The sequence below is a fragment of the Streptomyces sp. HUAS YS2 genome, from assembly GCF_033343995.1.
GTDB lineage: Bacteria > Actinomycetota > Actinomycetes > Streptomycetales > Streptomycetaceae > Streptomyces > Streptomyces solicathayae.
Genome location: NZ_CP137573.1, coordinates 6,049,631 through 6,162,373, shown reverse-complemented (window position 1 = coordinate 6,162,373; position 112,743 = coordinate 6,049,631). Strand labels below are relative to the sequence as shown.

106 protein-coding genes (2 of these 106 only partly in view) are annotated in these 112,743 nt (G+C 72.5%); 39 read left to right on the top strand and 67 right to left on the bottom strand.

Annotated elements, in window-relative coordinates; all coding sequences use genetic code 11:
• Positions 1-79, bottom strand: partial view of a GNAT family N-acetyltransferase gene (locus R2D22_RS28525; RefSeq protein ID WP_318107558.1) — the 5' portion only. 419 nt of this gene lie to the left of the window's left edge; only the first 79 of its 498 coding nucleotides appear in the window; the start codon lies at positions 77-79; its stop codon lies off the left edge, out of view.
• Positions 80-147: 68 nt separating this feature from the next.
• Complete coding sequence (locus tag R2D22_RS28520; protein ID WP_318107557.1) at positions 148-1,650, bottom strand: aldehyde dehydrogenase (NADP(+)); 1,503 nt, start codon at positions 1,648-1,650, stop codon at positions 148-150.
• Between the two features lie 90 nt (positions 1,651-1,740).
• Here R2D22_RS28520 and R2D22_RS28515 point away from each other — a divergent pair, with 90 nt between their 5' ends.
• Entirely contained in the window at positions 1,741-2,514 is a 774-nt protein-coding gene (locus tag R2D22_RS28515; protein WP_318107556.1) for an IclR family transcriptional regulator, read from the top strand.
• A 13-nt stretch (positions 2,515-2,527) separates the two neighbouring features.
• Here R2D22_RS28515 and R2D22_RS28510 read toward each other — a convergent pair whose 3' ends face one another.
• The gene (locus tag R2D22_RS28510; protein WP_318107555.1) at positions 2,528-3,025 is read right to left on the bottom strand and encodes a cupin domain-containing protein; all 498 of its coding nucleotides are present in this window, start codon (positions 3,023-3,025) and stop codon (positions 2,528-2,530) included.
• A 175-nt stretch (positions 3,026-3,200) separates the two neighbouring features.
• Between R2D22_RS28510 and R2D22_RS28505 the strand changes: the two genes are divergently transcribed.
• From R2D22_RS28505 to R2D22_RS28475, 7 genes are all read left to right on the top strand, one after another.
• Positions 3,201-4,181 (top strand): hypothetical protein, encoded by a 981-nt coding sequence (locus tag R2D22_RS28505; RefSeq protein WP_318107554.1) that lies wholly within the window; start codon positions 3,201-3,203, stop codon positions 4,179-4,181.
• Positions 4,178-5,437 carry a sensor histidine kinase gene (locus R2D22_RS28500; protein WP_318107553.1) on the top strand — a complete coding sequence of 420 codons (1,260 nt, stop codon included), beginning with the start codon at positions 4,178-4,180 and terminating at the stop codon, positions 5,435-5,437. The genes R2D22_RS28505 and R2D22_RS28500 overlap by 4 nt, the downstream gene beginning before the upstream one ends.
• A gap of 5 nt (positions 5,438-5,442) precedes the next feature.
• Complete coding sequence (locus tag R2D22_RS28495) at positions 5,443-6,138, top strand: response regulator transcription factor (protein ID WP_318110035.1); 696 nt, start codon at positions 5,443-5,445, stop codon at positions 6,136-6,138.
• A gap of 91 nt (positions 6,139-6,229) precedes the next feature.
• Positions 6,230-7,678 carry a peptidoglycan D,D-transpeptidase FtsI family protein gene (locus R2D22_RS28490; RefSeq protein WP_318107552.1) on the top strand — a complete coding sequence of 483 codons (1,449 nt, stop codon included), beginning with the start codon at positions 6,230-6,232 and terminating at the stop codon, positions 7,676-7,678.
• 129 nt (positions 7,679-7,807) lie between these two features.
• Positions 7,808-8,197, top strand: a complete 390-nt coding sequence (locus tag R2D22_RS28485; RefSeq protein ID WP_318110033.1) for a hypothetical protein — start codon at positions 7,808-7,810, stop codon at positions 8,195-8,197.
• A complete protein-coding gene (locus R2D22_RS28480; protein ID WP_318107551.1) occupies positions 8,194-8,880 on the top strand; it encodes a hypothetical protein in 687 nt (228 codons plus the stop codon). The genes R2D22_RS28485 and R2D22_RS28480 overlap by 4 nt, the downstream gene beginning before the upstream one ends.
• Positions 8,881-8,975: 95 nt before the next feature.
• Positions 8,976-10,208, top strand: coding sequence for an MFS transporter (locus tag R2D22_RS28475; protein ID WP_411977091.1), 1,233 nt, complete (start codon positions 8,976-8,978; stop codon positions 10,206-10,208).
• A gap of 152 nt (positions 10,209-10,360) precedes the next feature.
• Here R2D22_RS28475 and R2D22_RS28470 read toward each other — a convergent pair whose 3' ends face one another.
• Positions 10,361-11,398 carry an AraC family transcriptional regulator gene (locus R2D22_RS28470; RefSeq protein ID WP_318107549.1) on the bottom strand — a complete coding sequence of 346 codons (1,038 nt, stop codon included), beginning with the start codon at positions 11,396-11,398 and terminating at the stop codon, positions 10,361-10,363.
• On the opposite strand from R2D22_RS28470, the gene R2D22_RS28465 reads away from it, so the two are divergent.
• Both R2D22_RS28465 and R2D22_RS28460 read left to right on the top strand, forming a co-directional pair.
• Positions 11,397-11,627 carry a hypothetical protein gene (locus tag R2D22_RS28465; protein ID WP_318107548.1) on the top strand — a complete coding sequence of 77 codons (231 nt, stop codon included), beginning with the start codon at positions 11,397-11,399 and terminating at the stop codon, positions 11,625-11,627. The genes R2D22_RS28470 and R2D22_RS28465 overlap by 2 nt on opposite strands.
• A 45-nt stretch (positions 11,628-11,672) precedes the next feature.
• Positions 11,673-12,878: a TerD family protein gene (locus R2D22_RS28460; RefSeq protein WP_318110031.1), complete on the top strand. Its 1,206-nt coding sequence runs from the start codon at positions 11,673-11,675 to the stop codon at positions 12,876-12,878.
• Between the two features lie 30 nt (positions 12,879-12,908).
• On the opposite strand, the gene R2D22_RS28455 is transcribed toward R2D22_RS28460, so the two are convergent.
• Both R2D22_RS28455 and R2D22_RS28450 read right to left on the bottom strand, forming a co-directional pair.
• Positions 12,909-14,291, bottom strand: coding sequence for an alkaline phosphatase PhoX (locus tag R2D22_RS28455; protein ID WP_318107547.1), 1,383 nt, complete (start codon positions 14,289-14,291; stop codon positions 12,909-12,911).
• A 122-nt stretch (positions 14,292-14,413) separates the two neighbouring features.
• Positions 14,414-15,862, bottom strand: a complete 1,449-nt coding sequence (locus R2D22_RS28450; protein ID WP_318107546.1) for a hypothetical protein — start codon at positions 15,860-15,862, stop codon at positions 14,414-14,416.
• A gap of 191 nt (positions 15,863-16,053) precedes the next feature.
• Between R2D22_RS28450 and R2D22_RS28445 the strand changes: the two genes are divergently transcribed.
• Complete coding sequence (locus R2D22_RS28445; RefSeq protein WP_318107545.1) at positions 16,054-17,883, top strand: endonuclease/exonuclease/phosphatase family protein; 1,830 nt, start codon at positions 16,054-16,056, stop codon at positions 17,881-17,883.
• Positions 17,884-17,895: 12 nt separating this feature from the next.
• Here R2D22_RS28445 and R2D22_RS28440 read toward each other — a convergent pair whose 3' ends face one another.
• A complete protein-coding gene (locus R2D22_RS28440) occupies positions 17,896-18,600 on the bottom strand; it encodes an antibiotic biosynthesis monooxygenase (protein ID WP_318107544.1) in 705 nt (234 codons plus the stop codon).
• Between the two features lie 96 nt (positions 18,601-18,696).
• Here R2D22_RS28440 and R2D22_RS28435 point away from each other — a divergent pair, with 96 nt between their 5' ends.
• Entirely contained in the window at positions 18,697-19,152 is a 456-nt protein-coding gene (locus tag R2D22_RS28435) for a GNAT family N-acetyltransferase (protein WP_318107543.1), read from the top strand.
• A gap of 3 nt (positions 19,153-19,155) precedes the next feature.
• On the opposite strand, the gene R2D22_RS28430 is transcribed toward R2D22_RS28435, so the two are convergent.
• Entirely contained in the window at positions 19,156-19,893 is a 738-nt protein-coding gene (locus tag R2D22_RS28430; RefSeq protein WP_318107542.1) for an SDR family NAD(P)-dependent oxidoreductase, read from the bottom strand.
• Positions 19,894-20,027: 134 nt separating this feature from the next.
• On the opposite strand from R2D22_RS28430, the gene dapA reads away from it, so the two are divergent.
• Entirely contained in the window at positions 20,028-20,912 is an 885-nt protein-coding gene (dapA, locus tag R2D22_RS28425; protein ID WP_318107541.1) for a 4-hydroxy-tetrahydrodipicolinate synthase, read from the top strand.
• On the opposite strand, the gene R2D22_RS28420 is transcribed toward dapA, so the two are convergent.
• From R2D22_RS28420 to R2D22_RS28395, 6 genes are all read right to left on the bottom strand, one after another.
• The gene (locus tag R2D22_RS28420) at positions 20,897-21,103 is read right to left on the bottom strand and encodes a hypothetical protein (RefSeq protein WP_318107540.1); all 207 of its coding nucleotides are present in this window, start codon (positions 21,101-21,103) and stop codon (positions 20,897-20,899) included. The two genes, dapA and R2D22_RS28420, sit on opposite strands and share 16 nt — an antisense overlap.
• A gap of 86 nt (positions 21,104-21,189) precedes the next feature.
• Positions 21,190-22,179 carry a 2,3,4,5-tetrahydropyridine-2,6-dicarboxylate N-succinyltransferase gene (gene dapD, locus R2D22_RS28415; RefSeq protein ID WP_318107539.1) on the bottom strand — a complete coding sequence of 330 codons (990 nt, stop codon included), beginning with the start codon at positions 22,177-22,179 and terminating at the stop codon, positions 21,190-21,192.
• 133 nt (positions 22,180-22,312) lie between these two features.
• Positions 22,313-23,371, bottom strand: a complete 1,059-nt coding sequence (locus R2D22_RS28410) for a CU044_5270 family protein (RefSeq protein ID WP_318107538.1) — start codon at positions 23,369-23,371, stop codon at positions 22,313-22,315.
• Complete coding sequence (locus R2D22_RS28405) at positions 23,364-23,963, bottom strand: RNA polymerase sigma factor (protein ID WP_318107537.1); 600 nt, start codon at positions 23,961-23,963, stop codon at positions 23,364-23,366. The genes R2D22_RS28410 and R2D22_RS28405 overlap by 8 nt, the downstream gene beginning before the upstream one ends.
• A 64-nt stretch (positions 23,964-24,027) precedes the next feature.
• Entirely contained in the window at positions 24,028-24,582 is a 555-nt protein-coding gene (locus tag R2D22_RS28400; protein WP_318107536.1) for a TetR/AcrR family transcriptional regulator, read from the bottom strand.
• Positions 24,582-24,902: a DMT family transporter gene (locus R2D22_RS28395; protein WP_318107535.1), complete on the bottom strand. Its 321-nt coding sequence runs from the start codon at positions 24,900-24,902 to the stop codon at positions 24,582-24,584. Before R2D22_RS28395 ends, R2D22_RS28400 begins: the two co-directional genes overlap by 1 nt.
• A gap of 275 nt (positions 24,903-25,177) precedes the next feature.
• Here R2D22_RS28395 and R2D22_RS28390 point away from each other — a divergent pair, with 275 nt between their 5' ends.
• Positions 25,178-26,203: a DUF7847 domain-containing protein gene (locus R2D22_RS28390; RefSeq protein ID WP_318107534.1), complete on the top strand. Its 1,026-nt coding sequence runs from the start codon at positions 25,178-25,180 to the stop codon at positions 26,201-26,203.
• 72 nt (positions 26,204-26,275) lie between these two features.
• On the opposite strand, the gene R2D22_RS28385 is transcribed toward R2D22_RS28390, so the two are convergent.
• The 9 genes from R2D22_RS28385 to R2D22_RS28345 all read right to left on the bottom strand — a co-directional run bounded on the left by R2D22_RS28385 (position 26,276) and on the right by R2D22_RS28345 (position 36,680).
• Positions 26,276-26,614, bottom strand: a complete 339-nt coding sequence (locus tag R2D22_RS28385) for a metal-sulfur cluster assembly factor (RefSeq protein WP_318107533.1) — start codon at positions 26,612-26,614, stop codon at positions 26,276-26,278.
• On the bottom strand, positions 26,611-27,072 hold the full coding sequence (gene sufU, locus R2D22_RS28380; protein WP_318107532.1) for a Fe-S cluster assembly sulfur transfer protein SufU: 462 nt from the start codon (positions 27,070-27,072) through the stop codon (positions 26,611-26,613). Before sufU ends, R2D22_RS28385 begins: the two co-directional genes overlap by 4 nt.
• Before the next feature lie 10 nt (positions 27,073-27,082).
• Complete coding sequence (locus R2D22_RS28375) at positions 27,083-28,339, bottom strand: cysteine desulfurase (protein ID WP_318107531.1); 1,257 nt, start codon at positions 28,337-28,339, stop codon at positions 27,083-27,085.
• Positions 28,336-29,100, bottom strand: coding sequence for a Fe-S cluster assembly ATPase SufC (gene sufC, locus R2D22_RS28370; RefSeq protein ID WP_046907885.1), 765 nt, complete (start codon positions 29,098-29,100; stop codon positions 28,336-28,338). Before sufC ends, R2D22_RS28375 begins: the two co-directional genes overlap by 4 nt.
• A 7-nt stretch (positions 29,101-29,107) precedes the next feature.
• Entirely contained in the window at positions 29,108-29,425 is a 318-nt protein-coding gene (locus R2D22_RS28365) for a bifunctional 3-phenylpropionate/cinnamic acid dioxygenase ferredoxin subunit (protein ID WP_030322524.1), read from the bottom strand.
• The gene (sufD, locus tag R2D22_RS28360) at positions 29,425-30,606 is read right to left on the bottom strand and encodes a Fe-S cluster assembly protein SufD (protein WP_318107530.1); all 1,182 of its coding nucleotides are present in this window, start codon (positions 30,604-30,606) and stop codon (positions 29,425-29,427) included. Before sufD ends, R2D22_RS28365 begins: the two co-directional genes overlap by 1 nt.
• Positions 30,607-30,771: 165 nt before the next feature.
• A complete protein-coding gene (gene sufB / locus R2D22_RS28355; protein ID WP_318107529.1) occupies positions 30,772-32,187 on the bottom strand; it encodes a Fe-S cluster assembly protein SufB in 1,416 nt (471 codons plus the stop codon).
• The gene (locus tag R2D22_RS28350; RefSeq protein ID WP_318107528.1) at positions 32,184-32,909 is read right to left on the bottom strand and encodes a helix-turn-helix transcriptional regulator; all 726 of its coding nucleotides are present in this window, start codon (positions 32,907-32,909) and stop codon (positions 32,184-32,186) included. Before R2D22_RS28350 ends, sufB begins: the two co-directional genes overlap by 4 nt.
• A gap of 189 nt (positions 32,910-33,098) precedes the next feature.
• A complete protein-coding gene (locus R2D22_RS28345) occupies positions 33,099-36,680 on the bottom strand; it encodes a S8 family serine peptidase (RefSeq protein ID WP_318107527.1) in 3,582 nt (1,193 codons plus the stop codon).
• A gap of 203 nt (positions 36,681-36,883) precedes the next feature.
• Between R2D22_RS28345 and R2D22_RS28340 the strand changes: the two genes are divergently transcribed.
• The 3 genes from R2D22_RS28340 to R2D22_RS28330 all read left to right on the top strand — a co-directional run bounded on the left by R2D22_RS28340 (position 36,884) and on the right by R2D22_RS28330 (position 39,700).
• Positions 36,884-37,810 carry an ABC transporter ATP-binding protein gene (locus tag R2D22_RS28340; RefSeq protein ID WP_318107526.1) on the top strand — a complete coding sequence of 309 codons (927 nt, stop codon included), beginning with the start codon at positions 36,884-36,886 and terminating at the stop codon, positions 37,808-37,810.
• Positions 37,807-38,622 (top strand): ABC transporter permease, encoded by an 816-nt coding sequence (locus tag R2D22_RS28335; RefSeq protein ID WP_318107525.1) that lies wholly within the window; start codon positions 37,807-37,809, stop codon positions 38,620-38,622. The genes R2D22_RS28340 and R2D22_RS28335 overlap by 4 nt, the downstream gene beginning before the upstream one ends.
• An 88-nt stretch (positions 38,623-38,710) precedes the next feature.
• Positions 38,711-39,700: a COX15/CtaA family protein gene (locus R2D22_RS28330; RefSeq protein ID WP_318107524.1), complete on the top strand. Its 990-nt coding sequence runs from the start codon at positions 38,711-38,713 to the stop codon at positions 39,698-39,700.
• A gap of 16 nt (positions 39,701-39,716) precedes the next feature.
• On the opposite strand, the gene R2D22_RS28325 is transcribed toward R2D22_RS28330, so the two are convergent.
• The 3 genes from R2D22_RS28325 to R2D22_RS28315 all read right to left on the bottom strand — a co-directional run bounded on the left by R2D22_RS28325 (position 39,717) and on the right by R2D22_RS28315 (position 42,260).
• Entirely contained in the window at positions 39,717-40,793 is a 1,077-nt protein-coding gene (locus R2D22_RS28325; RefSeq protein WP_318107523.1) for an amidohydrolase family protein, read from the bottom strand.
• Positions 40,794-40,887: 94 nt separating this feature from the next.
• Complete coding sequence (locus R2D22_RS28320; protein ID WP_318107522.1) at positions 40,888-41,208, bottom strand: hypothetical protein; 321 nt, start codon at positions 41,206-41,208, stop codon at positions 40,888-40,890.
• Positions 41,209-41,312: 104 nt separating this feature from the next.
• Entirely contained in the window at positions 41,313-42,260 is a 948-nt protein-coding gene (locus tag R2D22_RS28315; protein ID WP_318107521.1) for a heme o synthase, read from the bottom strand.
• 337 nt (positions 42,261-42,597) lie between these two features.
• Between R2D22_RS28315 and tkt the strand changes: the two genes are divergently transcribed.
• The 5 genes from tkt to pgl are packed head-to-tail and all read left to right on the top strand — an operon-like array spanning position 42,598 to position 49,183.
• Positions 42,598-44,685: a transketolase gene (gene tkt / locus R2D22_RS28310; protein WP_318107520.1), complete on the top strand. Its 2,088-nt coding sequence runs from the start codon at positions 42,598-42,600 to the stop codon at positions 44,683-44,685.
• 32 nt (positions 44,686-44,717) lie between these two features.
• The gene (tal, locus tag R2D22_RS28305; protein WP_318107519.1) at positions 44,718-45,836 is read left to right on the top strand and encodes a transaldolase; all 1,119 of its coding nucleotides are present in this window, start codon (positions 44,718-44,720) and stop codon (positions 45,834-45,836) included.
• A 4-nt stretch (positions 45,837-45,840) separates the two neighbouring features.
• A complete protein-coding gene (gene zwf, locus R2D22_RS28300) occupies positions 45,841-47,373 on the top strand; it encodes a glucose-6-phosphate dehydrogenase (RefSeq protein ID WP_318107518.1) in 1,533 nt (510 codons plus the stop codon).
• Positions 47,370-48,404: a glucose-6-phosphate dehydrogenase assembly protein OpcA gene (gene opcA / locus R2D22_RS28295; protein ID WP_318107517.1), complete on the top strand. Its 1,035-nt coding sequence runs from the start codon at positions 47,370-47,372 to the stop codon at positions 48,402-48,404. The genes zwf and opcA overlap by 4 nt, the downstream gene beginning before the upstream one ends.
• Positions 48,401-49,183, top strand: a complete 783-nt coding sequence (gene pgl / locus R2D22_RS28290) for a 6-phosphogluconolactonase (RefSeq protein WP_318107516.1) — start codon at positions 48,401-48,403, stop codon at positions 49,181-49,183. The genes opcA and pgl overlap by 4 nt, the downstream gene beginning before the upstream one ends.
• A 98-nt stretch (positions 49,184-49,281) precedes the next feature.
• On the opposite strand, the gene R2D22_RS28285 is transcribed toward pgl, so the two are convergent.
• The 14 genes from R2D22_RS28285 to uvrC form a co-directional block, all read right to left on the bottom strand.
• Entirely contained in the window at positions 49,282-50,823 is a 1,542-nt protein-coding gene (locus tag R2D22_RS28285) for a PH domain-containing protein (RefSeq protein WP_318107515.1), read from the bottom strand.
• Positions 50,820-51,338, bottom strand: a complete 519-nt coding sequence (locus tag R2D22_RS28280; RefSeq protein ID WP_318107514.1) for a PH domain-containing protein — start codon at positions 51,336-51,338, stop codon at positions 50,820-50,822. The genes R2D22_RS28285 and R2D22_RS28280 overlap by 4 nt, the downstream gene beginning before the upstream one ends.
• Before the next feature lie 5 nt (positions 51,339-51,343).
• Positions 51,344-52,999, bottom strand: a complete 1,656-nt coding sequence (pgi, locus tag R2D22_RS28275; protein WP_411977090.1) for a glucose-6-phosphate isomerase — start codon at positions 52,997-52,999, stop codon at positions 51,344-51,346.
• A gap of 45 nt (positions 53,000-53,044) precedes the next feature.
• Positions 53,045-54,262 carry an MFS transporter gene (locus R2D22_RS28270; protein ID WP_318107513.1) on the bottom strand — a complete coding sequence of 406 codons (1,218 nt, stop codon included), beginning with the start codon at positions 54,260-54,262 and terminating at the stop codon, positions 53,045-53,047.
• A 124-nt stretch (positions 54,263-54,386) separates the two neighbouring features.
• Positions 54,387-54,722, bottom strand: a complete 336-nt coding sequence (locus R2D22_RS28265) for an RNA polymerase-binding protein RbpA (protein ID WP_003957010.1) — start codon at positions 54,720-54,722, stop codon at positions 54,387-54,389.
• A gap of 92 nt (positions 54,723-54,814) precedes the next feature.
• On the bottom strand, positions 54,815-55,045 hold the full coding sequence (secG, locus tag R2D22_RS28260; protein ID WP_318110027.1) for a preprotein translocase subunit SecG: 231 nt from the start codon (positions 55,043-55,045) through the stop codon (positions 54,815-54,817).
• Between the two features lie 130 nt (positions 55,046-55,175).
• Complete coding sequence (gene tpiA, locus R2D22_RS28255; protein ID WP_318107512.1) at positions 55,176-55,952, bottom strand: triose-phosphate isomerase; 777 nt, start codon at positions 55,950-55,952, stop codon at positions 55,176-55,178.
• A gap of 7 nt (positions 55,953-55,959) precedes the next feature.
• The gene (locus R2D22_RS28250; protein ID WP_318107511.1) at positions 55,960-57,171 is read right to left on the bottom strand and encodes a phosphoglycerate kinase; all 1,212 of its coding nucleotides are present in this window, start codon (positions 57,169-57,171) and stop codon (positions 55,960-55,962) included.
• 115 nt (positions 57,172-57,286) lie between these two features.
• Complete coding sequence (gap, locus tag R2D22_RS28245; RefSeq protein ID WP_318107510.1) at positions 57,287-58,297, bottom strand: type I glyceraldehyde-3-phosphate dehydrogenase; 1,011 nt, start codon at positions 58,295-58,297, stop codon at positions 57,287-57,289.
• Positions 58,298-58,521: 224 nt separating this feature from the next.
• Entirely contained in the window at positions 58,522-61,470 is a 2,949-nt protein-coding gene (locus tag R2D22_RS28240; RefSeq protein WP_318107509.1) for a M14 family metallopeptidase, read from the bottom strand.
• Positions 61,471-61,624: 154 nt separating this feature from the next.
• Positions 61,625-62,614 carry a DNA-binding protein WhiA gene (gene whiA / locus R2D22_RS28235; RefSeq protein WP_147977487.1) on the bottom strand — a complete coding sequence of 330 codons (990 nt, stop codon included), beginning with the start codon at positions 62,612-62,614 and terminating at the stop codon, positions 61,625-61,627.
• Entirely contained in the window at positions 62,605-63,636 is a 1,032-nt protein-coding gene (locus R2D22_RS28230) for a gluconeogenesis factor YvcK family protein (protein WP_318107508.1), read from the bottom strand. Before R2D22_RS28230 ends, whiA begins: the two co-directional genes overlap by 10 nt.
• Positions 63,633-64,574 (bottom strand): RNase adapter RapZ, encoded by a 942-nt coding sequence (gene rapZ / locus R2D22_RS28225; protein WP_318107507.1) that lies wholly within the window; start codon positions 64,572-64,574, stop codon positions 63,633-63,635. The genes R2D22_RS28230 and rapZ overlap by 4 nt, the downstream gene beginning before the upstream one ends.
• The gene (uvrC, locus tag R2D22_RS28220) at positions 64,571-66,595 is read right to left on the bottom strand and encodes an excinuclease ABC subunit UvrC (protein WP_318107506.1); all 2,025 of its coding nucleotides are present in this window, start codon (positions 66,593-66,595) and stop codon (positions 64,571-64,573) included. The genes rapZ and uvrC overlap by 4 nt, the downstream gene beginning before the upstream one ends.
• On the opposite strand from uvrC, the gene R2D22_RS28215 reads away from it, so the two are divergent.
• Positions 66,594-67,421 carry an SDR family NAD(P)-dependent oxidoreductase gene (locus R2D22_RS28215; protein WP_318107505.1) on the top strand — a complete coding sequence of 276 codons (828 nt, stop codon included), beginning with the start codon at positions 66,594-66,596 and terminating at the stop codon, positions 67,419-67,421. The genes uvrC and R2D22_RS28215 overlap by 2 nt on opposite strands.
• A gap of 24 nt (positions 67,422-67,445) precedes the next feature.
• Here R2D22_RS28215 and R2D22_RS28210 read toward each other — a convergent pair whose 3' ends face one another.
• Positions 67,446-67,874 (bottom strand): Rieske (2Fe-2S) protein, encoded by a 429-nt coding sequence (locus R2D22_RS28210; protein ID WP_318107504.1) that lies wholly within the window; start codon positions 67,872-67,874, stop codon positions 67,446-67,448.
• A gap of 196 nt (positions 67,875-68,070) precedes the next feature.
• Positions 68,071-71,097, bottom strand: coding sequence for an excinuclease ABC subunit UvrA (uvrA, locus tag R2D22_RS28205; protein ID WP_318107503.1), 3,027 nt, complete (start codon positions 71,095-71,097; stop codon positions 68,071-68,073).
• A gap of 156 nt (positions 71,098-71,253) precedes the next feature.
• Here uvrA and R2D22_RS28200 point away from each other — a divergent pair, with 156 nt between their 5' ends.
• From R2D22_RS28200 to R2D22_RS28190, 3 genes are all read left to right on the top strand, one after another.
• On the top strand, positions 71,254-71,949 hold the full coding sequence (locus tag R2D22_RS28200; RefSeq protein WP_318107502.1) for a maleylpyruvate isomerase family mycothiol-dependent enzyme: 696 nt from the start codon (positions 71,254-71,256) through the stop codon (positions 71,947-71,949).
• Positions 71,950-71,958: 9 nt separating this feature from the next.
• Positions 71,959-72,615, top strand: coding sequence for an MBL fold metallo-hydrolase (locus R2D22_RS28195; protein ID WP_318107501.1), 657 nt, complete (start codon positions 71,959-71,961; stop codon positions 72,613-72,615).
• Between the two features lie 158 nt (positions 72,616-72,773).
• Positions 72,774-74,084 (top strand): MFS transporter, encoded by a 1,311-nt coding sequence (locus R2D22_RS28190; RefSeq protein WP_318107500.1) that lies wholly within the window; start codon positions 72,774-72,776, stop codon positions 74,082-74,084.
• Between the two features lie 30 nt (positions 74,085-74,114).
• Here the strand turns inward: R2D22_RS28190 and R2D22_RS28185 are convergent, their stop codons facing one another.
• The 5 genes from R2D22_RS28185 to R2D22_RS28165 form a co-directional block, all read right to left on the bottom strand.
• The gene (locus tag R2D22_RS28185; protein WP_318107499.1) at positions 74,115-75,113 is read right to left on the bottom strand and encodes a TerC family protein; all 999 of its coding nucleotides are present in this window, start codon (positions 75,111-75,113) and stop codon (positions 74,115-74,117) included.
• A 219-nt stretch (positions 75,114-75,332) separates the two neighbouring features.
• Positions 75,333-77,270: a TerD family protein gene (locus tag R2D22_RS28180; RefSeq protein WP_318110025.1), complete on the bottom strand. Its 1,938-nt coding sequence runs from the start codon at positions 77,268-77,270 to the stop codon at positions 75,333-75,335.
• Positions 77,271-77,373: 103 nt separating this feature from the next.
• A complete protein-coding gene (locus R2D22_RS28175) occupies positions 77,374-77,952 on the bottom strand; it encodes a TerD family protein (RefSeq protein ID WP_318107498.1) in 579 nt (192 codons plus the stop codon).
• A 164-nt stretch (positions 77,953-78,116) separates the two neighbouring features.
• Positions 78,117-80,252 carry an excinuclease ABC subunit UvrB gene (gene uvrB, locus R2D22_RS28170; RefSeq protein ID WP_318107497.1) on the bottom strand — a complete coding sequence of 712 codons (2,136 nt, stop codon included), beginning with the start codon at positions 80,250-80,252 and terminating at the stop codon, positions 78,117-78,119.
• Between the two features lie 70 nt (positions 80,253-80,322).
• Positions 80,323-81,213, bottom strand: coding sequence for an MHYT domain-containing protein (locus tag R2D22_RS28165; RefSeq protein ID WP_318107496.1), 891 nt, complete (start codon positions 81,211-81,213; stop codon positions 80,323-80,325).
• A 254-nt stretch (positions 81,214-81,467) separates the two neighbouring features.
• Here R2D22_RS28165 and R2D22_RS28160 point away from each other — a divergent pair, with 254 nt between their 5' ends.
• The 3 genes from R2D22_RS28160 (at position 81,468) to R2D22_RS28150 (ending at position 84,376) form a co-directional block, all read left to right on the top strand.
• A complete protein-coding gene (locus R2D22_RS28160) occupies positions 81,468-82,379 on the top strand; it encodes a glycerophosphodiester phosphodiesterase (protein ID WP_318107495.1) in 912 nt (303 codons plus the stop codon).
• A gap of 51 nt (positions 82,380-82,430) precedes the next feature.
• Complete coding sequence (locus tag R2D22_RS28155) at positions 82,431-82,979, top strand: methylated-DNA--[protein]-cysteine S-methyltransferase (RefSeq protein ID WP_318107494.1); 549 nt, start codon at positions 82,431-82,433, stop codon at positions 82,977-82,979.
• Between the two features lie 92 nt (positions 82,980-83,071).
• Complete coding sequence (locus R2D22_RS28150; RefSeq protein WP_411977089.1) at positions 83,072-84,376, top strand: MFS transporter; 1,305 nt, start codon at positions 83,072-83,074, stop codon at positions 84,374-84,376.
• 40 nt (positions 84,377-84,416) lie between these two features.
• Here R2D22_RS28150 and R2D22_RS28145 read toward each other — a convergent pair whose 3' ends face one another.
• The 4 genes from R2D22_RS28145 to R2D22_RS28130 form a co-directional block, all read right to left on the bottom strand.
• On the bottom strand, positions 84,417-85,388 hold the full coding sequence (locus R2D22_RS28145; RefSeq protein WP_318107493.1) for a TolB family protein: 972 nt from the start codon (positions 85,386-85,388) through the stop codon (positions 84,417-84,419).
• Positions 85,385-86,674, bottom strand: coding sequence for an MFS transporter (locus R2D22_RS28140; protein ID WP_318107492.1), 1,290 nt, complete (start codon positions 86,672-86,674; stop codon positions 85,385-85,387). Before R2D22_RS28140 ends, R2D22_RS28145 begins: the two co-directional genes overlap by 4 nt.
• The gene (locus tag R2D22_RS28135) at positions 86,674-88,005 is read right to left on the bottom strand and encodes a discoidin domain-containing protein (protein ID WP_318107491.1); all 1,332 of its coding nucleotides are present in this window, start codon (positions 88,003-88,005) and stop codon (positions 86,674-86,676) included. The genes R2D22_RS28140 and R2D22_RS28135 overlap by 1 nt, the downstream gene beginning before the upstream one ends.
• 265 nt (positions 88,006-88,270) lie before the next feature.
• Positions 88,271-88,627, bottom strand: a complete 357-nt coding sequence (locus R2D22_RS28130) for a cupin domain-containing protein (RefSeq protein ID WP_318107490.1) — start codon at positions 88,625-88,627, stop codon at positions 88,271-88,273.
• A 376-nt stretch (positions 88,628-89,003) separates the two neighbouring features.
• Between R2D22_RS28130 and R2D22_RS28125 the strand changes: the two genes are divergently transcribed.
• From R2D22_RS28125 to R2D22_RS28110, 4 genes are read left to right on the top strand one after another with little or no spacing between them, the layout of a single operon-like run.
• On the top strand, positions 89,004-89,858 hold the full coding sequence (locus R2D22_RS28125) for a hypothetical protein (RefSeq protein WP_318107489.1): 855 nt from the start codon (positions 89,004-89,006) through the stop codon (positions 89,856-89,858).
• Positions 89,842-90,999, top strand: a complete 1,158-nt coding sequence (locus R2D22_RS28120; RefSeq protein ID WP_318107488.1) for a hypothetical protein — start codon at positions 89,842-89,844, stop codon at positions 90,997-90,999. The genes R2D22_RS28125 and R2D22_RS28120 overlap by 17 nt, the downstream gene beginning before the upstream one ends.
• A 36-nt stretch (positions 91,000-91,035) precedes the next feature.
• On the top strand, positions 91,036-91,962 hold the full coding sequence (locus R2D22_RS28115; protein ID WP_318107487.1) for a pseudouridine-5'-phosphate glycosidase: 927 nt from the start codon (positions 91,036-91,038) through the stop codon (positions 91,960-91,962).
• A complete protein-coding gene (locus R2D22_RS28110) occupies positions 91,959-92,918 on the top strand; it encodes a carbohydrate kinase family protein (RefSeq protein ID WP_411977088.1) in 960 nt (319 codons plus the stop codon). The genes R2D22_RS28115 and R2D22_RS28110 overlap by 4 nt, the downstream gene beginning before the upstream one ends.
• A 24-nt stretch (positions 92,919-92,942) precedes the next feature.
• Here the strand turns inward: R2D22_RS28110 and R2D22_RS28105 are convergent, their stop codons facing one another.
• The 4 genes from R2D22_RS28105 to R2D22_RS28090 all read right to left on the bottom strand — a co-directional run bounded on the left by R2D22_RS28105 (position 92,943) and on the right by R2D22_RS28090 (position 95,363).
• Positions 92,943-93,578 (bottom strand): nucleoside/nucleotide kinase family protein, encoded by a 636-nt coding sequence (locus tag R2D22_RS28105; RefSeq protein WP_318107486.1) that lies wholly within the window; start codon positions 93,576-93,578, stop codon positions 92,943-92,945.
• Entirely contained in the window at positions 93,575-94,045 is a 471-nt protein-coding gene (locus R2D22_RS28100) for a hypothetical protein (RefSeq protein WP_318107485.1), read from the bottom strand. The genes R2D22_RS28105 and R2D22_RS28100 overlap by 4 nt, the downstream gene beginning before the upstream one ends.
• An 83-nt stretch (positions 94,046-94,128) precedes the next feature.
• Positions 94,129-94,650: a cupin domain-containing protein gene (locus tag R2D22_RS28095; protein WP_318107484.1), complete on the bottom strand. Its 522-nt coding sequence runs from the start codon at positions 94,648-94,650 to the stop codon at positions 94,129-94,131.
• Between the two features lie 68 nt (positions 94,651-94,718).
• Complete coding sequence (locus R2D22_RS28090; RefSeq protein ID WP_318107483.1) at positions 94,719-95,363, bottom strand: winged helix-turn-helix transcriptional regulator; 645 nt, start codon at positions 95,361-95,363, stop codon at positions 94,719-94,721.
• Between the two features lie 84 nt (positions 95,364-95,447).
• Here R2D22_RS28090 and R2D22_RS28085 point away from each other — a divergent pair, with 84 nt between their 5' ends.
• Entirely contained in the window at positions 95,448-96,659 is a 1,212-nt protein-coding gene (locus tag R2D22_RS28085; RefSeq protein WP_318107482.1) for a pyridoxal phosphate-dependent aminotransferase, read from the top strand.
• 351 nt (positions 96,660-97,010) lie between these two features.
• Here the strand turns inward: R2D22_RS28085 and R2D22_RS28080 are convergent, their stop codons facing one another.
• Entirely contained in the window at positions 97,011-97,745 is a 735-nt protein-coding gene (locus tag R2D22_RS28080) for a DUF7873 family protein (RefSeq protein ID WP_318107481.1), read from the bottom strand.
• A gap of 53 nt (positions 97,746-97,798) precedes the next feature.
• Between R2D22_RS28080 and R2D22_RS28075 the strand changes: the two genes are divergently transcribed.
• Both R2D22_RS28075 and R2D22_RS28070 read left to right on the top strand, forming a co-directional pair.
• On the top strand, positions 97,799-98,287 hold the full coding sequence (locus R2D22_RS28075; protein WP_318107480.1) for a hypothetical protein: 489 nt from the start codon (positions 97,799-97,801) through the stop codon (positions 98,285-98,287).
• Positions 98,288-98,298: 11 nt separating this feature from the next.
• A complete protein-coding gene (locus tag R2D22_RS28070; RefSeq protein ID WP_318107479.1) occupies positions 98,299-98,955 on the top strand; it encodes a DUF2293 domain-containing protein in 657 nt (218 codons plus the stop codon).
• Between the two features lie 132 nt (positions 98,956-99,087).
• On the opposite strand, the gene R2D22_RS28065 is transcribed toward R2D22_RS28070, so the two are convergent.
• Entirely contained in the window at positions 99,088-99,882 is a 795-nt protein-coding gene (locus R2D22_RS28065; protein WP_318107478.1) for a chaplin, read from the bottom strand.
• Between the two features lie 215 nt (positions 99,883-100,097).
• Here R2D22_RS28065 and R2D22_RS28060 point away from each other — a divergent pair, with 215 nt between their 5' ends.
• Positions 100,098-100,664, top strand: a complete 567-nt coding sequence (locus R2D22_RS28060; protein ID WP_318107477.1) for an HAD domain-containing protein — start codon at positions 100,098-100,100, stop codon at positions 100,662-100,664.
• On the opposite strand, the gene R2D22_RS28055 is transcribed toward R2D22_RS28060, so the two are convergent.
• Positions 100,651-101,940 (bottom strand): SWIM zinc finger family protein, encoded by a 1,290-nt coding sequence (locus R2D22_RS28055; protein WP_318107476.1) that lies wholly within the window; start codon positions 101,938-101,940, stop codon positions 100,651-100,653. The genes R2D22_RS28060 and R2D22_RS28055 overlap by 14 nt on opposite strands.
• Positions 101,937-104,768 carry a DEAD/DEAH box helicase gene (locus R2D22_RS28050; protein ID WP_318107475.1) on the bottom strand — a complete coding sequence of 944 codons (2,832 nt, stop codon included), beginning with the start codon at positions 104,766-104,768 and terminating at the stop codon, positions 101,937-101,939. Before R2D22_RS28050 ends, R2D22_RS28055 begins: the two co-directional genes overlap by 4 nt.
• A gap of 193 nt (positions 104,769-104,961) precedes the next feature.
• On the opposite strand from R2D22_RS28050, the gene R2D22_RS28045 reads away from it, so the two are divergent.
• Entirely contained in the window at positions 104,962-105,300 is a 339-nt protein-coding gene (locus R2D22_RS28045; RefSeq protein WP_318107474.1) for a hypothetical protein, read from the top strand.
• 94 nt (positions 105,301-105,394) lie between these two features.
• Here R2D22_RS28045 and R2D22_RS28040 read toward each other — a convergent pair whose 3' ends face one another.
• The 4 genes from R2D22_RS28040 to R2D22_RS28025 form a co-directional block, all read right to left on the bottom strand.
• Positions 105,395-106,789: an alpha/beta fold hydrolase gene (locus R2D22_RS28040; RefSeq protein WP_318107473.1), complete on the bottom strand. Its 1,395-nt coding sequence runs from the start codon at positions 106,787-106,789 to the stop codon at positions 105,395-105,397.
• Between the two features lie 85 nt (positions 106,790-106,874).
• Positions 106,875-107,774: a helix-turn-helix domain-containing protein gene (locus tag R2D22_RS28035; RefSeq protein ID WP_318107472.1), complete on the bottom strand. Its 900-nt coding sequence runs from the start codon at positions 107,772-107,774 to the stop codon at positions 106,875-106,877.
• A gap of 7 nt (positions 107,775-107,781) precedes the next feature.
• Complete coding sequence (locus R2D22_RS28030) at positions 107,782-108,231, bottom strand: DoxX family protein (protein WP_318107471.1); 450 nt, start codon at positions 108,229-108,231, stop codon at positions 107,782-107,784.
• 93 nt (positions 108,232-108,324) lie between these two features.
• Positions 108,325-109,428 (bottom strand): ADP-ribosylglycohydrolase family protein, encoded by a 1,104-nt coding sequence (locus tag R2D22_RS28025; protein WP_318107470.1) that lies wholly within the window; start codon positions 109,426-109,428, stop codon positions 108,325-108,327.
• Between the two features lie 138 nt (positions 109,429-109,566).
• Between R2D22_RS28025 and R2D22_RS28020 the strand changes: the two genes are divergently transcribed.
• Positions 109,567-109,842 carry a DUF6343 family protein gene (locus tag R2D22_RS28020; protein ID WP_318107469.1) on the top strand — a complete coding sequence of 92 codons (276 nt, stop codon included), beginning with the start codon at positions 109,567-109,569 and terminating at the stop codon, positions 109,840-109,842.
• Between the two features lies 1 nt (position 109,843).
• Here the strand turns inward: R2D22_RS28020 and R2D22_RS28015 are convergent, their stop codons facing one another.
• The 4 genes from R2D22_RS28015 to rpsA form a co-directional block, all read right to left on the bottom strand.
• A complete protein-coding gene (locus R2D22_RS28015; RefSeq protein ID WP_318107468.1) occupies positions 109,844-110,212 on the bottom strand; it encodes a tetratricopeptide repeat protein in 369 nt (122 codons plus the stop codon).
• A gap of 120 nt (positions 110,213-110,332) precedes the next feature.
• Complete coding sequence (gene coaE, locus R2D22_RS28010; protein WP_318107467.1) at positions 110,333-110,938, bottom strand: dephospho-CoA kinase; 606 nt, start codon at positions 110,936-110,938, stop codon at positions 110,333-110,335.
• Between the two features lie 122 nt (positions 110,939-111,060).
• The gene (locus R2D22_RS28005) at positions 111,061-111,999 is read right to left on the bottom strand and encodes a PAC2 family protein (RefSeq protein WP_318107466.1); all 939 of its coding nucleotides are present in this window, start codon (positions 111,997-111,999) and stop codon (positions 111,061-111,063) included.
• Positions 112,000-112,170: 171 nt separating this feature from the next.
• Positions 112,171-112,743: the end of a 30S ribosomal protein S1 gene (rpsA, locus tag R2D22_RS28000; RefSeq protein ID WP_318107465.1), read on the bottom strand. It continues 921 nt past the right edge of the window; 573 of the gene's 1,494 nt are visible here — the last part of the coding sequence; the start codon falls outside the window, past its right edge; its stop codon occupies positions 112,171-112,173.

The following is a 112,743-nucleotide window of genomic DNA, read 5'->3' as shown; positions in this document are numbered from 1 at the left end:
CCCGGTAGTAGGTGGCGCGCGCCGCGCGATGCAGCGCGGCGATGGCGTCGAGGTCCTCGGCGGTGGCGGGTCTGATCACGACCTGTCGGACGAACGGGCGGGCGCGGAGGTTCCGTGGCGCACCGGTGGTGACGGTGCCCTGAGCGTCTAACCCTCGCGCCTCGGCAGACCCAGCGGGTTGCCGTCGCGCAGTTCCGGGGGCAGCAGGCGGTCCGGCGTCGACTGGTACGTGATCGGGCGCAGCCAGCGTTCGACGGCGGCCGTGCCGACGGAGGTGGAGGCCGCGGTGGTCGCCGGGTACGGGCCGCCGTGGTGCTGGGCGGGCGCGACGGCGACGCCGGTGGGCCAGCCGTCGACGAGGACGCGGCCTGCGAGCGGGGCGAGTTCGGCGAGCAGGGACGCGGCCTCGGGGTCCTCGTCGGTCGTGTGGAGGGTGGCGGTGAGGTTGCCGGGGAGCCGGGACAGCACCGCGCTGATCTCCTCCCGGGAACCGTACCGGGCGACGACGGTGACGGGCCCGAAGCACTCCTCCAGGAGCAGGTCGTGCGGCCCGGCGGTGGCGAGCGGTGCGGCGGGGAGCATCAGGCATCCGGCGCTGACGGTGTGCGGGCCGCCCGCGCCCGGCGTCAGCGGCGCGGTCACCCCGGGCAGCGCGGCTCGTTCGGCCACGCCGGCGACGAACGCCTCCCGCATGCGGTGGTCGAGCATCACGCCCGGCTCGGTCTCGCTGACGGCCGCGGTCAGCGCCTTCAGGAACCGGTCCCCGGCCTCTCCCTCGGGGGCCAGGACGAAGCCGGGCTTGGTGCAGAACTGGCCCTCGCCGAGGGTCATGGAGGCCGCGAGGCCGGCGCCGATCGCGGCGGCCCGCTCCTCGGCGGCGGCCTCGGTGACCACGACCGGGTTGAGGGAGCCGAGTTCGCCGTGGAAGGGGATCGGTACCGGACGGGCGGCGGCCGCGTCGAAGAGCGCCCGCCCGCCCCGTACGGAGCCCGTGAACCCGGCGGCGGCGACCAGCGGATGGCGGATCAGCTCCGTGCCCGCCTCGAAGCCGTGGACGAGGACGACGACGTCCTCGGGCAGCCCCGCCCGGACGGCGGCCCGGCGCAGCAGGGAGGCGCAGAGCTCGGAGGTCGCCGGGTGGTCGGGGTGCGCCTTGACGACGACCGGGCAGCCGGCCGCGAGGGCGCTGGCGGTGTCGCCGCCCGGGACGGAGAAGGCGAGCGGGAAGTTGCTCGCGGCGTACACGGCGACGACGCCGAGCGGGATCTTCATCCGGCGCAGGTCGGGCCAGGGCGGGGTGCGGTCCGGGTCCGGCCGGTCGACCCGGATGTCGAGGAAGGAGCCCTCCTCCACCGCCTCCGCGAACAGCCGCAACTGTCCCGTGGTCCGGGCGAGTTCGCCGGTGAGCCGGGTCGGACCGAGCGCGGTCTCGGCGTCGGCGGCCTCGATGACGTGCTCGCCCGCCGCGTCGAGCAGGTCCGCGGCGGCGCGGAGCAGGGCCGCCCGGGCGGTACGGTCGGCCAGCGCGGCGCGGGCGGCGTGCGCGGCCCGGACGGCCTGGTCGACCTCCTCGGCCGTGGCCTCCACCGCGACCTGCTCGCGAGCCTTTCCGGTCCGGGGGTCCACGCTCCACACTGGTTCCGCTGCCACCGTCACGCCCCTGTTCGCTACTCTGAACGCAGTTCCTGCACGTGAATGTATGAACGGGCGGACCGTTCAAACAAGAGGGCGGAGGGGCACATGTCCACGGGCGGCGATTCGGGCGGAGCTCAGGTCAAGTCCGCGGTGCGCACGGTCGAACTGCTGGAGTACTTCGCCGACCGGCCCGGGATGCACACGCTGGCGTCGGTCCAGCAGGCCGTCGGCTACCCGAAGTCCAGCCTGTACATGTTGCTGCGCACCCTCGTCGAGCTCGGCTGGGTGGAGACCGACGCGACGGGCACACGGTACGGGATCGGCGTCCGGGCGCTGCTCGTCGGCGCCGCGTACCTCGACGGCGACGAGGTCGTCGCGGCGGCCCGGCCGACCCTGGACCGGCTCTCCGACGACACCACCGAGACCATCCACCTGGCGCGGCTCGACGGCACCAGCGTGGTCTATCTGGCGACCCGTCAGTCCCAGCACCATCTGCGGCCGTTCACCCGTGTCGGGCGCCGGCTGCCGGCCCATTCGACGGCGCTGGGCAAGGCGTTGCTGGCCACGCACACCGACGAGCAGGTGCGCCGGATGCTGCCGGAACGGCTGACCGCGGTCACCGAGCACACCGTCACCGACCGCGAGCGGCTCATCGAGGAGCTGGCGCTGGTCCGCGAGCAGGGCTACGCCGTGGACCGCGAGGAGAACACGCTCGGCCTGCGCTGCTTCGGCATCGCGATCCCGTACCGGACGCCGGCGCGGGACGCGGTCAGCTGCTCGGTGCCGGTGGCCCGGCTGGCCCCCGGACACGAGCAGCTGATCAAGGACGCCCTGTTCGACGCGCGGGACCGGCTGACGCTGGCGACCCGGCGCCTCTGAGCGGCGCACCCGGTCACCGGGCGGCGAGGGCCGCCTGCCAGACCGGGCTCTCGACGTAGTGGTTGTCGTACTGCTCCGAGGAGTCCTTGATCTCCTGGACGCTCGCCTCGCCGCGCATCACCCGGCCGAGCAGCCGCAGGTAGTCGAAGCGCGGCATGCCGGGGGTGAACACGAACAGCACGTCGGCGGTGTCACCGGGCGCGGCGGCGAAGGCGTGCGGGGTGTGCGGCGGCACGAGCAGGAAGTCGCCGCGCTCCAGCACGGTCAGCTCCTCGCCGAGCAGCACCTGCAGCGAGCCGTCGAGGACGAAGAACATCTCCGACGCCTTGGTGTGGAAGTGCGCCGGGGCGCCGACCGCGCCCTTCGCGAACGTCGAGCGGTAGCTGGTGAGCGCGCCGCCGGTGGCTTCGGAGTCGGCCAGCAGGGTCATCACGGAGCTCGGGTCGGCGGCGGTCTCGGCGTCGGCGGCGCGGGTCAGGACGGGGGCGAAGGTGTTCGTCTGCTCGTTCATGAAGATCATCTTATGAAGGTGAGTGACCGCGCACATGGTGCATTGAGGCATCGAAATTCGAGGTCAATTCAGGGGCGGCCCTCCCCCGGTACCGACCCTGTCTCCCCCGCGCGGCGGAGGCGGTTCGTCTCCGCGCAGGAGGTGGCGGGGGTGTCCCCGGCGGGACGGTGGAGCCATGACGCAGACACTCGCTCCGCACGCCGCTCTCCCCGCCCGGCCCAGCCGCCCCCGCCGCGTGCTGCGTGCCCTGGCCGTCGTGGCCACCCTCCCGTACATCTCGCTGAAGGTCGCCTGGGTGGCCGGCAGCAGGATCGGCATCCCGGAGGGCAGCGTGCTGCTCGACCGTCCCGGGCTCATGGCCGTCGCGAACAGCGTGACGATCCTGATGGACGCGGCGGTCGTGGTGCTCGCGCTGCTGCTCACCCAGCCCTGGGGCCTGCGGGTCCGGTCCTGGCTGCTCGGCCTGCCCGTCTGGGGCGCGACCGGGCTGCTCGCCCCGATCGTGGTGGGCTTCCCCCTCCAGCTGGTGACGGCCGCGGTGGCCGGGGCGGAGAAGCACACGGCGCAGGGACGGCCGTTCCTCGACGAATGGGTCTTCGGGGTCGTCTACGGCGGCTTCATCCTGCAGGCGTTCTCGCTCGGCACGCTGTTCGTCCTGTACGCACGGGAGCGCTGGTCGCACGTGTGGGCGGGCCGGGTCGGCGAAATGGACCCGGACCTCTCGGGGCGCTGGATGCGGCCGACGGCGGTGGTGGCCTCGGCGCTGACGCTCGTACCGGCGGCGCTGCACGTGCTGTGGGCATCGGGTTCGGCGCGCGGGCTCACACCCGCCCGGGCCGCGGAGCGCACCACGGACTTCTACGTGCTGGAGGCCGCGCGGGTCGGCTTCGTGGCCGTCGCCGTGATCGGCACCCTGGCGCTGGTCTTCCGGCTCGGCCGCTCGCGGCAGGTCCGTCCCCTGCTGGCGATGTCGTGGGTGGGAGCGAGCAGCCTCGCCTGCTGGGGCGGCTGGCTGATGCTGGCCTCGCTGATGCCGGAGGACGATCCGACGAAGGAGCCCACGGCGCTGATGATCACCGCCTACGCTGGAGAAATGATCACGGGGATCCTGCTGTCCGGCTGCCTGGCCGTCATGCTGCGGCGGCGCGGCGCATGAGACGCACCGTCACCGCGCTGTTCGGCCGGCGGGCCCTGATGCGCTGGGTCCATCTGATCCTCGGCGGCGCGCTGTTGATGCCGTACTGGCTGCTCGGCACGGTGGTGACGTCGCCTCTGCTCGACGCCCGGGGGATGTTCGCCGCCTCTCTGGCCGTGCAGTTCGCCGCGTACGCGTTCGCACTGCCGCTCGTCGCGATCACCGCGCTCTTCCCTCTCGCCCGGCCGATCTCGGTGGGGATCGCGCGGGCCCTGTGCGGGGTGCGGCCCGAGGAGCTGGCGGACGGACCGGCCCGGGGACGGGCCGGGAAAACGCGGACGGCCGGCTGGTTCACCCTCCATCTGGGGATCGGCGCCCTGGTGAGCGGCGCGACGCTGGCGCTGCCGCCGTTCGCCCTGTCGCTCGTCGCCCTGCCGTTCTCGGAGCGGCTGCGGAACTCGGAGATGACCCGGTTCTGGAAGCTGGACGAGCCCTGGGTGCAGTGGGCGGGCGTCCCCGCGGGGCTGCTGATGCTGGTGGCCCTGGCGGCGGTCGCGGCCGGGGCGGGCGCGCTGCTCGCCCGGTGCGCTCCCCGCCTGCTCGGGCCTAGCCCGGCGGACCGGCTGGCCGCCGCGGAGCGGCGGGCCGAGGAACTGGCGGTGCGCAACCGGCTGGCCCGCGAGCTGCACGACTCGGTGGGCCACGCGCTGAGCGCGGTGACGCTCCAGGCCGGCGCGGCCCGCCTGCTGCTGGACAGTGACGCGGCGGCCGACCGGGAGTTCGTCCGGGAGGCGCTGGCGGCGATCGAGGACACCACCCGGCGCACGGTCGGCGAACTCGACCACGTCCTGGGCCTGTTGCGGCAGGGCGACGACGAGGCGTCCGGCGACCTGCCCGGGCCGGGCCTGGAGGCGCTCGCCTCGCTGGCGAAGGGCGCGGGCGCGACGGCGGCGGTGACCTGGTCGGGCGAGCTGGAGCGGGTGCCGCGGGCGGTGTCCCGGGAGGCGTACCGGATCGTCCAGGAGGGGCTGACCAACGCCGCCCGGTACGCGGGCGGCGCACCGGTGACGGCGCGGGTGGCGCTGCACGACGAGGAGCTGGAGATCACCATGGAGAACCCCCTGCCCGACCGGCCGCCGGCCGTACGCCCCGGGGGTGGGCGCGGATTGCGCGGCATAGGCGAGCGGGCCCGGCTGCTCGGCGGCGCCGCCGCGGCCGGCCCGGTGGACGGGGTGTGGCGGCTGAGCGCCCGGCTGCCGCTGGAGGCCGGCCGGTGACCGGGATGGAGGCGGGGGCCGAGGACAGGTCGGTGACCGGGGCCGGGGGAACGACCCGGGTCGTCCTCGCGGACGACGAGCGGATGGTGCGTACGGCGCTGCGGGTGATCCTGGACGCCGAGCCCGACCTGGAGGTGGTCGGGGAGGCGGCGACCGGGGCCGAGGCGGTGTCGGTGGTGCGCGAGCTGCGGCCGGACGTCGTCCTGATGGACGTGCGGATGCCGGAGATCGACGGGATCCGGGCCACCGAGCAGATCCTCGCCGGGATGGCCGACGCCCCGCGGATCGTGGTCGTGACGACCTTCGAGAACGACTCGTACGTGTACGACGCGCTGCGCGTGGGCGCCGCCGGGTTCCTGCTGAAGCGGGCGGCGGCGGAGGACCTGGTGGGCGCGGTACGGCTGGTCGCGCGCAGCGACTCGGTGCTGTTCCCGGCGGCGGTGCGGGGGCTGGCCGCCGAGTACGGGCGGCGCGGGGCGCGCACCGCGCCGGCCTGGGCGGCGCGGCTGACCGACCGGGAGGCGGACGTGTTGCGGCTGGTGGCGACCGGGATGACGAACGCGGAGATCGCGGACCGGCTGTCGGTCGGTCCGGCGACGGTGAAGACGCACGTGGCGGCGGTGCTGGCGAAGACCGGCGCGCGGGACCGCACGCAGGCGGTGATCGTGGCGTACGAGTCGGGGTTCATCACGCCGGGCTGAGGGCGCGAGGCGCCGCGCGCCGGATGAACGTTCGATGAGAAACCGGCCACAACCGGAACGACCGACACCGCCCCGTTCGTCCCTCACGGGGATGAACAAGACGATCAGGCGCGCCTCGGTCTTCGCGCTGCTCCTGGTGCTCGCCGTCATGCTGCGGGCGACCTGGGTGCAGGCGTACGAAGGCCGGGCCCTCGCAGACGACAAGAAGAACCGGCGGAACACGATCGCGCAGTACGCGCAGCCGCTCGGGGACATCATCGTGGCCGGGTCGCCGGTCACCGGATCACAGCGGACGGAGGGCGGCGACCTCGCGTACAAGAGGTCGTACACCGACGGCGAGCTGTACGCGGCGGTGACCGGCTACAGCTCCCAGGCGTACGGGACGACCCAGCTGGAGGGCATCTACGGCGACGTCCTGGACGGCACCGACACCCGGCTGAAGAACCCGGTGGACGCGCTCAGCCGCAAGCAGCAGGAGCCGGGGGACGTGATCACCACGATCGACCCGGCCGTGCAGAAGGCCGGCTTCGAGGCGCTGGGGAACAAGAAGGGCGCCGCCGTCGCGATCGACCCGAAGACCGGGCGGATCCTCGGCATGGTCTCCACGCCGTCGTACGACCCGTCGAAGATCGCCGGGCTCACGGACGGCAACGAGTGGCGCGAGCTGACCGAGGACGCGGACAAGCCGCTGGTCAACCGGGCGCTGCGGCAGCCGCTGCCGCCGGGCTCCACGTTCAAGCTGGTCGTCGCGGCGGCGGCGCTGGAGAACGGGCTGTACCCGGACGTGGACACGCCGACGAAGAGCCCCGACCCGTACACGCTGCCCGGGACGCGGACCGTCCTGAAGAACGAGAACGCCTCCGCGCCCTGCGAGAACGCCACCCTCCGCACCGCGCTCCAGTACTCCTGCAACAACGTCTTCGCGAAGCTGGCCGTCGACCTCGGCCAGGACGAGGTGCGGGCGACCGCGGAGAAGTTCGGCTTCAACGACAAGGAGCAGGACGTGCCGGTGCGCGCCTACGCGAGCGGCTACCCCTCCAGCATGGACGAGGCGCAGACGGCGCTGAGCGGCATCGGCCAGTTCGACGTGACCGCCACCCCGCTCCAGATGGCCATGGTGTCCGCGGCGATCGCCAACGACGGGCTCATGGCGTCGCCCCACATGGTCTCCGAGGTCGTGGACGCGGACGGCGACACCCTCCAGTCGTACGAGGACGGGGACACCCGCCGGGTCGTCTCCTCGGAGACGGCAGCGCAGCTGCGCAGCGCGATGCGGACGGTCGTCGACGACGGCACGGGCACGAACGCGGCGATCGACGGCGCGGAGGTCGGTGGCAAGACCGGCACCGCGCAGCACGGCGAGAACAACAGCAAGACGCCGTACGCCTGGTTCACGTCGTACGCCGAGGACAAAGCCACGGGCAAGGAGGTCGCGGTGGCGGTCGTGATCGAGGACTCCGCCGCGGCGCGCTCCGAGGTCAGCGGCAACGGGCTCGCGGCGCCGGTGGCCCAGAAGATGATGCGGGCGGCGCTGAAGTGACGGGGGCCGGACCGAGGCGGCGCTGAAGTGACGGGCGGGGCGCTGAAGTAGCCTCTCCGGGTCACAAGTTGAGTGCTCAACCGGAGGACTGCCGTGCGTCGCCTGCCCCGTTCCCTGTCCGGCTGGACCATGGCGGTCTTCGGCGTGCTCGCCGCCGCGCTGGGGGTGGTGGGGCTGATCTCCCCCGACGCCCTGCTCACGACGATGGGCTTCGAACCCGTACCGGCGGGCTCGCGGGCGGACGGCGACCACACCCTGGTCTTCATGACCGCGTCCTCCATGGCCGCGCTCAACATGGGCGTCTACTACGTGCTGGCCGCCCTGTCGGACTGGCGGGCCTTCTTCCGCTGGACGGTCCCGTTCCGGCTGCTGACCTGCACGGTCTTCACCCTGGCCGTCGTCACGGAGCGCGCCCCGGCCGGCTTCCTCGGGGTGGGCCTGTGGGAGGGCACGGGCGCGGTGGTGACGGGGGCCGCCCTGTGGTGGGAGAGCCGCGCCCGGCAGAATGCGGTCGCATGAGCGACCCGCGCCCTTCCGACGACCTGGCCGCGACCTTCGCCCGCATGGGCGGCCCGGACGAGGAGAAGATCTGGTCCGCGCTGTTCGACGACATCTGCCACCAGGGCAGCGTCTACGACGACAGCTTCCTCGCCCTGCCGTTCCTGGCGGCGATCGCGAAGGGTGACGCCCCGGGAGACGTGCACCAGGCGGTCAGCATGGCCGGCCTGATCGTCTCGGCGGCGGACGAGGGGCACACGGAGAGGTACGCCGACGAGATCGCGGCCCTGCGGCCGGTCGGCCGGCGGCTCCTGACGACCGCGACGGGGCACTACGACTTCGTGGACATGTTCCAGTGCGTGCTCGCCTTCGAGGGTGAGCGGCTGTGGAGCCAGTCCCGGCTGGAGGGCCTGGTCGAGTGCGAGTACGAGGTGGAGTGCCCGTCCTGCTGGTCGGAGCTGCTGCTCTCCTTCGACGACGACGGCGACGCCGACTACGCCGAGGCCGGCCGGAACAGGACCCCGCTCCGCCCCGCCGACCCGCGGAACCTCGGCCCGATCCCGGCCCGGCTGCGCCTGGCGGCCGCCGAGGCCAGGCTGACGAACGTGGCCCGCGGGGTCACGTTCCTGTTCGGGACCGCCGACTGCCCCGACTGCGAGGCCGCCTTCGCGGTGTCGGAGCAGGTCGCGGCGCGCCCGTACTGAGGGCCCGGCCGCAGCGATGGCGTCACTAGGTCAACCTGCCGATCTGCGGCGGGGGCCTTAGCCGCCAGGCTGCGGGCATGGTGGGCATGCGAGGGATGAGACGGACGGCCGGGCTCTATCTGGCCGGTGTACTGGTGTCGGGGTTCGGGACGACGGCGATGTGGATCGTCTCGGGCATCTGGGTCAAGTCCCTGACGGGGTCGGACAGTCTGGCGGCGCTGACCGCGTTCGCCCTGTGGGCGCCCGCCCTGTTCGGGCCGCTGCTGGGCACGCTCGCGGACCGGGTGCGGCGGCGGCCGCTCATGGTGTGGTCGAACGTGGCGATGGCGGCGCTGCTGCCGGTCCTGCTGTGGATGGACTCGGCGGACCGCGTGTGGCTGCTGTTCGCGGTGCTCCTGGTGTACGGGGCGCAGGGCGCGGTCCAGGACGCGGCGGAGCAGGCACTGGCGGCGAGCGCGCTCGACCCGCGGCTGCTCGGCGACTTCAACGGGCTGCGGATGACGGTCAACGAGGCGATGAAGCTGGTCGCGCCGCTGGTGGCGGCGGGGATGTTCGCCCGCTGGGGCGGCGGCCCGGTGGCGCTGTTGGACGCGGCCACGTTCGCGCTGGCGGCCGGGGTGTTCGCGCTGCTGCGGGTACGGGAGGAGCCGCCGTCGAGGGACCCGCTCCGGGGCCGGTGGCGTACGGAGACGGCGGAGGGGCTGCGGATCGTCCGGGCCTCGCCGGTGCTGCGCGCGCTGGTGCCGGCCGCGTCGTTCACGATGCTGCTGGCCGGGCTGAACGGGGCGGCGATCTACCCGGTGGTGGACCGGGGCCTCGGCCACGCCCCGGCGTACGCGGGCGTCCTGTACGCGGTGCAGGGGGCGGGCTCGGTGGTGGCGGGCCTGGCGGCCGGCCCGCTGCTGCGGCGGGTCCCGGAGCACCGGCTCGCGGCGGGCGGGCTGGCGCTGTTCGCGCTGGCGGCGGGAGCGCGGGCGCTGCCGTACGACGCGGTGGCGCTCGTCGCGTCGGCGGGGATCGGGCTGGGGCTGCCGTGGGTGCTGGTCGCCGCGATGACGGCGGTCCAGCGGGAGGCCCCGAAGGCGGCCGCGGGCCGCGCGGCGGCCACCGTGAACACGCTGGTCTTCGTGCCGAACGCGCTGGCCCTGGCGCTGGGCGCGGGCCTGGTGGCGCTGGTCGACGTACGGGTGCTGCTGCCGGTCGTCGCGTTGGCGGGGATGGCGGGCGCCCTCGTGCTGACGGCGGTGTCGGCCCGCCGGCCGGCCGAGCGGAAGACCGGGGCGGGGACCGGGGCGGGGACCGGGGCGGGGACGGGGGTAGGGGTGTGAGACCCGGCCGAGCCGTTGCGGGGGAGCCGGCCGGGGCCCTGCCACGACTGCGCGGGGGGCGCAAGTGACACCGTCGAATCTACGTGCGGGGCTGGTCCTCCCGCGATCCGCGGAACGCGGTGGCTGTCCGAAAAGCGAACCCTGTCGCGCGCTCAGGGGGACGGGGCGGCGCGCAGGGTCTGCGACGGGGACTCCCCGAAGCGCGCGCGGTACTGCGCGGCGAACCGTCCCGGGTGGGTGAATCCCCAGCGCCAGGCCACCTCGCTCACCGTGACCTCGTCCGGTTCGGCGGCGCGCAGTTCGTCCCGTACCCGGTCCAGGCGGACCTGGCGTACGTACGCCATCGGGGTCATGCCCACGTACTCGCGGAACGACTCCTGGAGCCGGCGCACGCCGACCCGGGCGAGGGCGGCCAGCTCCCCTGTGGTGTGCGGGTGTTCGGGGCGGGCCAGGACCGCGTCCATGGCGCGCTTGACCGGTGCGGGGCGGCGCGGCTCGCCCGGGTGCGCCAGCTCCTCGCGGTAGGGGTGCTCGGCGGCGAGCAGCAGTCCGTTCAGGAGGGCCTCCTGGAGCGGCGCGGCCACCAGGGGGTGCCGGGCCAGGCCGTCGTCGGCGAGCGTCTCGCGGAACACCCGCCGGGCCAGCCGGACCCAGCCGCGGCCGGGGCCGGACGCGATGTCGAAGGGGGACGAGAAGGTGAGCGGGCCGCCGGGCGGGCGGCCGAGCAGCGCCTCCAGACGGCCGCGGAGCGCCTCCGCGCCGATCTTCACCGCGAACACCCGGCAGTCGCCGGCCCAGCGGTCGAGCGCGGTGTCGCCGGAGGGGTCGAAGACGACGCCCCGCGTGGGCGTCGCGGTCCCGGCGCCGCGCGGGCCGTGCCGCCACTCCATGCTGCCGGTCAGCGGGGCGTTGACGTGGTACTCCCCCAGCTCGCCGAAGCGCATCCGCACGTCGGCGCCGCAGCCGAGTTCGCCGAGCACCAGCGGCCCGAGGTCCACGATGTCGAAGCGAGCCGCGAAGGGACGTTTCTCCTCGACGACGTCCATGAAGTTCGCGAAGTACCGCGTGCCGATCTCGTGCCGTGCCTCGTCCACGTCCCGCGTACGGAACGAGTTCTTGTTCTCCCCACCCACAGGGCCGAAGGATATTCGGGTGCCGATCGGGGCCCGCACCGGGAGGATCGGTGCCATGCCCAGACCTGACGGATTCAGCTACCGGCGGTTCGGCGACGGCCGGATCGAGATCGTCCACCGCGGCCGCGCCGCCGCGACGCTGCGTGGCGACCGCGCGGAGAAGTTCCTGGCAGCCGTCGAGAGCGGCGACGCGCAGCTCGTCATGGCGCGCTGGACGGGCTCGTACAAGTTCGGCAACGAGCGCGCGGCCCGCTCCCACCCGCGTCACCAGGGTGGCCGCAGGTAAGGGAACGGCAAAGCGATCTCGCTCGTTACCCGGAGCATGACCGCAATGACCCCCGGCTCGAACATCCCTCTCGCCGCCCCGCGCGTGGCGGTGGACGTCGCCGCTCCGGTGCGCCTCGACGTCTCAGGCCTGCTGCTCACCACCGACGGCAAGGTCCGCTCGGACGAGGACTTCATCTTCTACAACCAGCCGTCCGGCCCCGGTGTCACCTACCGCTCCGGCGGCGGGACCGCGCCGGACGCGATCGTCGTGGACACCACCGCCGTGCCGGCCGGGATCGAGAAGATCGTCGTGACCGCCAGCCCGGACGCGGCGGGCCAGACCTTCCAGGGCGTCGAGCCGACGGCCACGATCCGGAACGCGGACGACGGCAGCGTGCTCGCCACGTTCACCCCGCCGCAGCTCGGTACGGAGACGGCGCTGGTGGTCGTGGAGATCTACCTGCGGGGCGGCGCGTGGAAGGCCCGCGCGGTGGGCCAGGGGTATGCGAACGGGCTGGCCGGGATCGCTACGGACTTCGGCGTCTCGGTCGAGGAGGAGCCCGCGGCGGCCCCGGCGGCCCCCGCGCCCGTCGCCCCGCCGGCGCCGGCCGCCCCCGTCGACCCGCGGGTCGCCGCTCCCCCGGTTCCCGCGGCGCCGCCGGCCGCTCCGGCCGCCGCGCCCGCCCCGGCCGGGAAGATCAACCTGGACAAGGGCCGCGTCAGCCTGCAGAAGAACCAGACCGTGTCGCTGGTCAAGGGCGGCCGCCCGCTGCTCTCCCAGGTCAAGATGGGCCTCGGCTGGGAGCCGGCGTACCGCGGCAAGGACATCGACCTGGACGCCTCGGTCATCGCGTACGGCCCGCAGCGCAACCACCTGGACAGCTGCTACTTCGGCAAGCTGACCATCCTCGGCGGTGCGATCAAGCACTCCGGCGACAACCTGACCGGTGAGGGCGCGGGCGACGACGAGGTCATCACGGTCGACCTCGGCCGGCTCCCGGCGGACGCGACGGGCCTGGTCTTCACGGTCAACTCGTTCTCCGGGCAGAAGTTCACCGACGTCGCCAAGGCGTACTGCCGGCTCCTCGACGCGGCGACGGGCGAGGAGCTGGCCCGCTTCGACCTGACGAACGCGGAGCCGCAGACCGGCGTGATGATGTGCAAGCTCATCCGGCAGTTCTCCGGCGAGTGGGAGATGACGGCGATGGGCGAGTTCGTGAAGTCCCGCACGGTCCGGGGCATGGTGAAGCCGGCCGCCCAGGCGCTCTGAGCGGCCGGCCTCGGGGAGCCCTGGGGGCGGTCAGCGCTGGGGCTGCCGCCGCCAGGGCCCGGTGATGGCGAGCATGATGCCCGGGTCCTGGATGTTGGCGAACAGCGTGTCACCGTCGGGCGAGAAGACGACGCCGGTGAACTCGCTGTCGTTGAAGTCGTTGCGGGCGATCGGGTACGTACGGCCGCGGTCGGTCGCCCCGAAGAGGTGCTGCGTGCCCTCGCCGTCCTCGGCGATGACCAGCCCGCCGTACGGGGAGACGGTGATGTTGTCCGGGCCGTCGAAGCCGGTCGCGACGCCGATCAGGACCTTGAGGGTGAGGGTCCGGCGGCGCGGGTCGTAGAACCAGACCTGGCCGTCGTGCGGGGTGCCGGGGCTCTCCTCGCGGGCGTACGAGGAGACGATGTACGTGCCTCCGTCGCCCCACCACATGCCCTCCAGCTTGCGGGCGCGGGTGACCTGGCCGGGGGCGAACTGCTCGCGCACGTCGGCGGTGCGGCCGTCACGGTCCGGGACGTCCACCCAGTCGACGCCGTACACCGTGCCGATGGCCGTGGCGCGGGACAGGTCGTCGACGAACCGGCCGCCGGAGTCGAAGCAGGCGGGGGCCTGGAGGACGCCCGCGTCGTCGGCGAGGGTCCGGAGCCGGCCCCGGCCGTGCTCGAAGCCGTGCGGCGGGACCCAGCGGAAGAACAGGCCGTTCGGCTTGCTCGCGTCCTCGGTGAGGTAGGCGTGGCCGCGCTTGGGGTCGATCACGACGGCCTCGTGGTCGTACCGGCCGAAGGCCTTGATCGGCCGCGGGTCGCGGTTGGCGCGGCGGTCGAGCGGGTCGATCTCGAAGACGTAGCCGTGGTCCTTGGTCATGCCGTTCTCGCCGGCGAGGTCGGAGTTCTCCTCGCAGGTGAGCCAGGTGCCCCAGGGAGTGCGGCCGCCGGCGCAGTTGGTCGAGGTGCCGGCGATGCCGACCCACTCGGCGACCCGGCCGTCGCGGTGCACCTCGACGACGGTGCAGCCTCCGGACGCGGCAGGGTCGTAGACCAGGCCCTCGGTGAGCGGGACGGGGTGCTTCCACTTGGACCGCGGGCCCTTGAGCTCGTGGTTGTTGACCAGGAAGGTCGTGCCGCGCGGACCGGCGAAGGTGGCGGTGCCGTCGTGGTTGGACGGCGTGGACTCACCGGACTCCAGGGAGGTGACGCCGCTGTGGGTGATGACCCGGTAGGAGAACCCGGCGGGCAGCGCGAGCATCCCGTCGGGGTCCTCGACGAGCGGCCCGTAGCCGAGCTCCCGGCCGCCGTCGTGCGGGGCGGCGATCGCACCCGGTGCGCTGGCCAGCGCACCGACCGCCCCGGTCAGCGCGAGCGCGGCGCCCGCGGCGGCGGACTGCTTGGCGAAGTCTCTGCGATTCAGCGTCATGCCCGCACCCTCCCGCCCCCACCCGAACACCCCCTGAACACCACCCCGCGCTCCGGCGAACTCCGCCGGAGTGCGCACCGGCGAAGCCCGCGCGGAGCGCGGGGTCAGGGCGGGGGGCGGCGTCAGTCGTTCGTGCGGGAGCGGGCCTTGAAGGCGGCCTTGCGGGCCTCCTTCGCGACGCGCTTGTCGCGGTGGAGGCGGCCCATCGCCTCCAGGACCTCCGCCGTCGACGGGTGGTCGACGCGCCACGCGGCGTCGAAGAAGCCGTTGTGGCGGCCCGTCAGGCCCTCGATGAGGTCCTGGAGTTCCTCCAGGTCACCCGCCATCTCCAGCTGTGCGGCGATCGTGTCGACCGCCAGCCAGAAGATCATCGACTCCGGCGGCGCCGGGACGTCCGCCGCGCCCCGCTCGGCCAGCCACACCCGCGCCAGGCCGCCCAGCTCCGCGTCGTCCAGGACCTCCCGCACCGCGGGCTCCGCCTCCGCGCCGACCAGCGACAGCGCCTGCTGGCAGTGCAGCCGCCGCAGCGGCGAGCCCTCGTCCGAGCCGCGCGCCGCGCCCAGCAGTTCCCGCGCCGCCGCCACGGGCTCCCGCCCGGCCAGCCACAGCTCCGTCTCGCCGCGCGCCGCCGCCGACGGGTAGTGGCCGATCCCGTCCAGCAGCGCCTCCGCACCCTTCCCGGACAGGTCACCGACGGCCGGCGCGTCCACGCCGGCCTCCAGCATCCGGGCCCGGATCCCGTACAGGCCGAGCGGCGTCAGCCGGACCATGCCGTACCGGGACACGTCCTCGTCGTCGACGGGCGGCGCGGGCTCCTCGCCCTCCTCCGCCATCAGCGCCTCGTCCACCGGCTGGTACTCGACGAGCCCGATCGGCTCCAGGACCCGGAACTGGTCGTCCAGCCGCATCATCGCCTCGGAGACCTGCTCCAGGACGTCGTCCGTCGGCTCGCCCATGTCGTCGGGCACGATCATCGACGCGGCCAGCGCCGGCAGCGGCACCGGCCCGTCGCCGGCCCCGCCCTCGGTGACCGTCAGCAGGTAGAGGTTGCCGAGCACGCCCTCCAGGAACTCGGCCTCCGCCTGCGGGTCCCAGTCCAGCTTCTCGATGTCGATCTCGCCGTCCTCGCCGAGGATGTCGTCGAGGTCGTCGAAGACCGGCGCGGTCGCGTCCGCGAACACCGCGTCGAAGCCGTCCAGCCACACCGCGAGGACGTCGGCCGGTGAGCCCTTCGTCAGCAGCGCCAGCGACTCACCGGCCGTCACGCCGGTCGCCTCGTCCGCGTCGCCCTCCGGGTCCGAGACCTCCACGAGCCCGGTGTCCACCGCGATCCGCCACGCCTCGCTCGCCCGCGCCGCACCGTCGTCGTCGGCCGTGAGGTCCAACGCCTCGGCGGCAGCGGCCAGTTGCTCGTCCACGAGTTCGCCGCCCGCACCGGTCCGCGTCTCCGGTCCGGCCCAGCGGGCCAGCCGCACGGCCCCGGCCAGCAGCGGCGACGCCAGCGCGGCCCGGGCCAGCTCCGCGTCCGAGTGCAGCCGAACGGGGGGCAGGGTGGGGCGGTCCGATGCCATGTCGGCTCTTCTCCTCGGGGGTGCGGGTCCAGGCGGCCTTCAGCGTAGACGCATTTGCCGGGTCGCCCTGCGGTTCACGGATCCGTCGGCCGCCGTACACCCGCCGACCCTTGACAAGTAGGGCGCTCTGCCAAGAGATTGACGCGCGTAGATCAATCGACCGATCCTCCAAGCGTCTCCGGAGCTCCTTGATGCCTTCGTCCATACCCAGATCCGCCGCGGTCTCCTCCGTCGTCGCCGCCGCGCTCGCCGCGGGCCTGCTCGCCGGTGCGGGCACCGCCTCCGCCGCCGACGTCCGCATCCACGACATCCAGGGCACCACCCGGACCTCCCCGCTCGTCGGGCAGCAGGTCACCGGCGTCACCGGCATCGTCACCGGGGTGCGCACCTACGGCTCGCGCGGCTTCTGGATCCAGGACCCGCAGGGCGACGACGACTCGGCCACCAGCGAGGGCCTGTTCGTGTTCACCAGCTCCGTCCCGACGGTCGCCGTCGGCGACGCGGTGCGGGTCAACGGCACGGTCACCGAGTACGTCCCGGGCGGCCTGAACTCCGGCAACCAGTCGCTGACCCAGCTGTCCCGCCCGACGATCACCGTGCAGTCGTCCGGCAACCCCGTCCCGGCGCCCGTCACCATCGACGAGGAATCGGTCCCCGACGCGTACGCCCCCGAGGGCGCCCCCGCGGCCGGCGGCTCGATCAACGGGTTGACGCTCGACCCCGAGACGTACGCCCTGGACTACTACGAGTCCCTGGAGGGCACGAACGTCCGGATCGGCACCTCCCGCGTGGTCGGCGCGACCGACCCGTACTCCGAGCTGTGGGTCACGGTGAAGCCGTGGGAGAACCGCTCCGAGCGCGGCGGCGCGCTGTACGGCTCGTACACCGCGCAGAACACCGGCCGGCTCCAGATCCAGTCGCTGACGCCGATCGCCCAGCAGCCGTTCCCCACGGCGAACGTCGGCGACGTGCTGGCCGACGGCGCCGAGGGCCCGCTGGACTTCAACCAGTTCGGCGGCTACACGCTGACCGCCCGGAAGCTGGGCACGGTCGTCGACGGCGGCCTGGAGCGCGAGGTCACCGAGCCGCAGCACAAGAACGAGCTGGCGGTGGCGACGTACAACGTCGAGAACCTCGACCCGTCGGACCCGCAGGAGAAGTTCGACGCGCTGGCGAAGGCCGTCGTCGAGAACCTCTCCGCGCCCGACATCGTCGCCCTGGAGGAGATCCAGGACGACAACGGCGCGAAGAACGACGGCACGGTCGGCGCCGAGCAGACGCTGAAGAAGTTCACCGAGGCGATCGTCGCGGCCGGCGGCCCGTCCTACGCGTGGCGTTCGGTCGACCCGGAGAACAACAAGGACGGCGGCGAGCCCGGCGGCAACATCCGTCAGGTCTTCCTGTTCAACCCGCAGCGGGTCGACTTCATCGACCGCCCCGGCGGCGACGCGACGACCGCGACCGGTGTCGTGGAGGGCGCGTACGGCCGCGCGGAGCTGACCCACTCCCCCGGCCGGATCGACCCGGCGAACACCGCCTGGGAGAACAGCCGCAAGCCGCTGGCCGGCGAGTTCGTCTTCCGCGGCCGGACGGTGTTCGTGGTGGCCAACCACTTCGGCTCCAAGGGCGGCGACGAGTCGCTGACCTCGCACCACCAGCCGCCGAACCGTTCCTCCGAGGCGAAGCGACTGCTCCAGGCGCAGGCCGTCAACGCCTTCGTCAAGGACGTACTCGCGGTGCAGAAGCAGGCCGACGTCATCGTCCTCGGCGACATCAACGACTTCGAGTTCTCGGCCACCACCGAGGCGCTGACGGACGGCGGGGCGCTCTACCCGGCGGTGAAGTCGCTGCCCGTCGACGAGCGTTACTCGTACGTCTACCAGGGCAACAGCCAGGTCCTCGACCAGATCCTGACCAGCCCCGGCGTGCACCACTTCGAGTACGACAGCGTGCACATCAACGCCGAGTTCGCCGACCAGAACAGCGACCACGACCCGCAGGTGCTGCGCTTCCGCCCGTAGCGCGGAAGGCCGTCACGCGCCCGCGCTCAGGCTGAGCGCGGGCGCGTAGCGCAGGATCCGGCTGCCGGTCAGCCCGGGAAAGGCGCTCAGCTCCTCCCAGGACGCGGCCGGCTCGCCCTCCTGGGCGACCCACTCCGCGTGGTCCTGCGCGCGCTCCCACTCGGTGTGGTTCAGGACCCGGGGGCTGTCGGTCGACAGGTGGAAGTGCGCGGCGATGCCGCCGCGGGCCTTGCGCCGGTCGCCCGCCAGGGCGGCGGTCGCGCGGTCGATCCAGTCCCGCCGCGGCCCGGGGTCCTGCGTGTCGAAGTGCGTCTCGACGACCACGACGGCGCCCGGCACGGAGTCCGCGGACTCCTCGCTGAGCACGACCGTGCGCGGCGGCTCGTACCGGCGCAGCTCCACCCGCACGATGCCGGGCACCGCGGCGTCGATCTCGTCGTTCCGGTCGTCGCGGAGCCGCCGGAAGTAGTCCTGGTACTCCGCCTCGCCGGTCCACTGCGAGTAGTGCATCAGGGTGTCGCCGTCGTCACCGACGAAGACGCTGTACGAGAGCAGCCCGACGTCCGGCCAGTCCCTGGTCCGCCAGGCGCGGCCGATGGCGTCGACCGCGGCGCGCTGGCGCTCGGGCGTGCCGACGCTCCAGGTGCTGGCCATGACGAGCCCGGTCCCCGGGCGGTGCAGGTCGGGACGGGCGTGCGGGTGGGCGACGGCCTTCATGTGGAGCCTCCTTGTGCGTCGAGGGCTCCAGCCTCCGACCTCGACCGCGCTTGAGGTCAACCCCCTTCGTCGGCGGTCCGTGCGACACTCCCGATCATGATCCTTCGCCCCGCCGCGCGCCCCGAACTCCCCGCCGTGCTCGCCCTGCTCGCCGACGAGGACCGCGTCGTCGACCCCGCCTCGGTGACCGTGACGGAGGCGTACGAGCGGGCCTTCGCCGCCATCTCCGACGACCCGCGCAACGAGATGCTGGTGCTGGTCGACGAGGCGGACCCGGAAGGGACCGTGCTGGGCTGCCTGCAGGCCACCTACATCCCCGGGCTCGGCAAGGGCGGCGCGGAGCGCGCGCTGCTCGAGGCGGTACGGATCCGCGCCGACCGGCGCGGCGGCGGTCTCGGCCGGGAGCTGATGCGCCGGGCGGTGGAGCGGGCCCGCGACCGCGGCTGCGCGCTCGTCCAGCTGACCAGCAACAAGCAGCGGACCGAGGCCCACCGCTTCTACGCCTCGCTCGGCTTCGCGCGCAGCCACGACGGTTTCAAGCTGTTCTTCTGAGCCTCAGCCGAGCAGGTGGCCGCCGCCGTCGACGAGCAGCACCTCGCCGGTGATGTACGAGGCGTGGGCCAGGTCGCAGACCGCCTGGGCGATGTCCTCGGGTCGGCCGACCCGGCGCAGCGGAACCGCCCCCGCCACATGCGCCTTGGCCGCGTCGGCGCCCTCCACCCCGTCGAACCAGGGCGTGTCGACGAAGCCGGGCGCGACGGCGTTGACCCGGACGTCGGGGCCGAGGGTCTTGGCGAGCAGCTTGGTCATGTGGTTCACGGCGGCCTTCGAGACCGCGTACGGGATCGAGCTGCCGCCCGGCCGCACACCGGCCTGCGAGGAGATGTTCACGACGGAGCCGCCGGTCTCCTTCAGGTGCGGGACGGCGGCGGTGATGGTCTGCCAGACGCCGATGACGTTGACGTCGTAGAGGAGCCGCCAGATGTCGGGCGTGGCCGCCTCCAGGTCGTCGTGCGGGATGAACCGGGTGGTGCCGGCGCAGTTGACCAGGACGTCGAGCCGGCCGTACGCCTCCACGGCGGCGGCGACGAGCCCGGCGGCCTGTCGCTCGTCGGAGACGTCCGCCTGCCGGTAGACGGCGTCGGGCAGTTCGGCAGCGAGGGCCTCGCCCGCCTCGACGGACCGCGCGGAGTTGACGACGACCCGGAAGCCGGCCTCGGCGAGCCGGCGGGCGACGGCGGCCCCGATGCCCGAGGACGATCCGGTGACGAGTGCGACGCGTTGTTCGCTCATGCTGTTCTTCTCCATGTCCCCCTGTCGCGCCCGCCCGATCATGCCAGACCCGCCCGACGCTTCACCGTCGCTTACCCCTCACCCCAAGAAGATCTAAGTAGACCTTCACGGTGGTCGGCGCGGAGACTGCCGGGATGAGCACTGAACGCATCGCACCCTTCGGCAAGGCCCTCTGCGCGATGGTGACCCCGTTCGCCGCCGACGGCTCGCTCGACCTGGCCGCCGCCCGCGAACTCGCCGCCCGCCTGGTCACGGAGGGCTGCGACGGACTGGTCCTCAACGGCACCACCGGCGAGTCCCCGACCACCACGGACACCGAGAAGGCGGACCTGATCCGCGCGGTGCGGGAGGCCGTGGGCACCGGTCCGGCGATCGTCTCGGGCGTCGGCACCTCCGACACCCGGCACACCGTCGAACTGGCGCGGCAGGCCGAGGAGGCGGGCGCGGACGGGCTTCTGGTGGTGACGCCGTACTACAGCCGGCCCCCGCAGGCCGCTGTCGAGGCGCACTTCCTGCGGGTGGCGGACGCGGCCGGGGTGCCGGTGATGCTGTACGACATCCCGGGCCGCACCGGGACGCGGATCGAACCGGAGACGATGATCCGGCTGGCCGCGCACCCCCGGATCGTGGCCGTCAAGGACTGCGCGTACGACCTGCTCGGCTCGGCCAAGGTGATCGCGCGGACCTCGCTCGCGTACTACTCCGGCAGCGAGGAGCTGAACCTCCCGCTGTACGCGGTCGGCGGCAGCGGCTTCGTCAGCACGGTGGCGAACGTGGCGCCGCGGGCGATGCGCGCGGTCCTGGACGCCTTCGACAAGGGCGACACGGTGGAGGCCGGCCGGCTCAACGCGCTGACGCTGCCGCTGGTGGAGCGGGCGATGGCGTCCGGTCTGCCGGGCACGGTGACGATGAAGGCGCTGCTCGGCATGCCGGTCCGCGAACCGCTGCAGCCCGCCGACCGGGAGGCGGTCGACGGGCTGCGGGCGGCGTACGAGGAGCTCGTTCAGTCGTACACGTAGGTGGTGCCGAGCACCGCCGCGTGTTCGAGGACGTCCTCGGCCGGGTCGTCGATCTGCCCGGTGTGGATCAGGGCGACGACGGGACCGTTGTGCGAGTCGCGGTGCGTCTCGTCCGCGGAAGCGGCGCCGGCCGGCAGCAGCACGGCCGCCACCACCGTGAGCGCACCGACGATCGTGGGCCTCGTCCTCATGTCGACTCCTCGCCTCGTCCTGCTCGGGTGACTCTGCTTCGCCGTACTAACGCAGAGTCACCCGTGCAGGTCACGCGTGGGCGGGGTCAGTTGTGGCTGTGCAGGATGTCGTTCAGGCCGCCCCAGACCGCGTTGTTCGGGCGGGCCTCGACGGCGCCGGTGACCGAGTTGCGGCGGAACAGGATGTTGGACGCGCCGGACAGGTCACGCGCCTTGACGACCTGACCGTCGGGCATCGTGACGCGGGTGCCGGCGGTCACGTACAGGCCCGCCTCGACGACGCACTCGTCGCCGAGCGCGATGCCGACGCCGGCCTCGGCGCCGATCAGGCAGCGCTCGCCGATGGAGATGACGACGTTGCCGCCGCCGGAGAGGGTGCCCATGGTGGACGCGCCACCGCCGATGTCGGAGCCGTCGCCGACGACGACACCGGCGGAGATCCGGCCCTCGACCATGGAGGTGCCGAGCGTGCCGGCGTTGAAGTTGACGAAGCCCTCGTGCATGACGGTCGTCCCGGCGGCCAGGTGCGCGCCGAGCCGGACGCGGTCGGCGTCGGCGATGCGGACACCGGCGGGGACGACGTAGTCGGTCATCCGCGGGAACTTGTCGATCGAGGTGACCTGGAGGTGCAGGCCCTCGGCGCGCGCGTTGAGCCGCACCTTCTCGATGTCGTCCACGGCGACCGGGCCGAGCGAGGTCCAGGCGACATTGGCGAGCAGCCCGAAGACGCCGTCGAGGCTCTGGCCGTGCGGCTTGACCAGGCGGTGCGAGAGCAGGTGCAGACGCAGGTACGCGTCGTGGGCGTCCAGCGGCTTGTCGTCGAGCGAGGAGATGACCGTCCGTACGGCGACGACCTCGACGCCGCGCCGCGCGTCCACGCCGAGCGCCTTGGCGGCGCCCTCGCCGAGCGCGTTCACGGCGGCGTCGGGCGTCAGCCGCTCGGTGCCGGCCGGGCCGGGCGCGTCGGCGAGCTCGGGGGCGGGGAACCAGGTGTCGAGAACGGTGCCGTCGCCGGCGATGGTGGCGAGGCCGGCGGCGACGGCGCCGGTGGAGCGAGGAGCGGTGTTGTCGGTCATGGGGGAAACCTAACCGGCCCGCCCGCTCACGGGCGAACCGGTCTCAGGTCGCGGTCGGGCGGTTGGCGGTTCCGCCGACCGCGCCCGGCCCCGTTCGGGCGTTCGCCCGGGACGAGGTCCCGGGCGTGCCCCGTCAGGGGCGCTGCCCCGATGCGTCGACGACCGCCGTCTTCGCCAACAGGAACCACTCCTCCACCTGCCCGGCCTCCGTCCGCGGCCCCTTACGGTCGCCCTTCTTCTTCAGGTCGTGCTGCACCGGGACGGTCGCGACGGCCCGCTTGCCGAGGTAGGCGCCGGTCACGGGGTCGATCAGCACCTCGTCGCGCACGCCCTGCGCCTGGGGCTCGTCGTTCTTCCTGCCCACCGCCAGCACCGACCGTCCCAGGGGGTCCATGACGGGGCGCTCGGCCACCGTGACGCCGGGCACGGCCACCAAGGAGCGCAGAATGGTGGCGCGCAGTCGTGGCGTCATTCCGACGGGCTCGGAGAAGAAGGCGCCGAGAGCGTTGAAGTCTCGAGCCGCCTGGTCGCCACCCCTCGACATCCCCTCCTGGTGGATGCGGAGGGCGCGCATGAACGCGTCGGGATCGGTCGGCGCGTTCGCGGCGAAGGCACGGTCCCGCATCTCCGGCTCCTTGTATGCGGGGGTGTTGATCACGCGCAGCTTCCGGTCGCGCGGTAGGCAGGGGCCGCCGTCATCCTTGACCGCCCGCTTCGTGGAGTCGCCGAGGTCCCAGAACTCCATGCGCCAGGCATAAGCCTTCCCCGTCTGCTCTCTGGGGCACAGGCTCCCCTTGAGCAGCGGCTTGAGGACGTCCGGGGTCATGTTCCCGGACGTGCTCACCTCGTCCCGGTAGACCCACTTCTCAGGCGCGACCGAGGCGATCGTCCCCGGGATCTGCGGGTTGTCCTCCAACCGTTCGACGAGCTCCAGCAGCATCGTCGTCCCGTCGGACATCGGCTGGACCGAATGCTCCGACGGCTTCGTCGCCACCTGCGTCGCCAGCACCGCGGCGGCCGTCACGAGCGCTGCGGCGGCTGGGGCGACGATCTTCCAGCGCACCCGCCCCCGCCAACTCGGGTCCCGCCGCGCGGACACGTCGAGGAGGCGTTGCCGGCCGGGGGCGAGGCGGGCATGGTCGGGGGTCGGGGCGTCGGCGCGCAGACCCTGGAGCGTCTTCATCTCATCCATGGGAGGCCTCCGGGGCACTGTCGTGTACGCGGGTGGGATCGGCGTCCCCGAGCGCGCCCCGCAGCGTCCTGCGGGCGCGGTTGAGCCGGGACCTGACCGTCCCGACGGGGATCTCCAGGGCTTCCGCCACCTCCTGGTAGCTGAGGTCGGCCCAGGCGACCAGCAGCAGCGTGTGCCGGTCCCGCGCCGACAGCCGGGCCAGGGCTGCGGCCAGGGGGCCGTGCGCGGCCTGGGCGGCGAGCCGGTCGTCGGCCCGGTCCGACCAGGTCTCGGCGACCGGGTCGTGGCCCGTGCGGGCGAGGGCCTTGAGGGCGCGGACCTCGGTGCGGCGGTGCCGTCCGATGAGATTCGCGGCGATGCCGTACAGCCAGGGCCGGGCCCCGCTGCGCGTCGTGTCGTAGCGATGCCGGATCCGGAAGGCCGTCAGGAAGGTCTCGGCAGTGATGTCGTCGGCCGCCTGGTCACCGAGGCGACGGGTGACGTAGCGGTGTATGTCGGCCGCGTGCCGGTTGTACAACTCGGCGAAGAGCTCGGGCCGTTCGCGTGACGCGGCGACGAGTGCCGCGTCCGCGGGTGCCGGAGGCCCGGTCACGGACGCTCCTGTTCGGTAGTCGGTTGCTGTCACACCCGTTGTTGCCCGCAGAGCCGGAACGGGTTCACGGTTCCCGCGGGGCGAGGACCCGCGACAGCATCTCGCGCGCGTAGCCCTCGTCGTACGCGTCGTCCGTCAGCAGCACCTGGAGGCAGATCCCGTCCATCAGCGCCACGACGGCGCGGGCCGTGGCGGGGTCGGTGCGCGGGGCCAGGAGTCCGGTGACCGCCTCCGTCCATTCGGCGGCGACCGGCCGCAGCGCGGGCCGGCGCAGCGCGGCGAGGTAGAGCTCGTACTCCAGCTCCACGCCGGTGCGTTCGCCGCTCAGCCAGCGGCCCATGAGCCGGGCCAGTTCCGTCGGCAGGTCGGCGGCCGGGGCGGCGAGCGCCGGGTCGTCCCGGAGCAGCCCGGCGAACCCCTCGTTCGCCCGGCGGAGCGCGGCGACGAGGAGTTCGTCGAGGGAGGCGAAGTGGTACGTGGTGGAGCCCAGCGGCACGTCCGCCTCGGCGGCCACCGTGCGGTGGGTGAGCCCGGCGAGGCCGGCCCGGCCGACGACCCGGAGCGCCGCGTCGACGATCCGCCCGCGCCGGTCGGGGTCGTACCGGCGGGCCCGGGCCATCAGTGGGCGCCGCCGAGGTTGATGACGACGCAGCCGACGATGATCAGCGCGATTCCGGCGATCTTCGCCGCGTCCGTCGACTCGCCCATGAACAGGATGCCGATCGCGGCGATGGCGGCGGTGCCGACGCCGGACCAGATCGCGTACGCCGTGCCGACCCCGACGGTCTTCAGGGTCTGCGCCAGCAGGACGAAGGAGATCAGGTAGCCGACGACGGTGATCAGCGAGGGCCAGAACTTCGAGAAGCCCTCGCTGTACTTGAGCGCCGTGGTTCCGGCGACCTCGGCCGCGATGGCGCCGGCCAGTAGTGCGTATCCCATGCGCGGAGCGTACCCGGCGATGTGTACGGGCGTACGCAGCAGGCCCGTGTCCTTGGCATGTCCCCTCCCGATACCGTGTTCCGGTCACCACTCGGGGGCGAGAACAGGACGCAGGGAGCGGGGAAATGTCGCAGAACACGGGGTGGGGTCCGTACGGAGATCCGTACGGGAACCCGCCAGGAGGTCCCGGGGGTCCCGTCGGCCCCGGTGGTCCCGGTGGTCCCGGCACGCCGGGCTGGGGCGGGTGGATGCCGCCGGCGGCGCCGAAGCCCGGGGTGATCCCGCTGAAGCCGCTCACCCTGGGCGAGATCCTGGGCGGCGCCATGTCGACCATCGGGCGGTACAAGGGGCCGGTGTTCGGCCTCACCACGGCGGTCTTCGGCGCGTACCTGGTGGTCGTCTGCCTCGCCGCGGTCGTGGCGATCTCCGCGGTGAGCGACTCGTTCACCACGCTGATCGACACGCTCGACCAGCCCTCCGGCCCCGAGCCGGAGTGGGAGACGATCCAGCCCTTCGTCGTCGCCGTCGTGTGTGTCGCGGCCGTCGCCCTGATCGGGTACGTCCTCGCCGTCTCGATCGTTCAGGCGGCGCTGCTGGCCACCCTCCAGGAAGCGGTCCTCGGCGGGCCGGCGAGCATCGGCTCCGTGTGGCGGCAGGCGCTGCCCCGGGTGCCCGCCCTCATCGGCGCGAGCATCCTCACCGGGCTGATCGGCATGATCCCGGTGCTGTTCGTGCTGTTCGCCCTCGTGATCGGCCTCGTCGGCGCGTCGGCCTCCGCCGCCGGCGACAGCGACGAGGCCGTCGGCGCCTTCCTGGTGTTCGGCGTGGTCGCAGCCCTGCTGGCGGTCGTCCCGACGGTCTGGCTCTACGTGAAGTTCAGCCTGGCCCCCGCGGCCGTCGTCTTCGAGAAGCAGGGGCCGGTGGGGGCGCTGCGCCGCTCCTCGCGGCTGGTGCGCGGGCGCTGGTGGCCGGTCTTCGGCATCTCGCTGCTGGCCGCCCTGATGGCCGGAGTGGTGGCCGGGGTGATCCAGCAGATCCTCAGCATGATCGGGATGTTCCCCGCCATGGCCGCCGCCTCGGACCTCGGCGACCACCCGGAGCTCTCGGAGATCCTTTCGGTCTTCTCCGTCTATCTCGTGATCACCCTGGTGGGCCAGCTGATCGGCTACCTCATCCAGACCACGTTCCCGCCCCTGGTCAACGGCCTCCTCTACGTCGACCAGAGGATCCGCAACGAGAACCTCGCCCAGGTCCTGGCCGAGAGCGCGGGGCTGCCCCCGCAGCCGCCCGGCAGCTTCTGAGCACGGGAGAGCACCCTGAGCACGGCGAGAGGGCCGCACCCCGGTGGGGTGCGGCCCTCTCGCACGGAGCGGTCAGACGTTGAAGCCGAGCGCGCGCAGCTGCTCGCGGCCGTCGTCGGTGATCTTGTCCGGGCCCCACGGCGGCATCCAGACCCAGTTGATCCGCAGCTCGTTGACGATGCCGTCGGTCGCCGCCTTCGCCTGGTCCTCGATCACGTCGGTCAGCGGACAGGCCGCCGACGTCAGCGTCATGTCGAGCGTCGCGATGTTCGCGTCGTCGATGTGGATGCCGTAGATCAGGCCCAGGTTGACCACGTCGATGCCCAGCTCGGGGTCGACGACGTCGTACAGCGCCTCACGGACTTCTTCCTCGGAGGCCGGCTTCATCGTGGCCTCGGCGTTCTCGGTCATGCCGTCTTCCTCTCCGCGTCGCCCAGCGCCTGGGCCGTCGCGTCCTTCCACGCCATCCAGCTGAGCAGCGCGCACTTCACCCGGGCCGGGTACTTCGAGACACCGGCGAACGCGACCGCGTCCTCCAGGATCTCCTCCATCGCGTCGTCCGGCTCGATCTGGCCCTTGGACTGCATCAGCTCCAGGAAGGTGCCCTGGATCTTCTGCGCCTCGGCCAGCTCCTTGCCGACGAGCAGCTCGTTCAGGACGGACGCCGAGGCCTGGCTGATGGAGCAGCCCTGGCCCTCGTACGACACGTCCTCGATGCGCGAGCCGTCGTACTTCACGCGGAGCGTGATCTCGTCGCCGCACGTGGGGTTGACGTGGTGCACCTCGGCATCGCCGTCCCGCAGACCGCGCCCGTGCGGGTGCTTGTAGTGGTCCAGGATGACGTCCTGGTACATCGAATCCAGCTTCACGAGCCGTCCCCTAGCCGAAGAAGTTCCGTACGTGCTCCAGACCCGCGACCAGGGCGTCGACCTCGGCCGGGGTGGAGTACAGATAGAACGACGCCCGCGTGGTCGCAGGAATTCCGTACCGCAGGCAGACCGGCCGCGCGCAGTGGTGGCCGACCCGGACCGCGATGCCCTCCTCGTCGAGGACCTGGCCCACGTCGTGCGGGTGGATGTCGCCGAGCACGAAGGAGATCGCGGCGCCGCGGTCCTCGGCCGTGGTGGGGCCGATGATCCGCAGGTCGGGGACCTCCTGCAGGCGCTTCACCGCGTACTCGGTGATCGCGTGCTCGTGGCGCTGGATGTTCTCCATGCCGATCGCCGACAGGTAGTCCACGGCCGCGCCGAGGCCGACGGCCTGCGCGATCGGGGGCGTGCCCGCCTCGAACTTGTGCGGCGCCGGCGCGTACGTCGACGAGTGCATCGAGACGGTCTCGATCATCTCGCCGCCGCCGAGGAACGGCGGCAGGTCCTCCAGGAGTTCCTGCCGTCCCCACAGCACGCCGATGCCGGTCGGGGCGCACATCTTGTGGCCGGTGAAGGCCACGAAGTCGGCCTGCAGCGCCTGCACGTCGAGCACCATGTGCGGGGCGGCCTGCGAGGCGTCGATGCAGACCAGTGCGCCGACCTCCTGGGCGCGCCGGACGATCGTCTCGACCGGGTTGACCGTGCCCAGCAGGTTGGAGACCAGCGTGAACGAGACGACCTTGGTCTTCTCGGTGATCAGCTCGTCGATGTTGGAGAGGTCGAGGCGGCCGTCGTCGGTGAGGCCGAACCACTTCAGCTTCGCGCCGGTGCGCTGCGAGAGCAGCTGCCACGGGACGATGTTGGAGTGGTGCTCCATCTCCGTGATGACGATCTCGGTCTCGTGGTCCACCCGGTAGGGCTCGTCGGCCCAACCGAGCATGTTGGCCACGAGGTTGAGCGACTCGGAGGCGTTCTTGGTGAAGATCACCTCGTCGCGGCTCGGCGCGTTGATGAAGGCGGCGACCTTGTCGCGGGCGCCTTCGTACAGCGCCGTGGCCTCCTCGGCGACCGTGTACACGCCGCGGTGAACGTTCGCGTTGTGCCGCTCGTAGTACGCGTTCAGCGCGTCGAGGACCTGACGCGGCTTCTGCGAGGTCGCGGCGGAGTCCAGGTAGACGATCTTCTTCCCGTCGTGGACCACACGATCCAGCAGGGGGAAGTCCTTGCGGATCGCCTCGGTGTCGAGGAGGCCCGGCAGCTGTGTCACGCGGATGCGCCGCCCTTCACGTACTTGTCGTAGCCCTCGTTCTCCAGCTGGTCCGCGAGCTCGGCGCCGCCGGACTCGACGATGCGGCCGTTCGCGAACACGTGCACGAAGTCGGGCTTGATGTAGCGGAGGATCCGCGTGTAGTGGGTGATCAGCAGGGTGCCGACCTCGCCGGTCTCGCGGACGCGGTTGACGCCCTCGGAGACGATGCGCAGCGCGTCGACGTCGAGGCCGGAGTCGGTCTCGTCGAGGATCGCGATCTTCGGCTTGAGGAGCTCCAGCTGCAGGATCTCGTGGCGCTTCTTCTCACCGCCGGAAAAGCCCTCGTTGACGTTGCGCTCGGCGAAGGCCGGGTCCATCTGGAGCTGCTCCATCGCGGACTTGACCTCCTTCACCCAGGTACGCAGCTTGGGCGCCTCGCCGCGGACGGCGGTGGCGGAGGTGCGCAGGAAGTTGGAGACCGAGACACCCGGGACCTCGACCGGGTACTGCATGGCCAGGAAGACACCGGCGCGGGCGCGCTCGTCGACCGACATCTCCAGGACGTCCTCGCCGTCGAGGGTGACGGTGCCGCCGGTGATCGTGTACTTCGGGTGGCCGGCCAGCGAGTACGCCAGGGTCGACTTGCCGGAGCCGTTCGGGCCCATGACGGCGTGGGTCTCGCCCTGCTTGATGGTCAGGTCGACACCCTTGAGGATCTCCCGGGGGCCGTTCTCGGCCTCGACGGAGACGTGCAGGTCGTGGATTTCAAGCGTTGCCATGGGTGACTCAGGACTCCTGGGTGACGGAGACGAGCACATCGTCCCCTTCGATCTTTACGGGGTATACGGGGACGGGGCGCGTCGCGGGAAGGCCGGACGGCTTGCCGGTGCGGAGGTCGAAGCTGGAGCCGTGCAGCCAGCACTCGATGGCGCAGTCCTCGACCTCGCCCTCCGAGAGGGAGACGTTCGCATGCGAGCAGATGTCGTTGATCGCGAACACCTCGCCCTCGGTGTGGACGACCGACACCGGCGTGCCGTCGACCTCGACCCGCTTGGGGGTGTCGGCCTCCAGCTCGCTCAGTGCGCAGACTCGGACGAAGGCCATCAGACGGAAGCCTCCAGCTCGGCCTCGATCTTGGCGATGAGGCGCTCCTCGACGTCCGGCAGACCGATCTGCTGGACCAGCTCCGCGAAGAAGCCGCGGACGACGAGGCGGCGGGCCTCGACCTCCGGGATGCCGCGGGACATCAGGTAGAAGAGCTGCTCGTCGTCGAAGCGACCGGTGGCCGAGGCGTGGCCGGCGCCGGCGATCTCGCCGGTCTCGATCTCCAGGTTCGGCACCGAGTCGACCCGGGCGCCGTCCGTGAGGACCAGGTTCCGGTTGAGCTCGTAGGTGTCGGTGCCCTCGGCCTTGGCCTCGATGAGGACGTCGCCGATCCAGACGGCGTGCGCGTCCTGGCCCTGCAGCGCGCCCTTGTAGGCCACGTTGGACTTGCAGTGCGGGACGTTGTGGGTGACCAGGAGGCGGTGCTCCTGGTGCTGGCCGGCGTCGGTGAAGTACAGGCCGAGCAGCTCGGCCTCGCCGCCGGGGGCCGCGTACGTCACGCGCGGGTGGATGCGGACGACGTCGCCGCCGAAGGTCACCACGACCGACTTGAGGGAGGCGTCGCGGCCGACCAGCGCGTTGTGCTGGGCGACGTGGACGGCCTTCTCGTCCCAGTCCTGGACGGAGACGACGGTGAGCTTGGCGCCGTCGCCGAGCACGTAGTCGACGTTGGCGGCGAGCACCGCGTCACCGGTGTGGTCGATGACGACGACGGCCTCGGCGAAGGCGCCGAGCTCGATCACCTGGTGGCCGAAGGCGACGCCGCCCTCGCCGTGCACGGCGATGCGGATCGGCTCGGTGAGCACGGTCTCCTTGGCGACGGTGACGACCGAGGCCTTCTCGAAGGAGGTGTACGCCTGGGCGGCGACCCGGTCGACCGGCGTGCCGGCCTTCCCGAGGCGCGCGTCGTCGCGGCCCACGGTCTCCACGGTGACGCCCTCGGGGGCCTCGACCTCGATGCGGACGCCTTCGCCGGACGCGACGGCGGTGCCGTCGTGCAGGCCGCGCAGGCGCTCCAGCGGGGTGAAGCGCCACTCCTCCTCGCGGCCGTGCGGAACCGGGAAGTCCGCGACGTCGAAGGACGGCGGGGCACTCATGCGGGTGGCGACGGTGGACTCGGCGGCCACCGCGATCGAACCGGCGGTGGTGGAGCCCGCCGGGATGTTCTGAGCCTCAGCCATGGCTGTCGTCTTGCTCTCTTCCTGCCTCGTCGTACGGGCCCGCCCCGTGCGGAGGGCCGGTCCGGCCGGGCGCCTTTCGGCGCCGGCCGAGAACCTGCCGCCGTGCGGCGGGCTCGCGGGGCTCAGCGACTGAGCCCTGGTCGTTTGCCTGGTCTGCGGGGCGCTCTAGCCCACCGCGCCTTCCATCTGCAGCTCGATCAGCCGGTTGAGTTCCAGCGCGTACTCCATCGGCAGCTCCTTGGCGATCGGCTCGACGAAGCCGCGCACGATCATCGCCATCGCCTCGAACTCGGTGAGGCCGCGGCTCATCAGGTAGAAGAGCTGGTCCTCGGAGACCTTGGAGACGGTGGCCTCGTGGCCCATGGAGACGTCGTCCTCGCGGACGTCCACGTACGGGTACGTGTCGGAGCGGGAGATCGTGTCGACGAGCAGCGCGTCGCAGAGCACGTTCGACTTGGCGCCCGGGGCGCCCTCGCCGATCTCGATCAGACCGCGGTAGGAGGTGCGGCCGCCGCCTCGCGCCACCGACTTGGAGACGATGTTGGAGGAGGTGTTCGGGGCCATGTGGACCATCTTGGCGCCCGCGTCCTGGTGCTGGCCCTCGCCCGCGAAGGCGATCGAGAGGGTCTCGCCCTTGGCGTGCTCGCCCATCAGGTAGACGGCCGGGTACTTCATGGTGACCTTGGAGCCGATGTTGCCGTCGACCCACTCCATGGTCGCGCCCTCGTAGGCGACGGCGCGCTTGGTCACCAGGTTGTAGACGTTGTTCGACCAGTTCTGGATGGTCGTGTAGCGGCAGCGGCCGCCCTTCTTCACGATGATCTCGACGACGGCGCTGTGCAGCGAGTCCGAGGAGTAGATCGGGGCGGTGCAGCCCTCGACGTAGTGGACGTAGGCGTCCTCGTCGACGATGATCAGCGTCCGCTCGAACTGGCCCATGTTCTCCGTGTTGATACGGAAGTAGGCCTGCAGCGGGATCTCGACGTGCACGCCCTTCGGCACGTAGATGAAGGAGCCGCCGGACCACACGGCCGTGTTCAGCGAGGCGAACTTGTTGTCGCCGACCGGGATGACGGTGCCGAAGTACTCCTTGAAGAGCTCCTCGTGCTCCTTCAGCGCGGTGTCGGTGTCGACGAAGATGACGCCCTGCTCCTCCAGGTCCTCGCGGATCTGGTGGTAGACGACCTCGGACTCGTACTGGGCCGCGACACCGGCGACGAGGCGCTGCTTCTCCGCCTCCGGGATGCCGAGCTTGTCGTACGTGTTCTTGATGTCCTCCGGCAGGTCCTCCCAGGACTCGGCCTGCTTCTCGGTGGACCGGACGAAGTACTTGATGTTGTCGAAGTCGATGCCCGACAGGTCGGAGCCCCAGGTCGGCATGGGCTTCTTGCCGAAGAGGCGCAGACCCTTGAGACGCAGCTTCAGCATCCACTCGGGCTCGTTCTTCTTCGCGGAGATGTCGCGGACGACGTCCTCGGAGAGACCGCGCTGGGCGGCGGCACCGGCCGCGTCGGAGTCGGCCCAGCCGTACTCGTACCGACCCAGGCCCTCGAGCTCGGGGTGGCTGATCTCGGTGGTCATGCGGGGTTCCTCCCGGCCGTGCTTGCGGATGGTGATGAAGGGGTGGTCTGTGGGGCGCCGTGCGGGATGAACGTGGTGCAGACGCCGTCACCATGCGCGATGGTGGCCAGACGCTGGACGTGCGTTCCCAAGAGGCGGGAGAAGATCTCCGTCTCCGCCTCGCACAGCTGGGGGTACTGCTCGGCGACGTGGGCGACCGGGCAGTGGTGCTGGCAGAGCTGCTCGCCGACCGGCGCGTGACGCGCAGTGGCAGCGTACCCGTCCGCCGTGAGCGCCTTGGCCAGGGCCTCGGTGCGCTCGGCGGGGTCCGCCGACTCGACGGCCGTCCGGTACGCCTCGGCCTGGGCCTCAACGCGGTCGCGGGCGAAGGCGGCCACGGCCGCCTCTCCGCCGGCGTTCCGCTCGATCCAGCGCAGGGCTTCCACGGCGAGCGAGTCGTAGGACTGGTCGAAGGCGTCGCGTCCGCAGTCGGTCAGTGCGAAGACCTTGGCGGGGCGGCCCCGGGTACGGGCGCCGTAGACGCGCTTCTCCCGCGCCTCGACCACGTTCTCGGAGACGAGCGAGTCGAGGTGGCGGCGGACGGCTGCCTGGGTGAGGCGGAGCCGCTCCGCGAGGTCGGCGACCGTGGAGGGGCCGTGGTCCAGGATGGAGCGCGCGACCCGGTTCCGCGTCGATCGCTCACCGGTCGCGAGTTCCTCCGGAGCCTCGCCGACGTTTTTCACAACGCCATTGTTGCGTAATTCTCCGAGGAGTGACAAGCCGCGTCCGAGCAGGCACGCGGTGCCGTGCATCACTCAGGTAAGGCTTACCTGACCTGCGGAAACGATCTCCGGGGCGCTTTCCGGAACGGCCGACGGCCGCACCCCGGAGGGTGCGGCCGCGGTCGTCCCGGAAGCGTTCCGGCGTGTGAATCAGCCGGTCAGATCGGGGCGCTCCGTCACCCGGACCGAGTTGACCAGCGGCTTTCCGGCATTCGCGACGAACCGGAGATTGAGCTGCCCGTCCGTGACCTTCACGGTGAACGTCCGGTCGTGCGCGGTGCGCACCCCCGCCTCCAGCGCGAGGTCGAGGTTCGGCACGAACTGCACGCCCTCCGCCATCACGTCGAAGACCCGGTCGGTCGGGGCCTTGCCGGCGAGCTCGGCGAAGCCCAGTTCGATCTGGTAGGTGCCGGCGGGCAGGCCGTCGAAGCGGTACTCGTACATGCCCTGGCGGGCGGTCCGGTACAGCGTCGGGTCGGCGGCGCCGGCGATCTCACGGGTGGTGGACGGCGCCGTGGTGGTGCCCAGATGGCCGTACGAGCCCGCGGCGTACTTGCGGTCCGGGCCCCAGGTGTCGCCGAGCGTGTCGGTCGACTCCGCGTTGGCGCCGGCGTCGATCGCGGTCCGGTACGCCGGGACGACGAGCTTCACCGGGATGTCGGTCACCGGCTTGCGGCCGCTGTGCGACTTCACCTGGAGCGTGCCGGTGAGCACGGTGCCCGGGGCCACGCCGGTGGTGTCGAAGGTGACGGTCACCTTCGCCCGGTCGTACGGATCCATGCCGGCGCCCTCCAGGGAGCCGGAGGCCGGGGAGGCCGTGATCCAGCCCTTCCCGTCCTTCTCCGTGACCGTGAAGGTGGTGGGCACGCTGCCGGTGTTCACCACGTTCACCGCCCGGGTCCGGGTGGCGCCCGGCGGGGCGATCACGGTGAGGGACTCGGTGTCGGCGGTGACCCTGGCGGTGGCGATCTCGCTGTCGAAGACGTACACCTGGCCGTTCTGGGCCGTGATGAGCGTCCGGTCGGTCCAGTAGTACCCGGCGGAGACGTAGATGTCGTAGTCGCGCCACTCCGCCGGCATCTGGAGCAGGTAGACCCCGCTCGCGTCGGTGAGCTCGGACGGGCCGAGGCCGCCGCTGCTGGCGGTGACGCTCGCGCCCGCGACCGGCAGCCCGTCGTTGCCGTCGATCACCTTGCCGGTGACGACCGCGGTCCGGGTCTGGCGCAGCGAGATCGTCGTGCCGTCGCGGAGCGTGCCCTCGTTGAACGAGTACAGCAGCGCGTCCGCGCCGTCGTGGCTCTCGGCGCCGATCGTCGCCGACGAGCCGTTCTCCAGGCCGGTTCCGGAGACGTCCTTGTAGTGCAGGGACGCGGAGCCGTCCTCGCTCAGCACGGCGGCGAAGGAGATCCGCTCGCCGGAGGCCGAGCCGGCGAGCAGCGCGTTGCGCCACTCGACGACGATCTTCCGGTGCGGGGCGGTGCCGGTGGCGGCCCAGTACACGCCCGCCTCGGCGTCGACCGTGAGGTTGTCCCAGAACGGGTAGAGCGCGCCGTTCGGGGTCGACGTGGTCGGCAGGGTGGTGTTGGCGCTGGACGTGGAGGACGCGCCGAAGGAGAGCACGCCGTCCACCGAGGCCGTGGCCTGCCGGTAGGTCTTGCCGTAGAAGGGCACGGGGAAGGGCAGCGCGAAGGTCGCGGTGCCGAAGGTGGTGCCGGCGTACGCCAGCTTGGTCGTGCCCGACGGGAAGTCGCCGGACGTGGAGACCGAGCAGGCCGTGCCGAACGCGTCGGTACGGGACGGGAGCTCGACGTTCTTCGTCGTCGCCCCGGTGACCTCGACCTGGACGGTGGTCGCCGAGGCGCAGCGGTGCGCCGGGACGACGTTCAGCTGGTACGTGCCGTACGGCAGGCGCAGCGTGTAACGGCCGTCCGTGCCGGTCCTCCCGGTCACGGGCGTGCCCTGGGCCGTGAGCAGCGCGCCGGCCTCCGGGCCGGTCCCGCCGGTCACGACGCCGGTGACGTCGGCGGACGCCGCCTCGTCGAGGGCGAAGTCGCGCACGGCGGAGCCGCCCTCGGTAACGGTGACCGCGCCGGTGGCGGTGACGTACCCGAACTTGCTCACGCTGACCGTGTAGTCGCCGGTCATCAGCTTGGGCAGGGCGTAGCCGCCGTCCGCGCCGCTGGTGGCGGTGGCCTTCATCGGGCCGTCGAAGCGCAGCGTCGCGTCGGCGACGGGGGCGCCGGCGGCGGTGACCGTGCCGCGGACCGCGCCGAGCGGGCCGCGCGGGGCGGCGGAGACGGCCGCGAAGGCGTCGAGCCGGCCCTCGCCGAAGACGTTGTTGTCGGCGGCGGTGCCGCCGCAGGCCGTCGCGTCGACGTCGATCGCGGTGGAGTCGAGCAGCTTCTCGGTCTCCGTCACGTTGCCGCGGAGCGCGGGCGAGGCGGACCACATCAGGGCGACCGTGGCGGCGGTGTGCGGGGAGGCCATCGAGGTGCCGGAGATGGTGTTGTAGCCGCCGTTGTTCCAGGACGCGCGGACGTTGACGCCGGGCGCGGCCAGGTTCGGCTTGATCCCGCCGGCCTCGCCGGTGCCGCGCGCCGAGAACGAGGCGATGGCGTTGTCGATGCCGAAGGCGCCGGACGAGTAGCTGTTCACGTACGAGCCCGGGGAGCCCGCGGTGTTGCAGCCGGGGCCGTTGTTGCCGTTGGAGAACGCGGGGAAGATCCCGGCGTCCCGCCAGGCCTGGACGGTGGCCTTGTACCAGGTGTCCAGGACGTTGCTGCCCCAGGAGTTGTTCACCACGTCTGGGGCGAGGTCGGGGCGCGGGTTCTGCCCGTTCGCGTCGGTGGGGGCGACGATCCACTCGCCGGAGCGCAGCAGCGAGTCGCGCGAGCAGGAGCTGGTCTCGCAGCCCTTGGCGGCGATCCAGCGCGCGCCGGGGGCGACGCCGACGCGGTTCCCGGCGCCGTCGTCGCCGACCATCGTGCCCATGGTGTGGGTGCCGTGGCCGTTGTTGTCGCAGGGCGCGGTGCCGGAGCAGATCTTGGCCGGGTCGAACCAGTTGTAGGCGTGGTCGTACGTGCCGTCCGCCTTCAGACCCCGGTAGGCGGCCTTCACCGCAGGGTGGTCGTGCTGGACGCCGGAGTCGATGTTGGCGACCGTGATGCCCTCGCCGCGTACGCCCAGCTCGTCCCAGACCCGCGGGGCGCCGATCCGGTCGACGTTCCACTCGACGGCGTCGGTGCGCGGCTCCGCCCGGCCGGGCAGCGGATCCGGCAGCTCGACGGGGTCGTCGGCCTCGATCTCCGCGACCTCGGGGCGGGCGGCGATCTTCTCGGCGAGCGCCTTGTCACCGGTGACCTTGAGCGTGTCGGCGATCCAGAAGGACTCGTACGTCCCACCGGCCGCCTTCACCAGCGCCCGGACGCCGGCCTGGGTCTTCTCGGCGTGCGCGATCTTGGCGGAGCGCAGCGCGCGGGCCTTGGCGGCCTTGCCGGAGGCCCTGCGGGCGGCGGCCGTGTCGGCCTCGGAGGCGAGGGTGACCCAGAAGGTCCGCTTGCCGCCGCCGGCCAGCTCGCGCACGAGCGAGGCGTCGGTCTTCCGGCTGAGGGAGGTGGGCTGCCGGGCCTCCGGGTCCTGGGCCTGGGCGGGTGCGGCGGCCAGGGCGAGGGGGAGGACGACGGCGGCGGCGGTCAGGGCGGCGAACGCTGTTCTGTGCACCGGTCTGGACATGGATCTGCGGCTTAGGGCCACGGACTCTCCTTCACGAAGGGCGCCGGTCAGTACGTACCGTTCGTCGATCGTGAAGGACTTGGCAGGTACATGTGGGTGAATCGAACCGAATCGAACGGTAAGTTCCGGCCATTCCTGCCCCGTTGGCCCCACCCGTCTCCCCGGCGCCAGGGTGTCCGTGACGGCTCTCTAGACTTCCCGGCATGAACAACGAGTCCGTCGTCCAGGTCCGGGGCCTGGTGAAGCGGTACGGGACCAAGACCGCAGTCGACGGCCTCGACCTCGGCGTCCGGGCCGGGACGGTGACCGCCGTCCTCGGCCCCAACGGCGCCGGCAAGACCACCACGATCGAGACCTGCGAGGGCTACCGCAGGCCCGACGCGGGCACCGTCCGCGTCCTCGGCCTCGACCCGGTCAACCAGGGCGAGGCGCTGCGGCCGCTGATCGGCGTGATGCTCCAGTCCGGCGGCGTCTACTCCGGCGCCCGCGCCGAGGAGATGCTCCGCCACACCGCGAAGCTGCACGCCCACCCGCTCGACGTGGACGCGCTGATCGAACGCCTCGGGCTCGGCACCTGCGGCCGGACGACCTACCGGCGGCTCTCCGGCGGCCAGCAGCAGCGGCTCGCGCTCGCGATGGCCGTCGTGGGCCGCCCCGAGCTGGTCTTCCTGGACGAGCCGACCGCCGGCCTCGACCCGCAGGCCCGCCGCGCCACCTGGGACCTGGTCCGGGAGCTGCGCGCGGACGGCGTCACGGTCGTCCTCACCACCCACTTCATGGACGAGGCCGAGCAGCTCGCCGACGACGTCGCGATCATCGACGCCGGCCGGGTCGCCCGCCAGGGCAGCCCCGAGGAGCTGTGCCGCGGCGGCGCCGAGAACACCCTGCGCTTCACCGGCCGCCCCGGTCTCGACCTCGGCTCCCTCCTCAAGGCCCTCCCGGACGGCACCCAGGCCGCCGAGCCGACTCCCGGCGCGTACCGGATCAGCGGCGAGGTCGGCCCCCAGCTGCTCGCCACCGTCACGAGCTGGTGCGCCCAGCACGGGGTCATGCCGGACGGCATCTCCGTCGAGCGCCACACCCTCGAAGACGTCTTCTTGGAACTGACCGGCAGGGAGCTGCGCGGATGAGCACCGGTACGAGCTCGGGCACGACCACGGGCACGGGCATGTACGCGCCGAAGCCCGGCGGCGCCCCCGTCGGACGCATGATCGCCGCGCAGGCCGCGTTCGAGACGAAGATGCTGCTGCGCAACGGCGAACAGCTGCTCCTGACGGTGATCATCCCGTCCCTGCTGCTGGTGCTGTTCTCGACCGTCGACATCGTCACTGTGCCCGTTTCAAGGACAGGCGGCTCGGACGAGGCCGTCGACTTCCTGGCCCCGGGCGTCCTCGCCCTCGCCGTGATGTCCACCGCCTTCACCGGCCAGGCCATCGCGACCGGCTTCGAGCGCCGCTACGGCGTGCTCAAGCGGCTCGCCGCCTCGCCGCTCCCCCGCTGGGCGCTGATGACCGCCAAGACGCTCGCGGTGCTGGTCACCGAGGTCCTGCAGGTCGCGCTGCTCACCGTGATCGCGCTGGCGCTCGGCTGGTCCCCGCAGGGCAGCCCGCTCGCCGTGGCGCTGCTGCTCGCCCTCGGCACCGCCGCCTTCTCCGGCCTCGGGCTCCTGATGGCCGGCACGCTGCGCGCCGAGGCGACGCTGGCCGCCGCGAACCTGGTCTTCCTGCTGCTCCTGGTCGGCGGCGGCGTCATCGTGCCGCTGGACCGGTTCCCGGACGCGGCGCGTACGGTCCTGGAGCTGCTGCCGATCTCGGCGCTCTCCGACGGCCTGCGCGACGTGCTCCAGGGCGGCGCGGCCCTGCCGTGGAGCGCGGTGGGGATCCTGGCGGCCTGGGCCGTCCTGGGCCTCGGCGCGGCGGCGAAGTTCTTCCGCTGGGAGTGACGGGAAAAGCAGCGCGGGCGGTGACGCGGAGCTTCCGCGGGGTGACGTTCCGGGACAACCCGCCGCACAACCCACCCCTCGTGAAAGCGTGCACAAGCCCCCGCCTACGATAGGGCCCGTGCTGACCCCCCTCGCCTACATCGCCCAGCGCTGGACGCCGTCCCCCCGGACGCTCCGGCGCGCCGCGCTCTCCGCCGTCGTGATGAGCGTGGTCATCATCGTCACCGGTGGCGCGGTCCGGCTGACCGGCTCCGGTCTCGGCTGCGACACCTGGCCCAAGTGCACGGACGACAGCCTGATCGTCACGTCCGAGCAGGGCTTCCACGGGATCGTCGAGTTCGGCAACCGCATGCTGACCTACGTCCTGTCGGCCGCCGTCGGCTGGGCGATCGTCGCGGCGCGTTCCGTGAAGCCGCGTCGGCGCGGGCTGACCCGGCTCGGCTGGGTCCAGTTCTGGCTGGTGATGAGCAACGCCGTCATCGGCGGCATCACGGTGTGGATGGGCCTGAACCCGTGGACCGTGGCCGGCCACTTCCTGGCCGCCAACGCGCTCCTCACCGTCGCCGTGATCACCTGGCAGCGCACCCGCGAAGGCGACACCACGCCCCGGCCGCGGGTCCCGAAGCCGGTCCGCAAGCTGTCCTGGGCGATCGCGATCGTCTCGGCGCTGCTGATCGCGCTCGGCACGACGGTGACCGGCGCCGGCAAGCACGCGGGCGACAGCAGCGACGTCCCGCGCATGCCGTGGGACTGGACGGACGCCGCCCACCTGCACGCGGTCGCCGCCTGGGTGGTCTGCGCGCTCGCGGTCGCGATGTGGCTGGTGCTGCGCGTCGTGGACGCCCCCGACGACACCCGCGCCCGCGCCCGCGACCTGCTGCTGGTCCTCCTCGCGCAGGGCGGCATCGGCTACGTCCAGTACTTCACCGGGGTCCCGGAGATCCTGGTCGGCCTGCACATGCTCGGCTCCGCGCTGATGTGGATCGCCGTGGTGCGCCTCGCGCTGAGCATGCGCGAGCGGCCGGTCACCGCCCCGGAGATCCCCGCGCAGACGGACCCGGCGCTCACCACCGCGTGACCCCGCCCGCGGGCGGTCAGCCGAGACCGTAGATCCGGCGGGCCGTGCCCGAGGCGATCATCGTGGCGACGCGCTGGGCGTCGGTGAGGGACCACGCGCCGTCGCCGACCCAGTCGCCGAGCACCCGGCCGAGCGCGCTGCGGAACACGGCCGCGGCCACCACGTGCAGCTCCGGCAGCCCGTGCGCGCCGCTGGAGAACAGCAGCTTGCCGAACGGTGCCGGCTCCAGCGTCTCCGCGAGCACGGCCGCCGCCCGAGCGCCGGTCTGCGCGAGGACGGGCCCCAGATCGGCGTACACGTGCGGGAACACGCTCGCCAGGTGTGCCGCCTGCCGGTGGTACGGGTAGCCGTGCAGCAGCACCAGGTCCGTACCGAGCCCCGCGGTCGCCGCCGCGAAGTCGCCGAGCGGCATCGGGTCCTCGACACCCACCTGGAGCTGGAGCGGCCGCCCGGTGGAGACGGCGATCCACAGCAGATGGCGCAGCAGGACGGGGTCGGTGAGCCGGTCGCCGACCCGGCGGCTGGCGAGCCAGCGCCCGGCCGCGCCGCGTACCTCCCCCGGCCCGGGCGGCTCGGGTGCGGCGAACCCCTGGCGTACGCCGGCCACGGAGATGAAGGCGACGGCGGTCGCGGCGGCGCCGTGCACGGCCTCGGCGAGGTTGGCGAGAAGGGCGTCCACGGTGCCGGAGGTGTCGGCGACCTGCTCGGCGAGGAGTTCCAGGCGGACGATCTCGTGGGCCCGGGCGTCGCCCGCGGCGGCGATCTCGTCCGGTCCGGTGAGGTCGCCGGGCATACCGGTGTCGACCAGATAGGTGGAGATCCCGGAGGCGCGCAGCAGCCGCCTGCCGGACTCCAGGACGCCGAGCTCGCGCCGCCGGGCGAGATACCGGGCGGGCGGGCAGTGCGGCTCCAGGCCGAGCAGCGGCGGACACCAGCGGCGCACCGCGAAGCCGGTCTGGGTGTCGAAGAAGGTGGTGCCGGGCGCGGGCGGCCCGGCGGTCCTGCCGAGGTGGGCCTCGAACGTGCCGAGGCCGAGCTCCGTTCGGAGCACCCCGTGGCAGTACTGGTCCACCAGAGTCGGGGTCTCGATCATGAGCGGGGCTCCCTGCGTGGACGGGCTTCCACCCGTCCTAACGGGTGAGCCCCACGCGAGGTGTTGCCCCGATCTTGTCGAGGCCCCTCGGGCGCTACTTGTTCGACGGTCCGCCGAGCTGGATGCCGGCCATCCGGGTCCACTCGTACGGGCCGGTCACGACCTTCGCCGCGAACTCGCCGTCGAACTCGTCGTGCAGGGTGAGCCCGGCCTTCTCGGCGGCGCTCTGCGCGACGGTGTACGAGGGGGCCACGAGGTCGCCCCAGCCGCCGTCCTCGCCGACGAGGACGATCCGGGTGCCCATCTGGCCGATGTAGGCGAGCTGCCCCTCGGCGCCGCCGTGCTCCTTGGAGAACGCCCGGATCTGCTTGGCGAGCCGGGTCGCCCTGCGCTCTGCCTGCTTGGTGTCTGCCATGACGAAGATGCTACCCAGCGGTAGATCCACTGGCGACGGCCGGGCCATGTGGGCTGTCCCACGTGACCCGGCCGTCGTCGGAAGCCGGTACCGCGAAGCCGGTGCTACCTCAGGAAGGGGTCCACCGCGACCGCCACGAAGAGCAGCGAGACGTAGGTGATGGACCAGTGGAAGAGGCGCATCTCCTTGAGCTTGGCGCCGGTGGCCTCGGCCTTCGCGCGGGCCAGCAGCGCGTGCGCCTCCCAGAGCCACCAGCCGCCGGTCAGCAGCGCCACGGAGGTGTAGAACCAGCCGGTGTAGCCGAGCGGGGTGAGCAGCAGCGAGACGGCGACCATCACCCAGCTGTAGAGGACGATCTGCTTGGCGACGACCTTGTTCGAGGCGAGGACCGGGAGCATCGGCACGCCGGCCCGCGCGTAGTCGTCCTTCACCTTCATGGACAGCGGCCAGTAGTGCGGCGGGGTCCAGAAGAAGATGACCAGGAACAGGATGACGGCGGCCCAGGACATCGAGTTGGTGACGGCCGACCAGCCGATCAGCACCGGCAGGCAGCCGGCGATGCCGCCCCAGACGATGTTCTGCGCGGTGCGCCGCTTGAGGATCATCGTGTAGATCACGACGTAGAACAGCAGTGCGCCGAGTGACAGCGCGGCGGAGAGCCAGTTGACCAGCAGGCCGAACCAGAGCGTGGAGACCACCGCGAGAGTGAGGCCGAAGATCAGCCCCTCACGGGGCGTGAGCACGCCGGTGACCAGCGGACGCTGGGAGGTCCGGTCCATCAGGGCGTCGATGTCCCGGTCGATGTACATGTTCAGCGCGTTGGCGCCGCCCGCCGAGAGGTAGCCACCGGTACACGTGGCGAGGACCAGCCACATGTTCGGTACGCCCTGCTCGGCGAGGAACATCACCGGAACGGTGGTGATGAGCAGCAGCTCGATGATTCGCGGCTTGGTCAGCGCCACGAATGCCTTGACGCGAGCCCCGAACGGCCGATGGCCGCCCGGGCTGGGAGTCAAGACGACCCCGGCGGGTCGGTTCTCGACGGCCGTCACGCACACCCCTGACAGAGAATTTCCCAGCAAGCTCCCCGGATGAAGACGGGGTGAAGACTTGCGCGTACCACGCCACTGTAGACGTTGCCCATACGCCGATCTTCGCGGGGGTGGGGTCGTGTTGGAGGCGCTCGTCCCAAGGGGTGGACACGACCCGGAGTCACGTGGACGCGGCTCGGGAGGCGAACTCACGGAGTGACCGGCACTCTTGCTGTATCCGCTCATTTGAGGGCCCCCGAGGCGAAAATGAGGGGCGTGGTGTCAGGGGTAGGCTCGACACCGCCGGTACACCCTCAGTCACCGGCTACAGACATGTGGAGAGGAGCCCTGACCCAGGGTGAGCACTAAGCCGACCACCACAGACCTCGAGTGGACCGAATTGGACCAGCGGGCCGTGGACACCGCCCGCATCCTGGCCGCGGACGCCGTACAGAAGGTCGGCAACGGCCATCCCGGTACGGCCATGAGCCTGGCCCCCGCCGCGTACACCCTCTTCCAGAAGGTGATGCGCCACGACCCGGCCGACCCGGAGTGGGTGGGCCGCGACCGGTTCGTGCTCTCCGCGGGCCACTCGTCCCTGACCCTCTACACCCAGCTGTACCTGGGCGGCTTCGGTCTCGAGCTGGACGACCTGAAGGCGTTCCGCACCTGGGGCTCGAAGACCCCCGGTCACCCGGAGTACGGCCACACCGCGGGCGTCGAGACGACCACCGGCCCGCTGGGCCAGGGCGTCGCCAACGCCGTGGGCATGGCGATGGCCGCCCGCTACGAGCGCGGTCTGTTCGACCCGGAGGCGGCCCCCGGCACCTCCCCGTTCGACCACCACATCTACGCGATCGCCGGTGACGGCTGCCTCCAGGAGGGCATCTCCGCCGAGGCGTCCTCGCTGGCCGGTCACCAGAAGCTCGGCAACCTGATCCTGCTGTGGGACGACAACCACATCTCGATCGAGGGCGACACCGAGACCGCCGTGTCCGAGGACACGATGAAGCGGTACGAGGCGTACGGCTGGCACGTCCAGCGCGTGGAGCCGCAGGCCAACGGCGACCTGGACCCGGCGGCGCTGTACGCCGCGATCCGCGCCGCCGAGGCGGAGACCGAGCGCCCGTCGTTCATCGCGATGCGCTCGATCATCGCCTGGCCCGCCCCGAACGCCCAGAACACCGAGGCCGCGCACGGCTCGGCCCTCGGCGACGAGGAGATCGCGGCCACCAAGCGCGTCCTGGGCTTCGACCCGGAGCAGACCTTCGAGGTCACCGACGAGGTCATCGACCACACCCGCGGGCTCGGCGACCGCGGCCGCGAGGCCCGCGCCGGGTGGGAGAAGTCGCTGGCCGAGTGGCGCACCGCCAACCCGGAGCGCGCCGCCGAGTTCGACCGCATCCAGGCGAACGAGCTGCCCGCGGGCTGGGAGGAAGCCCTTCCGGTCTTCGAGGCGGGCAAGGGCATCGCGACCCGTGCCGCCTCGGGCAAGGTCCTGCAGGCGCTCGGCGCCGTGATCCCGGAGCTGTGGGGCGGCTCGGCCGACCTGGCCGGCTCGAACAACACGACGATCGACAAGTCGTCGTCGTTCCTGCCCGAGGGCAACCCGCTGCCGGAGGCGGACCCGTACGGCCGCACGATCCACTACGGCATCCGCGAGCACTCGATGGCCGCCGAGATGAACGGCATCGCGCTGCACGGCAACACCCGCATCTACGGCGGCACCTTCCTGGTGTTCTCCGACTACATGCGCAACGCGGTGCGGCTGTCCGCGCTGATGCACCTGCCGGTGACCTACGTCTGGACGCACGACTCGATCGGTCTCGGCGAGGACGGCCCGACGCACCAGCCGGTCGAGCACCTGGCGTCGCTGCGCGCGATCCCCGGTCTGAACGTCGTCCGTCCGGCGGACGCGAACGAGACCGCGATCGCCTGGCGCGAGATCGTCAAGCGCCACACGAAGGTGTTCGGCAAGGGGGCCCCGCACGGCCTCGCGCTGACCCGCCAGGGCGTGCCGACCTACGCGCCGAACGAGGACGCGGCCAAGGGCGGCTACGTGCTGTTCGACGCCGACGGCGGCGAGCCGCAGGTCGTGCTCATCGGCACCGGCTCCGAGGTGCAGCTCGCCGTCGAGGCGCGCGAGCAGCTGCAGGCCGCCGGCATCCCGACCCGGGTGGTCTCGATGCCGTCGGTGGAGTGGTTCGAGGAGCAGGACCAGGCGTACAAGGACTCCGTCCTGCCGCCGTCGGTGAAGGCCCGCGTCGCGGTCGAGGCGGGCATCGGCCTGACCTGGCACAAGTACGTCGGCGACGCCGGCCGGATCGTCTCGCTTGAGCACTTCGGTGCTTCGGCGGACGCGAAGGTGCTGTTCCGCGAGTTCGGCTTCACGGCCGACGCGGTGGCCGCCGCCGCCCGGGAATCTCTCGAAGCCGCAGCGCGCTGACGCCGACAGACACGATTTTTGGAGAACCTCTCATGACAGACGCACTCAAGCGCCTCTCCGACGAAGGCGTCGCGATCTGGCTGGACGACCTCTCGCGCAAGCGGATCACGTCCGGCAACCTCGCCGAGCTCATCGACCAGAGCCACGTGGTCGGCGTGACCACCAACCCGTCGATCTTCCAGAAGGCCATCTCGCACGGCGACGGGTACGAGCAGCAGCTCGCGGACCTCGCCGCCCGCAAGGTGACCGTCGACGAGGCCATCCGCATGATCACGACGGCGGACGTCCGTGACGCCGCCGACATCCTGCGCCCGGTCTTCGACGCGACGGACGGCCAGGACGGCCGGGTCTCCATCGAGGTCGACCCCCGTCTGGCCCACGACACGACGGCCACCATCGCCGAGGCCAAGCAGCTGGCCTGGCTGGTGGACCGCCCCAACACGCTCATCAAGATTCCGGCCACCAAGGCGGGTCTGCCGGCGATCACCGAGGTCATCGGCCTCGGCATCAGCGTCAACGTGACGCTGATCTTCTCGCTGGAGCGCTACCGCGCGGTCATGGACGCGTACCTGGCCGGTCTGGAGAAGGCCCGCGAGCGCGGCCTGGATCTCTCCAAGATCCACTCCGTGGCGTCCTTCTTCGTCTCCCGCGTGGACACCGAGATCGACAAGCGCCTGGACGCGATCGGCACCGACGAGGCCAAGGGCCTCAAGGGCAAGGCCGCGCTGGCCAACGCCCGGCTGGCCTACGAGGCGTTCGAGGAGGTCTTCTCCTCGGACCGCTGGGCCGCGCTCGACAAGGCGCAGGCCAACAAGCAGCGTCCGCTGTGGGCCTCGACCGGCGTCAAGGATCCGGCCTACAAGGACACCCTGTACGTGGTCGACCTGGTCGCGCCCGGCACGGTGAACACCATGCCGGAGGCCACTCTGGACGCCACCGCCGACCACGGCGTGGTGGCCGGGGACACCGTCCGCGGCACGTACGACCAGTCGCGTGCCGAACTGGCCGCGGTCGAGAAGCTGGGCATCTCGTACGACGACGTCGTCCAGCTCCTCGAGGACGAGGGCGTCGACAAGTTCGAGGCGTCCTGGAACGACCTGCTCAAGTCCACCGAGGCAGAGCTCGACCGCCTCGCACCTTCGGAGGCGTAACACCTTGAGCGCAGTCCACGGAGCCAACCCGCTCCGTGACGCCGCAGACCGACGGCTCCCGCGTATCGCGGGGCCGTCGGGCCTGGTGATTTTCGGTGTCACGGGCGATTTGTCCCGTAAGAAGCTGATGCCTGCCGTCTACGACCTGGCCAATCGCGGTCTGCTGCCGCCGGGCTTCGCGCTCATCGGCTTCGCCCGCCGCGAGTGGCAGGACGAGGACTTCGCCCAGGAGGTCTACGAGGCCGTCAAGCAGCATGCCCGCACCCCGTTCCGCGAGGAGGTGTGGCACCAGCTGATCCAGGGGATGCGCTTCGTCCAGGGCGACTTCGACGACGACGACGCCTTCGAGCAGCTGAAGTCCACCGTCGACGAGCTGGACAAGGCGCAGGGCACCGGCGGCAACTTCGCGTTCTACCTCTCGGTGCCGCCGAAGTTCTTCCCCAAGGTCGTCCAGCAGCTGAAGAAGCACAAGCTCGCGGAACCGCCCGCGGGCTCCTGGCGGCGCGCCGTCATCGAGAAGCCGTTCGGACACGACCTGGCCTCCGCGGAGGAGCTCAACGAGGTCGTCCACGACGTCTTCGCCCCGGACCAGGTCTTCCGCATCGACCACTACCTGGGCAAGGAGACCGTCCAGAACATCCTGGCGCTCCGCTTCGCCAACACCCTCTTCGAGCCGCTCTGGAACCGGTCGTACGTCGACCACGTCCAGATCACGATGGCCGAGGACATCGGCATCGGCGGCCGGGCCGGGTACTACGACGGCATCGGCGCCGCCCGTGACGTCATCCAGAACCACCTCCTGCAGCTGCTCGCGCTGACCGCGATGGAGGAGCCCGCCTCCTTCGACGCGGACGCGCTGGCGGCGGAGAAGACCAAGGTGCTCGGCGCGGTGAAGCTGCCCGACGACCTGGGCCGGCACACCGTGCGCGCGCAGTACACGGCCGGGTGGCAGGGCGGCGCGAAGGCCGTCGGCTACCTGCAGGAGGACGGCATCGACCCCAAGTCGAAGACCGACACCTACGCGGCCATCAAGCTGGAGATCGACAACCGCCGCTGGGCGGGCGTCCCGTTCTACCTGCGGACCGGCAAGCGCCTGGGCCGCCGCGTCACCGAGATCGCGGTGGTCTTCCAGCGCGCTCCGCACTCCCCCTTCGACCACACGGCGACGGAGGAGCTGGGGCAGAACGCCCTGGTCATCCGGGTCCAGCCGGACGAGGGCGTGACGCTGCGGTTCGGCGCCAAGGTGCCGGGCACGCAGATGGAGGTCCGGGACGTCTCGATGGACTTCGCCTACGGCGAGTCCTTCACCGAGTCCAGCCCGGAGGCGTACGAGCGGCTGATCCTCGATGTGCTGCTCGGCGACTCCAACCTCTTCCCGCGGGTCGAGGAGGTCGAGCTGTCCTGGAAGATCCTCGACCCGATCGAGCAGTACTGGGACAAGCACGGCAAGCCCGCCCAGTACCAGTCCGGGACCTGGGGGCCGGTCGAGGCGGACGAAATGCTCGCACGAGACGGACGGAGCTGGCGCCGGCCATGAAGACCGACCTGACTGACACCACGTCAAGCAAGATCAACAAGGCGCTGGTGCTCGGACGGCGGGCGCTCGGCACGCCGGCCATCGGCATGGTGCTGACCCTCGTCATCGTCACCGACGAGGAGAACCAGTACGACGCGCTGAAGGCCGCCAACGAGGCGTCCCGCGAGCACCCCTCGCGGACCCTGGTGGTCATCAAGCGGGCCGCCCGATCGGCGCGCGACCGGGCCAAGGCGCGACTCGACGCCGAGGTCCGCCTCGGCGCGGACGCGTCCACCGGCGAAACGGTTGTCCTGCGGCTGTACGGCGAGGTCATCGACCACGCCCAGTCCGTGGTGCTGCCGCTGCTGCTGCCGGACGCGCCGGTCGTCGTCTGGTGGCCGGTGAACGCGCCGACCGACCCGGCCAACGACCCACTGGGCGCGCTGGCGCAGCGCCGCGTCACGGACGCGTACGCCTGCGAGCAGCCCATCGAGGAGCTGGCTGCCCGCAGCGAGGCGTACACCCCGGGCGACACCGACCTGGCGTGGACCCGGATCACGCCGTGGCGCTCGATGCTCGCCGCCGCGCTGGACCAGGTCGCCTGCCAGGTCACCTCGGCCGCGGTGGAGGGCGAGGAGCTCAACCCGAGCGTCGAGCTGCTGGCCATGTGGCTGGCGGACCGGCTGAAGGTGCCGGTGAATCGTCTGGTCTCGCCGGGCCCCGGACTGACGTCGGTGCGGCTGGAGTCCGACTGCGGGCCGATCGTCCTCGACCGGCCGGACGGCTCGCTGGCCACGCTCTCCATCCAGGGACAGCCTGACCGTGCGGTGGCGCTCAAGCGCCGCGAGACGGCCGAGCTGATCGCGGAGGAGCTGCGGCGGCTCGACCCGGACGACACGTACGCGTCGGCGCTGCGCTACGGCGTGGCGCGGCTGGGCGAGGAGAAGGCTCCGAACCCGCCGGCGGACGCGGGGGCTCCGGCCGCCGCATCCGCCGGGGCTCAGACGCCCGCCGCGAAGAAGGCCCCGGCCAAGAAGGCGGCGGCCAAGTGAGCACCCCGCAGCTCGTCGTGCAGCGCGACAAGGAGCTGATGGCCCAGGCCGCGGCGGCCCGGCTGATCACCCGGGTCGTGGACGCGCAGGCCACCCGCGGCTCCGCCTCGGTGGTGCTGACCGGCGGGCGCAACGGCAACGGCCTGCTGGCGGCGCTGGGTTCGTCCCCGGCGCGGGACGCGATCGACTGGTCGCGGCTCGACCTGTGGTGGGGCGACGAGCGGTTCCTGCCGGAGGGCCATCCGGACCGCAACGTCACCCAGGCCCGTGAGGCGCTGCTCGACCTGGTGCCGCTGGACCCGGCGCGGGTGCACGCGATGCCCGCGTCGGACGGCCCGTACGGCTCCGACGCCGACGCCGCGGCCGCCGGGTACGCCGCGGAACTGGCCGCCGCGGCCGGTCCCGAGGACCATCTCGGCGTCCCGACGTTCGACGTGCTGATGCTGGGCGTCGGCCCGGACACCCATGTCGCCTCGCTGTTCCCGGAGTCGCCGGGCGTGCGGGAGACCGAGCTGACGGTGGTCGGCGTGCACGGCGCGCCGAAGCCCCCGCCGACCCGGGTCTCGCTGACCCTGCCGGCGATCCGGGCGGCCCGTGAGGTCTGGCTGCTGGCGGCCGGCGAGGACAAGGCGAAGGCCGCGGCACTCGCGCTGTCCGGCGCGGGCGAGGTCCAGGTCCCGGCGGCGGGCGCCCGAGGGCTCTCGCACACGCTGTGGCTGATGGACACGGCGGCGGCCTCGGCCCTGCCGCGCGAGCTGTACCCGGCCACGTCCGCCTGACGGACGGCCGCAGACCGGCGAAGGCCCCGGTTCCCCCTCAAGGTGGGCCGGGGCCTTCGGCGTGCTGCGGCATACTGCAGCGCACTTCGGCGTCCGGACTACGGCGTCCGGTCCACCAGGAACGCCTCCAGGAGGTCCGGCACCGCCTCGGCGGCGAACCGTATCGCCTCGCTCTGGTCCGCGTCGTGCACCGGGTACGCGCCGGATCCCGCCGCGGTCGTCGCGGTCAGGGTCACGAGGCCGGCCCGGCGCTGGAAGTACGACTGCCGGACGGTCCAGCCGATGACCCCGCCGCGCTGAAGGGCGACGGTGGTCCGGCGCAGGGTACCGGAGCGGGTCACCAGATAGCGGCCGGTGATGCCGTGCCCCAGGTTGCGGTACGCGTCCCGGGCGGCCAGCAGCGCGAGCGGCGTGACGACGAGCGCGCAGGCCACGGCCCCGTACAGCAGCGCGCCGACACCGAGCAGCACGCCGAGGAGGGTGAGGACGACGACGGGCACGGCCGCGCCCCACAGGGCCCGGCGCAGCCGGCGCGTGCGGGCGGCCGGCGGGTGGCTCACGAGCGGCGCGCCGGTCGGGGCGACGGGCTCGCGCAGCACCTCGGCCGCGACCGCGTCGGCGACCGGCCGGGGCGCGGGCGGCAGCAGGGTCTTGTGCTCGGCGTGCTGGTCCTCGTCGTCCTCGGCAATGCCGGTGGCGACCGCGTCCACCCGGGCGGCCCCGAAGGTGCGCACGCCGAGCGGTTCGACCAGCTCGACACCGCGCAGCCGGCGCTCCTCGAGGGAGATCGAGCGGGCGGTGAATAGGCCGCGGCGGACCCGGAGGGTGCCGCCGGGCTCGCGCTCCAAGCGGTAGTTCCACCACATCTCGACCCACAGGCCGAGCGCGCCGACCAGACCGGTGACGAGCGCGGCCAGCACGAGGACCAGGATCATCCAGACGAGCGAGGTGTGCTCGAAGCGGTCGGCCACCCAGTCGATCACCTTGCCCTGCGCCCCGAACCACTCGCTGACCTGCATCACCGCGCCGGCTGCGGCGCCGCCCAGCAGCGGGGCGACGAAGGAGACGGGGGCGTAGCGGATCCAGCGGGGGTCGAACACGGCGAGCGCGCCGTCCCGCCCGGAATCCGCGTCGGCGGCCGCGGGCCGGTCGAGCAGGAGCAGGCGGAGCCGCTCGCCCTCCGCGCGGGCGACCGGGTCGAGTTCGAGGGTGGACTCGCCGCCCGCGTGCTCGCCGGTGCCTATGCGCACCTTGACCAGGCCGAGTATCCGGAGCATCGGGTGGGCGGTGAGGTCCACGCTGCGGATCCGCTCGCGGGCCAGCGAGCGGCGGGTGACGAGCAGCAGGCCGCTGTGCAGCTCGGCCCGGTCGGGGCCGATGCGGTAGCGGGTCCGGCGCCAGCGGACGTAGTCTCCGGCGGCGCCGCAGCCGATCAGCAGGGCGGCGCCGGTCAGCACCCAGGCCAGCGCCTGCCACATCGGCATGCCGTCGGCCAGGCCCAGGGTGGTGGGCACGGCGGCGCCTCCGGCGACACCGGCCATGACGCCGACGGTGACGAGCACCGTCCGCTTGTCGAGCCGGCGCCACTCCTCCTCCGTGCCCGGCGGATCCCCCGTGCCCGGAGCGTCGGCGGCGGTCATGTGGCGTCCCCGGGGGTGTCCCCGGTGATCAGGGTGAGCCGCTGGGCGAGCTCGGCGGCGACCTCGTGATCGAGTCCCTCGATCCGGATCGCGCCCTTCGACGAAGCGGTCGTCACGGTCACCGTGGCCAGCCGGAAGGCCTGCTCCAGCGGTCCGCGCACGGTGTCCACGGTCTGGATCCGGGACATCGGCGCGATCCGCCACTCCTGCCAGAACGCCCCGGTGCGGACGTAGACGGCATCGTCGGTGACCTCCCAGCGGTGCACCCGGAACCACCACCGGGGGAGGATCGCGGTGCAGCCCAGGCCGACCGCCGCGAGGATCGTGGCGGGCAGCAGCAGCCAGAACCGGGCCGGTGCGATCAGCGCGCCGAGCACGCCGAGGACCACCACCGGCACGGCGGTCGTGATCAGCAGCTGGGTCCGCCACCAGCCGAGCGCCCGGCCGTCGAGCGTGTTCCTCGGCGGCCGGAGCCGTACCCCTCCGTGCACCGTGTCCTCCCCCGTGTGCGTCATGTCGGTCAGCGGCCTCGCAGGCTCCGGTACACCGAGACCAGACCGGCGGTGGAGCCGTCCAGCCGGTCCGCCCCCTCACCCGTCGTCAGGACCGGCTCGATCCTCTTGGCCAGGACCTTTCCGAGCTCCACTCCCCACTGGTCGAAGGAGTCGATGTTCCAGACGGCGCCCTGGACGAAGACCTTGTGCTCGTACAGCGCGATCAGCTGGCCCAGGACGGACGGCGTCAGTTCCTTGGCGAGGATCGTCGTGGTCGGGTGGTTGCCCTTGAAGGTCTTGTGCGGCACGAGTTCCTCGGCCACGCCCTCGGCGCGCACCTCCTCCGGGGTCTTGCCGAAGGCCAGCGCCTGCGTCTGGGCGAAGAAGTTCGCCATCAGCAGGTCGTGCTGCGGGACCAGGCCGGGCAGCAGGTCGGCGACGGGCTCGGCGAAGCCGATGAAGTCGGCCGGGATGAACTTGGTGCCCTGGTGGATCAACTGGTAGTAGGCGTGCTGGCCGTTGGTGCCCGGAGTGCCCCAGACCACCGGCCCGGTCTGCCAGTCGACCGGCCTGCCGTCGCGGTCGACGGACTTGCCGTTGGACTCCATGTCGAGCTGCTGGAGGTAGGCGGTGAACTTCGACAGGTAGTGCGAGTACGGCAGGACCGCGTGCGACTGGGCGTCGAAAAAGGCGCCGTACCAGACACCGAGCAGGCCGAGCAGGAGCGGCGCGTTCTCCTCCGGCGGCGCGGTGCGGAAGTGCTCGTCGACGAGGTGGAAGCCGTCGAGCATCTCGCGGAACCGGTCCGGCCCGATGGCGATCATCAGGGTGAGGCCGATGGCCGAGTCGTACGAGTACCGGCCGCCGACCCAGTCCCAGAACTCGAACATGTTGGCCGTGTCGATGCCGAACTCCTCGACCTTCTCGGCGTTGGTCGACAGGGCCACGAAGTGCTTGGCGACGGCCTCCTGACCAGCCCTCAGCTCGGTGAGCAGCCAGTCGCGCGCGGAGGTGGCGTTGGTGATGGTCTCGATGGTGGTGAAGGTCTTCGAGGCGATGACGAAGAGCGTCTCGGCCGGGTCGAGGTCGCGGACCGCCTCGTGCAGGTCGGCGCCGTCGACGTTGGAGACGAAACGGAACGTCAGGCCGCGGTCGGTGAAGGAGCGCAGCACCTCGTAGGCCATCGCGGGGCCGAGGTCGGAGCCGCCGATGCCGATGTTGACGACGTTGCGGATCGGGCGGCCGGTGTGGCCGGTCCACTGCCCGGAGCGGACCCGTTCGGAGAAGGCGGCCATCTTGTCGAGGACGGCGTGCACGCCGGGCACCACGTTCTCGCCGTCGACCTCGATCACGGCGTCGCGCGGGGCGCGCAGGGCGGTGTGCAGGACCGCGCGGTCCTCGGTGGTGTTGATCTTCTCGCCGCGGAACATCGCGTCGCGCAGCCCGGCGACGCCGGTGGCGACGGCCAGCTCGCGCAGCAGGGCGAGGGTCTCGTCGGTGACCAGGTTCTTGGAGTAGTCGAGGTGGAGGTCGCCGACGCGCAGGGTGTACGCGCTGCCGCGGTTCGCGTCGGCGGCGAACAGTTCGCGCAGATGGGTGTCGCCCAGCTGCTCACGGTGCTTGCCGAGGGCGGCCCACTCCGGCATCCGGTCGAGCCTGGTCTTCGTGTTCATCTCGGACATCGCCCTTTTCTTCTCCCTGCATGCTTGCCCCGCTGCCCCTCCAACCTAGTTGATCCGGCGGGCCAGACACGCGACCGCGCACGCGAACAGGGCGGCCGCCAGCAACGCGGGCGTGTTCAGGCCGATTCCGGCGGCGGCCGCGCCGCCGAGCAGCGCGCCCAGCGGGGCGCCGGCGACCGCGAGGGTGCGGAAGGCGGCGCTGATCCGGCCGATCATCCCCTCGGGGGCGCGTTCCTGCATGAGCGTCACCTGGTTGGTGTTCCACACCGTCCCCATGACGCCGAACACGGCCATCGCCCCGGCCGTGGCCACGAGGGAGTGCACGGTGCCCATGACGACCAGGCAGCCCGTCTGGACCAGGCCGGCCAGGAACACCGCCCGTATCCGGCCGGTCCGTTCGGCCAGTCGGCGGGCGAGCAGACCGCCGCCGACGCTGCCCGCCGCGTAGGCGGTGAGGACCAGGGCGTACGCGTCGTCCCCGCCGCCCAGCCAGCCGGTGACGTGCAGGACGAGGGTGGCGATCAGGGCGCCCATGCCGACGTTGCACAGGGTGGTCGCGAGGCAGAGTCGGCGCAGCGCGCGGTCCCGCCACAGCACGGCCAGCCCCTCGGCCGTCTCCGCGCGCAGGGTGGAGCCGGCCGGTCTCGGCGGCCGGTCGGGCGCCTCGGTCCGCAGCCCGCCGAGCAGCAGGGCGCCGAGCAGGTACGTGGCGGCGTCGACGGCGTACGGGACGGCGGCGCCGGCCGCCAGCAGGACGGGCGTCAGCGGGGCGCCGAGCGCCCCGCCGGCGATCTGCTGCCCGGTCATCAGCCGGGCGTTGGCCCCGGCCAGCGCACCGGCCGGGACGACCGAGGGCAGCAGTGCGGTGGCCGCGTTGTCGAAGAGGGTCTGCAGTGTGGTGAGGGCGAAGGCGAGCCCGAGCAGCAGGGCGATGGAGGCGTCGCCGAGCGCGACGGCGACGGCGAAGCCGGCGACCAGAGCCGCGCGCACCAGATCGACGGCCCACATCGCGCGCCGCTGGTCGACCCGGTCGGCGACCGTGCCGCCGAGCAGCCCGAACAGCAGCCACGGCAGGTACCCGCAGGCGGTGACGGAGGCGACGAGCAGCGGATCGTCGGTGAGCGAGGCGGCGAGCAGCGGCAGCGCGGCGCCGCGCAGCGCGTCCCCGAACCGGGACACGACGGCCGCGGTCCACAGCCGTCCGAAGCCGCCGCGCCAGGCGGGCACGACCCGTACCGCCGACGCTTCCTGAGCGGCCGTCATCCCGCCTCCCCCGTGTCGTCGAGCGGTGATCCCCTCACCGCTCGACACTAGGGGGCGGCACTGACAACGACGGACGGGCCCGGTCCACGACAGTCGTCGCGGGCCGGGCCCGTCCGGATGCTCATCAGATCTCGCCGCGAAGCTTGGCCAGGGCCTCGGCGAGGATCGCCTCGCCGTCCGCGTCGCTGCGCCGCTCCCGTACGTACGCGAGGTGCGTCTTGTAGGGCTCGGTGCGGGGCGGGTCCGGCGGGTTGTCCCGGTCCTGGCCGGCCGGGAATCCGCAGCGCGGGCAGTCCCAGGTGTCGGGAACCTGCGCGTCGCTGGCGAAGCTCGGCTGCGTCTCGTGCCCGTTCGAGCACCAGAAGGAGATGCGGAGGCGCGGTGCCGACTCGCCCCGCTCGGCCTCCCCCATCGGCCCCGCTCCGACCCGGCTTCCCCGGATCGCGTTGCCACTTGCCACGGTCGTAACTCCCTGCGTGATGGTGCTCGAAGATGCCCCAGTCTACGTAAGGCCCAACGCGCGTCCAGTGATTGGAGTTACAAGAAGCGCGCTCAGCTGTCCAGCTTCATAAGAAGCGCAAGTACGACAATGCACGCGAACCAGAGCAGACCGATCACGATCGTGATGCGGTCCAGGTTCCGCTCGGCCACCGACGAGCCGCCCACGGACGACTGCATACCGCCGCCGAACATGTCGGAGAGGCCGCCGCCCTTCCCCTTGTGCATCAGCACGAGCAGCATCAGCAGCAGGCTGAAGACGATCAGGGCGATCGAGAACCCCATAACCACGGCTGGACCCTACTTCCTGGCAATTCTCGGAATGTATGTACGACGGGGGCCGACAGGCTCACACAGCCCGGCGGCCCCCGCAAGGGTACGACGGATCGTCGCTACCGCATACTCACTGCAGGCGTCACTGGTCGCGGAACCGGACGATCTTGACGAACTCCTCCGAGTCCAGCGCCGCGCCGCCCACCAGGGCGCCGTCGACGTCCGGCTGCGCCATGATCGCGGCGACGTTCCCGGCCTTCACCGAGCCGCCGTACTGGATGCGGACCTGGTCGGCCAGCTCCTGCGAGTACAGCTCCGCGAGCCGTCCGCGGATCGCCCCGCAGACCTCCTGGGCGTCCTCCGGGGTGGCGACCTCGCCGGTACCGATGGCCCAGACCGGCTCGTACGCGATCACGATCGACTCGGCCTGCTCGGCCGGGACGTCCTTCAGGCCGCCGTCGAGCTGCGCGAGGGTGTACGCGACCTGGTTCCCGGCCTTGCGGACGTCCAGGCCCTCACCGACGCACAGGATCGGGGTCACGCCGTGCTTGAACGCCGCCTTGACCTTGGCGTTGCAGAGCTCGTCCGTCTCGTTGTGGTACTGACGGCGCTCCGAGTGCCCGACGGCCACATAGGAGCAGTTCAGCTTGGCCAGCATCGGGCCGGAGATCTCGCCGGTGTAGGCGCCGGAGTCGAACGCCGAGATGTCCTGGGCGCCGAACTTGATCTTCAGCTTGTCGCCCTCGATCACGGTCTGCACGGACCGCAGGTCGGTGAAGGGCACCAGGACCGCGACCTCGACGGCGTCGTAGTCCTTGTCGTTCAGGGCGAAGGAGAGCTTCTGGACGTGCGCGATGGCCTCGAGGTGGTTGAGGTTCATCTTCCAGTTGCCCGCCATCAGCGGGGTGCGCGTGGTCATGGGTGGGTCAGTCCTCCAGTGCGGCGAGGCCGGGGAGCGTCTTGCCCTCGAGGTACTCGAGGCTGGCGCCGCCGCCGGTCGAGATGTGGCCGAAAGCATTCTCGTCGAAGCCCAGCGTGCGCACGGCGGCGGCGGAGTCTCCGCCGCCGACGACGGTGAAGGCGCTGCTGTCGACGAGGGCCTGCGCGATCGCGCGGGTGCCGCCGGCGTAGTCGGGGTGCTCGAAGACGCCCAGCGGACCGTTCCAGAAGACGGTCTCGGCGTCCGCGATCTTCGAGGCGTACAGCTCGCGGGTCTTCGGGCCGATGTCGAGGCCCTCCTTGTCGGAGGGGATCGCGTCGGCGTCGACGGTGATGTAGTCGGCCGGGGTCTTGCCCTTGAGGTCGGGGAACTCCGCCGAGGCCAGGATGTCGACCGGGAGCACCAGCTCGACGCCGTTCTTCTCGGCGCGCTCCATGTACTCGGTCACGGTCGGGATCTGGTCCTCCTGGAGGAGGGAGATGCCGACCTCGTAGCCCTTGGCCTTGAGGAAGGTGTAGGCCATGCCGCCGCCGATGAGGATGCGGTCGGCCTTGCCGAGCAGCTCGTCGATGACGGCGAGCTTGTCGGAGACCTTGGCGCCGCCGAGCACCACCACGTAGGGGCGCTTGACGTCGCTGGTCAGCTTCTCCAGGACACCGACCTCGGTGGCGATGAGGTAGCCGGCCGCGTGCGGCAGGCGGGCCGGGAGGTCGAAGACCGAGGCGTGCTTGCGGTGCACGGCACCGAAGCCGTCGCCCACGTACAGGTCGGCCAGCTCGGCGAGCCGGTCGGCGAAGGCGCCGCGCTCGGCGTCGTCCTTCGAGGTCTCCCCGGCGTTGAACCGGAGGTTCTCGATGACGGCGACCTGGCCGTCGGCGAGGCCCGCGACGGTGGCCTTGGCGGAGTCGCCGACCGTGTCGGTCGCGAACGCCACTTCGGTGCCGAGCAGTTCGCCGAGCCGCCGTGCGGCCGGGGCGAGCGAGAAGGCCGGGTCCGGGGCGCCCTTGGGACGGCCCAGGTGCGAGGCGACGACCACCCGGGCGCCGGCCTCGGCGAGCGCCTTGATCGTGGGCTGCACGGCGCGGATGCGGCCGTCGTCGGTGATCGTGTCGCCGGCCAGCGGCACGTTGAGGTCGGCGCGGACGAACACCCGCTTACCGGCCACGCCCTCGGCGAGCAGCTCGTCGATCGTCTTCATGGGGTTACTGACTCCTTGCAGGTCGGAACGGGCGCACACACGGCAGGGCCCGGACAGTGCATCTTTGCACTGCCCGAGCCCTGCGGTTACATCGAGATGCCTAGGCCGGGATCGCTCAGAGCTGGTCGCCGACGAAGACGGTGAGGTCGACGAGGCGGTTGGAGTAGCCCCACTCGTTGTCGTACCAGCCGAGGATCTTCACCGAGTTGCCCTCCTGAACCATGGTCAGGGAGGCGTCGAAGGTGCAGGAGGCCGGGTCGCTCACGATGTCCGAGGAGACGATCGGGTCCTCGGTGTAGTAGAGGATGCCCTTGAGGTCGCCGTCCTCCGCGGCCTTCTTGAACGCGGCGTTGACCTCGTCCTTGGTGACCTCGCGCTGCAGCTGCACGACGAGGTCGGTGGCCGAGCCGGTCGGGACCGGGACGCGCATGGCGATGCCGTCCAGCTTGCCCTTGAGCTGCGGCAGGACCAGGGCGGTGGCCTTGGCGGCACCCGTCGTGGTCGGGATGATGTTCTCCGCGGCGGCGCGGGCGCGGCGCAGGTCCTTGTGCGGGAAGTCGAGGATGCGCTGGTCGTTGGTGTACGCGTGGACCGTCGTCATCAGGCCGCGGACGATGCCGAAGTTCTCGTCGAGGACCTTGGCCATCGGCGCCACACAGTTCGTGGTGCAGGAGGCGTTGGAGATGACGTTGTGGTTCGCCGGGTCGTACTTGTCCTGGTTGACGCCCATCACGATGGTGATGTCCTCGTCGGTGGCCGGAGCCGAGATCAGGACCTTCTTCGCGCCGCCGGCGATGTGCTTCTCGGCGTCGGCCTTCTTGGTGAAGATGCCGGTCGACTCGATGACGATGTCGACGCCCAGCTCGCCCCACGGGATGTCGGCGGGGTTGCGCTCGGAGAGCACCTTGATGGTGTGGCCGTCGACCGTGATGGTGTCGGCGGTGTGCGTGACCTCGGCCTTGAGACGGCCCAGGATCGTGTCGTACTTCAGCAGGTGCGCGGTGGTCGCGGTGTCACCCAGGTCGTTGACAGCCACGATCTCGATGTCGGCACCCTGCTCAAGGAGCGCGCGGAAATAGTTGCGACCGATACGGCCAAAGCCGTTGATGCCTACGCGGATCGTCACGAACCGATCTCCTCGTTAGGTACGCCGGTTTCGACGCCGGCGAGTTCTTTTTTAGGGATGTCCCCGACCGCCTCCGACCCTACCTCTCTCAACGCCTGAGAGTGACATCGCGTGCAGGTCCGGACCCCTCTAATTGCGTCGTGGCCCATACCTACCGACGGGTTCGGGCCACGACGCGGCCTTTGTCCTGATCACTCACCGTGATCAAAATAGCGGGTGGTCGCTCAGCCGTGCAGCACTCCGAGCGCCTCTCGCATGAGCGCACCGCGCTCATCTGTGCGCACTACGTGTTCGAGCCCGAAACCGAGCAGAACGGTGTCACGCGTGGTGACCGCGGCCTGCGAATGGAAGAGGCCGGGAGAGCGCGCCCAGTCGTTGCCGTTGCCCGGGCTGCCGGCCGGCGGCCCCGGTACGGACCACGCGCCGAGCGAGGTCTCGAAGCCCTCGGCCCCGGTGGCCGTGCCGCCGACGACGAGCTTGGTGTCGTCGACGAACACGCCCATCTCGTTGGTCCCCGGGTCGGAGATGTACGAGATCGACAGCTCGACCTGCTTGCCCGCGTAGGCGCTCAGGTCGATCGAGGCCTGCTGCCAGCCGTTGGACGCGCCGGTGAAGGCGTTCCACGCACCGCTGGTGCCGGTGGTGGCACAGCCGTCCCCGCCGACCGTGAGGTAGTGGCCGAGGAAGGGGTGGCCGCGGACGTAGTAGCCCTCGCCGCAGTCGGCGGGGGCGGTGGTGGAGGTGCCGCCGTTGGCGTCGGGCAGCGTGGTCCAGTCGTCCTGGCCGACGGTGTGGGCCTCGACGACGAGGTTGTCGTACCCCTCCTCGGTGTCGTAGCTGACCTGGAACTGGAGGCTGGGCTTCGCGGTGGCGTCGACCGCGGTGAGGTCGACGGTGCGGCTGAGCCGCATCCACGCGTTGTCCGCGTGCCGCGCGGCCGCGAACGAGGAGCCCTCGTACGGCTCGAACGGGGTGCGGACGCCGGGGTAGTCGCCGCCGGAGGCGCTGCGGAACTGCGGGAACTGCCCGGGGTTCAGGGTGTCCGACGTGACCGTGTACGCGCCGGCGTTGTCGAGCGGGTTGCCCTCGGCGGCGCCGAGGGTCGCCGAGGCTCCGGCGAAGCCACCCGATCCGGCGAACGAGCCGGCGTTCTTCAGCCCCGCCCGGTGGAAGGCACCGAGGTAGTACTGGGCGAAGTCGTTGGAGTCGGCGCGGCCGATGTCGACGAGCCCGCCGGACTTCTCGCCGGCGTTGATCAGCTTGCCGCCCTCGTTGAGGTAGTCGCGGACGGCGAGCATGACGGGCCCGGAGGGCCGCTCGGCGCCGGTGTACCAGACGACGGTGCGGAAGTGGCTCAGTACGCCGAGGGCATGCGGCACGCCCTGGGTGGCGACGTCCCAGACGGCCGCCTTGCGGCCGCTGTCGGCGAGGGCCCTGACGTACGCGGCGGTGTGCTGCGCGGCGGCGGTGCCGCCCTCCTCGGCGAGGACGAGGACGTCCCCGCGGGGCCGCTCGGCGACCTTGTACGTGAACGGCGCCGACGAGGTGCGGGCGCCCTCACGGGTGCGTGCGGTGAACCAGACCTCGACGGTGTCGCCGGGGCGGGTGTCCTCGACCTCGGCGCGGTACCGGTCGAAGTAGAGGTTGTCGTCGCCGCCGTAGGTCTCGCCGCCCCGCCAGGGCTCCAGGCCCTCGGAGTGCGTACGGCCGCCGTTGATCCGGTACTTGAGTTCCTTGCCGCGCAGCGACTTCTTGGCGGTCACCGAGACCTCCTGGTCGCCGCCGCGGGCGTAGGAGGTGGTGAAGGGGTCCGGGGTGAAGTCGGCCGCGGGCGTGCCGACCGGCGAGGCGGGGGTGTCGGGCCGGGTGGCGGACTCGGCGACGGCCAGCGCGAACGGGATGTTCTTGGCGAACTCCTGCTGGATCAGCTTCTCGTCGTCCGGGAAGTTGAAGACGGACTCGCAGTCGGCCGGGTCCCAGGCGTCGTTCGGGTCGACGCGGGAGGCGGTGGCGCAGGTGGACATCTCCGGGGTGAACATCTGCATGCGGTTGACGTTGGCCGCGTGTCCGTCGGCCTCGCCGTTGGTGGTGTACAGCTCGGAGGAGACCTGCGGCCGGTAGCCGGGCACGGCGGAGTTCTGCGGGGTGCCGGCGAGGGCCTTGAGGGCCACGTCGTCGGGGGTGTCGGTGGCGACCTGCCAGCCGACGCCGTACAGCAGCAGCTGGGCGGCGGAGTGGTAGTTGATGCCGTACTGGAAGCCGATGCGGCGCTGGAAGGCGTCCAGGGCCTTGGTCTCGGGCTCGGACATCGGGCCGGTGCCGCGGAAGGTCTCGTCGGCCGGGTCGGGCGACGAACCCTCGTTGTCGTAGCCCCACTTGTAGGCGAAGTTCCGGTTGAGGTCGACGCCGTCGCCGGGGGCGATGCGGCCGTCGCCGTTGTTGTCGTGCAGGTTCTTGCGCCACTGGCGTTCGCCGTCGGGCTGGTGCGTGTAGTCGTAGCCGTCCGGGTTGGCGGAGAGCACGAACCACAGCTCGGTGGAGTCGACGATCTTCGTGAGGCGCTGGTCCTTGCCGTAGCCGTCGAGGTAGTGGTGCATCAGCCGGCGGGTCATCTCCGGGGTGATCCACTCACGGGCGTGCTGGTTGGACATGTACAGCGTGGCCGGCTTGACGCCGTCCTTGGACTTCTTCGCGTCCTTGGAGACCTTGAGGGCGAGGATGTCCTGGCCCTTGAGGGTCTTGCCGATGGAGACGACCTTGGTGATCCCGGGGTGGGCCTGGGCGGTGGCCAGGATCTCCTGCTTGAGGCCGCCCGCGCCGCCGTACGGGCGGAACACGCCGTCCCCGGCGGCCGCGACCCGCTTGCGGGACTGCGCGGAGAGGGTGTGCCGGGCGAGGTCGACGCCCTTGCCCCGGAGCTGTCCGGCCTGCTTGTCGGTGAGGTAGAGCTCGACGGTGGCGGTGCCCCGGTCGGGGACCTGTTCGCTCAGTTCGTGCCCGTCGGCCCCGGATTCGAGGATCAGCGGCACCTGTTCCTTGGCGACCTTCGCACGCCATACGGAGAGGGCGTCGCCGTCCCCGTCGTTCTGCGCCGCTCCGGCGGCGGGCGCCGCGGCCAGTCCCGCGATCAGCAGTGAAGCCGCGGCGAGGATCGATCTCGCTCTGCGTCTCATAAGCCCCCCTTGCTGTTGTCTGCCACGAAAGTGAACAGACGCCAGGCTCTTGGGCACCCATGGGACTGTCAAGAGTGCGTGCGGCGCGTCGGAAACACCGCTGCCGGTGCCTCAGAAAGGCACCGGCAGCAGGGAATTGGGGATTCCGGCGGACTCAGCCGACCAGGCTGTCGTCCAGTTCCTCCGAGAGGTTGGACTCGGTCCCGGGAATGCCCAGGTCCTGCGCCCGCTTGTCGGCCATCGCGAGCAGCCGGCGGATCCGGCCGGCCACCGCGTCCTTGGTCAGCGGCGGGTCGGCGAGCGCGCCCAGCTCCTCCAGCGAGGCCTGCTTGTGCTCCATCCGCAGCCGGCCCGCGGCCGCCAGGTGCTCGGGCACCTCGTCGGCCAGGATCTCCAGGGCGCGCTGCACCCGGGCGCCGGCGGCGACCGCCGCGCGGGCCGAGCGGCGCAGGTTCGCGTCGTCGAAGTTGGCCAGCCGGTTGGCGGTGGCCCGGACCTCGCGGCGCATCCGCCGCTCCTCCCAGGCCAGCACCGACTCGTGCGCGCCGAGCCGGGTCAGCAGCGCGCCGATCGCGTCGCCGTCGCGGACCACCACCCGGTCCACGCCCCGCACCTCGCGGGCCTTGGCCGCGATGGACAGCCGCCGGGCCGCGCCGACCAGCGCGAGGGCGGCCTCCGGACCCGGGCAGGTCACCTCCAGGGAGGAGGAGCGTCCGGGCTCGGTGAGCGAGCCGTGCGCCAGGAAGGCGCCGCGCCAGGCCGCCTCGGCGTCACAGGTCGCCCCGGACACCACCTGCGGCGGCAGGCCGCGGATCGGCCGGCCGCGGCCGTCGACCAGGCCGGTCTGCCGGGCCAGCTGGTCGCCGCCGGCCACCACCCGCACCACGAACCGGGAGCCGCGCCGCAGCCCGCCGGGAGCCATCACGATCAGCTCCGAGCTGTGCCCGAAGATCTCCAGGATGTCGCGCTTGAGGCGCCGGGCCGCCATCGCGGTGTCCAGCTCCGCCTCGATCACGATCCGCCCGCTCACCAGGTGCAGCCCGCCCGCGAACCGCAGGATCGACGAGACCTCGGCCTTCCTGCAGCAGGTCCGGGTGACGGGGAGCCGGGAGATCTCGTCCTTCACCGCTGCCGTCATCGCCATGGGCCGATCCTTCCATGCATCCGAAAAATACGGTCGTACGCGGCGGCCAACAGCTCCGGATCGTGCTTCGGAGCACCATCGGGCCGGGCCACGGGCGCCAGCTCGAGCGCGGCGCCGAGCCGCTTGGCGGCGTCGACGAGGGGCTCCCTGGCTGACACGTCGGGCACGGCGGCCTCGTCGGCCAGCACCACGTCCAGGGCGAGTTTAGGGGCGTGTCGCCCCAAAACCTCCAAATGACGCTGCGGAGAGAAGCCCTCTGTTTCTCCGGGTTGCGGCGCGAGGTTCAGCGAGAGCACCCGGCGGGCCCTCGTCTCGACGAGCGCGTCCAGCAGTTCCGGCACCAGGAGGTGCGGAATCACCGAGGAGAACCAGGAGCCGGGGCCGAGCACCACCCAGTCCGCGTCGAGCACCGCGGCGACGGCCTCCGGCACGGCCGGCGGGTCGTTCGGCACCAGGTGCACGGACTGCACCTCGCCCGGGGTGAGCGCGACCGTCGCCTGGCCGCGGACGGTGTCCACCTCGTCCGGGCGCGCCGGATCGTGCCCCTTGACCAGGGCGCGCAGCTCCAGCGGCACCGCCGACATCGGCAGCACCCGGCCCTGCGCGCCGAGCAGCCGGCCGACCAGGTCCAGGGCCTGGACCGGGTCGCCGAGCTGCTCCCAGAGCGCGACGATCAGCAGATTGCCGACGGCGTGGCCGTGCATCTCGCCCTGGGACTGGAAGCGGTGCTGGATGACCCGGGCCCAGGTCTGGCCCCAGTCGTCGTCGCCGCACAGCGCTGCGAGCGCCTTGCGCAGGTCCCCGGGGGGCAGCACGCCCAGCTCCTCGCGGAGCCGGCCGCTGGAGCCGCCGTCGTCGGCGACGGTGACCACGGCGGTCAGGTCACCGGTGATGCGGCGCAGGGCGGCGAGGGACGCGGACAGGCCCATCCCGCCGCCCAGCGCGACGACCTTCGGTTGGGCGCCGCGCCTGCGGAGCGTACGTACGGAGAGGGTGGACGTACGCCGGCGGTACGGTTTCACTCGCGCCCCATGTCCCGGTGGACGACCACGGTCTCGACCCCTTCCGCGGCGAGGCGGGCGGCGAGCTTCTCGGCGGTGGCCACGGAGCGGTGCTTGCCGCCCGTGCAGCCGACGGCGATGGTCACGTACCGCTTGCCCTCGCGGCGGTAGCCGGCGGCGATCAGCTGGAGCAGCTCGGTGTACCGGTCCAGGAACTCCTTGGCGCCGGGCTGGTTGAAGACGTAGTTCGAGACCTCCGCGTTGAGCCCGGTGAACGGGCGCAGCTCGGGGACCCAGTGCGGGTTGGGCAGGAACCGCATGTCGACGACGAGGTCGGCGTCGACCGGGAGGCCGTACTTGAACCCGAAGGACATGACGGTGGCCCGCAGCTCGGGCTCCTCGTCGCCGGCGAACTGGGCGTCCATCTTGGCGCGCAGCTCGTGCACGTTGAGGCTGGAGGTGTCGATCACCAGGTCGGCGTCGCCGCGCAGCTCGCGCAGCAGGTCCCGCTCGGCGGCGATGCCGTCGGTGATCCGGCCGTCGCCCTGCAGCGGGTGCGGGCGGCGGACCGACTCGAAGCGGCGGACCAGCGCCTCGTCGGAGGACTCCAGGAAGACGATCCGCCGGGTGACCTGCTTGGAGTCGAGGTCCGCGAGGGAGTCGCGGAGGTTGTCGAAGAACCGCCGGCCGCGGACGTCCACGACGACGGCGATGCGGGCGACATTGCCCTGGGAACGGGCGCCGAGCTCCACCATGGTGGGGATCAGCGCGGGCGGCAGGTTGTCCACGACGAACCAGCCGAGGTCCTCCAGACACTTCGCCGCGGTGGACCGGCCGGCGCCGGACATGCCGGAGATGATCACCAGCTCGGGGATGGCCGCCTCGGCAGCCTCGCCGGGCTCCTTCGTCGTGCCCGTACTCACGTGTCCTGCTCCGTCTTCTCGGTCGTGCTCGGTCATCCTGTGCTGCCCCCGTCTTCCATGATCTCTCCTGTCGCGGTGTTCACGGCGGGCGCGGCCGGGGCGGCCGTCGCGAGGGCCGCGGCGACGGCCTCGGCCGTCTTCCGGCCCATGCCGGGCACCTCGCAGATCTGCTCGATTGTCGCCTGCCGGAGCCGCTTCACCGAGCCGAAATGCTTGATCAACGCCTGTTTGCGGGTCTCTCCGAGGCCGCGGACGTCGTCCAGGGGGCTGCTGCGGACCCGCTTGCTCCGCTTGGACCGCTGATAGCGGATGGCGAAGTCGTGAGCCGTGTCACGCACCCGCTGGAGGAGATACAGGCCCTCGCTGGAGCGGGGCAGGACGACCGGGTCGTCGTCGCCGGGCAGCCAGACCTCCTCCAGCCGCTTGGCGAGGCCGCAGACCGCGACGTCGTCGATCCCCAGCTCGTCCAGGGCGCGCCGGGCGGCGGCGACCTGCGGCCGGCCGCCGTCGACGACGACGAGCTGCGGCGGGTACGCGAAGCGCTTCGGGCGGCCGTCCTCGTCCCGGCCCTCGCCGGGGGCGGGCACCTCGCCGGACACTACGGGACCGTCGACGGGGACCTCCCCGTCGACCGGGACGGCCCACTCCCCCGTCTTCTCCTTCTCGGCGAGGTACCGCTTGAAGCGGCGGCCGATCACCTCGTGCATCGAGCGGACGTCGTCCTGGCCCTCGAAGCCCTTGATCTGGAAGCGGCGGTACTCGCTCTTGCGGGGCAGGCCGTCCTCGAAGACGACCATGGACGCGACGACGTCCTCGCCCTGGAGGTGCGAGATGTCGAAGCACTCGATGCGCAGCGGCGCCGAGTCCAGGTCGAGGGCCTCGGCGATCTCCTCCAGGGCCCGGGAGCGGGTGGTCAGATCGCTGGCCCGCTTGGTCTTGTGCAGCACGAGGGCCTGCTGCGCGTTGCGCGCGACCGTCGCCATCAGGTCCTTCTTGTCGCCGCGCTGCGGGACGCGCAGCGACACCTGGGAGCCGCGGCGGCCGGAGAGCCACGCGCCGACGCTCTCGGCGTCCTCCGGCAGGGCCGGGACGAGGACCTCCTTGGGCACCGCGTCGCCGCTCTCCTCGCCGTACAGCTGCTGGAGCGCGTGCTCGACCAGGCCCGCGGTGTCCACGGCCTCGACCTTGTCGGTGACCCAGCCGCGCTGGCCGCGGACCCGTCCGCCGCGGACGTGGAAGATCTGGACGGCGGCCTCCAGCTCGTCCTCGGCCAGCGCGATCAGGTCGGCGTCGGTGGCGTCGGCGAGGACGACCGCGTTCTTCTCCATGGCCCGGCGCAGGGCCTCTATGTCGTCACGGAGCCGGGCGGCCCTCTCGTACTCCATCTCCTCGGCCGCCGCCGTCATCTGCTTCTCCAGGCGGCGGATGTACGTGCCGGTCCGGCCGGCCATGAAGTCGCAGAACTCCTCGGCCAGTTCGCGGTGCTCCTCCGGCGTGACCCGGCCGACGCAGGGGGCCGAGCACTTGCCGATGTAGCCGAGCAGGCAGGGCCGGCCGGCCGAGGCCGCGTTCCGGAACACCCCTGCGGAGCAGGTCCGTACGGGGAACACCCGAAGCATCAGGTCGACGGTCTCGCGGATCGCCCAGGCGTGCGCGTACGGCCCGAAGTAGCGCACGCCCTTCTTCTTGTGGCCGCGCATGACCTGGACCCGCGGGTACTCCTCGTCGAGCGTCACCGCGAGGTACGGATAGCTCTTGTCGTCCCGGTACTTGACGTTGAACCGGGGATCGAACTCCTTGATCCAGGAGTACTCCAGCTGCAGCGCCTCGACCTCGGTGGAGACGACCGTCCACTCGAGGGAGGCGGCGGTGGTGACCATCGTGGCCGTGCGCGGGTGCAGGCTCGCCAGGGGCTGGAAGTAGTTGGCGAGGCGCTGGCGCAGGGACTTGGCCTTGCCGACGTAGATCACCCGGCGGTGCTCGTCGCGGAACTTGTAGACCCCCGGCGAGTCGGGGATCTGTCCCGGCTTGGGGCGGTAGCTGGAGGGGTCTGCCATGGCACCCACCCTACTGGCGGGCACCGACACTCCGGGCCGCCGCGCTCGTTGCCCGGACATGACGAATGGGGCATCGGGCAGGCTGACGGACCGGGCGTGTGTGATCACTGGCGCGGCGAGCGGGATCGGACGGGCGACGGCGGAGCGCTTCCTCCGCGAGGGGGCCCGGGTGGTGGCCGCGGATCTGGACGGCGAGCGGCTCGGGCGGCTCTTCGCGGGGCGCGACGGAGTGGTGACGGTGGTCGGCGACGTCGCGCGGGAGGACGACGCCCGGCGGATGGTCGCCGCGGCGGTGGAGTCGTACGGGCGGATCGACGTGCTGGTCGCCAACGCGGGCGTGATCCCGCTGCTGGACGTGGTGGAGGCGACCGCCGACGACTGGGACCGGGTGATGGCCGTGGACGGCCGGGGCATGTTCCTGACCTGTAAGTACGCGATCGAGGCGATGGCGGGTCAGGAGGGCGGCGGCGCGATCGTGTGCACGTCGTCCATCTCCGGGATGGCGGGGCAGGCCCGCCAAGCGGTCTACGGACCGGCGAAGTTCGTGGCGAGCGGCCTGACGAAGCACCTCGCCGTGGAGTGGGCGGCGCGCGGGATCCGGGTGAACGCGGTGGCCCCCGGCACGATCGAGACGGAGCGCGTCGCGGCGGCCCGGGTGGAGCCGGGCGGGCCGGAGTACCTGGATGAGGTGGCCCGCGCCCACCCGATGGCCCGCTTCGGCACTCCGGAGGAGGTCGCCGCCGCGATCCTCTTCCTCGCCTCGGACGAGGCGAGTTTCGTCACCGGGGCGATCCTGCCGGTGGACGGGGGGTATCTGGCGCAGTGAGCGGTCGGACGGGAGCGGTGCTCGTCACGCCTCGGGGCCGGCGACGAGCTTTCCGCCGACGACCCGGACCGGGACGGCGGGCAGCGGGTTGGTGGCCGGACCCTTGAGCGCCTTGCCGTCGGTCACGTCGAAGCGGCTGCCGTGGCAGGGGCAGTTGCCCTCGTTGTCCTCGATCTTGTCGAGGACGCAGCCGGCGTGCGTGCACTGGGCGCTGAACGCCTTGTACCGGCCCTTCGCCGGGCAGTGCACGAGGAGCCGCTGCTCGCGGTAGAGCTTCGCGCCGCCGACCGGGACCTCCTCCGGCGCGCCGAGCTCGACGGGCGCGGTCGGGGTCGGGGTCTGCGCGTGGCCGAGCTTGGACTCGGTGGAGCAGGCGGCGACGCCCAGCCCGGCGGTGCCCGCGAGGGCCGCGCCCTTCAGGACGGTGCGGCGGGCGGGGGTCTGGCCGGACATGAGCGCTCCACGGTGGGGATCGGGGCAAGGGGGCACCAGGGGTGCCGAACCGACGATACCGGCGCGGTTCGGCGGCCCTTCGTGGGGGCCGCCCCAGGTGACCGGGCAGGCCCAGGCCGGTACGCGCGACGCGTACCGGCCGGACGGCGCGCGCGGGCGGAGGGGCCCATGCCCCGCCCGCGCGCCGTCGCGACGCTCAGGCCTTGCGGGCCCGGGAGGCGGTCTTCTTCGCGGCCGTCTTGGCGGCCGTGACCTTCTTCGCCGTGACCTTCTTCGCTGCGGCCTTCTTCACCGGCGTGGAGTTGACCGCCTTCTTGGCTGCCGGCTTCTTGGCGGCCGGGGCCTTCCGCGCCGCCGGGATGGTCGCGTCGCTGATCCGGTCCGCGCCGAGGATCTCCCGGAGGAACTTGCCGGTGTGGCTGGCCGGCACCGAGGCGACCTCCTCCGGGGTGCCCTCGGCGATGACCAGACCGCCGCCGCTGCCGCCCTCGGGGCCCATGTCGACGACCCAGTCCGCGGTCTTGATGACGTCGAGGTTGTGCTCGATGACGATCACCGAGTTCCCCTTGTCGACCAGACCCGACAGGACCTTGATCAGCTTCGAGATGTCCTCGAAGTGCAGACCGGTGGTCGGCTCGTCGAGCACGTAGACCGTGCGGCCCGTGGAGCGCTTCTGCAGCTCGGAGGCGAGCTTGACGCGCTGCGCCTCGCCGCCGGAGAGCGTCGGCGCGGACTGGCCGAGCCGAACGTACCCGAGACCGACCTCGTTGAGCGTGCGCAGGTGGCGCGCGATGGTCGGGACCGCCTCGAAGAAGTCCAGCGCCTCCTCGATGGGCATGTCGAGGACCTCGGCGATGGACTTGCCCTTGTAGTGGACCTCCAGGGTCTCCCGGTTGTAGCGGGCGCCGTGGCAGACCTCGCACGGGACGTAGACGTCCGGCAGGAAGTTCATCTCGATCTTGATGGTGCCGTCGCCGGAGCAGTTCTCGCAGCGGCCGCCCTTGACGTTGAAGGAGAACCGGCCCGGCAGGTAGCCGCGGACCTTCGCCTCCATCGTCTCCGCGAACAGCTTGCGGACGTGGTCGAAGACGCCGGTGTACGTCGCCGGGTTGGACCGCGGGGTGCGACCGATCGGCGACTGGTCGACGTGCACGACCTTGTCGACGAGGTCGTCGCCGTCCACCCGGGTGTGCCGGCCGGGCACCGACTTCGCGCCGTTCAGCTCGCGCGCCAGGTGCGTGTAGAGGATGTCGTTGACCAGCGTGGACTTGCCGGAGCCGGAGACGCCGGTGACGGCGGTGAGCACGCCCAGCGGGAAGGACACGTCGATGTCCCGCAGGTTGTTCTCCCGCGCCCCGTGCACGGTGAGCTGCCGCGAGGGGTCGATCGGCCGCCGGATGTCCGGCGTCGCGATGGCCTTCTTGCCGGACAGGTACTGCCCGGTCATCGACTCCTTGTTGGAGAGCAGCTCCTTCAGCGGGCCGGAGTGGACGACCTTCCCGCCGTGCTCGCCGGCGCCGGGGCCGATGTCGACGACCCAGTCGGCGATCTTGATGGTGTCCTCGTCGTGCTCGACGACGATGAGCGTGTTGCCCATATCCCGGAGCCGGACCAGGGTCTCGATGAGCCGGTGGTTGTCGCGCTGGTGCAGGCCGATGGAGGGCTCGTCCAGGACGTACAGCACGCCGACCAGTCCGGAGCCGATCTGGGTGGCGAGCCGGATGCGCTGGGCCTCGCCGCCGGACAGCGTGCCGGCGGCGCGGTTGAGCGAGAGGTAGTCCAGGCCGACGTCGACCAGGAACCGCAGCCGCTCGTTGACCTCCTTCAGGACCCGCTCGGCGATCTTCTTGTCGCGGGCGTTGAGGGTCAGCTCGCCGAGGAAGTCGGCGCACTCGCTGATGGACATCGCCGAGACCTCGGCGATGGACCGGTCCATGACCGTGACCGCGAGGACGATCGGCTTGAGACGGGTGCCCTCGCAGGTGGGGCAGGGCACCTCGCGCATGTAGCCCTCGAAGCGCTCGCGGCTGGAGTCGCTCTCGGCCTCGCTGTGCCGCCGCTTGACGAAGGAGACCGCGCCCTCGAAGGCAGGGGTGACATAGGCCCGCTCGCGGCCGTACCGGTTGCGGTAGCGGACCTCGACCTGGGTCTTGTGGCCGTGCATCAGGGCCTTCTTGGCCCGCTGCGGGAGGGCGGCGTACGGGACGTCGGTGCCGAAGTTCAGCGCCTGGGCGAGCCCGCCGATGAGCCGGCCGAAGTACTCCTTGGTGTGGCCGTGCGACCAGGGGTGGATGGCGCCCTCGTCGAGGGACTTCTCCTCGTCGGGGACGATCAGGTCCGGGTCGACCTCCATGCGGGTGCCGATGCCGGTGCAGTCCGGGCAGGCGCCGAAGGGCGAGTTGAAGGAGAAGGAGCGGGGCTCCAGCTCCTCGAAGGAGAGGTCGTCGTACGGGCAGTACAGGTGCTCCGAGTACATCCGCTCGCGCTCGGGGTCGTCCTCGGGGAGGTCGACGAAGTCGAGCACGACCATGCCGCCGGACAGGCCGAGCGCGGTCTCGACGGAGTCGGTGAGCCGGCGCTTCGCGGAGTCCTTGACCGTGAGGCGGTCGACGACCACCTCGATGGTGTGCTTCTCCTGCTTCTTCAGCGTGGGCGGCTCGGTGAGCTGGATGGTCCGCCCGTCCACCCGGGCGCGGCTGTAGCCCTTGGTCTGGAGGTCGGAGAAGAGATCGACGAACTCGCCCTTGCGCTCGCGCACCAGCGGCGAGAGCACCTGGAACCGGCTGCCCTCGGGCAGTTCGAGGACCTTGTCGACGATGGCCTGCGGCGACTGGCGCGAGATGGGCCGGCTGCACTTGGGACAGTGCGGCTTGCCGATGCGGGCGAAGAGCAGTCGGAGGTAGTCGTAGACCTCGGTGATGGTGCCGACCGTCGAGCGCGGGTTGCGCGAGGTCGACTTCTGGTCGATCGAGACGGCGGGCGAGAGCCCCTCGATGAAGTCGACGTCCGGCTTGTCCATCTGGCCGAGGAACTGCCGGGCGTACGAGGAGAGGGACTCGACGTAACGGCGCTGCCCCTCCGCGAAGATCGTGTCGAACGCGAGCGACGACTTGCCCGACCCCGAGAGCCCGGTGAAGACGATGAGGGAGTCACGCGGGAGGTCGAGCGAGACGTTCTTGAGATTGTGCTCGCGAGCGCCACGGACGATGAGACGGTCGGCCACGCCGGTCCGCACCTTTCTTGAGAGAGCGGATGTGCCTGAACACCCAACACTCAAGGATGCCGGATGCTTCCATCGAGCCTATAGCACGCACATTCGATTTCCGGACGCTTCTTGCCCGCTTCACCCGAACGAGTGGCGGCAGCTAGGGTCGGCGCCATGATCGACCATGTGCGCGACCTGGCCTCCGTACGCGAGGCGACCGACCGGCTCCTCGACGCGGCCGTCTCCCTGGACAACGCGGCGCTCGCCGAGCCGTCACGGCTTCCCGGGTGGACCCGGGGCCACGTCCTGGCCCACCTCTCCCGCAACGCCGACGCCCTGGTGAACGTTCTCCGGGGCCTGCCCATGTACGAGGACGCCGCGACCCGCGACGCCGACATCGAGCGCGACGCCACCCGCCCGCTCGACGTCCAGCTCGCCGACCTGCGGGAGAGCGCCGAGCGCTTCGCCGCGGTGGGCGCCGAGCCCGCCGACTGGGACCGGAAGGTGGAGCTGCGCAACGGCGTCGTCGACGCGGCCCGGCGCATCCCCTTCCGCCGCTGGGTCGAGGTGGACCTGCACCACGTCGACCTGGGCATCGGGTACGAGCTGGAGAACCTGCCGGACGAGTTCACCGAGCGCGAGATCGCCTTCCTCGCCGACCGCTGGTCCGGCCGCCCGGACGTGCCGCCGGTGACGCTCACGTCGCACCCGGGCGGGCCGAGCTGGACCACCGGTGGCACGGAGGGGACCCCGGTCGCCCTGGAGGGCTCCTACGCCGATCTGCTCGGCTGGCTGTCCGGCCGCGGCGACAAGGGCGCCCACCTCGCCGTCCTCTCCGGCGACGGTCTCCCGGAGCTCCCCCCGCTATAGGCTGATTCCATGACGTACAGCGGAGCGGTGAGGGTCGGCGGACCCGCGGACGTGCACGAGCTGAAGGACCTGATGATCTCGAAGGTCGCGGTCGGTCCGATGGACAACAACGCGTACCTGCTGCGCTGCCGGGCGACCGGCGCACAGCTGCTCATCGACGCGGCCGCAGAGCCGCAGACCCTCCTCACGCTGATCGGCCAGGACGGCATCGCGTCCGTCGTCACCACCCACCGGCACGGCGACCACTGGCAGGCCCTGGCGGAGGTCGTGGCGGCGACCGGCGCGGTCACGTACGCCGGCGCGTACGACGCCGACGGGATCCCGGTCACCACCGACGTCCGGGTCCAGGACGGCGACGTCGTCCAGGTCGGCGATGTCGAGCTCACCGCGCGCCACCTGGTCGGGCACACGCCCGGCTCGATCGCGCTCATCTACGACGACCCGCACGGCCACCCGCACGTCTTCACCGGCGACTGTCTGTTCCCCGGCGGGGTCGGCAACACGTGGAAGGACCCGGAGGCGTTCGCGAGCCTGATCCGCGACGTCGAGACCAAGCTCTTCGACGCCCTGCCGGACGAGACCTGGGTGTACCCGGGCCACGGCAAGGACACCACGCTCGGTGACGAGCGGCCGAAGCTCCCGGAGTGGCACGAGCGCGGCTGGTAGCCGCCGGGGGCGCCTTGGACGGACGGAGCGCGTGGCCAGGGGCCGCGCGCTTCCGTACGCCCCCGTAACCGCGAGGCGGCCCGGGTAGTTGGCGCGGCATGCGCCCTGGTCACTCTCCGCACACCGACGCCCCGCCCTCGCAGGGGCGACCGCCCTCCATGGGGCGGCTCGCCGCCGCCTCGCTCGCCGGCACGGCCGTCGAGTTCTACGACTTCTTCGTCTACGGCACCGCCGCCGCGCTGGTGCTCGGCCCCCTGTTCTTCCCGACCTTCTCGCCGCTGGCGGGCACGCTGGCCGCGTTCGGCACCTTCGCCGTCGGTTTCCTCTCCCGTCCGATCGGCTCGGCCCTGTTCGGGCACATCGGCGACCGGTACGGGCGGCGGCCGGTCCTGTTCGCCTCGCTGCTGCTGACGGGCTGCGCCACCGTCGCGGTCGGCTGCGTCCCCTCGTACGCGACCCTCGGAATCGCCGCCCCCGTCCTGCTGCTCGTGCTGCGCTTCCTCCAGGGGCTGGGCCTCGGCGGGGAGTGGGGCGGGGCGGTGCTGCTCACCGCCGAGCACGCTCCCGCCCGTCGGCGCGCGCTGTGGACGAGCTTCCCGCAGGTCGGCCCGGCGATCGGCTTCCTGCTGGCGAACGGCGTGATGCTGGCACTCTCGGCGACGCTCACCGACGCCCAGTTCCGCGCGTGGGGGTGGCGGGTGCCGTTCTGGGCGGCCGGCCTGCTGGCCGCCGGCGGGCTGCTGCTGCGCTCCTCGCTGCGGGAGACCCCGCAGTTCACGGAGCTGGCCGAGGCGGGGAAGCGGGCGAGCGCCCCGCTGGCCGAGGTGGCGCGCGGCCACTGGCGGCTGGTGCTGCTGACGGCCGGGGCCCTGGCGGTCGGGTACGCGGTCTTCTACACGGTCTCGACGTGGGCCCTGGCGTACGGCACGGAACGGCTCGGGGTCGACGGGACGGTGATGCTGGGCTGCATCATGGCGGCGGTGGCGATCAAGGGCGCGGTGACGCCGTTCATGGCGATGCTGGGCGACCGGTACGGGCGGCGGCCGCTGTGCCTGATCGGCTGCGCGGCCTCGGCGGTGTGGACGTTCCCGATGGTGGCGCTGCTGCAGACCGCGCAGCCGCTGCTGATGTTCCTCGGGTTCGTGGGCGCGCTGCTGGCGTTCATCACGATGTTCGCGGTGGTGGCGGCGTATCTGCCGGAGCTGTACGAGCCCCGGGTGCGCTGCACGGGCGCGGCGGTCGGCTACAACCTGGCGGGCGTCCTGGGCGGGGCGCTGACGCCGATCGTGGCGACGGCGGTGTCGGGCACCGGCGGCTCGGGGCCGCCGTGGGCGGTGGCCACGTATCTGACGCTGGTGGCCCTGCTCAGCCTGGGCTGCTTCGCGCTGCTGCCGGAGACGCTGCCGGCCGCGGAGAAGGCCCGGGACGCCTCCGAGGCCCCGGAAGCCGGTGAAGCCGCCCCGGCCTGAACGGCCGGGGCGGCTTCCGGAGGGACGCGGTCAGACCTCGATGCTGTCCTTCGGGTCGCTCTCCGGGGTCTCGTCCGCCTCGTTCCTCGCCTGCTTCTTCGAGGCGATCAGGCTGGTGATCGTGGTGACGACCAGGACGCCGCAGATGACGGCCAGCGAGACCGGGATGGAGATCTCGGGGACGTGCACCCCGGACTCGTGCAGCGCGTGCAGCACCAGCTTCACGCCGATGAAGCCGAGGATCGCCGACAGACCGTAGCTGAGGTGGACCAGCTTCTTGAGCAGGCCGCCGATCAGGAAGTACAGCTGGCGCAGACCCATCAGGGCGAAGGCGTTGGCGGTGAAGACGATGTACGGGTCCTGGGTCAGGCCGAAGATCGCGGGGATCGAGTCCATGGCGAACAGCACGTCGGTCATGCCGATGGCGAGCATGACGACCAGGAGCGGCGTCATGACCTTCTTGCCGTGCTGCAGGACGAAGAGCTTGGTGCCGTGGTAACGGTCCGCGACGCCGAACTTCTTCTCGATGGACTTCAGGAGGCGGTTCTCGTCCCAGTCCTCCTCGTCCTCGTCCGTCATGGCCTCCTTGATGAGCTTCCAGGCGGTGTAGATGAGGAAGGCACCGAAGAGGTAGAAGACCCACGAGAAGTTCGAGATGATCGCGGCGCCCGCCGCGATGAAGATCGCGCGCAGCACCAGGGCGATGAGCACGCCCACCAGCAGCACGCGCTGCTGGAGCTGGGTCGGCACCGCGAACTTCGCCATGATCAGGATGAAGACGAAGAGGTTGTCGACGCTCAGCGACTTCTCGGTGATGAAGCCCGCGAAGAACTCGCCCGAGGCCTGACTGTTCCCGAAGACGAGCAGGCCGAGTCCGAAGAGCACGGCGAGGACGATCCAGACGACCGTCCAGATTCCGGCTTCCTTGACCGACACGTCATGGGGCTTGCGCCCGATGAAGAAGTCGATCGCGATCAGGGCGGAGAGACCGAGAATGGTCACCACCCAGAGGGTCATCGATACGTCCACTGCGCCTCCGGCTTCGTACGGCTGGTGATCAGCGTCGCCGCTGCCGGAGGTCTCTTCCACCCGGGGAAACCGGGCCGGCGCCCCGGGACCGGATCCAGGTCATCCGTCCGTATTGACGGGAACGCCGCACACAGGGAGTACTCCCCTCCGCTCCAAGAAGGTTACCGGAAAACCCAAGGGAAGGTAAAGAGGAGGGTAAAGAGGCACCAAGTCGCCTGGTCAGCGCCCCCATTGGCGACGCGCGTCGGCGACCTGCATCAGCACCTGCCGCAGGATCCCGCTGCCCTGCGGGACCAACGGCGGCTCGTACGTCCAGGCGTGCCCCACCCACGGATCGGCGAGATGGTCGTCCGCGACCGGGGTGATCCGCAGCAGCTTGCGCCACAGCGGGTCGAGCACCGGTCCGTACGCGCTGGCCTCCTCCCGGTCGGCCACCATCATCAGGTGCACGCCGACGGAGGGCCCCTCGTCGGCGAGGTAGCGCAGCTGGGTCACCGCGCGGTCGTCGAAGCCGTGCGGGAAGTCGTGGACGATCAGGAGGTGCTCGCCCGGGTCGAAGCCGGGCGGTAGCGCGTCGGCCGCACCGGCCCGGACCGCCATCTGCAGCAGGTCCACCCGCTCCGTGAGCTGCGCGAGGAGGGCGGTGACACCCGCCGCTCCGGCCGCGGGCGGGGCGGCGAGCACCCCGGTCTCGACGAGCGGGGCGAGCGCGGCCGCGCCGGAGCCCGCCGCGTCGGCGACGTGCACGGTGAAGTCGCCGGCCGGGTAGACGGCGAGCAGCCGGGCCGCGTGCGCGACCGCGGTGTCCAGCGCGAGCCGGCGCAGCGTGCCCTCGTCGAGCAGGTTCGCCGCCTCGGACCGGCCGCGGCCCGAGTCCACCCACAGCCCGCGCTCCAGCGGCAGCCGGACGAGCATGGGGATGCGCAGGCCGGTCTGCTCGGGCAGGTGGAGGTCGCCGAGGCGCAGGGCCATCGGGATCTCCATGGGCACCCGGTAGGCGTGCCAGACCGGGTTGTCCCAGCGGGCGAAGGCGGCCGGCAGCGCGGGTTCGACGACCTCGGACTCGGCGACCAGCTGGGCGAGGTCGCGGTCGAGGGCCTCGCGGGCGCGGTCGGTCAGCTCGTCGTGCTTGGCGCGGGCCGCGGCCCGGGCGGCGTCCCCGGTACCGCCGATCCGGCTGCGCGGGTCGGACAGGACGCGGTCGAGCTCCTGGTCCATCCGGGACTCGGCGAAGTCGCAGGCGCTGCGGTACGCGGCGGTGGTGCGGGCCAGGTCCTCGAACATGCCCCAGACCTGGTTGTAGAGCCGCTCCTCCATGGACCAGCCGGTGGCGTCCCCGGCGACGGGGGTCGGCGGGCCCGTCGGCGGGGCGGCGGGCGCGCTCTGCGGCGGCGCGGGCTGCGGGTCCGGGGCGGCGGGCCGGCGGCGCGGGTGCGCGTAGCTGATCGGGCCGCCGGACGTGGCCGGCTGGGCCGGCGGCGGGGTGGGGTCCTGCGGGAGGCCGGCGGCCGGGTCGGGCGCGGCGTTCGGCGGCGCCGTCGGCGTCGAGTGGCGCACCCGCTCGGCATCGGGGACGCGCGGCGGCGGAGCGGAGACCGAGCGGGCCATGCCCCGGGCGACGGCGTCGAGGATCGTGCCTGCCAGCTCGGTGGGGCGCTCCAGACCCTGGTCGGCGAGCATGGCGGCGAGCCCGCCCTCGTACCCCTGGCCCATCGCGCGGACCTTCCAGGCGCCCTGGCGGCGGTAGAGCTCCAGGGCGAAGACGGCGGACTCGCTGTCGAGGCCGGTGATCGTGTAGCTGGCGATCTCGGTGCCGTCGAGGCCGGTGACGGCGACGAAGGGCGCGGCGACGGCGCCGAAGCGGGACGGACCGCCGACGCCGACGGGCAGCGCGAGGAGCAGCGAGACGCGGTGCACGGATTCGGGCAGCGCCTCCAGGTCGACCGCGAGGCGGTGGTCGGCGGCGGCCTGCTGGGAGACCTCGACACCGGGCAGCGCGGGCGATCCGGGGTGGGCGATCCACTCGACGCCGGCGACCCGGCCCTGCTCGTCGGCGAGAGTGGCGCCGGCGACGACCGGATGACCGGCCGACACCCGGATCTCCAGGCGGTTGTCGGGCAGGGGGTGGTTCTGCCCCCGGACCAGCTCGGCCGTCATCGACTCTGTCCCCTCGAAGCTGTGGTTCGGATCATGCGGGATCATGCGGGACAGCTCCCGGGGGCTCGGCCTCCGGGAGCTGTGGGTACGGCTTCGGCCCGCCCTACAGGTGCGGCAGGATCGCCGGCATCAGGTCCTGGAAGGTGCGGCCGTTGGCCGGGTTGCCCAGGGCCGTCATCTGCCAGCCGGAGCCGGCGCGGTGGACCTTCGCCATGATCTGCGCGGTGTACTGGCCACCGCCGTCCAGGGTGTAGCGGGCGAGCTCCTGGCCGTTGGTCTCGTCGACGATCCGGCAGAACGCGTTCTGCACCTCCTGGAACGTCTGGCCGGTGAAGGAGTTCACCGTGAAGACGATCTGGTCGATGTGGACCGGGACCCGCTGCAGGTCCACGAGGATCGCCTCGTCGTCGCCGCCCTGGCCCGCGCCGCCGACCAGGTTGTCGCCGGTGTGCTTGACCGAGCCGTCGTCGCTGACCAGGTGACGGAAGAAGACCACGTCCACCGGCTGCTTGTCGGCGAAGAGGACCGCCGAGGCGTCGAGGTCGATCTCCCGGGTGCGCGAGCCGAACAGGCCGCGGCGCGGCGCCGCCTGCCAGCCGAGGCCCATCCGCACCGAGGTGAGGCCGCCCCCGCCGGACTTCTCCAGGCTGATGGACTGACCCTTGGTCATGTTGACCGTCACGCGCTGTCCCCTCTCGTTTCGTCCGCAGTCGTGCGCCGCCCCCGCGGCAGCCTTCCGTATGCGGCTGTCCAGCACCCTACGCAGGGGCACCGACAGCGCATCAGCTTCGGGCCGTTTTTGTGTCGGTCTTGCAACACACCGCCCGGGTCCGGGCGGTGTCCGCGTCAGGCGAGTCCCGCCTCCTTCATCTGGCGCAACTCCTTCTTCAGCTCACCCACCTCGTCCCGGAGCCGGGCCGCGACCTCGAACTGCAGCTCCGCCGCGGCGGCCCGCATGCGGTCCGTCATCTCCTCGATGAGCGCGGCCAGTTCGGTGGCCGGACGATCGCCGAGATCGAGCGCGCCGCCCTTGGCGCCCGCCTTGGCCCGCTGGGGCGTGTGCGCCGTGAGCGAGGGCACCGGGGCCTTGGCGCCCTTGCCGTCCTTGCCCTGCCGGTAGCCGGTGCCGAGCAGCTGCTCGGTGTCGACCTCCTCGCGGGCGATGGTGGCCACGATGTCGTTGATCTTCTTGCGCAGCGGCTGCGGGTCGATGCCCTTCTCGGTGTTGTACGCGATCTGCTTGGCGCGGCGCCGGTTCGTCTCGTCGATGGCCTTCTCCATCGCCGGCGTGATCGTGTCCGCGTACATGTGGACCTGGCCGGAGACGTTGCGCGCCGCGCGGCCGATGGTCTGGATCAGCGAGGTGCCGGAGCGCAGGAAGCCCTGCTTGTCGGCGTCGAGGATGGCGACCAGGGAGACCTCGGGCAGGTCGAGGCCCTCGCGGAGCAGGTTGATGCCGACCAGGACGTCGTACTCGCCGGCCCGCAGCTCGCGCAGCAGCTCGATGCGGCGCAGCGTGTCGACGTCGCTGTGCAGGTAGCGGACCTGGATGCCGAGCTCGAGGAAGTAGTCGGTGAGGTCCTCGGCCATCTTCTTGGTGAGGGTGGTGACGAGCACCCGCTCGTCCCGCTCGGTGCGCAGCCGGATCTCGTGCACCAGGTCGTCGATCTGGCCCTCGGTCGGCTTGACGACGACCTCGGGGTCGACCAGGCCGGTGGGGCGGATGATCTGCTCCACGAACCCGTCGCCGCGGGAGAGTTCGTAGGTGCCGGGGGTGGCCGAGAGATAGACGGTCTGGCCGATCCGCTCCTGGAACTCCTCCCACTTCAGCGGGCGGTTGTCCAGCGCGGAGGGCAGCCGGAAGCCGTGGTCGACCAGGGTCCGCTTGCGGGAGGCGTCGCCCTCGTACATCGCGCCGATCTGCGGGACGGTGACGTGCGACTCGTCGACGACGAGCAGGAAGTCCTCGGGGAAGTAGTCGAGGAGGGTGTTGGGGGCGGAGCCGGGCTCGCGGCCGTCGAAGTGCATCGAGTAGTTCTCGATGCCGGAGCAGGAGCCGATCTGGCGCATCATCTCGATGTCGTAGGTGGTGCGCATCCGCAGCCGCTGGGACTCCAGCATCTTGCCCTGCTTGTCGAGCTCGGCGAGCCGGGTCTCCAGCTCGCGCTCAATGTCGTTGATCGCCCGCTCCATGCGCTCCGGGCCGGCCACGTAGTGGCTGGCGGGGAACACGTACAGCTCGCGGTCCTCGCTGATGACCTCGCCGGTGAGCGGGTGCAGCGTGGACAGCGCCTCGATCTCGTCGCCGAACATCTCGATGCGGACGGCGAGCTCCTCGTAGACCGGGAAGATCTCGATGGTGTCGCCGCGGACCCGGAAGGTGCCCCGGGTGAACGCGAGGTCGTTGCGGGTGTACTGGATGTCGACGAAACGGCGCAGCAGCTGGTCGCGGTCGATCTCCTCGCCGACCTTGAGCGGGACCATCCGGTCCACGTACTCCTGCGGGGTGCCGAGGCCGTAGATGCAGGAGACGGAGGCGACCACGACCACGTCCCGCCGGGTGAGCAGCGAGTTGGTCGCGGAGTGGCGCAGCCGCTCCACCTCCTCGTTGATCGAGGAGTCCTTCTCGATGTAGGTGTCCGACTGCGGGACGTACGCCTCGGGCTGGTAGTAGTCGTAGTACGAGACGAAGTACTCGACCGCGTTGTTCGGCAGGAGCTCGCGGAACTCGTTCGCCAGCTGGGCGGCCAGCGTCTTGTTCGGCGCCATGACCAGCGTCGGGCGCTGGAGGCGCTCGATCATCCAGGCGGTGGTCGCCGACTTTCCGGTGCCGGTGGCGCCGAGCAGCACGACGTCCTTCTCGCCGGCGCGGATGCGTCGCTCGAGGTCGTCGATGGCCGCGGGCTGGTCGCCGCTGGGCTGGTAGGGGCTGACGACCTCGAAAGGCGCCACCGTGCGTTCGATCTTGGAAACGGGCCGCATGCAACCACCGTACGACCCCCCACTGACAGTCGGGCGGCCTTCGGCCCGCCGGCCGCTCGCGGCCCGGGGGTCACCAGTCCTGCGGGCGGTGCCCGTCCCGTCGCACGGTGCGGGCGGAGGACCGGCGGGAGGTCCGGTCGGCGGGCTCGCCGTAGGCCGGGGCGGAGCGCGGGGCGGGCAGTCCGGGGCGGGGCGGCGACGGCCGGCCGGAGGGCTTCTGCCAGTCCGGTTCGCCCATCACGAGCAGCGGGTCGAACATCACCACGACGGCGGCCAGGACCAGGAAGACGCCCGGGCCGATCAGCATGGGCAGCAGCAGTGAGGCGGCGGTGTCGCCGCCGCCCGCCGCGGGGGTGCCGTGCAGGTGGACCCGGACGGCGGCCATGGCGGTGTAGTGCATGCCGCTGACGGCGAGGCCCATGACCAGGCTCGCGCCGAGGCTGGCCAGGAAGCCGTGCACGGAGACGGCGGCCCACAGGGCACTGGTGGCCGCCACGACGGCGATCAGGACGGACAGGGCCACGGTGACCGTGTCGTAGTCGATGCGTCCCTGGAGCCGCATGCCGGCCATGCCCAGATAGTGCATGGTGGCGACGCCGAGGCCGGTGATGGTGCCGCCGGTGACCAGGGCGAGCGGGGTGGCCCCGCGATAGCCGACGATGAAGATGCCGATGCCGACCATGACGATGGCCACGGCGAGGCTGGCGAAGGTGATGGGCCGGTCGTAGCTGATCGGGGCCTGCTGGACGGAGAACCCCATCATCGCGATGAAGTGCATGGTCCAGATGCCGGTGCCGATGGAGGTGGCACCGAGGGCGAGCCAGCCCGCCTTGAAGCTCTCCCGGTTGCGCAGCGATCTCGTGGTGCAGCGCAGTCCCAGGGCTCCGCCGAGGCACGCCATGAGATAGGCGGCCGCGGGCGTGACGAGGCCGTAGCTGAATCCGTCGACCGTGCCCTGCATGGCTGTGTGTCCTCCACCCCTGAACGGCCCTGCGGCCGAAAACCGTCGGTACGGCTGTGTCCCCCGTCCGGGCGAGATTATGGCGCCCGGGACGGCCGGCAAACATTTGCGGGGTGATTCACCTGGGTCGAGACTGCGTCCTGATGCGGTCCGGGAGGTTCCGTTCGCCTGCCGGCCCTGCTTCGCCGGCTCTCCGTCGGGCTCCGGCCGTGAGGCGCATTTTCGTCCGTGATTCAACGATGCGAGGAGTCGACTTGCCCGCACGTCCCGTCGCCCGCCCGGCCGTCGCGACCGCCGCCGCGCTGCTGGGCCTCGCCGCGCTGCTGGGCCCCGGCACCGCCGACCCGGCCACCCGCCCCGCCGCGGGTCCGGCGCGCGCCGCGCACGGGCCGCCGCTGGTGATCGCCCACCGCGGCGCGTCCGCGTACGCGCCCGAGAACACCCTCGCCGCGATCGATCTCGCCGGCGAGATGGGCTTCGCCTGGGTGGAGAACGACGTCCGGCGCACCAGGGACGGCGAGCTGGTCGTCGTCCACGACGACAGCCTGGCCCGGACAACCGACGTCGAACAGCGCTTCCCGGGCCGCGCCCCCTGGAACGTGAAGGACTTCACCGCCGCCGAGATCGCCGGCCTGGACGCCGGGTCCTGGTTCGGCGGCCGGTGGAGGGGCGCACGGGTGCCCACCCTGAAGGAGTACCTGAACCGGCTGGACGCCAACCGCCAGAACCTGCTCCTGGAGATCAAGAAGCCGGAGCTGTACCCGGGGATCGAGGCCGACACGCTGCGCGTGCTGGACCGGGAGGGCTGGCTCGACCGCCGCCACGTGCGGGACCGGCTGGTCGTCCAGAGCTTCGACGCGGCGAGCGTGCGGGCGGTGCACGCGCGGCGGCCGGACGTCACGACCGGATTCCTCGGCACCCCGGCCGTAGCCGAGCTGCCCGCGTACGCGGCATTCTCCGATCAGATCAACCCGTCGCACACCACGATCACCGCGGACTACGTGACCGCTGTGCAGGCCCTTCGGGGCCCGCACGGCGTGCCGCTGCGGGTCAGCACCTGGACGGTGAACGACGCGGCGGACGCGAGCCGGGCCGCCGGGTTCGGCGTGGACGGGATCATCAGCAACAGCCCGGACGTGGTCGCCGACGCCGTTCACGCGGGCTGACCGTCGCGGTCGGCCCGCGCGGTGTCAGTGGCCGGTCGTACGGTGGTCGGCATGGACAGCGAAGTGCAGTCGCCGCGCGTGGAGTGGGCGGTCGTGGAGAGCGACATCGGCCCTCTGCTGCTGGCCGCGACCGACCGCGGGCTGGTGGCCGTCCACTTCCACGCCCGCGCGAGGGTGCGCGAGCAGGCGGTGGCGCGGCTGGGGGACAGGTTCGGCGCGGAGGTCGTGGAGTCCGCCTCCGGCCGGCTCGCCGAGCCGATACGTCAGCTCGCCGCGTACTTCGCGGGCGAGCTGCGGGAGTTCGACCTCCCCCTGGACTGGACACTGGCGACCGGCTTCAACCGCGAGGTGCTGCGCGAGCTGGCGGCCGGCGTGCCGTACGGCACGGTCGTGGGCTACGGGGACCTGGCCGACCGGGTCGGGCAGCCGGGCGCGGCGCAGGCGGTCGGCGCGGCGATGGGCGCCAATCCGCTGCCCGTGGTGGTGCCGTGCCACCGGGTGGTGGCGAGCGACGGGACCCTGGGCGGCTTCGGGGGCGGTCTGGAGACCAAGCGGCAACTGCTGGCGCTGGAGGGCGTGCTGCCGCAGCCGCTGTTCTGACGACCGATCCGCGCCGGCGACCTGGGGCGGATACCGGTACGGGGTAGGGGCGCCCCGTTCCGCCCGCGCACGTCTGCTGACACACTGCGTCAGTGACCACACGCCCTGATGCCTCTGACGCGGCCCTGCCCACGGAGATACCCGCCCCCGTCCCGCCCACCGGACTTCCGGCCCTGCGGCGGCGCGTGAACGCGGTCCTGATCGCGAGTCAGATCCTCGGCGGGCTCGGCGTCGCCATCGGCGTCGCGCTCTCCGCCGTGCTGGCCTCGGAGGTCAGCGGCACGGACGCGCTGGCGGGCCTGGCGTCGGCGGCCGCGGTCGCCGGCCCCGCGCTGCTCGCGATGCCGCTCGCCTCGCTCATGACCGCGCGCGGCCGGCGGGCCGGTCTGGTGCTCGCCTACCTGGTCGGTGCCCTCGGCGCCGGTGTGGTGGTGCTGGGCGCGGTCGTCGGCAGCTTCCCGCTGCTCCTCGCGGGCATGGTGGGCTTCGGCGGGGCGTCGTCGGCGAACCTCGCGGCGCGGTTCGCCGCGGCGGACCTCGCCGAGCCCGACCGGCGCGGCAGGTCCATCTCCAACGTGGTGTGGGCGACGACGATCGGCGCGGTGCTCGGGCCGAACATCGCGGCCCCGGCCGGCAAGAGCGTCGTCGGTCTCGGCATCCCGGCGTCGGCCGGCCCGTTCCTGTGGGCCTCGGGGGTCTTCCTGCTGTCCGCCGTCGTGGTCGCCGTCCTGCTGCGCCCCGACCCGCTGCTCACGGCGCGGGCCCTCGCCGGCGCGGAGGAGAGCGGCGCGGCCGACGAGCGCTCGCTGAAGGCCGGCATGAAGGCCGTGCGGGCGTCGTCGCGGGCGCGGCTGGCCCTGGTCACCGTGGCCTCCACCCACACCGCCATGGTGTCGATCATGTCGATGACCCCGGTGGCGCTGAGCCATCACGGGGCGGACATCCAGCTGATCGGCCTCGTCATCAGCGGGCACATCGCCGGCATGTACGCGTTCTCGCCGGTGATGGGCTGGCTGGCCGACCGGGTCGGCCGGCTGTCCGTGATCGGCCTCGCCGCCGGGCTGCTCACCGGCGCGGCACTGATCGCGGGAACGGCGGGCGCGAGCCACGCCCGGACTGCGGCGGGTCTCGTCCTCCTCGGCCTCGGCTGGTCGGCCGGTCTCGTCTCGGGTTCGGCGCTCCTGACGGACTCGGTGCCGCAGGCGGCACGGGCCGCCGTCCAGGGGTTGTCCGACTTCATCATGAACACCGCCGCCGGCGTCGGCGGGCTGGTCGCCGGCCTGATCGTGGCCCGGGCGGGCTACGGCTGGCTCAACGCCGTCGGCGCCTGTCTGCTCCTGCCGATGGCCGCACTGGCCCTGCGCGGCGCGACCCGCCGTACCCCGAAGTCCGCCTGACCGTCACCGGGCCGCCCGCCGCACCGGGTTCGGCTCACCGTCACCGGACCATGGCCGGTGACGAGGCGCCCCGGGCCAGGACGCGCGGGGCGCCGGAGCCGTCCGCCGGGCCGGCCCACACGTCGCCCGCGTGGCCGTAGGCGAGCGTCCGGCCGTCGAGCCAGAGGACCTGGTCGTCGATGCTGCGGCGGTCGGCGAGCGGCTGCTCGCGCCCGCTGCGCAGGTCGAGGACGTACAGCCGCCACGGCGACTTCGGGTCGTCCGACACCTTCTTCTTGAACGCGATCCGGGTGCCGTCCGGCGACAGCGAGGGGCACTCGGCGTTCGCCCGCAGCGCCCGCGCGGACCAGGCCCGCAGATCCCCCTCGACGAGGTACGTCCGCCCGTCGGTGGAGACGGTCGCATAGAAGCGGTTGTCGTCGCGGGCGAAGGTCACACCCCAGTAGTTGACGTCGGGGGCATGGTGGCGGCGGCCCTCGAGGGTGAGCGGGATCTGCTCCATGTCCTTGACCAGATAGCCCGTCCGCAGGTCGAGGATCGAGGTGCGGGTGGAGAACGCGGAGGTCGCGTACGAGTCACCGGTCGCGAACATCGTCCAGGACAGGACCCTTCCGGAGGCCGACACGCGGGCCCGGTTCGGGATGCCGGGCAGCGCGATGCGCCGTACCTCGTGGAGCCTGCGGTCGAGGACGATCGCGTACGCCCGGGCCGGCACCCCCGGCCGCCGCTGGAGGCACAGGGCGGTGGGCCCGGCGGCGTGGAAGCGGTCGCAGACGGGTCCGCCGGTCCGCCGGGTCCCGTCCCGGCCGGCCAGGGCGACGCGCCCGGTCGCCGTGTCCCGGACGAACAGCCGCTCCCCCGTGCCGTCCAGGGTCAGCGAGGCGTCCGCCGACGGGCGGGACGCGCCGGCGCGTTGGGCGGCCCGCAGCGTGTATCCGGCGGCCCCGCAGCCGAGCAGCAGGACGGCGAGGGCCAACGCCCACAGGCGGGTACGAGTGGGACGGCGGGTCATGAGGGGGTTCCTTCCGTGAGCGCATCGGACGGCAGCAGGCGCCACGCGCAGCCGACGGCGGCCGCCAGCGCGCCGAGCGCGAGGACGAGGGCGGTGCCCGGCCCCCACAGGGTCCACGCGGCCCCGAAGCCGGTCGCCGCGCCGAGTCGGGCCAACGCCTGGACCGTCTGGACAGCGGCGAGCCCGGTCGCCCGCCGCCCCTCGGGCAGCAGCGGGCCGGCGAGCGCCATCAGCACCCCGTCGGTGGCCGCGTAGAAGACACCGAGCAGTGCGAGGACGCCCACGAGGAGCAGCGGCCCCGGGCCGCCGTCCGGGACGAGGAGCAGTGCGTACCCGAGCAGCAGGGCGAGATGCCCGTACAGGAACGGCCGCCGTCGCCCGATCCGGTCCGCGAGCCGACCGGCCGGCACGGCGAGCAGCAGGTAGACGGCGGCCGCGCCGAGCGGCAGCAGCGGGAACCAGGCCACGGCGAGGTCGTACCGGCGCTGCAGCAGCAGGTACACGAACGCGTCCCCGACGGTCGCCGCGCCCAGCAGCGCGGTGGCGGCCAGCAGCCGCCGGAACGCGGCGGAGCGCAGCAGGTGCCGTCCGCCCGGGCCACGGTCCGACCCGCCGCGCACGCGAGCGGCCGGACGAACTCCCGCACCGACAGCGGTTGTCGACCCGTCCGACGGTACGAGCACCACCAGCAGCAGCACCCCCACCAGCCCCACGCAGAAGCTCACGACGAACACCGCGTCGTACGCGTCCGCCGTCGCCCACAGCAGCGCGAACGCGGCGAGCGGGCCGAGCAGCGCGCCGGTCGTGTCCATCGCGCGGTGGACGCCGAACGCGCGCCCGAGCCCGTCGGGCGGGCTACCGAGCGTGATCAGGGCGTCCCGCGGGGCGGTCCGGATGCCCTTGCCGAGCCGGTCGGCCGCCAGCGCCGCCGCGATCCCGGTCGCCGCACCGCTCGCGAGGAGCAGCCCGAGCCGGGAGCAGGCGGACAGCGCGTACCCGAACCCGGCGACGCGCTTGGGCCGGCCGCCGCGGTCGGCGAGGTGTCCGCCGAGCATCCGGACCAGGGCGGTCGCGCCGTTGAACAGCCCGTCCAGGAAGCCGAACTGGAGCGGCGAGAGCCCCAGCCCGAGGACCAGGTACAGCGGCAGGACGGCCGTCACCATCTCGGAGGAGACGTCGGTGACCAGACTGACCGCGCCGAGCGCGAGTACGGTCCCGGAGACGCGCCGCCGGACCCCCGAGGGGGTCGGCGGCGCGTCCCGGCGACCGGTGGTCGCGAGGTACATCAGTGGCAGGTGTAGGTCGGGCCGGAGTCCTTGACCGAGCCGTCCGTGCCGACGTACTGCCAGGTGTACGTGGTGTCGGTGAGGTCCAGCTTCAGCACCCCGTACGGTCCGCTGATCCGCTTCTGGCTGTTCGGCTGGACGGTCTCGATCGGGTACGGCTCCGCCCCGCCCATGCCTCCGACGATCTCGACGATGCCGTCGGCCGTGGCCCGCCCGTACGGGTCCTGGGGCGCGAAGCGCTCGTAGTGGTGGTCGTGACCGTTGAGGACCAGGTCGGCCTTCGCCGCGTACAGGATCTTCCAGACGGGCTGGGACACCGGGTCGTTGCCGTGCCCGCCGGAGGAGTACAGCGGGTGGTGGAAGTACGCGGCGACGCAGCGCTTGGCGTTGCGGGCGAGGTCGTCCTTCAGCCACTGGATCTGCGCCGGGTCGTCGAAGGAGTTGGAGTCGAGGGCGAGGAAGTGCCAGTTGCCCTCGTCGTAGCTGTAGTACGGCTTGCCCTGCGGGTAGGCGAGGGCGCCGAAGTACGCCTTGTAGCCGGCGAGCGACCCGGCCGGGTCGTAGGTCTCGTGGTTGCCGGGCGCGGGCCGGGTCTTCGCCTTGAAGGCGCCCCAGGTCTTGTCGTAGTAGTTCCTGAAGTCGGAGAGCCGGGCGTCGTCGTACTGGTTGTCGCCCATCGTCAGGTAGAAGCGCGGGGCGATCCGCTGCGCCAGGGCGGCGGTCTTGGGGTGGGCGCAGGAGCTGCTGGACGCCGTGCACTGGGCGGCGATGTCGCCTGCGCCCACGACGGTGAACGCGCCGGAGGGCGGCGGCCCGGAGTCGGGGATGCCGTACACCTCCATCTCGAAGAGGGAGTAGCCGTACGAGGTGCCGCGCGCCGTCCCGTACACGCGGATGTGGCGGCCCGTTCCGGTCAGGCCGGTCCAGTCGTCGGTGCCGCCGTTCCCTGCGGTCTCGGTGGCGAGCCGGGTCCAGGTGACGCCGTCGGCGGAGATCTCGACGCGGTAGGCCTTGGCGTACGCGGCCTCCCAGACGAGGCGGACGCGGCTGACGGCGGCGGTCGCGCCGAGGTCGACGCGGAGCCACTGCGGGTCGGAGCCCTCGGCGCTGGCCCAGCGGGTGGCGGGGTCGCCGTCGAAGGCCTTCTCGGGGCCGAGGGTGGCGTCCTCGACGGAGGACGAGGTGGCCGGCTTCCCTCGGGAGAGGAGCGGGTCGGCGGCGTCGGCGCGGTCGGGGAACGCCAGCAGGAGGCCGGCGACGAGGGCGAGCACGACGCCGAGCAGGGCGGTCGTGGGGCGGAGGCGGGGTGGGGCGAAGGCGGTCAGGCGCATACCTGGACTCCCTGGCCTGGAGGTGGCGAGAGCTGGACACCGGAGCGCGCGAAGGCCACCGTCCGCCCTGAGCGGTGGGCGGACGGGGCGGTGCACAGCGGCCGGGTCAGAGCTCTCGCTGAGCGCGTCACGCCCGTCCCTCGGGGGAGGGGACGGGCGCCGCGCCGAGCCGCCGCCGCGGATGCTATCCGACAGGAAAGTTTCCTACCAGACCCTGGGCGTCCGGGACTTGGGCCGCCGGGAAGGGTTTGAAGCCGGGTTCGTCTCAGAGGTTGATGTGGTACGCCTTGCGCAGGGTCTCGTGGACCGTCCAGACCGTCTTCTCGCCTTCGCGCATGAAGGCCGCGACGCCCGGGCCGAGTTCCAGCGTGCTGCCGCCCTCGAGCTCGACGGTCGCGCGTCCGCTCACGACCACGAAGAGCTCGTCGGCCTCGGTGTCGGTCACCACGCCGGGCGTGATCTGCCAGAGGCCGCGGATCTGCTTGCCGTCGGCGGACTCCCACAGCACCTTGCCGGTCACGACCGGGTCGCCCGAGACGATCTGGGCCGGGTCAAGGGGGTCGGCCTCCAGCTCGGCGTCGGGGATGTGCACGGCGAAGGAGGACAGGTCATGAGTGGTCATGGCGAGTGACTTTAGCCGGGCGGACCCCCTCTGACCAGCACGTTTGTCGACGGTCGGGGTGGCGACGGATTCCGTGGCGGGGCCCCGGACGACCCTCGGCAGGTCACGCGGCAGGGCACCCGGCGGGGGCGGGCCGACAGGCTGCCCGAACCACTGATTCCGCAGCGGGGGCCGGGGGCCGTTTCGGGCCCGCGCGGCCGAAAACAGCAGGCGCCCCGCATGACGCCGAAGAGCGACGGCGCAGGTCGCGGATGCCGCCTTTGGTGCGCCCAATGTTGCTCCCGGCGATGTCTCCGAGGCCCTGCCGTTCATGACGTGAGCCCGTCAAACTCACGCTCGGAGCACCCGGTTCCCCCACCCAGGACTGGAGAGCGCGATGTCCTCCTCCCCCCTCACCCACGCCTCCCGCACCGCCGCCGCGCTCCTCGCGGCCGCCGCCCTCGCCACCACCGCCGCCTCCCCCGCCGTGGCCGCCTCGGCCGCGGAGCCCGCGCCGGGCGCCGCGTACAAGGCCACGCACGACACCCTCGCCCCGCAGCGGCTCACCGCCGGGCAACGCGCCCTGACGGCCGAGAAGCAGGCGGACGCGGCGAGATCGTACGACCGGCTGCGCGCCGCCCCGCCGAGCACGCTCGGCACACTCGCCGGGTACAAGCTCTCCGGCGGCATCCACCAGTCGCAGAAGACCTCGTACTGGTGCGGCCCGGCGACGCTCGTCATCACCCAGTCGGCCCGCGACGAGGTGGCCGGCCGATCGCAGCAGGACGCGGCGACGCTGCTCAAGACCACCACCAGCGGCACCGCCTGGTACGGCATCAACATCAACGTGCCCAGCCCGACCGGCTATCCGATGGCGGACGCGCTCAACTACCGCCTCCCCGGGTCCGGTTACGTGCCGCGGGCGCTGCCGTACACCCCGACCGCGACGGACAAGGCCAACTTCAAGGCACACATCACGCACAACACCGACAACGACTACGGCATCGCGGGCAACGCCTGGGAGGTGCCGGGCGGACCGCACCTCGTCGGCCACCCGAACATCGAGATCTTCCACTGGGTCTCGATCGACGGCTACAACACCGACACCGCGGCCGGCCAGGTCAACTACCTGGACCCGGTGGGCGGCGTGAGCACGAGCGTCATCTCGTGGGCGGGCAGCGTCCCCAAGTCGGCTCACATCTCGTCCGACACCATCACCACCATCATGGGCGGCCGTGGGTACGTCTGGTAGCCACGGCCCGGCGCTGCCGATCGCACGGTCGGCCGCACGGCTGACCGCGCTGCTGCTGGCGGGCATCGTGCTCACCGGATGCTCGTCGGCACGGCGCGCCCCCGATCCGGCGCCCGCGCCCCGCCCCTCGCCCGCGGCCCGCGCCCTGGCCGACGCGTGCGAGGTCCCGCTGCCGGGCCCCTGGCGCACGGCTCTCGACGCCGGGGCGCTGCGCCCGCCGGACGGCGCGCGGGCGGTGCTCGCCGACGCAGGCCCCGGCTGGACGGCCGTCCAGCTCACCGGGGACGGGCGGCGAAGCGCCGCGCTCGTCAGCCGCGGCGGACCGCCGCGCATGCTCCTGACGCTCGCCGACCCGGTCGAGCACCAGCTCCTCGCGGCCGACTTCGACGGCCGGCACGCCGTCCTCGCCGTCCTGGAGGGCCGCACCCTCGACAGCCCGTGGAGCCTGTACGTGTGGGACTCCGGCAGCGGCAGGGCGCGCCGCCTCGCCCGCGCGACCGGCCCGGGTCCGCTGCCCCGCCCGGTCCTGCGCGACGCCACGGTCTACTGGGCGCAGGGCGTGGGGAACGGCCGGGCCACCGTGTACGCGGCGCCCGCGGCCGGCGGCACGCCGCGAGCCGTCCACACGGGTGTCATGGACGCCCCGTTCGCCGCCGGCGGCCTGCTGGTCTGGCGCGAGTCCGCCGGCGCGGGCACCCGGCTGACAGCGGTGTCCCGGGCGACGCTGCGGCCCGCCCCGCTGCCCGGCCCGATCGCCGCGCTCCGCGACGTCCGCGCCGTCGCCTCCGACGGCACGACCTGGGCCTGGGTGGCCGGGGAGCCGGAACAGCGGCTGATGGTGTGGCGCACCGGCGACGCCCGTCCCGCGGCGGCGGTGACCCGCTCCCCCGGCGCGGACGGCGTCGACCAGGTACGGGTCAACGGACGGCTCGTCACCTGGCGCACGCCGGAGACCTCGTACGCCCTGGACCTGCGGTCCGGCTCGTACGCGCGGATCACCCCGCCGTACGGGTACGCGCAGGGCGGCGGCGGCACGCTGGCGGTGGCGTACAGCGAGGGCAATGCCAAGACGGCCGGCGCGCGGGCGGTGATCCAGGTGGTGCGCGCGGACCGGCTGCCGGGGCTGCCGGGGTGCGGCTGAGGTTTGCGGGGCGCGTCGTCGCGCCAGGGATGGGACATGCCTGAGACCACAGTCGGTGAGACCGCAGTCGTCCTGTCCGAAGAGGTGCGGGAGGCGCTGGCCGCGCGGCGGCCGGTCGTCGCCCTGGAGTCGACGATCATCGCGCACGGGCTGCCTCGCCCGCGCAACCTCGCCGTCGCGCGGGAGCTCGAAGCGCTGGTGCGGGAGGGCGGCGCGGTGCCCGCGACGGTCGCCGTCCTCGACGGCACGGCCTTCGTCGGCCTGGGCAAGGAGCAGTTGGAGCGGGTCGCCGTCGACCCGTCGGTACGGAAGCTGGGCCACCGCGACCTGGCCCCGGCGCTGGCCACCGGCGCGAGCGGGGCGACCACGGTGTCCGCGACGGCGTTCCTGGCCGCGCGGGCCGGCATCCGGGTGTTCGCCACCGGCGGGCTCGGCGGGGTGCACCGCGGCTGGACGGACACCCAGGACGAGTCGGCCGACCTGCGGCTGCTCGCCCGTACCGGGATCGCCGTCGTCTGCGCGGGCGTGAAGTCGATCCTCGACGTGCCGGCGACGCTGCAGCGCCTGGAGACGCTGGGCGTCTCCGTGGTGGGCTACCGGACGGACCGCTTCCCCGGCTTCTACCTGACGTCGTCGGGCGAGCGGGTGGACTGGACGCTGGACTCCCCCGAGCAGGTCGCCGCGGTGCTGCGCGCCCAGGACGCGCTCGGCGGTCCGGACGCGGCGCTGATCGTCGCCAACCCGGTACCGGAGGGCGAGCAGCTGGACCCGGAGGTGCACGACCGGGTGCTGGGGGCGGCGCTCGACGAGTGCGCGGAGCGCGGGATCACCGGGCAGGCCGTGACGCCGTTCCTCCTGGAGTACCTGACGACGCACACGGCCGGAGCCTCGCTGGAGGCGAACCTGGCCGCGGTGCGCGGGAACGTGTGGCTGGCGGGCCGGATCGCGGCGGCGTACGCGTGACGGACGGCGCGGATCGGGTCGCCGGGACGGACGGCGGCGCGGATCGGGGTGGCCGGGCGGCTGGCGGCGCGGGTGGCGGTGCGCTGCTCGTCGTCGGGGACGTGGTCACCGATGTCGTCGCCCGGCACCGGGAACCGCTGGCGGCGGCGACGGACACGGTGGCACGGATCCGCACCCTGCCGGGCGGCGCGGGGGCCAACGCGGCGTGCTGGGCCGCGCGTTCGGGGTGCGCGGACGTCCGGATCCTCGCCCGGGTCGGGGCCGGGGACGCCGCCTGGCACGGCGTCGCGCTGCGCCGGGCCGGGGTACGACCGCTGCTGGTCCCCGATCCGGCCGTCCCGACGGCCACGGTCATAGCGCTGGTCGACGCCTCCGCCGAGCGGACCTTCCTGACCGACAGCGGGGCGGCGCTGCGGCTCGCCCCTGGCGACTGGTCGCCAGAGCTGCTGGAGGGTGTCGGCCACCTGCATCTGTCGGGGTATCTCTTCTTCGCGGACACCAGCCGGGCGACGGCACTGGCCGCGCTGGGCGACGCGCGGGCGGCCGGTGTGCCGGTGAGCGTGGACCCGGCGTCGGCGGGATTCCTGAAGGAGTGGGGGGTGAGGCGTTTCCTGGACGCGGTGGAGGGCGTCCGGGTGCTGCTGCCGAACGCGGACGAGGCCCGGCTGCTCACCGGCGAGGACGAACCGGAGGCGGCGGCCAGGGCGTTGAGCCGCCGGGTCCCGCTGGTCGCGATGACGCTGGGGGCGGCGGGCGGGCTGGTCGCCGAGGCCGGGCGGGTGACGGCGCGGGCCGCCGCGCCCCCGGTGCGCCCGGTGGACACGACGGGCGCGGGCGACGCGTTCACGGGCGCGTTTCTCGCGGCCCGCCTCGCGGGCGCCGGCCCCGCCGAGGCGGCGGAAGCGGGCTGCCGCGCGGGCGCGGCGGCGGTCCGCACGGTGGGCGGACGGCCGTAGGGGGAGGCCGAGTGGCAGCGGGCTTCAGGCGGGCAGACCGCTCCAGGCCGGGTGGCGGGGGTCGTCGGCGCGGACCACGACGTCGGCGGCGTCGGCCGGGCCGACCTCCGTCTCGTACCGCTCGAAGGCGGGCAGGGTCCAGCGGTCCTCGGTGCGGCGGGCCAGGGCGGCGGGTGACAGGCGCAGGTGGACGGTCAGGTCGAAGGGGAACCAGTGGCCCTGGAGGAACGGCCCGTGCAGCACCAGCACGCCGCCGGCCGCGAGTTCCGTGTACGGACTGCGGGTGGCGCGGTCCCTGACCGGGTCCCACAGGTCGGGCAGGACGCGCCCGGTGCCGCCCGCCTCCAGGGGTCCCAGCACCTCGCGCCAGAGCGCCCCGGTGTCGAACCAGCCGCTGTAGTACGCGTCGGGGTCCTGCTTGCCGTACTCGAACCGCAGCGACGCGGGGCGCAGGAAGCCGCCCGTCCCGACGACCAGCACCGAGCGGCCGCGCGCCCGCAGGGCGTTCGCGATCCGCTCGGCGGTCTCCGCGGTCGGGGCGGCGGGCGCGCCGTCGATCCCGACCTTGAGCCACGCGCTGCCGTCGCCGGGCTCGGCCGCGTCGACATGACCGGCGACGGCCTCGGCCAGCCGCTCCCAGGTGATCGGTTGGAATCTCACCCCGCCCATCCTGCCGGTCCGTCGCCGCCGGGGCCGTGCAGGGGCACTCCGAGCCGGTCCGCGAGGGCGGCCGCGGTCGCGAGCGGCTCGGCCCCGTCGTCCTCGCGCCAGACCGCCAGGACCGTCGGCAGTGCGTCGCCGTCCGGCCGCGCGCGTACGAGGGTGAGCACCAGCGTCCGGCCGGAGGTGTCGCCGTCCCACTCCAGGTGCAGGGCCACCGGCGGCGCGCCGGCCGGGCGCTCCGCGCGGCCGGTCAGCGTCTCCAGGTCCCGCGCCGGCCGCGGTTCGAGCCGGCCGGCGAGGACGTCCATGCGCCAGGCGACGAGGTCGACGCCGTCCCGGATGCTCGTCCCCGCGCCCTCGGCCGACGTACGGACGACGTGGATGGCCTGCACGCGGCGACGGCGGGCGATGCACCGGTCCACTTCCGCGCGCACGTCGGACGGGAGCGCTGCCCACAGATTCACGACCATGACCCTGACACTTTCATGATCGGCGGGATGCGAACAGCGGGTTTACGAACGGCGCGGCGCAGAACGGCCGGATGACGTCAGCCCTGCGCGCAGTCCGGGGCTTCCTCGTCGACGGAGAGCGGCGCACCCTTGGGCAGCAGGTAGCTGACGTACAGCACGAGGGGCTCGGTGCCCAGGTTGCGTCCGAGGTGCCGGTGCTTGTGGCCGGCGGGCTCGATGAAAGCCTTGCCCGCGGGCGTCACCTCGAGGGAGCAGTCGTCGAGGGTGCGGGTGAGCGTGCCGGACTGGACGACGACGATGACCTGGCCCGGGTGGTGGTGCCAGCCGGTGGTACCGCCGGGCGCGATGGTGATGGTCCGGACGGTGACGTCGGTGTCGCCCTTCGCGGGCTTGATCCGCAGGTCGCCGTCCGAGGTGCCCTTCGCCAGGATCGTGCCGGTCACGCCGCTGCCGGGGGTCGCGATGGCGGCGGACGGGACGACCGCCACCGCGGCGACGGTGCCGGCGACGACGAGGGCCTTGCGCAGCCGCCCGCCGCTCACCCGCCCGGCATCCCGCCGCTCGGACGTGCCGTTCCCCCTGGATATGCCGAGTCCCATGGTTTCCCCTCCAAGTCCTCGTGGCGGTCGTGCGATCCGCGACCGCCAAATGACCCCACGCTAGCGGATCATGGGCGGGGTGTGCGTTCGGTGATCTCGGCCCGGCCCGCTGCGACGGCCTCCGCGAGCGTCAACTCCCCTTCGGTCAGGGCCCGGCAGGTCGCCGTGTCGGTGCGCAGATACGCGTCGGGGTCGGTGACGGGTCCGTCGCCGTACCCGGACGGGATGCCGTCTCCGCCGAGCCGCACGTGGAACTCCCCTTCGTCGAGGGTCACTTGGACGACCCGGCCGGGTGCTCCCGGCAGCACGCCGAGCAGCGGGACCGCGAACCAGTGCGCGCGGACGGCGTCGGTGGGCCGGGGTTCGCCGAGTTCCGGCGCGCCGAACTCGGCGAGGGCGCGCAGGACGGGCAGCAACGCCCGTCCCCGCTCGGTGAGTTCGTAGACGTACGCGGAGACCGGGGGTGCGAGCCGGCGGCGGGCGACCAGTTCGTCCCGCTCCATGTCCTTGAGCCGGCCGGCCAGCATGTCCGTGCTGACGCCGGGCAGATCGGCGTGCAGGTCGGTGTAGCGGCGGGGGCCGGCGAGGAGTTCGCGGACGATCAGCAGCGTCCAGCGGTCACCGACGAGGTCCAGGGCCCGGGCGGCGGCGCAGTACTGGTCGTAGCTCCGGCGGCGCGGCTGGGGGCTCGACTGGCGTGGCTGACGTGGCATGGGACGCAGTCTAGACAAGTTGTTGGACTTTCCAAGCTCGAACTTGGTAAAACCAAGCAACAGCACTTCTGGGGAGGCAGTCGCATGGAGTTCCGGCAGTCGAGCAAGCTCAGCGAGGTCTGCTACGAGATCCGCGGCCCGGTCATCGAGCACGCCGACGCGCTGGAGGAGGCGGGCCACAGCGTGCTGCGCCTCAACACCGGCAACCCGGCGCTCTTCGGCTTCGAGGCCCCCGAGGAGATCGTCCAGGACATGATCCGGATGCTCCCGAAGGCGCACGGCTACACGGACTCCCGGGGCGTTCTGTCGGCCCGCCGGGCGGTGGCCCAGCGCTACCAGGCGATGGGCCTGCCGGAGGTCGACGTGGACGACGTCTTCCTCGGCAACGGCGTCTCCGAGCTGGTCTCCATGGCCGTGCAGGCACTGCTCGAGGACGGCGACGAGGTCCTTGTCCCGGCCCCCGACTTCCCGCTGTGGACCGCGGTCACCACCCTGGCCGGCGGCAAGCCGGTGCACTACCTCTGCGACGAGTCGGCCGACTGGTACCCGGACCTGGAGGACATGGCGGCGAAGATCACCGACCGCACCCGGGCCGTCGTGATCATCAACCCCAACAACCCCACCGGCGCGGTCTATCCGAAGGAACTGGTCGAGGGAATCCTCGACCTCGCCCGCCGCCACAACCTGATGGTGTTCGCCGACGAGATCTACGACCGGATCGTCTACGACGACGCCGTCCACTACCCTGCCGCCTCCCTCGCCCCGGACCTCGTCGTCCTGACCTTCGGCGGCCTGTCGAAGACGTACCGGGTGGCGGGCTTCCGCTCCGGCTGGCTGGTCGTCACCGGCCCCCGGCAGCACGCGAAGAACTACCTGGAGGGGCTCACCATGCTCGCCTCCATGCGGCTGTGCCCCAACGCCCCTGCCCAGTACGCCATCCAGGCCGCGCTCGGCGGCCGGCAGTCGATCGACGAGCTCACCGCCCCGGGCGGCAGGCTGTACGAGCAGCGCGACAAGGCGTGGGAGAAGCTGAACGAGATCCCCGGCGTCTCGTGCGTGAAGCCGAAGGGCGCGCTGTACGCCTTCCCCCGGCTCGACCCGAAGGTGCACCCGATCCACGACGACGAGAAGTTCGTCCTGGACCTGCTGCTCCGCGAGAAGATCCAGGTCGTGCAGGGCACCGGCTTCAACTGGCCCCGCCCGGACCACTTCCGGATTCTCACCCTGCCGTACGCCGACGACCTCGACGCGGCGATCAGCCGGATCGGCCGCTTCCTGAGCGGTTACAAGCAGTAGCGCCGCAAAAGGAGCGGGCCCGGGGGCGTAGCCAACCCCCGAGCCCTGTGTGTGCCGTTCACGATCACACGCCGGACGGCATGCGGCTCCGGGTCAGTCTCATGACGCCGCGTCCTACCTTTGGACCACCGCAGATCGAGCTCCGCGGGCTGGAGTCGAACCAGCATTTCGACGCGTGTGGGCCCGGGCCCGGTCGTCCGGCGATGAACGGCGAATGCTGAGTCTGGAGCAAGAGTCTGAGTCTGATCGCGCCCCCGTTCGACGGGGCCGCGGATTCACGACAAGCTTCAGTTTCAGCTTTGCGCTCCTCGCGCACCCCGACCGCCTTGCACGGCCGGGGAGTTCATGAGGCTACCCGAACAGGTAGCCGAAGACGGCGTCCCCCACGCGCTGGTCGGCGACCTCGGTGGCGTTGGCCTCCTCGCGGGCGAACTTCACCGCCTGCTGGAGCTTCTCCACCCGGTCCACCAGCTCGTTCACCCGGCGGGCGGGCAGCGCGCCGGAGAACTTCACCGTCGTCCAGTACCCGACGGGCACGTCCTCGTAGTACACCTCGACCTGGGCCGGGTGCTTCTCCGTGGCCTCGGCCTTCACGTGGTTGCGCGGCACCTTCTTCGTCCGGACGGTGCGCACCGCCTCGGTCTTCCAGGCATCGGTCGACGGATCCTGCGTCCAGGACTCGGCCGCGTCGAGCACCGGAAGCCTGCGGACGAAGGCCATCAGGTCCGCCAACTGCTTCTCCAGGAACAGGAGATACGAGACGGGAGTCTGGCCGATCACGACCCGGCCGTCGACGACGACGTCGGCGCGCGCCTCGCAGTTGGCCCAGTCCTTGGTGGCGGTCACATCGAACAGTCGGGTGAGCGTCCTGGCCGTGTCCTTCAGGACCTCCTCGGCCTTCAGCTGCACCAGCGTCGACTCGGGCGGCAGCTGCTCGCCCTCCTCGTCCTTGGGCTGGTAGGTCCGGGCGATGCCCGCGAGCAGGGCCGGCTTCTGCAGTCCCTGGTGAGCAGCCGTCAGGTCCTGCTGCGCCTTGGACTTGACGCCCTTCTCCACTGCGATGATCTGATTGAGTTTCGTTGCCACGTCGCGACCATAACGCGCTCGCGGACGGCGTCTCGAACGAATATCGCAGGATCGTGCCGACCGAGTCGAAGGAGTACGCGGACATGGACGCGGCGCTGACAGCCGTCCTCGGAACCCTGCTCGGCGTGGCCGCCACGCACTGGTTCCAGAGCAGGGCCACCGAGCGCACGGCGACGCTGGCCCGGGACGAGCAGCTGCGCCAGGAACGGATCGCCACGTACAGCGCGTTCGCGGGCGCGCTGGTCGACTACCGGCACAGCCAGAACGACCGATGGTTCCGGGCGCTCGAGGTGCCGGGCACGGAGACCGCGGAGGAGGCGCGCTACGCCTCGTACGCGCGGCGCCGCGCCGCCAGTCAGGCGCTCTTCCGGGTCCAGCTGGTCTGCGACGACCCGGAGACCCGTCAACTGGCCGAGATCGCCTTCGAGGTGACGAACGGCATCCACGAGGCCAACGACGAGGAGGACCGCGCGAGCCGCGGCGCGCAGGCCAAGGAGGCCATCTCGTCGTTCATCTCCGCGGCCGCGCCCGGAGTCCGCTGAGGGAGGCTGCCATGGACCTCGTCGCACCCGTCGTCGTCGAGCCGCTGCGGGCCCGGCGCTGCTCCGAGTGCCACTCGGGGCCGCTGGAGCGGATGGTGCTGGAGTTCAACGCTCCGCTCTGTCTGGACTGCGCCGACCTCGGCCATCTGGTGTTCCTGCCGCGCGGCGACACGGCGCTCACCCGCCGGGCCCGCGAGGCGAGTGCGCTGTGGGCCGTGGTGGTACGGCACAACCGGCGCCGGACCCGGTACGAGCGGCAGGGCCTGCTGGTCGAGGAGGCCGCCCTGGCCGGGGCGGAAGCGGCCTGCCTGGCCGACGCCGAGGCGCGGGCGCGGCGGCGGGCGCGGGACGCGGTGCGGCGGGACGCGCAGGACGTGCAGGTGCGGGAGACGCTGGCCGCCGAGATCCGGCGGCTCTTCCCGCGCTGCCCGGAGGACCGGGTGGCGGAGGTCGCGGCGCACGCCTCGCAGCGGGGCAGCGGGCGGGTGGGGCGTACGGCGGCCGGCCGGGCGCTGGAGCGGGGCGCGGTCACGGCGGCGGTACGGGCGTCCGTACGGCATGTCGACACGGACTACGACGCGTTGTTGATGCGGGGCGTGCCCCGGCACCAGGCCCGGACGAGGGTGGCACCGGCCATCGAGGCGGTGCTCCGGGCCTGGCGGGGGTGAGCGCGGGCCGTCCCGGTGGGGACGCGGCTCGGCGCCGGGCGCGGGCGGGAGCGGCGGCCGGAAGGGCCGCGGCTCACCGGCGGGCGCGCCCCGGCGCGGGCGTACCGGTGAGGGCGTACCGGTGAGGGTCGCTCAGGCGCGCACGCCGGCCGACCGGGACCTGCGGTACAGGATCGCGCCGCCCAGCAGCAGGGCCGCGCTCGCGGGGATCCCGTAACCGGCGATGTTCGCGCCGGTCTCGGCGAGCGCCACGGAGTCGGCCTGCGGCGCGTGGGCCGGCGGCTTGGCGACGCTCTCGCCCGGGGCGGGCGTGGCCGGCTTCCCGGGCGGGTTGGGCTCGGGGTGCTCGGGGGTGAGCGGCCCGTTGGTCGAGGTGTTGCCGAACGCGGGGTTGCCGATGCCGACGACGTTGACCGAGTTGCCGCTGACGTTCACGGGGAGGTGGACGGGCAGCTGGACCAGGTTGCCCGAGAGCACTCCGGGCGAGCCCTTCGCGATGCCTTCGGCGGTCGCGCCACCACTGTTCGACGAACCGCCGCCGTTCGTCCCGCCGCCGTTCGTCCCGCCGGCGTGCGACCCGCCGTTGGCGCCGCCGCCGTTCCGGCCGCCGCCGGCCCGGGGGGTACCCGGCTGATCCTTGTGGGACCCGGCGCCCTGCGAGCCGCTCGCCGCGTCGGAGCCGCCGGAACCGTTCGCGCAGCGGTTGCCGGCGGCCGGATTGAGCGCGCCGACGACGTTGACGGTGTTCCCGCAGACGTTGACCGGGACGTGCACCGGCAGCTGCACCGTGTTGCCGGAGCCGACTCCCGGTGAACCGACGGCGGCGCCTTCCGCGGCCGAGTCGGCGTGCGCGTAGCCCGCCGTGAGGGCGAGCGCGCCGCCCGTGACCATCAGTGTGGCCAGACCACTTCGGCGAATCTGCCTCATGGCTTCCTGCCTTCCGGAGGTGTGACGGGCATGCGCCCGTACCGGAAATAACGCCCAACGCAGGCCCCCGGATCAGCCCCGTCGCTCGTTTCACCCCATCGGGTGGCATGACTTCGAAACCCGCGGGGCACCCTTGCGGGTCGCCGCCTTGCCAGGACGGGCCGGTCGGGGGCCGCGCGGGGACTGTCCGCGGCCGTTCGGGGTAACGCTCCCCCATGACCGACCGTCCGCTCCTCCTCCTTGACGTCGACGGCCCGCTGAACCCCTACGCGGCCCGGTTCCCCCGGCTGCGCGGCTACACCGCGCACCGGTTCCGGCCGTCCGACTGGTCGTCCCGGCAGACCCCCGGGTCCCGCAGGCTCCGGCGCGGCCTGAAGGTGGTGCTCAACCCGGCGCACGGGCCGCGGCTGACGGCGCTGCCCTTCGAACTGGCCTGGGCCACCACCTGGATGCACGAGGCGAACGAGATGATCGCCCCGGTCGTCGGGCTGCCGACGGACCTGCCCGTCATCGAGTGGCCCGAGCCGTTCGCCACCGACACGGACGGCCTCTACTGGAAGACCCGGCCACTGCTCGAATGGGCGGCGGGGCGGCCCTTCGCCTGGGTCGACGACATGATCACGCGACGCGACGAGACGTACGTGGCGGCCCGCCACGACGCCCCGGCGCTGCTGCTGCGGATCCATCCGCGGCAGGGGCTGCGGGAGAGCGACTTCCTGACGCTGACGCGCTGGGCCGAGGAGCACGGCCGGGGCGTGCCCCGCGGCGTCAGCGGCCCATGAGCGCGGTGAGAGCGCCGACGGGGTCGGCGTCCGGGGTGCCGCGGGGCCACCAGTCCTCGCGGTCGGCGTCCGACTCGTAGCCGTACCAGAGGCCGTCGCGGCCGAGGCGGAGCTGGAGCGTGCGGCCGGACAGCCGGTTGCGCCAGGGCCGGAAGGCCGGCAGGTCGGCGGCGAGCAGCGCCGGTCTGGCCCGGTCGAAGGGTCCGGCGGGCGGGTCCCAGGGTTCTTCGAGGACCGCGAGGCCGGCGGGACCGCCCTGCCGCCAGGCGGCGACGGCACGGGCCAGGTCGGTCGGGGTGCGGTCCAGGGCCGCCGCGAGGTCGCGGTAGAGCGCGCGGGTGGAGGCCGTCAGGCCGGAGCCGGGGTGCGCGGCGGCCAGCCGGACGGCGTCCTGCCAGGGCGTGAGCGCGGCCACCGGGTCCTGTCCGGTGGTCAGGAAGGCGTGCGCGCGGGCGGCGGCCTCGGTGGCCAGCAGGTCGAGCGCCAGAGGGTCGGGGGCGTGACGGTCGGGCGGGGGCACGGGTGGCCGGCCCGGCTGTACGGGGGCGGGCAACGGCTCGGGCAGCGGCGGCAGTGCGCGTCCCCCGGTGCGCGGGGGCAGCGCGTCGCGGGCGGGGAGGGTCGGCATCGCCGGTGCGGCGGTCGTGGCCTCGGCGGCGGACCGGGCCGCGTTGCGCCGGGTCAGCGCGGCGAGGATCTCCTGCTCGCCGCGGCCGCGCATCAGGAACAGGACGAACGGGTCCTCGTCGAGCAGCCGGGACGCCTGGTAGCAGAGGGCGGCGGCGTGCTTGCACGGGAAGCCGTCGTCGGGGCAGGAGCAGTCGGGGATCAGGTCCCCGGGCGCGGGCAGCAGGTCGGCGACGGCCGCGAGGGCGTGCGGCACGTCCTTGTCGAGCAGGGCGGCGATGTGGTCGGGGCGGGCCGCGGCCGCGTCGAGGAACCGTTCCCAGCCGTCGTCGCCGAGCGTGCGGAGCCGGATCTCGGTGCGGTACGGGCGGGGCCGGCTGCCGTGCACGTACGCGACGACCCGGCCGGGCGTGACAGTGATCGCGTCGACCTGGCCGCGGCCCGCGTACGCCCGGCCGCGGGCGAGCCGGGCCGGATCGAGGGCGGTGTCCTCCAGGGCCTCCACCCAGGCGTTGCCCCACCAGGTGGCGGCGAACCGGCCGTCGGGAGCGGCGCGCGGGGGCACCGCAGGGAAGGTCCGGCGCCGGTCGTCGTGGCGGGCGGCCGGGCCGCTTCCGGGACCGCCGGCGGGAACGCGGGGGCGGTTCACGACGGCCTCCTCAGGGACACCAGGTCGGCCAGTTCGCGGTCGGTCAGCTCGGTGAGGGCGGCCTCGCCGGAGCCGAGGACGGCGTCGGCGAGCGCCTTCTTGGAGCGGAGCAGTTCGGCGATGCGGTCCTCCACCGTGCCCTCGGCGACGAGCCGGTGGACCTGCACCGGCTGCGTCTGCCCGATGCGGTAGGCGCGGTCGGTGGCCTGGTCCTCCACGGCCGGGTTCCACCAGCGGTCGAAGTGCACGACATGGCCGGCCCGGGTCAGGTTGAGCCCGGTGCCGGCGGCCTTGAGAGACAGCAGGAACACCGGCACCTCGCCGGACTGGAAGCGGTCGACCATCCGCTCCCGCTCGGCGACCGGGGTGCCGCCGTGCAGGAGTTGGCTCGGGATCGCGCGGGCTGCGAGGTGGTCGGAGAGCAGCCGCGCCATCGCGACGTACTGGGTGAACACCAGGACCGAGCCGCCCTCGGCGAGGATCGTGTCGAGGAGTTCGTCGAGCAGGGCGAGCTTCCCGGAGCGGCCGGCGAGGCGGTGGCCGCCGCGGCCGGCGGTCTCCTTCAGGTACTGGGCGGGGTGGTTGCAGACCTGTTTGAGCGAGGTGAGCAGCTTCATCACGAGGCCGCGGCGGGCGATGCCCTCGGCGCCCTCGATCTGCGCCATGGTCTCGCGCACCACCGCCTCGTACAGCGAGGCCTGTTCGCGGGTGAGGGCCACGGGGTGGTCGGACTCGGTCTTGGGCGGCAGCTCGGGCACGATCCCGGGGTCGGACTTGCGGCGGCGCAGCAGGAACGGCCGGACGAGCCGGGCGAGGCGCTCGACGGCCTCCTGGTGCTCGATCTCCTCGTTGTTCTCCACGGCCCGGGCGTGCCGGGCGCGGAACGCCTTGAGCGGGCCGAGGAGTCCGGGGGTGGTCCAGTCGAGCAGTGCCCACAGTTCGGAGAGGTTGTTCTCCACGGGGGTGCCGGTGAGGGCGACCCGGGCGGGCGCGGGGATGGTCCGCAGCGCCTTGGCCGTCGCGGAGAAGGGGTTCTTGACGTGCTGCGCCTCGTCGGCGACGACCATCCCCCACTCCTGCTCGGCCAGTCGGGGCGCGCTGGTGCGCATGGTGCCGTACGTGGTGAGCACGAAGCCGCCGTCGAGGCCGTCGAGGGAGCGATCGACGCCGTGGAAACGCCGGACCGGGACTCCGGGGGCGAACCGCTGTACCTCCCGCTGCCAGTTGCCGAGGAGCGAGGTCGGGCAGACGACGAGGGTGGGGGCGCGGCGGGCGCGGCGCAGGTGCAGGGCGATCAGCGTGACGGTCTTGCCGAGGCCCATGTCGTCGGCGAGGCAGCCGCCGAGGCCCAGCGAGGTCATCAGGTCCAGCCAGGCGAGGCCGCGCAACTGGTAGTCGCGCAGGGTGGCGTCGAGTCCGGGCGGCGGGGCGATCGCCTCGGGCCCGCCGACGAGGCGGTCCCGCAGGGCCGCGAGGGCGCCGACGGGCACGGCGGGCACGGTCTCGCCGTCGATCTCGGCGGCGCCGGTGAGGGCGACGGCGAGCGCGTCCGCCGGTTCCAGCAGGCCCAGTTCGCGCTTGCGGGCCTTGCGGACGAGGGCCGGGTCGACGACCACCCACTGGTCGCGGAGCCGGACGACGGGGCGGTGCGACTCGGCGAGCGCGTCCATCTCCCGTTCGGTCAGCGGGTCGCCGTCCAGGGCCAGCTGCCAGTTGAAGCGAAGCAGTTCCTCGCTGTCGAAGAACGAGCTGCCGTCGGTGGCGGAGCCGGGCGCGGAGCGGGCGGGGCGGACGACCGCGGTGGCGGTGAGCGAGCGGGCCAGTTCGCGAGGCCAGTGCACGGCGACGCCGGCGTCGGCGAGCCGGGCGGCGGCCGGGCCGAGGAGTTCGTACAGCTCGTCCTCGGTGACGGCCAGAACGTCGGGGACGTCGCGCTCCAGGAGCCGCCCGAGCGGCGGCCAGACCCGGGCGGCGCGGCGCAGCGCGAGGACGGCGTCGATCCGGGCGCGCGGCCCGAAGTGCTCGTCGCCGTCCCCGGCCCACAGGGCGGCGGCGTCGATGACGAGCGTGGGGTCGGCGAGGCTGTGCACCTGGAGCAGCGCGGCGGCGGCCTGCCGTTCCTCGCCGCCCTCCTCGGAGACGTCGAAGAGTTCGTACCCGGACAGGTCGAGGCGGAGCGAGACGCGGACCCCGGCGTCCATGCCGGCCGCGGCCTCCGCCGCCCAGGCCCGGGCCCCGGGGAGATGCTGCGGCTCCCGGGCGGCGAACGGCCGGCCGGCCGCGTGCGGGGCAGCCGGGGTGCGGGGCAGGGTGTCGGCGACGGCGTCGAGGAAGGCCCGGACCAGCGCCTCGGGGTCGGGCACCCGAAGCGGACCGGTCCCCGGCACGGGCACGGCGTGGGCCTCGTACGGCATGGCCGCGGCGACGGCCCGGAGGTGGGCGATGTCGTCCGGGTCCAGCGGGCCCGCCCGCCAGGCGTCGAGATCGTCGACGGTGAGCCCGGGCAGCAGCCTGCCCCGCGCGGTGAGCTGCAGTGCGTGCAGGGCGGCGGCGCCCCAGCACGCGGCGGCGGGGTGGGCGGCCGGGTGGCGCCGGGCGGCGACCAGATGCGGCAGGGCCGCGTCGACGGGCAGGACGACGGCGGAGACGGTCCGGCCGCGGGCGCCGTTGCCGTGCCGCCGTACGACGGTGATCTCGGCGCGCGCACCGGCCCCCTCCGGGGGCTCCGGCAGCGGCTCTCCGTCGGGCGACCAGAAGGCGATCCGCCCCTCGCGGGGCAGGGCGGCGGGCAGGAAGACGGCGGCGTGGCGGTGCCATGCGTGGCCCACGACCTGGTCACCTCCCCTCCGCGACGGATTCCGACTGGATCTCCGACCTTACGGGCGAGGTCTGACAACCGGCGTCGGCGCGGCGTCGCCCGGGCGGCCCAGCATCGGATGACAGGGGGTGCGGCGCGCGGGATGGTGGCGGGAACAGTGCCACCGCCCCCGCCGTACCGACCCGTACAGACGAGGATCCGCCATGCTCCCCAACCGGCGCCTCGGCATCGCCGCCGCGGCCGTGCTCCTGTCCCTCGCCGCCACGGGCTGCTCCAGCCTCGGTCGCACCGCGGTGGGCACGCTCACGTACGAGACCGAACGCGAGTTCGTGATCACGCAGACCAGCCCGTCCGTGAACGGCTGCCACAGGCTGCTTGCGCCGTCCGGCGTGCCGAGGATCGAGAACCGCACACTGAACGACATCATCCTGTACCGGACCCGGAACTGTCAGGGCAAGGACCCCATCTACGTGGCGACCAACACCAGCGACTCCATCGCGCCCGGATCGCTGCCCTGGCGCAGCTACACGGTCGTCCACTGACCCGCGCACGCCCGCCGGACACGACGGCGCGCCGCACCCGGACCCCCGTCCCGGGCGCGACGCGCCGTCGCCTTACCACCCTCCCGCCGCGCGGCTAGCGCAACAGGAAGTCCTGGGCCGCGCGGGCACCGTCGCCGCGGCTCTGTGTGGAGTGGCCGGAGCCCGGGACGACGACCAGTTCGGCCCGCGGGGTCCGGGCCGCGACCTGCCGGGCCCACGTCATCGGCGTCGACAGGTCGCGGTCGCCGGCCAGCAGCAGGACCGGCATGGTCAGCGGCCCGTCGGGTGTGGCCGGGAGCGGGCGCGAGGACGGCCAGGGCAGGCACGTCCGCGGGATGCCCTGCTCACCCGCCGTCCGCCGTTCGAAGGGCCACACGTCGGCCGGCCGGATCGCCCGCACCGCCCGGGCCAGGGCCTTCTCCCGGCCTTCGACGGGCGCGGCGGAGTCGCCCCAGGGCCAGGCCGAGTCGGCGCACAGGGTGGCCGCGTGCAGGCCGGAGCTGAAGTCCTCGGCCGGTTCGCCGCCCGGGTCGGCGAACCCGGCGACCAGCCGGTCGAGCGGTGCGCGGTCGCCGCCCGCCGAGGCGTGCAGCGCGTCGAGGATGCGGAACCTGGGGTCGTCGAGCTTCGGGTCGACGATGCTGGCGATCACCAGCAGGTTGAACACGCCGACGCCGTTGCCGTCGCGGCGGACGACCGCGGCGAGGTCCTTCGCCGGGTCGAAGCCGCAGCTCTGCTCCCGGCAGGCGGTGCGCAGCACCCAGGCGGAGTGGCGCATCGCGTCCTCGTAGAGGACGCCCGCGCCGTCGAGCGGGACGACGGAGTCCAGGACGAGCCTGCGCACCCGGCCGGGGTGCCGCAGGGCGTACTGGCCGGCGGTGAAGGTGCCGTACGAGACGCCGTCGAGGGTCCAGGACGGCAGGTGCAGGGCCCGGCGCAGGTCCTCGAGGTCGGCGACGGTGTCGGCGGTCGTGTAGAAGTTCCGCTTCTCGCCGAGGAGCCCGGCGCAGGCGCGCACCGCGTCCGGTGTCGGGGCGACGGTGTCGCTGCCGCCGACCTGCTTCTGGAGGTCGGGGCAGTCGATCGCCCCGGTGCCGGTGCCGCGCTGGTCGATCATCACGAGCCGGTACTCGGCGAGCGCCTCGGGGAGCCGCTCCCGCATCCGCGCCACGTACGGCACTCCGGGCTGGCCCGGCCCGCCGGTGAGGAAGAGCAGCGTGCCACGGGGCGCGTCGGCCGGGCCGTACACGGCCGTGCGCAGGGTGAGCGTGCCCGGCTGCTTCCCGGTGCGGTCGAGCGGCACGGTCAGGTCGGCGCAGGTCACGTCGGGCTGCCCCGGGCAGGGGCGGTGGCCGGTCAGGACGGGTGCGCCGGCGTCGCCGCCGGGCAGTCCGGACGTCCGGGCGGCGCCGGCCGGCGCGGCGCCGGCGCACGCGACGGCGGTCAGGACGGTCGCCAGTGCCACGCCGGCTCTGGTGAGCAGGGTCATCGTCGGTCCCCCGGGGTGAACGCTCGAAGTCGTCGGTCGGATCACCGACATCGTGGGGCCCGCCCGCTTCCGCGGCGTTGAAGATTCATGCGCGATCGGCGAGAAGTCGCCGTACGGCGCTGGGGAGATGACCCGTATGGGTGCGGCAGGTCCGGGTCAGATGGGCCTGGTCGGCGAATCCGTACGCGGCGGCGAGGGTCCGCAGGCCGTCGTGGCCCTCCTCCAGTTGCTGGAGGACTCCACGGACGCGCAGTTCGTTGCGGTAGCGCGTCAGGGTGGTACCGGTGACGGCGTGGAAGACCCGGCTGAGGTGGTGGGGCGAGACGCCGACCGCGCGGGCCAGGTCCTCCAGGGGCAGGAGCAGCGCCGGGATCCCGCCCGCCAGGACGGCGCAGGTGTCCCGTACGAGGCGCTGGTGGACGCGTACCGTGCTCCGGCGGGCGGGGCTGTCGGGGCTCCACCGGCCGGCCGTGGCGGCGAGTTCGTCGAGCAGCAGGTGGATCCGCTCGGCCAGTTCGAAGGTCTCCGCGCCGCGCCGGGCGGCGGCCAGCAGGGCCCGGTGCCGCAGATCGGCGGCGCCGCTGACGGTGAGCCGGCGGGAGGTGCGGGGGCCGTCGAACCGGTCGGCGTACAGCTGCGGGCCGATCCGGATGTCGGTGGACCGGTCGCCGGGTCCGACCGGGTGGGCGACGTGGTGCTCGTCGCCCGGGGCGGTCAGGTAGCCGCCGGTCGCGTCGACGAAGAACTCCTCACCCGCCACCCGCCGCAGATAGCCGCCGGAACGGGTGAGGACCACGCAGTGCTCCTCCTGTTGTCCGGGCCCGACGAACGACGTCCGGTCCTCGCAGCACAGGATGTCGACGACGGTGATCCCGGCGGCCTCGATGCGGCCGCAGTGGGCGCCGCGTCGCGAGCGGACGACTTCGCTGCGCAGCAGCTCCGCCGTTCCGCACGCGGTCCACGGGCGCCTTCCGGTCTCCTCCATGGCGGGGTCATGCCCGGCGCGACAGCAGGGCGAACAGGCGGGCGTTCTGCTCCCGGCGGTTCCAGGCCACGACGGCCAGCAGCACCGCGAAGATCACCGGGGTGAACCAGAACTGTCCGTCGAAGAAGGTCAGCGTGAAGACGAACGCCCCGACCATCAGCCCGATCAGGGCCGTTGCCGCCACGCTCGACAGGACCGGGATCACCAGCGCGATCGCCCCGGCCAGTTCGAGCCCGCCGATCGTGTACATGAACCAGTCGCCCCAGCCGATCTTGTCGAAGCCCTCCGCGGCGGAGGCGTGGCCGACCAGCTTCGGCGAGGCGCTCGGGATCGCGAAGAACAGGGCGAGGACGATCTGCAGGACGCGCACGGAGATGTCCGCGCGGCGGCTCAGGCGCTTCCCGGGAACGGTGAGGGGAGCGGAGGCGACGGTGGTCTCGGGGGTCAGGGCGGTCATCGTGTGCTCCTCGTGTCGGCGTTGCGTTCGCTTTCACAGAGGTAGACGGTGCGGCCGTCGCCAACTCATCGCTCCCCGGGCGACTTTCTCCGATCAGTTGGCCGGGTAGCGGTCGAAGGAGTGCACCGGCATCCCGTTCGCGACCTCACCGTGCTCGAACTGCAGGCTGAAGTCGTCGGCGAGTTCGGCGATCACCGCCCGTCCCTCCGTCAGTGTCAGCCACTGCGGCGGCAGTTGGACCTCGCCGTGCGCGGCGCCCAGCAGGTTCCCGCAGAGCGAGCCCGTGGAGTCGCTGTCCCCGGAGTGGTTCACCGAGAGCAGCAGGGCCTCGGCCACGGAGTCGGCCGGTGCGAGGAAGCAGTACACGGCGATGGCGAGCGCCTCCTCGGCGACCCAGCCGGCCCCCAGCGACTCCACCCGCTCCGCGTTCGGCGCGCCGGGAGCGGCCGCCAGGTCCACGGCGGCCCGCAGCGCCGCCGTCGTCTCCTCGTGCCCGGCGTGCCGCCGCAGCAGGTCCATCGCCCGTAGCACCGCCGCCGGCCCGGATTCGCCCTGGAGCAGGTACGCCACGACCGCCGCGAACGCCCCCGCGGAAGCGGACGCCGTCGGGTGGCCGTGGGTGATCCGGGAGGCCGCCGCGGCGCGCTCGAACGCCCGGGACGGGCTCCCGCCGGTCAGCCCGAACGGCGCGGACCGCATGACGCTGCCGCACCCCTTCGACTCCGGGTTGACCGGCCCGGGCTCCCCCGGCGCGGCCGACGGGGCGGGGACGTGCCGCGCGGCGATCCCGGTCAGGCAGGCGTTGCCCGGTGCGCGGCGCGCGTACAGCCAGGGCTGGGTGCGCAGCCAGCCCGTACGGACGACGTCGTCGCCGCCGCGCACGGGCGGGGCGGGGTGGTTCTGCGTGTCGAGCCAGCGCCGGTACGCGTGCAGGAGGCACGTGGTCTCCGCCCCGCCGATGCCCTTGGCTGTGCCCCGCGCGTGCGCCCTGATCAGGCCCTCCGCGGTGAACAGCGTCATCTGCGTGTCGTCGGTGACGCGGCCGGTGACCCCGTCCCCGTCCGGCACCATGCCGGTGACGCCGCGCTCGCCGTACGCACGCCGGATCCCGTCCAGGGAGAGGAACTCGACCGGGTTGCCGAGCGCGTCCCCGATCGCGCCGCCCAGGAGACAGCCGCGCACTCGGGAGCGGCGCACCGCGGTCTCCTGCCAGCTCCCGCCCCGCCAGGACCAGCCGTCCACATCCGCCCCCACTTCGTTCGGTACCGGTGAACGTCGACGACGGGGGTACATCCTCAGTAGGCCCTCGTGGCCTCGCGAGGAGGTGCGACCGTCATGCGCACCGGGAATGAGCCGGTGACCGCACGCAGCCCGCTGCGGATGCGGTTCTGGCTGAGTCTATGGGGTCTGCTCTGGGCCGCCTTCGGCACGGCCGTGTTCGCGCTGCTCGGCAGCACCGGCTGGGCGACGGCCTGCGGGGTGCTGTTCGTGGTGGTGGCCGTCGACATGGTCATGGTCCTGCGCCACATCCACCAGGGCGCGCACTACCAGCCGGGCCGCGACATCCCCCCGTACGAACCCGACCACGGCGGCGACGGACGGCGCCGGTGACTCACTCCGCCGTGTCGAACCCGGCCTTCTCCAGGTACTCGGGCTTGGGGTCGAGCGCGGCCGCGAGCCGGAAGTGCCGGGTCGCCTGCTCCGGTCGTCCGGCGCGCTGGAAGGTGCGGGCGAGCGCGAAGTGCGCGAAGGCGTTGTCCGGCTCGCGGTCCACGATGTGCTGGAACTCGCGCTCCGCCGCCCTCAGTTGCGCGGACGCGAAATAGGCGCGCGCCCGCAGGAGACGGGCCGACCGGCTCTCGGGATGGGCGGCGATGACGGTGTCGAGCAGCTTGATCGCGCCGCGCGGGTCCCGAGCGTCGAGCAACTGCTCGGCCGCGCGGAAGGCGATGACGTGGGTCTCCGGGTTCGGTTGGGCCACGCTGACATCCTTCCCTCGCTCCGGGTGGTGCAACGTCCGGTCCGGCGGCGGTATTCCGTACGCGGCACCGCCCGGCCCGCCACGATCCCTACCCCGTTCGGCGCGCGAAGGTGCGGCGGCCTACCGGCTTTCCGCGGCCCGTTCCCGCAGCTGCTCCCAGACCTTGCGGACCTGCGGCTCCAGCGCGTCCAGCGGCCCGTCGTTGTCGATGACGAGATCGGCGACGGCACGCCGCTGCTCGGCGGTGGCCTGGGCGGCCATCCGGTTCCGGGCCTCCTCCTCCGACATGCCCCGGATCCGGACCAGCCGGTCGAGCCGGGTCCCGGCGGACGCGTCGACGACGACCACGAGGTCGTACAGCGGGGCGAGGCCGTTCTCGGCGAGCAGCGGCACGTCGTGGACGACGACGTCCTCCGGGCCGGCCAGTCGCTCCAGCTCCGCCGATCGGGCGCCGACCAGCGGGTGGACGATGGCGTTGAGCGTGGCCAGCCGCTCGGCGTCGGCGAAGACCAGCGAGCCGAGCTTCGGCCGGTCCAGGGTGCCCTCGGCGGTGAGGACGCCCTCGCCGAACGCCTCGACGATCGCCGCGAGACCGGGGGTGCCGGGCTCGACGACCTCCCGGGCGATCTTGTCGGCGTCGATCAGTACGGCCCCGTACGAGACGAACAGCCGCGACACTTCGCTCTTGCCGGCGCCGATTCCGCCGGTGAGGCCCACTTTCAGCATGAGCGGCAGCTTAGACGGGGGTGTGCGACCGGGTGAACGGGGCCCTCAGGCCTGGGGCGCCTCAGGCAGAGGCGTCCCAGGCTGGGGCAACTCGGGCTTGGGGCCCTCAGGCATGGGGCGGCTCAGGCCTCGCCCTCGCGTTCCGCGAGGAAGCGCTCGAACTCGCGGCCGATCTCGTCCGCGGACGGCAGGTCGACGGGCTCGGCGACCAGGTTGCCACGGGTCTCGGCGCCGGCCATGGCGTCGTACTGGTGCTCGAGGCCCTGGACCAGGGACACGAGCTCCTCGTCCCCCTCGCCGATCTGGCGCTCGATCTCGGTCTGGGTGCGCTGCGCCTCGGTCCGCAGGGCGTGCGCCACACCGGGCAGGACCAGACCGGTCGCGGCGGTGATCGCCTCCAGGGCGGTCAGCGCGGCGTCCGGGTAGGCCGAGCGGGCGACGTAGTGCGGCACGTGCGCGGCGACGCCGAGCGTGTCGTGCCCGGCCTCCGTCAGCCGGAACTCGAGCAGGGACTCGGCGCTGCCGGGCACCTGGGCCTCGTCGAAGGGGCTGCGGTGGCCGGGCATGAGGTCGGTGCGGTTGCCGTGCGGGGTCAGGCCGACGGGGCGGGTGTGCGGGACGCCCATGGGGATGCCGTGGAAGTTCACCGCGAGCCGCACGCCGAGGCGCTCCACCATCTGCCGGACGGCGAGCGCGAAACGCTCCCATTCGACGTCCGGCTCGGGTCCGGAGAGCATCAGGAACGGCGCGCCGGTGGCGTCCTGGACGAGACGCACCTCGATGGCGGGGGTCTCGTAGGCCGTCCAGCGGTCGCGGCGGAAGGTCAGCAGGGGCCGGCGGGCGCGGTAGTCGACCAGCCGGTCGTGGTCGAAGCGGGCGACGACCTGGTGCGGCAGGGTGTCGAGGATCCGGTCGACGATCTGCTCACCGGCCTCACCCGCGTCGATGTATCCGTCGAAGTGGTACAGCATGACCAGTCCGGCCGACTCCTGCGCCAGCGCCATGTCGACGACGGCCAGACCCTTCGCGTCCCACTCGTACAAATCCTGGGGATCAAGCACGATTACCGCTCCTCCTCGTGTCCGTACGTGTCAACGCCGGTCACAGGGGGTGCATTCCCCTCGCCGCGAGGGTTTCGCGCCGGACACACGACAGAGGCCCGCCTCCCGGACGAACCGGGAAGCGGGCCTCTGTACGAGCGGCTAGCTACTGGCTGCTAGCGCAGAGCCTGTTCAGCTCTGGCCGCCGGCCAGCTTCTCGCGCAGCGCGGCGAGGGCCTCGTCCGACGCCAGGGCGCCGGAGTTGTCGTCCGACTCCGAGGAGTAGGAGCCACCGGTCGGCGCGGCGGCCGGAGCGGCGGCGCCACCCTCGGCAGCGGCGGCCTCGTCGGCCTCGCGGGACTTGATGACCTGGGCCTGGTGCTGCTCGAAGCGCTGCTGCGCCTCGGCGTACTGGGTCTCCCAGGCCTCGCGCTGAGCCTCGTAGCCCTCGAGCCAGTCGTTGGTCTCGGGGTCGAAGCCCTCGGGGTAGATGTAGTTGCCCTGGTCGTCGTAGGACGCGGCCATGCCGTACAGGGTCGGGTCGAACTCGACCGAGGCCGGGTCGGCACCGAAGGACTCGTTGGCCTGCTTCAGCGAGAGGCTGATGCGACGACGCTCGAGGTCGATGTCGATGACCTTGACGAAGATCTCGTCGTTGACCTGGACGACCTGCTCCGGGATCTCCACGTGGCGCTCGGCCAGCTCGGAGATGTGGACCAGACCCTCGATGCCCTCGTCCACGCGGACGAACGCACCGAACGGAAC

Coding starts and splice junctions, on each gene's coding strand:
- R2D22_RS28155 (WP_318107494.1), top strand. CDS start 82,431: ATGGACAGCGAAGTGCAGTCGCCGCGCGTGGAGTGGGCGGTCGTGGAG.
- R2D22_RS28470 (WP_318107549.1), bottom strand. CDS start 11,398: ATGGCACCGATCCTCCCGGTGCGGGCCCCGATCGGCACCCGAATATCC.
- R2D22_RS28320 (WP_318107522.1), bottom strand. CDS start 41,208: ATGGCAGACACCAAGCAGGCAGAGCGCAGGGCGACCCGGCTCGCCAAG.
- R2D22_RS28165 (WP_318107496.1), bottom strand. CDS start 81,213: ATGCAGGGCACGGTCGACGGATTCAGCTACGGCCTCGTCACGCCCGCG.
- R2D22_RS28285 (WP_318107515.1), bottom strand. CDS start 50,823: ATGACCGCCGCCGACGCTCCGGGCACGGGGGATCCGCCGGGCACGGAG.
- R2D22_RS28500 (WP_318107553.1), top strand. CDS start 4,178: ATGAGACGCACCGTCACCGCGCTGTTCGGCCGGCGGGCCCTGATGCGC.
- R2D22_RS28040 (WP_318107473.1), bottom strand. CDS start 106,789: ATGACCCTGCTCACCAGAGCCGGCGTGGCACTGGCGACCGTCCTGACC.
- R2D22_RS28125 (WP_318107489.1), top strand. CDS start 89,004: ATGTCCTCCTCCCCCCTCACCCACGCCTCCCGCACCGCCGCCGCGCTC.
- tpiA (WP_318107512.1), bottom strand. CDS start 55,952: ATGACCACGCGCACCCCGCTGATGGCGGGCAACTGGAAGATGAACCTC.
- R2D22_RS28095 (WP_318107484.1), bottom strand. CDS start 94,650: ATGGGACTCGGCATATCCAGGGGGAACGGCACGTCCGAGCGGCGGGAT.
- R2D22_RS28445 (WP_318107545.1), top strand. CDS start 16,054: ATGCCTTCGTCCATACCCAGATCCGCCGCGGTCTCCTCCGTCGTCGCC.
- R2D22_RS28070 (WP_318107479.1), top strand. CDS start 98,299: ATGGACCTCGTCGCACCCGTCGTCGTCGAGCCGCTGCGGGCCCGGCGC.
- R2D22_RS28395 (WP_318107535.1), bottom strand. CDS start 24,902: ATGGGATACGCACTACTGGCCGGCGCCATCGCGGCCGAGGTCGCCGGA.
- R2D22_RS28135 (WP_318107491.1), bottom strand. CDS start 88,005: ATGCGCCTGACCGCCTTCGCCCCACCCCGCCTCCGCCCCACGACCGCC.
- whiA (WP_147977487.1), bottom strand. CDS start 62,614: ATGGCGATGACGGCAGCGGTGAAGGACGAGATCTCCCGGCTCCCCGTC.
- sufC (WP_046907885.1), bottom strand. CDS start 29,100: ATGGCAACGCTTGAAATCCACGACCTGCACGTCTCCGTCGAGGCCGAG.
- R2D22_RS28045 (WP_318107474.1), top strand. CDS start 104,962: ATGCTCCCCAACCGGCGCCTCGGCATCGCCGCCGCGGCCGTGCTCCTG.
- rapZ (WP_318107507.1), bottom strand. CDS start 64,574: ATGACCGAGCACGACCGAGAAGACGGAGCAGGACACGTGAGTACGGGC.
- R2D22_RS28450 (WP_318107546.1), bottom strand. CDS start 15,862: ATGGCATCGGACCGCCCCACCCTGCCCCCCGTTCGGCTGCACTCGGAC.
- R2D22_RS28325 (WP_318107523.1), bottom strand. CDS start 40,793: ATGATCGAGACCCCGACTCTGGTGGACCAGTACTGCCACGGGGTGCTC.
- R2D22_RS28440 (WP_318107544.1), bottom strand. CDS start 18,600: ATGAAGGCCGTCGCCCACCCGCACGCCCGTCCCGACCTGCACCGCCCG.
- R2D22_RS28180 (WP_318110025.1), bottom strand. CDS start 77,270: ATGACGGCCGAGCTGGTCCGGGGGCAGAACCACCCCCTGCCCGACAAC.
- R2D22_RS28455 (WP_318107547.1), bottom strand. CDS start 14,291: ATGACGCTGAATCGCAGAGACTTCGCCAAGCAGTCCGCCGCCGCGGGC.
- R2D22_RS28280 (WP_318107514.1), bottom strand. CDS start 51,338: ATGACGCACACGGGGGAGGACACGGTGCACGGAGGGGTACGGCTCCGG.
- pgi (WP_411977090.1), bottom strand. CDS start 52,999: ATGTCCGAGATGAACACGAAGACCAGGCTCGACCGGATGCCGGAGTGG.
- R2D22_RS28200 (WP_318107502.1), top strand. CDS start 71,254: ATGATCGACCATGTGCGCGACCTGGCCTCCGTACGCGAGGCGACCGAC.
- uvrC (WP_318107506.1), bottom strand. CDS start 66,595: ATGGCAGACCCCTCCAGCTACCGCCCCAAGCCGGGACAGATCCCCGAC.
- R2D22_RS28515 (WP_318107556.1), top strand. CDS start 1,741: ATGTCCACGGGCGGCGATTCGGGCGGAGCTCAGGTCAAGTCCGCGGTG.
- R2D22_RS28480 (WP_318107551.1), top strand. CDS start 8,194: ATGAGCGACCCGCGCCCTTCCGACGACCTGGCCGCGACCTTCGCCCGC.
- R2D22_RS28130 (WP_318107490.1), bottom strand. CDS start 88,627: ATGACCACTCATGACCTGTCCTCCTTCGCCGTGCACATCCCCGACGCC.
- R2D22_RS28400 (WP_318107536.1), bottom strand. CDS start 24,582: ATGGCCCGGGCCCGCCGGTACGACCCCGACCGGCGCGGGCGGATCGTC.
- opcA (WP_318107517.1), top strand. CDS start 47,370: ATGAAGACCGACCTGACTGACACCACGTCAAGCAAGATCAACAAGGCG.
- R2D22_RS28430 (WP_318107542.1), bottom strand. CDS start 19,893: ATGAGCGAACAACGCGTCGCACTCGTCACCGGATCGTCCTCGGGCATC.
- R2D22_RS28140 (WP_318107492.1), bottom strand. CDS start 86,674: ATGTACCTCGCGACCACCGGTCGCCGGGACGCGCCGCCGACCCCCTCG.
- R2D22_RS28145 (WP_318107493.1), bottom strand. CDS start 85,388: ATGACCCGCCGTCCCACTCGTACCCGCCTGTGGGCGTTGGCCCTCGCC.
- R2D22_RS28030 (WP_318107471.1), bottom strand. CDS start 108,231: ATGACCGCCCTGACCCCCGAGACCACCGTCGCCTCCGCTCCCCTCACC.
- R2D22_RS28020 (WP_318107469.1), top strand. CDS start 109,567: ATGCGCACCGGGAATGAGCCGGTGACCGCACGCAGCCCGCTGCGGATG.
- R2D22_RS28340 (WP_318107526.1), top strand. CDS start 36,884: ATGAACAACGAGTCCGTCGTCCAGGTCCGGGGCCTGGTGAAGCGGTAC.
- R2D22_RS28215 (WP_318107505.1), top strand. CDS start 66,594: ATGGCACCCACCCTACTGGCGGGCACCGACACTCCGGGCCGCCGCGCT.
- R2D22_RS28250 (WP_318107511.1), bottom strand. CDS start 57,171: ATGAAGACGATCGACGAGCTGCTCGCCGAGGGCGTGGCCGGTAAGCGG.
- R2D22_RS28460 (WP_318110031.1), top strand. CDS start 11,673: ATGACCCCCGGCTCGAACATCCCTCTCGCCGCCCCGCGCGTGGCGGTG.
- dapD (WP_318107539.1), bottom strand. CDS start 22,179: ATGACCGACAACACCGCTCCTCGCTCCACCGGCGCCGTCGCCGCCGGC.
- R2D22_RS28410 (WP_318107538.1), bottom strand. CDS start 23,371: ATGGATGAGATGAAGACGCTCCAGGGTCTGCGCGCCGACGCCCCGACC.
- sufB (WP_318107529.1), bottom strand. CDS start 32,187: ATGACCACCGAGATCAGCCACCCCGAGCTCGAGGGCCTGGGTCGGTAC.
- R2D22_RS28510 (WP_318107555.1), bottom strand. CDS start 3,025: ATGAACGAGCAGACGAACACCTTCGCCCCCGTCCTGACCCGCGCCGCC.
- R2D22_RS28270 (WP_318107513.1), bottom strand. CDS start 54,262: ATGACGGCCGCTCAGGAAGCGTCGGCGGTACGGGTCGTGCCCGCCTGG.
- R2D22_RS28115 (WP_318107487.1), top strand. CDS start 91,036: ATGCCTGAGACCACAGTCGGTGAGACCGCAGTCGTCCTGTCCGAAGAG.
- R2D22_RS28490 (WP_318107552.1), top strand. CDS start 6,230: ATGAACAAGACGATCAGGCGCGCCTCGGTCTTCGCGCTGCTCCTGGTG.
- sufD (WP_318107530.1), bottom strand. CDS start 30,606: ATGGCTGAGGCTCAGAACATCCCGGCGGGCTCCACCACCGCCGGTTCG.
- coaE (WP_318107467.1), bottom strand. CDS start 110,938: ATGCTGAAAGTGGGCCTCACCGGCGGAATCGGCGCCGGCAAGAGCGAA.
- R2D22_RS28475 (WP_411977091.1), top strand. CDS start 8,976: ATGAGACGGACGGCCGGGCTCTATCTGGCCGGTGTACTGGTGTCGGGG.
- R2D22_RS28420 (WP_318107540.1), bottom strand. CDS start 21,103: ATGAGGACGAGGCCCACGATCGTCGGTGCGCTCACGGTGGTGGCGGCC.
- R2D22_RS28345 (WP_318107527.1), bottom strand. CDS start 36,680: ATGTCCAGACCGGTGCACAGAACAGCGTTCGCCGCCCTGACCGCCGCC.
- R2D22_RS28035 (WP_318107472.1), bottom strand. CDS start 107,774: ATGGAGGAGACCGGAAGGCGCCCGTGGACCGCGTGCGGAACGGCGGAG.
- R2D22_RS28495 (WP_318110035.1), top strand. CDS start 5,443: ATGGAGGCGGGGGCCGAGGACAGGTCGGTGACCGGGGCCGGGGGAACG.
- secG (WP_318110027.1), bottom strand. CDS start 55,045: ATGGGGTTCTCGATCGCCCTGATCGTCTTCAGCCTGCTGCTGATGCTG.
- R2D22_RS28085 (WP_318107482.1), top strand. CDS start 95,448: ATGGAGTTCCGGCAGTCGAGCAAGCTCAGCGAGGTCTGCTACGAGATC.
- R2D22_RS28465 (WP_318107548.1), top strand. CDS start 11,397: ATGCCCAGACCTGACGGATTCAGCTACCGGCGGTTCGGCGACGGCCGG.
- R2D22_RS28210 (WP_318107504.1), bottom strand. CDS start 67,874: ATGTCCGGCCAGACCCCCGCCCGCCGCACCGTCCTGAAGGGCGCGGCC.
- dapA (WP_318107541.1), top strand. CDS start 20,028: ATGAGCACTGAACGCATCGCACCCTTCGGCAAGGCCCTCTGCGCGATG.
- R2D22_RS28505 (WP_318107554.1), top strand. CDS start 3,201: ATGACGCAGACACTCGCTCCGCACGCCGCTCTCCCCGCCCGGCCCAGC.
- R2D22_RS28240 (WP_318107509.1), bottom strand. CDS start 61,470: ATGAGACGCAGAGCGAGATCGATCCTCGCCGCGGCTTCACTGCTGATC.
- R2D22_RS28195 (WP_318107501.1), top strand. CDS start 71,959: ATGACGTACAGCGGAGCGGTGAGGGTCGGCGGACCCGCGGACGTGCAC.
- R2D22_RS28365 (WP_030322524.1), bottom strand. CDS start 29,425: ATGGCCTTCGTCCGAGTCTGCGCACTGAGCGAGCTGGAGGCCGACACC.
- R2D22_RS28485 (WP_318110033.1), top strand. CDS start 7,808: ATGGCGGTCTTCGGCGTGCTCGCCGCCGCGCTGGGGGTGGTGGGGCTG.
- R2D22_RS28090 (WP_318107483.1), bottom strand. CDS start 95,363: ATGCCACGTCAGCCACGCCAGTCGAGCCCCCAGCCGCGCCGCCGGAGC.
- R2D22_RS28385 (WP_318107533.1), bottom strand. CDS start 26,614: ATGACCGAGAACGCCGAGGCCACGATGAAGCCGGCCTCCGAGGAAGAA.
- R2D22_RS28065 (WP_318107478.1), bottom strand. CDS start 99,882: ATGAGGCAGATTCGCCGAAGTGGTCTGGCCACACTGATGGTCACGGGC.
- R2D22_RS28335 (WP_318107525.1), top strand. CDS start 37,807: ATGAGCACCGGTACGAGCTCGGGCACGACCACGGGCACGGGCATGTAC.
- R2D22_RS28435 (WP_318107543.1), top strand. CDS start 18,697: ATGATCCTTCGCCCCGCCGCGCGCCCCGAACTCCCCGCCGTGCTCGCC.
- tal (WP_318107519.1), top strand. CDS start 44,718: ATGACAGACGCACTCAAGCGCCTCTCCGACGAAGGCGTCGCGATCTGG.
- R2D22_RS28060 (WP_318107477.1), top strand. CDS start 100,098: ATGACCGACCGTCCGCTCCTCCTCCTTGACGTCGACGGCCCGCTGAAC.
- R2D22_RS28190 (WP_318107500.1), top strand. CDS start 72,774: ATGGGGCGGCTCGCCGCCGCCTCGCTCGCCGGCACGGCCGTCGAGTTC.
- uvrB (WP_318107497.1), bottom strand. CDS start 80,252: ATGCGGCCCGTTTCCAAGATCGAACGCACGGTGGCGCCTTTCGAGGTC.